This window comes from Aquimarina latercula DSM 2041, assembly GCF_000430645.1.
Lineage (GTDB): Bacteria > Bacteroidota > Bacteroidia > Flavobacteriales > Flavobacteriaceae > Aquimarina > Aquimarina latercula.
Genome location: NZ_AUMK01000004.1, coordinates 1 through 115343, shown reverse-complemented (window position 1 = coordinate 115343; position 115343 = coordinate 1). Strand labels below are relative to the sequence as shown.

Sequence of the window (115343 nt, the reverse complement as noted above, 5' to 3'; positions counted from 1 at the left end):
AAGAGCATAAAGAAATTACAGCTTTATTATTAAACTTCAGAAACCCTATTGGGGCCTTGCAACTTTCTAGATCTATCAATAAAAATAGCTCATTACAGGCAGCACTTCCAAAATTAGAGATTGACCGATTATTGAGATTTTTAGGTGTTGGTTTTCAGGCAATCAATGGAATTGCCATAGCAATACTACTTGTAGCAGGGTTAAGTATTTTTACTAACCTAATAAAGACTGTTAGAGAAAGAAAACATGAATTAGCTTTATTAAGAACATATGGAGCAACGAACTTTCAATTGCTGAAATTAGTTTTTTACGAGGCACTTTCTTTATCCATCATTGGATGCATTTTAGGATGGATTTTAGGTAGAGGAAGTGTTTTGCTATTTGCAACCTTAGCTTCAGAGGTATATCAGTATCAATTGGAGATAAGTATACCTGATACAGAAGAGTTTTTTATATTCACTCTAGTACTTTTTACCACAATACTTGCTACAATTTTTGCTTCTTATTCTTTATTTAAATTAAATATTTCTAAAACTTTAGCCGATGCGTAAAGTATTTTTATTTCTGGTCTTCAGTATCCCACTTCATCTTATGGCTCAGCAAAAATTGTTATGGGATGATTTTACAGATGTTAGTTTTCAAGATATTTATAACGTACATTATGATGATTATTTTTTGAAACCAACATTTGGACCTAAAATAAAGTCTTATGAAGGATCCAAAATTAGTATCAGGGGTTATTTTTTAGATTTTTCTTATAAAGAAGAGTTTTTTATGGTTTCTAGAAATCCAATGTCATCTTGTTTTTTCTGCGGGGGAGCTGGTCCTGAAACTATTGTAGAAGTGATTTTTAAAAATAAACCTGGTTATAAAACAGACCAAATAATAGAAGTAACGGGAATACTAGAATTAAATGCGGATGATGTTGATCACTGTAATTATATATTGAAAGAAGCAACCGCTAGATTGATACAGTAAAATAGAATTAAAATTATACATTAGCTGCTAGAGAAAGGATTAATCAAGTTTTATAATACATGGATAAAATAATAGATCATAATTACCTACGAAAAAATATGATTGATAAGAGTTTCTTATTGCTTACATTCATATTGGTTTTCTCATCTTGTAAGAAAAAAGAACATCTTATAAAAGTAGAAGGAGTGAGAATTGAAATAAATGATACTACTCTGGATAATTCAGATGTGGAGGCTTTTATAAAACCTTATAAAGAACATGTAAATAAGACTTTGGATAGTACCTTGGCGTATGCTCCAGAAACTTACTCTAAAAGAGATGGAAACCTTAATACAGCTATTGGTAATTTAATGGCCGATATCGTATTAGAACAAGCCAATCCTTTTTTTATTTCAAAAACTAAAAGTGCCATTGATATGGTATTATTAAATCAAGGAGGAATACGAGCACCAATTCCAAAAGGTAATGTTACCGCACGTACTGCCTATCAGGTGATGCCATTTGAGAATAGTATCATAGTTGTGGAAATGAATGGCGCCCATATTAAAGAATTGATTTCCTATTTACAAAAATCTAGAAAAGCACATCCTATTTCTGGATTAAAATTGACCGTTGATGAAGATTTTAATATCGTGAAAGCTTTGATTAATGATATGGAAATTAACGAAGACAAGGTTTATTTCGTAGCAACTAATGATTATCTGTATCATGGTGGTAGTGAGATGTATTTTTTTAAAAAAGCGGGCAAGGCTCATAAGTTGAATTATAAAATTAGGAATGCAATGATTGACTACTTTAAAAAAGTAGATACAATTGCACCGAAAATTGACGATAGATTTTTACAAACCAACTAATTAAATAAAGCGATGAAACGAAGAGAATTTGTAAAACATTCTGCATTAACGGCTGGCTTGTTAACAGTTGGAGGTGTAGGTTTATCTTCTTTTTCTGCGAGTAACACGAAAAAGATAACCATCTTACACACAAACGATGTACATAGTCATATAGATCCTTTTGGGCCAAATGATGGTAGAAATTCTAATAAAGGGGGAGTGGCCCGAAGAGCTACAATTATCGAAAATATAAGAAAAGAGAACCCTAATACTTTGTTATTAGACGCAGGTGATATTTTTCAGGGAACTCCTTATTTTAATTTTTACGGAGGTGAGCTAGAATTTAAGTTGATGAGTATGCTTAAATACGATGTAGTAACTATAGGGAATCATGATTTTGATAATGGGATTGAGGGATTGCATGCACAATTGCCTTATGCAAAATTTAATTTTGTGTCCGCTAACTATGATTTTACTAATACAGTTATGGATACGTTCGTAAAGCCTTATAAAATAATAATAAAGGATTCTATTAAGATTGGAATATTTGGTTTAGGAATAGAGTTAGAAGGACTTGTAATGAAAGATTTATATAAGGAGACTAACTATCTTAATCCAATAGAGATTGCTCAGGACATGAGTGCTGTATTAAAAAACGAAGAAAAGTGTGATTTGGTTATATGCTTATCTCATTTAGGATATGATTATAAAAACGAGCCAAATAAAGTGAGTGATTTAAGCCTAGCTGCAGCTACAGAAAACATTGATCTAATTATAGGTGGACATACGCATACTTTTCTAAAAGAACCAACAGTAGTAAAAAATAGAAAAGATAAAAATGTGCTCGTAAATCAGGTTGGGTGTTACGGTTTGTATTTAGGTAGAATAGATTTTTATTTTGATAGCCAAAAAAATAAAACTTCAGACGGAACTGCTATGGTTGTATAAAATTCTAATTATATTATTAGTAAATCCGGTTAGCTAAAGGCTAACCGGATTTATTGTTATTTCACTTCTTTCGGTTTTATCTCTATTAGACAGATGACCCTTCGTAATTAGGAATTGGCCAATGATCGTTTGCTACAAACACTCCCTTTTTCCATTCGTTAAGTTCTGATTCTGTGATCAAACAATCATCCAATTGTTTAGTTACAAGATCAACATCAATGTTTTGACCAATAAATACGAGTTCGATTTTACGATCCCCAAATGTAGGATCCCACTCAGCTTCAATCATCTTTTGATTATCTAAAAATGAGCCATAACTGATTCGTTCACTAAAAGGCATCGAAGCCCACCAAACTCCAGCTGGATCTGTTTTGAGTGAACCTCCTGCAGAACCCCATATAAGAGCTTGATTGGGACGAGAGGCAAGCCAAAATAATCCTTTACTACGAATAATATTTGAAGGAAAGTGATCCTTGGCAAATTCTAAAAAACGTTCAGGATGAAAGGGTTTACATTTTCGATAAACAAAAGAACCAATCCCATATTCTTCGGTTTCCGGGATGTGCTCATTTTCGAGTTCCTGTATCCATCCTGCTGATGCTTCTGCTTCTTCAAAATCAAACAAACCTGTATCAATTACTTCACGTATTGATACTTGAGAATTTTGAGTAGGGATAACGCGAGCGTTTGGGTTTAATTTATGAATAATATCATATAAATTCCTCAATTCTGATTCTGTTATTAAGTCTACTTTATTTAGCAAAATAACATTAGCAAACTCTACTTGATCAGTTAATAGGTTAACAATAGTACGGTCATCTCCCTCAATATTAGTAAGGTTTCTATCTGTTAGATATTGTGGGCTAGAAAAATCTCTCAGAAAATTATAACCATCTACAACAGTGACCATAGTATCTACATAGCTAAACTTACTTAAGTCTAGTTGTCCATCTTCGCTGGTAAAACTAAAGGTTTGTGCTACAGGGATAGGTTCCGAAATCCCAGTACTTTCTATGATTAAATAATCAAAGCGTTGTTCTTTGGCTAATTTTTCTACCTCTACCATTAGATCTTCTCTTAGAGTACAACAAATACAACCATTAGACATCTCAACGAGTTTTTCTTCGGTTCTAGATAGGGTGTTTTCATTTTCTACAAGCTGTGCATCAATGTTGATTTCACTCATGTCATTTACAATAACAGCAACTTTTAATCCTTCTTTGTTATGTAAAATATGATTTAAGAGCGTTGTCTTTCCTGCTCCAAGAAAGCCACTCAATACAGTTACAGGTAATTTTTTCATTGACTTTATTTTTTTAGTCTTTTAAAGTGATCTTACGAGTCACTTTGTTAAATGGCCCTGGAATTACATTTCCAGCTTCATCAACTAATTCTAGCTGAATAGTAATTTCTCCCATAGGAAGCCCTTTGATAACGTGAGGAACCCATTCTGTGATTGTAAATTCTGTGCCATTAATTTTTGCACGAACTTTATTTCCTTCTTTAGAAAGTTTTGTGTTTAGTACAAAGAAATCCAATAATACTTCCTTTGTACCGTCACCAGTATATTCACCTTTAGGTCGGCTATAAATTAGTGTTGGTGCCTCCATATTAAGGTTTAATTTATCCTCAGGTTTTTCTCCTACTACTAGTTTACGAACAACTACAGAATTTTCATTCTTTACTGATTCGTGGAATGAACGGCTTAAAAAGGCAACTAAATGGTGAATGCCATCAGGTATTTCTTTTTTAAAATTTGGTTCATAGTGTGCAGAGTAGGGCTGATTATTTAGGATGAAATGAATATGTTGTCCTTTCCCAGAATTTGCTAGTTTTTGTGCGTTTGGACCTTTAGTTTGAGCACCTAATTCATAATTTTCAACGTTAAAATAGAAATCCATTTCTCCAGATTTTTTAGCGACTATTTCATCAGAAGTATCTACAATAAGTGCTGCGTCTTTATATGCAGGCGAACCTTCTAATTTCTCTAAGGTAATTTTAGATTGTACTACTTCGGCTTCTTCAGTAATTTCTGTTTCTAACTCATCAGTAGTTTCTGGAGCCTTTTTTTCTTGTTTACAGGATGTAATAGCAAAAAATAAAAGAAGAGTTACAATAATTTGATAGTGAGTTTTTTTGTTCATTTTGTTTTAATTTTAAATAATATTACAGTGTTTTCTAAAAATTGTTTTTATGAAGTTTATCAAAATTCCATGTAGATTCATTCCCTTGATTGGTTATGGTAACATTACCTAATTGAATCGTGCTGTTATCTTTTTCGTTTAATCGACAAATTATTTTGGTAATTTGACTGTATTCGATCTGATTAGAGGGTTGAATATTAATAGTAATGTCACCGCTAGCTATGGTTAGAGTATTTCCGTTTTTTTCTAATAGCTTACAACCTAAATGCCTTAGTTCTTGGGTTACGCGGCGATAATCATTTGGGATACAGCTTAAATGAATTTCTTTAATCCCGTTAAAAAGTTTTTCATCAGTATACGTAGATTCAAGAAATGCTTCTCGTGAATATGTGGTATGTCTTTTGCCTAGAAGGTTATCTAAAAAAGCTGGGTTATAAAAACCATACCAAGTGTGTAAAGATGTGCCAGGACTTGGTGTGTAAAAAGCCTTGAACCAGGTATGGTTATGATCATCCAAAGGCATCTCAACATTTTCCATAGCATAAAGAAGCGAGTCTTTAGTAGTTTTTAATTTTGGTTTAACACCCAAATGAAAATGTTCGTCATTGTTTTTTAAAGAGAAACCAATTCCACTTTTTCCTACAGGTTCGTTATAGCTATTTTTTGGACTTAAGATTTCAATATAATGTTGATGTCCTCGTAAATAACAGGTAGATACTTTATGATCTGCGGGAGCAAAATCTGGTAATCCTATATCTATAGAGGCATATTTACTTTTCCAGCTATTGTTTTTTATTAATTTTTCATAAGTAATGCTATCTACAACCACGTATAAATGATCTAATAATAACTTAGATACATCTTTGTTAAAAGTTGCATCAATTTTTTTTCGATCAATAATAACTTCAGATTCTTCTTTTTTTTCTTGTGCCCCACAAGATCCAAACAAAAATGAAAGAATTAAGTAAATAGCTATTTGTTTAAACATATTAAAACTCCTTTGTTAACATAGTCTATTATTGTATATCATTAAAAGCGTTTAATAAAATCGTGGCAGCAATTCCAAAACCAGCTCCCGAAATGAACAGGTTCCATTTTAAATGTTCTCCCCTAATAAATTGAGTATATATCCATAGGGATAACATAAAAAGGAGTACAATAAATAACTGTCCAACCTCGATACCAATATTAAATGCCAATAGTGGCATAATTATGCTATCACTAAATAGCATAAATTTAAAATTGCTGGCAAATGCTAATCCATGAATTAACCCAAAAATTAAGGCAATGCTATATTTTACTTTAGTATCAGAAAATTTACCGTGTTTATTGTAATTGATAATATTGGCTAATGCAGTTAACATTATGGTAAAAGGAATGAGCATATCTATAAGTTTGGAATTTGCCGGAATTATATCTAAGGCGCTTAGAATAAGAGTTCCGCTATGCCCAATAGTAAAAGCGGTAATGATTACTAATATTTGCTTCCATTGTTCTAGTTTAAAAGCAGCACATAATGTCATTACAAATAATAAATGGTCGTATGCATTAATATCTACGATATGATGCCATCCATTAATAAAAAAAGAGCTTAAATTATCCATTAGGATTAGGGTATTATAAATTAAGAGTTATAGGTTTGTCTAGTGATGTAACTTCGAAGTAATCTTCTGAAATAAATGGAGGTATACGAACAGTCATCCTATTAGATTGTAAAAAGTCAAATTCTTGAAAAAAAAGTGTGTTTTCGATACAAATTTGATCTCCCTCTTTTATCACCGGAATTTTTTTGGAAAACTTAATTGATAAAACATTATGCTTTTCAAAAACTTCTGAAGAAATATATTTAAGGGTGTATATTTTATCATTAATGATTATTTTATAATACTTTTTAAAATAATTCTCAATTCCTTCAATATCTTCTTCGGATAAGTCTGATGCATTAAAATTTTTAGTAAATGTATCGTTCATACTAAAAGTAAAATCATCAATAAAAACTCTGCATTCTACTCCTAAAATATTACTTTCCGGAAAAGATTGAATTAATGATGAGGTTAGCTTTATTGGATGTGTTAGGCTAAATGATGTAGAAAATAGCAATAGACATCCGAGAAGTAATATTTGATAGAATTTCATAATTACAGTATTTTAATTATTATGATAATTTTCATTTTGTACAATTGGCTACCTAATTTTTAGTTAGGAGATAATTTACCATATAACAAAACCTTATTTTCGATTGTTTTTGGAGGATAAAAAATTTGATTATTTGAATAGTAGACAAAACTTTGGGTAATAACATTGTGATGTTTTAAAGCTTTTCCCAGTATTGGAGTGTCTAACATGTATTTTCGTTGTTTTTGTAAATGTCTGGAGGCCAAAAGCATTACTCTCAATATTGGATGACTTTGACTTAAGAAATGTTTAGGTAACGTTTTATCAAGCTGTAATAAGGTTTTATTAGCGTTGAAAAAGGGCTCGATTTCTGGTTCAAGTACTTCTCTGTAAAAAATATTTGTGTTTTTTGTTATAAAAATAACTTGAGTAATGTTTTGATTTTTAATTACAGAAATAAGGTTTTCTTGAGTATCAATATCCCATCTAAAATTAGCCCCAAGGGCCGTATAGAAAAATGCTTCATTACTACAAGTTTGTCTTAAAACACCTTCTATATGGTCCGTTGGGCAAATCAAAAACAGAGAATTACCTGATTTTAGTTTATTAAAAGTCATACACTTTCTACTATGCTAAATGGTAAAGATGAATGATGTACATCTATTTTTAGTTTTCCGTTGGAATCTTTTCGATATCCAAAAGTGTATTCAACTTTAGTGTCTTGTCCATTTGTATCAGTAAAAAAATAATTCCCCATGGCTAACGCCCTATTTTCTTCTAATATTAAGGCTGCATTTTCAAACCTAACCTGTGTCCAAGGTTGAAGAGCAAAACCTTTATCTTCAGAAAATTTTGAATTACCACCAATAAAATAGGAAATCGCACCTTCTTTAGTAATTCTAAACTGATCAATTGCAGCTTTAGTTGGTTTAAATAATACTTCTTTGTTGTCAAAATCATACAAATCATTTACGAAGTTTTCCGTATAAGTTTCATTTGCTGATCTATCTGTATGAAGTGCACCTATTTGAACAACTCCTTCTCCCCAAATTTTTTGGGCATTTTCAATTTCTTTTTTAGTAATCATGGTAAGTTTTAAATTATTAATAATGTTATTTGATGTAAATCTTAATATTGAGAGGTTTTATACCTGATAGAGAACCTTCTTGATAATGAGTGAAATTGTGATAGATTAGAAAAATTTGAAATAAGGTTTTCTAGCAGGAAAAGTTGAGTTATTTTATATATCACTGTATAATCGTAAAAGAATAAGTAAAAAATAAAGTGTTTTAACTCTAATTTAAAGTGTTGGAGGAGGTTTGTTGTAAACACTTTTGGGCAGTGTTATACTATATTTAGATGTTTCGTAACTAAAATCTACTTTATGTTCTTGATAATCTGCTGTAGATTTTTGTTCTATTTCTTCGGTAGTATCACCTATAAAAGGTGTAAGCTGATTTGATGTTGTAATGATCTCACATAATTCGCAATTTGTATCTGGATGCGTATCATCGGAAAAATGTGAAAATGCGTGTGCACTAACAACTCTTAAAAGCAGAAAAGTTGTAACTAAAAAAAGAGAAATTATATTTTTATAAAAGTTCAACCTCATTGGTTAGATATGATAACTAATAAGCTTTTTTAGATAATAAAGTATTTAATAAAGCTATTTTGTTTTACTATGTTTTCGAAAAAGTGGCACTTTGTTTAATATAATTTTTAGTTAATTAAACAGTTTTTAACCTTTAGAAGTACTTGTCTTTGGAAAATTTAGTTAAATAGTGTTAATTAAATGTTAATTAATTTTGATTAATTATTTTAGTTTTGTGTGTTTTTGTACTGGTTTTTGTTTTTGTTAATTCTTCTTGAAACCATTATTATCACTAAAGCAACAAAGTTGCAACAAATTATTTTTAAATGCAATTTTTTATCTTAATTATTAATTGTTAACGAAATAGCATACGGTTTTACCATATTAAATTTTTCGTTTGAATTTATAAATTTGCGCCTAACACAAATTTAACTCAATATGAAAAATTTAAGTAAAATCGCTGTGGGGACACTACTCTCAGCTATGGTATTCACATCATGTCAAAATGAAAATTTTAATGATGGAACTGCAGAAACTATTGTAGAACCTACTAGTACTGAAGGGAAAATAATTCCCGGACAGTATATTGTAGTGTTTAAAGATTCTAAAATAGAACCTGCATCGAAAGTTTTAGAAAAAAGATCTTTTACGAGTAGAGAAGATAAGGCAAATTCGGTTAGAGAGATCTCCGAAGTATCTATCAAAAAAATGAATGACATCTTATCAGAAAATGATTTGGATCAGTCTAAAGTATTAAGTTACTATACTACCAAAATTTCGGGGATGGCTATTGAATTAGGAGATAGTGAATTTCAAAAATTATCTAAAGACGCTAATATTGCAGCGATCGAGTACGATAGAGTGGTAGAATTGCCTAAATTCGATATCGAAGAAGTAGTTTCTGGAGATCAATCACAAAGAATGGCTCAGCAAACACCTTGTGGTATTACTAGAGCTGGTGGAGCCGCTGATGGTTCTAGTAGTAATGCTTGGATATGGGTAATCGATACTGGTATTGATTTAGATCATCCAGACCTTAATGTAGTTACAAATACTACTTATGCTAGATCATTTGTAGGTGGATCCGCTAATGATTGTAATGGTCACGGAACACACGTAGCAGGAACTGCGGCTGCTATAAACAATAGTATTGGTGTAGTAGGAGTTTCTGCTGGAGCACCAGTTGTGCCAGTAAGAGTTTTTGGATGTAGTGGTGGTACAAGTACTTCTACAATATTAAATGGAATCAACCACGTTGGTCAATATGATTTAGCTGGTGATGTAGCTAACTTAAGTTTAGGAGGTTTCTTTGGATCAGGATGTGCAAACAATTCTTCTTACAGAAGTGCATTATTAGCTCTTGGAAATGCAGGAACTAGAGTTGCTATTGCAGCAGGAAATAGTAGTGCTAATTCAGCAAACTATCAACCAGCTTGTGTGAATGGAACTAATATATTCACAGTAGCTTCTATGACTTGTAGTCAAGGATTCTCATCTTTCTCAAATTACAATATGAATCCTGTTGATGTTATTGCTACAGGTAGTAGCGTTAGAAGTACATATTTAAACGGTGGTTATGCAACATTGAGTGGTACATCAATGGCATCACCTCACGTAGCTGGAATTATGCATGCTAGAAATAACGGACCTAGAACATCTGGTACTGTAAGTAACAGAGGAGAAAACTATCCTATAGCAGTAAGATAAAAGACACAATCTTTATTTTTACGTTGGGATGTGTAGTTACGAAACCATTGGCTGGAGAGCTGATGGTTTCTCTTTATTTACATTTATTACAAATACCAATAATTAAAAATTGAGTCTCTTGGATTGTAAACCCTTCTAAGCTTGGGATATGTAGTGTATTGGGTTGACAAGTTACTTCTTTACATGTCTGACATTCGAAATGTATGTGATTATGAATTTTATGAGATGTTCCACAATTAGTATCACAAAGTGCATAATACGCTTTTCCATTTTTGCCAGTTACGAAATGAACCTCTCCTTTATCGGCAAATCGATCTAAAATTCTATATATGGTGGTCTTGTTAACTTTTATTGGCATAGTAGCCATAATTTCTTCAGCAGACATTGCATGTTCCGTGTCAGAAAGGATTTTTTTAACAAGATTTTGTTTTTCAGTATTTCTTGATTTTTTAATCTCCATGCTATCGTATTCGGATTCCTTTACTTTATCGAAAATAATGATTTTTTGACCATAAGTACTTTTTTTTCATAAAATTCGAAAAAAGTATACTTCACCATTTTGTCTTCTGATTAATCCAAACCTTACTTATAAAGGAAATTTTTCCAAATTAGATTGTTAGGGAATAGGGAATTTTTAAATTTTTTAAAAAAGCAAAACTAAAATAATTCAGTAAAAAAATAGTTTATACATTTGAATCGTAAACCAATTAATTAAAATCATGAAAACACTTAGTAGATTAGCAGTGATTGCAACAGTTCTTTTATTTGTGTCTTGCAAGCAAAACCCCGCAGAAGCACCTGAGCATAAAGCTATGGTAGAAAAGCATCAAGAAATGGAAGCTTCTCACGAAACTATGGCTAAAGAACATAACACTATGAAAGATGATCATCAGCAGATGGTAGCTGCTCATAAAACAATCGAAAATGATTCAATTCATTTGATAACAGAAAAGAGTCACATAGATTTATTAGCCAAACACGGTAAACTTATTGAAGATCATCAGACATTGATAGAAAAGCACGCTGAATTAGAAACAAAACATGTTTCTGGAGAGATTACATTGGAGCAAATGAAATCTGAACATGAATCCATGAAAGCGGAACATGAGCATATGGAGAAAGAGCATAAAGGTATAGCTGCAGAACACGAGCGTATTACTGATGAGGATAAAAAAATGATTGAGGAAGATAAAAAGAAGGCCGAAGAAGAAGTTTCGGAACAAGAGTAAATAAAAATAGATATAGTTATTAAAAAAACCAGTAAATGAATTGTTTATTTACTGGTTTTTTATTTTTAAATTGCTATTGGAGCACTCATACAATGCTCTGGAATTCCGTATCCATCAACTAATGTTTTTATATGCGGTCTTAATTCTGTAGAAAGCCGCTCTACACGGTTTCGAATTGCTTTTGATTTTGCACTACCAATATATCCTTGTTCTAAATACCAGGATGCATCTTTTCTTAATTCGTGTAATGCATACAAAGTACCTATTTTCTGAAACAACTGTTGATATTTTTTATCTTCTATGGTATCTACAAAACTTGTAAAGGTGCTATATGCCAATTCAGTGCTATATGCTTTTCCTAGGGATAATAAATGTGTTTGAACTTTTAGAAAAGCTTGATACGAGGGAATTCCTTTTTTTACATAATCACGAATTCGCATTGCTAAGGTATACGTAAGTCTTCTGGTTCGATAATCAAATGCATGTTTGTGGAATTTAGGATTATACAGATGATCCTTGTCTACATTGTTAGTATAAGCAGGATTTATAGTACTTAATTTATCATTAAGTCTAGCTCCCAGTAATTTTAGCACAGCCGTAAAACCGGCACTGTTAAATTCAGATTTAAACTCTGATAATATACCCTTTGCCGCTAATAATAGTAATACATGGTTATCTCCTTCAAAAGTGGTGAAGATATCTACATCGCCTTTTAGGTCAGCAATTTGATTCTCTATTAAATATCCCTTTCCACCACAGGCTTCTCTACATTCTTGTATCGTATCATTTGCAAACCAGGTAATTATGGATTTAAGTCCAGCTGCCTGAGTTTCAATTTTTCGTTTATCTATTACTGATTTGTCACTGTAGATTTTCATCATATGCGTTAATGTAATATCATATACATAACAAGTTGCTACAGCCGGTGTGAGGCGTAATTGATGTGTGGGGTAATCCATAAGGAGATCCTCTTGGATTTTTATACTATCATTAAATTGCCTTCTTTTTAAAGCATGCCTAACAGCGATTGCTAGGGCTTTTTTAGCTCCGCCTAGTCCAGCGCGAGCTACACATATTCTACCTCCAACTAATGTGCCTAACATCGTAAAGAAACGTTTGTTTGGATTTTTGATATCAGAATGATATGAGCCATTTGCATCAATATCTCCATATTTGTTTAATAAGTTCTCTCTGGGAACGTGCACTTGATGAAACCATATCTTTCCGTTGTCTACTCCGTTAAGTCCTAATTTATAACCATTATCCTCAATAGTGACTCCAGGCATTAATTCGTGTTGTTTATTTCTTATCGGAACCAGAATAGCATGTACTCCTTCGTTCTTACCATTAACAATTAATTGGGCAAAAACTGATGCCATCTTAGAATCTAAGGCATTACCTATATATTCTTTATTATCGTTTTGTCCTGGCGTATGTATAATTATACTATCTGTTTCTTTATGATATGTTGCAGTAGTTTTAATACCTCTTACATTAGAACCATGTCCAGTTTCGGTCATCGCAAAACATCCTAATAGTTTTGTTTTTCCGGTATCTGCTAGGTATTGATCATGATGTTTTTTTGTGCCTAATTTTTGAATACTTCCTCCAAAAAGACCAAACTGAACCCCAAACTTTATCGCTAAACTTCCATCTACATACATTAGATTTTCAAAAATAGCTGCATATCCAAGCATATCTTCGGTGCCGCCATAGGTTTCTGGATACGCCATAGCTCCATATCCTTCTTTGGCTAAGAATTTTACTTGTTGTAATACGTGTTCTCTAAATTCTTCTTTGGTTCTCCTGATATCCCAATCAAAAATTGGATCTTTAAGAACTTCTCGAAAAGCATCAACCACATCGGAGTGCTCACCTTTAAGAATCTGGTCAATAGCAGAAGCTTCATAATGTTCAGCCGATGTTTCTTGGACTACTTCTAAATCAAATAAATGCCTGTAGTGGTTAGGCTGAATACCAAGGTTTATTTCTATATCTTTTAAATGGGTATTAAAAGGACATGCTGTCTGATAATAACAAACTAAATTTTGGCTGAATGTTGCCAGTGGATGCACTTCACTTTCTACTAGTTTAATGGAAGAATTTGTTATTGTTTTTTTCCAGTTTTTTAACTCTTGATCCTTAGGAGGGTCATTAGGGTTTAACCAACTTGTAAGAACACCTCTGTCTTCCTTGCCTAATGTTTCATCTCCTTGGATTGCTGTCTTTACAACAGAAATTTCCGAGTAGGATAATAAATCGTCTGACCAGATTACATAAAAGAAAGGAATATATTGTAAAATACCTTGAGTATAGCTTGTTGCATTCATAGAATGAAAATACAATAATTATTTCAGAATAATTATGGATAATACAATGAGGTGATCTACTTTTTGTATTTAAGTTTATTGCATTATAAGTTTAAATAAATAATCATATAACAAAGCAGAGTTGAGAAGTATTATCTAAACTACTTCTCAATACAATATGTGTTGAACCATTATAAATAAAGGGGTAGCAGAGTAGGAGGTGAAATGGAAGTGCTAGATTTTGTTTTCTTTTGTTGGTGTTTTGTTTGATTTCAAAGTTAAAATATGAAAGTATGTTTTTCCAATGCAATTGAAAGTTCTATTTTATCCAAGAAAGAAATATTTTTACTACTGGATAATTAGCTAAAACTGTTAGTTTCTTCTTTTTAAATTAATTTTTGATAAAAAAAGGTTGAGCAGGGGTAACATATTTATGTTTAATGACACTTATAAATATAGTGTTTGATTCTTTGTGTTAAAAAAAAGATTAAAAATTTATTATGATAATGTTAATAAAAGAAAACCTAAATATGAACAAGTGTATATTGCTAATTATCATTTGTTTTGTGTCTTATGGATATGGTCAAACAGGGGAAAGATTTAAAAAATGGATTGATGCACAAGAAGAGTTCCCTATTGGTGCTTGGTCTTTTGCATGGAGAACAAGTAAAACACAAAGTTGGTTTGATACCTATGCAGAGGCCAACCTTAATATGATACAAGTAGATACAAATCAATTAAAATTTACCAAAGCTGCAGGACTCAATGCTGTTTTGGGAACTTGGGACGAATATTTTTTACCTAGTAACAGGTCTTCATTGGAAAACGCAATTAAATTAGCGAATGATTCTGCCAATAGAATCTCTATTTTTATTCTAAAAGATGATGCTCCCAATTTTAAAAAACATCAATTTCATCATTATTATCATCAGTACGATTTTATTAATTGGGTTGTGAATAAAGAGATTTATCCAAAACTACCAAGTAGGGTTATAACTCAAATTAACTTTTTACCAAATTGGGCGGTTCCAGAAAGCCGATTTAAAGTACCTTACAATACTCTTGTGGATCAAGGCTTGGAGAGATGTAACCCTTCTGTTGTAGGCTACTCTCATTACCCTACTTTGAAGAGTTCAGATAATGCTACAAGTCCTTCATACTTTAATAATCTCGAACTATTTAGAAATAGATCATATGACTTAGTTGGAAATCGAGGTCCAGGAATCTTCGGATTCATTAGCCTTGTGGAATGGACAGGAGGTGGAGCTGATTCTCAGGATACACGTAAGTCCAGCGAGACAGATTGTAGATGGCAGGTTAACATGCACTTAGCATATGGAGCGAAAGGGCTTTGGTGGTATAATTATCAGATAAAGGAAAAGGATAAAGATAACTTTGGGAATGGTATGTTAGAACATACTACCAACAAAAAAACAGATTTATACAAAATAGTTAAAGATATTAATCAGACTGTTCTTAATTGGGGAGATAAGTTAATGGATTTAGAATCAACAAGCGTTTCTTTTATGAAGAATAAAAATGGTGGTATTCCTAGAGGTGTAAGGGAATATAAGTTAGGGGACGTAAGCTCAGATTTTGATGTTTCCGGTGATGGAGGCATTTGTATCGCACGTTTTGATTATCCCTGGAATAGCGAGTGGTATAATATAATGGTGGTAAATATGCAACATGGCGGAAATAACTATGATCAAACGATTTTTAATCAAAAAGTTATTTGTAAGTTTAGCGATAAGCTCGCCCATAGGAGACAAATTAACCCAGATAATGGTAAAGATGAGGAAATCCAGTTTGATACTTATCGTAATGGATGGTTTGAAAAAGAGTTCGAACTTAAGGGAGGTGAAGCATTATTTTTTACAGTAAAAAAAACATTTAATATAGTTTTAGAAGAATTTCAGAGATTTGACGGTGAAAACGGATATTATAATATAGATAAAGAATTTTCCAATATCAAAAAAATAGAAACTATATACCCGAATCCTGTAGAAGATTTATTAAATGTTAATTTAAGTGACATATATTACACAAACTATATATTATATAATTTAGAAGGAAAAGTACTAAGAAATAATAAAATAGAAGATGGTACTAATAAATTAGAGGTAAATATGAGTGATTTTTCGAAAGGTATTTATTTACTGAAAATAGAAGGAGTTGAAACATCGAAAATATTTAGGATACTAAAAGAATAATTATGGTTTTTATAAATTCATTCTTTTTATTAAACATCTCTAATATCACGGTTCTTTTTTGATTTTGATGTTTTTTCATGTCATATAGGAGTGTGATAATGTTTGATTTTTGAATTCTAAGTAAGGCCAATTCTATTTTGAGAATATATTAAAGTAAGTTCTTTGTGGATAGCTATAAATCACACTATTTTTATATAAAAGGTCAAACAAAGGAAAACAAAACCTTATTAAAGGCTAGAAAATCTATTTACCAATACAGAAATTAGCAAAAATATTACCAAGCAAATCATCAGAAGTAATCTCACCGGTAATCTCACCAAAATGATATAATGCCTGACGAATATCAATCGCCATTAAATCTCCAGATAAACCATTGTCAATACCGTATTGTACTTTTTGAATTTCTTCTAAAGCTTTTAATAAAGCATCATAATGACGAGAATTGGTCACAATAGTTTCGTCATTTCTTAAAGCTCCTGTATTTACAAAATCTAAGAGTTTACTTTGTAATTCTTCAACCCCAATATTTTGTTTGGCGGACAACAGGTGTATATTCTCGATCTCTGAAGTTAATGATGAAATCTCGGATTCACTAAGTTTATCTACTTTGTTAGCTATAACAATTAATGGTTTCTGCGGATATTTGTTTTTGATCTTACCGATTTCAGTTTTTAATAACTTTAAACTATCAACGGTTAATGCAGAACTGTCAATCAAATAAATAACCACCTGTGCTTGCTCAATCTTTTCGAAAGTCTTCTTTATTCCTATACTTTCTACGATATCCTTAGTGTCTCTAATACCAGCAGTATCGATAAATCTAAATCCAATACCTCCTATATTGATTTCATCTTCAATAGTATCGCGTGTGGTTCCAGCAATGTCAGAAACAATAGCGCGCTCTTCGTTTAATAAAACGTTGAGTAATGTAGATTTACCAACGTTAGGTTCTCCCACAATTGCAACCGGAATACCATTTTTAATTACATTTCCAACAGCAAAAGAATCAATTAGTCGCTTTAGAACTTTGGTGATCCGAGAGATTAGATCCTGAAACTGCGATCTATTAGCGAACTCTACATCTTCCTCGGCAAAATCAAGTTCTAGTTCTATTAATGATGCAAAATTGAGAAGCTCATCCCGCAGTTTTTGAATTTCATTACTAAAACCACCACGCATTTGTTGCATAGCAATCTGATGAGAAGCTTCAGAATCAGAAGCGATAAGATCTGCCACTGCTTCTGCTTGTGATAAATCTAATTTACCATTAATAAATGCTCTTAATGTAAATTCTCCGGCGTTAGCGATTCTACATCCTTTACGAAGTAATAACTGAATAATTTCTTGTTGGATGTAGCTTGACCCATGACATGATATTTCTACAGTAGGTTCTCCCGTATAAGAAGTCGTTCCTTTAAACAAAGAGAGTAATACTTCATCTAATATACGCTCATTATCAATAATATGACCTAGATGTATTGTATGACTTTTTTGTTTATTTAGATCTTTTCCTTTAATAGAACGAAATAGGGGAGCGCAAATACTAATTGCATCTTTTCCCGAAACTCTAATCACTGCTATAGCACCAGCTCCTGCTGGAGTAGCTAAAGCAACTATGGTATCTTGTGAAATCATATTTTACTAATAGAAAGTACAAAAATAGACATAATATAATCTTACATTTCATTTTAGACTTCAAACTTTTTTGTAGACAAAATTTTCTTCCTTACTTTTATTGCTGGGGTTGAAATTTTAATAGATTTCTAAGACAAAAAATAAAGGGAAATAAAGTAGATGTAATTTAATAGTTTTTAAATGCATTTATATGGAGTATATGTTTAAGGAGTAACTAACCTTAAGCAAAATTGATTTAGTAACTAAATTTAATTTCTATATACTAAAACTTTTATTTTTATGAATTTTCACAGCACAAACTCATTTAATAATAGGAAACTACTATTAAAACACAAAATTATTGCTGCCGTCTGCGTAGTATTTATGCTAATTCCATTTGTCAATTATGCTCAGACGCAGAGTTTAGCAAGACATGAAACTCCTTATAATTTAACCTTAAAATCAGATGGAGTTGTGGGTAAGAATAACTCACAAGTGATTACCGAAGAAGTTTCAGAAACAGGAGCTACTTGGCTACGTCTGTTTTTTAAGGACGTAAATTTGGGTAATAATAGTACAATTACTATTACTTCAAAACTAGATGGAGCAACTCAGACCTTAACATCCAAAACTATAAAGGACTGGAATAACTCTAGTGCTTATTTTAACGGAGATGCAGTTACAGTTACATTATCGGTAGCTGCAAACGATTCATCAGTAGGAATTAATATTTCGGAATTAAGTGTTGGGGAACTTGATCCTACTGTAAAATCACAATGTGGATCTAGCGATGATAGGGTGGATTCTGCGGATGATGCTATTGGAAGAATTGTTCCAATAGGATGTACAGGTTGGATTATCACAAATGGTAAATTAGTAACTGCTGGTCACTGTGTGGGTAGTAGAGCTGAGATAATCGAATTTAATGTACCAAAATCAAATCCTGATAGAACGATAGTACATCCTGGACCAGAAGATCAATATCCAATAGGAAATTTTGTATCACCATATCCAAATAGTCCGAGTCAGGCAAATGACTGGGCAGTTTTTGATGGTTTTGCGAATTCTCAAACAGGTCAAACGCCAATTCAAGGGCAAGGAGCATCATACAATGTGACACAGGATACGCCTGGAGCGAATATCACAATAACTGGTTTCGGAACAGATACAGGAATTGATAATCAAACACAACAAATTCACACTGGACCATTAAGCTCTTCGACAAATACTTTTGTAAGATATAGAACAGATACTACAGGAGGTAACTCTGGTAGCCCAATTATAGATACAGCAACGGGTAATGCTGTTGGAGTGCATGCATATGGAGGATGTTCTGGATCTGGAGGATCTAATTCCGGAGAAAGAGCTACGATTCCTGCTTTTTGGGATGCAATGGGGTTAGGTACACCGCCGCCACCTCCAACAGATGAGTGTTCAGGGAATGTTTCATCTTTCCCTTACAGCGAAAGTTTTGAAGGATCTATCGGTGCTTGGTCACAATCATCTAATGATGATATTAATTGGACTGTAAATTCAGGAGGTACTCCTTCTAATGGAACAGGACCTAGTGGAGCAGTAGATGGTAATTCTTACATTTATGTAGAAGCTTCAGGTAATGGAACTGGATATCCAAATAAACAAGCAATCTTAAATGCTCCTTGTTTAAATTTTAATGGCGTGTCTTCTCCAACAATAAGCTTTCAATATCATATGACCGGAAATGCGGTAGGAACATTAAATGTTGAAGCTAGAACTAATAATACTGGGAACTGGAGTAATGTATTTACTAGATCTGGGGATCAAGGTGCTGATTGGAATGCTGCAAGCGTAGATCTTTCTGCATATGCGGGTAATTCTAGTGTACAATTACGATTAAATGTAGTTACAGGTACTAGCTGGCAAGGAGATATTACAATTGATGACCTAAGCATAACTAATGGTAATACACCACCACCGCCGACTTGTGATTCATTAAATTTTAATGATTATGCAATTACAGGTTTTTCTAACCAAGATTCTGCAGGGAACTTTTCTATAGGTAATGGAGGAGCATCGATATCAATGACTAATAATACTTGGAAATTTATTCCTTTTAATTATAATGTAACAGCTAATACGGTTATTGAGTTTACTTTTAGTAGTAGTAGTCAAGGAGAAATCCACGGAGTTGGTTTTGAAGATGATAATACGCTGACCTCTAGCAGATATTTTAAAGTTCATGGAACCCAGAATTATGGTGTGACTAATTTTGATAATTACAGCAGTGGATCTACAACTTATGTGATTCCTGTAGGTAATTTTTATACCGGAAATATGGACAGGTTAGTATTTATAAATGATAATGACGCGGGTAGTGGTAACAACTCTACTTTTTCTGATGTTAAAATTTATGAAGGTTCTTGTGGACAATCAGCTAATGCAGAAAGTCTAATCGCTGATTTGGAATCTACTGAAGCGATTTTAGGAGATGAACCAGAAGGTATATTTAATGACGTAAGAATTGCACCGAATCCAGCGACGAATAATTTTTCGATATATCTTAATCAGTTTGTTAAAAAAGCAAATGCGACAGTATTTTCTATTCTAGGTCAAAAACAAGCTGAGATAGAACTTCAACCAGGAGCAAACACGATTTCTGCTAAGAATTTATCATTAGGATTAGGTATTTATTTAATTCGAATAGAGAGCGACGGAGAATCTATAACACAAAAACTAATAATCAATTAATAAATGATATAGAATTAAATTTAGTTACTAAAATAGAGAAGCGCCCTAGGTTTTTAGGGTGCTTTTTTTGTAATTTTTTCTCTTATACATAGATGTAACTGTAACGTTTTGCTCAATATTTCGTCATATATGCATAGGTTGCTAATTAAATTAGCAATTCTATAAAGCAATCATCAACCAAAAATAAAAGAAATCATGAGACAAGACAGATCATTACTAGTCATTACCCATTTATCACAATTATTAGACCTTGTAACCGGGTTCGGAGGGTTTGTAGTACCATTAATATTATGGCTTACACAAAGAGAACAAGTATTAGCAATGGATAATCACGGAAAATCAATTATGAATTTTCAGATAAGTATGTTTATTTATGCAATTGTTTGTATACCGTTAATACTATTATTTGGAGTAGGAATTCTAGGATTAATTGTTATAGGTATTTTATGCTTAGTATTTCCTATAATAAATGCAATTAAAGCTAGTAACGGAGAAGAGCCATCATATCCGTTATCCATGGACATTATAAAATAATGAATAAGAAAAAGGGTCGATTGTAAATCGACCCTTTTTATAAATATATAAGTTGAATTAAATTCTAGTGTTGATTTAATCTAAAATCTGGATAAGCATCCATCCCATGTTCATGACCGTCAAGACCATCAATTTCTTCTTTTTCAGAAACTCTAATACCGATAGTTTTCTTTAATGCAAATATGATAATAAATGAGGTAGCTACACAAAATCCACCAGCAGCTAATACACCTACTCCTTGTACTAAGAATTGGTCAAAACCTGCTTTTGCTCCAAAAATTCCAACAGCTAATGTTCCCCAAATACCACAGATTAAGTGAACAGCAATAGCTCCTACAGGATCATCTAGTTTTAATTTATCAATTAATGCTACCCCAAATACTATAATAGCACCAGCAATCGCTCCAATTAATACAGCATCGGTTGGTGTCATTTGATCAGCACCAGCTGTAATTCCTACTAGTCCACCTAGAATACCATTTAAGAACATTGTTAAGTCGTAGTTCTTGTATAATAATGTAGAAACTAAAAATGCAACAACTCCACCGGCAGCAGCAGCAAGAGATGTAGTTACTAGGGTAAGAGATGTTCCAGCAGCATCTGCAGAAAGTACAGAACCGCCATTAAATCCAAACCATCCTAACCATAGAATTAAAACACCGGCAGCAGCTAACGGGATGTTATGTCCTGGTATAGCTTTAGGTTTACCATCAGAACCGAATTTACCAATTCTAGACCCTAATAACCATACAGCTACCAAAGCAGCCCATCCTCCTACAGAATGAACTAAGGTAGAACCGGCAAAATCATAAAAACCTTCAGCTTCACCAATCTGGAATGATGATAAGAACCCACCTCCCCATTGCCAAGAACCTACAATTGGATATACAACACCTACGTATATTATGGTAAAAATCATAAAAGCTCCTAGCTTTATACGTTCTGCAACAGCTCCAGAAACTATAGTAGCTGCAGTAGCAGCAAACATTCCTTGGAATAAGAAATCAGTCCAGTATGTATACCCTTCATTATATGTTAAGTCTAAAGCTCCTTCTACAACAGGAGAACTCAATCCAAATCCAGCAAATCCAATAAATCCTGCTGCATCTTCTCCAAATCCTGGATACATTAAATTGAATCCTACTAGGCAGTATAATAATAAACCTACACAGATGATGAATACATTTTTGAAAAGAATATTAATTGTGTTTTTTTGACGAGTTAATCCAATTTCTAAAAAAGAGAAACCCAAATGCATGAAAAAGACTAGTGCTGTACACACCATCATCCATACGTTGTTTATAGTTAACATTTCCATTATATAATTGACTATTAAAAGTTATTTTTTGTTTTCAGTTGGTAATTTGTGTGTGGTGGTTAGGATAGTGTAGAACCTCCTTTTTCAGAAGTACGAATTCTGTATGCTTCTTTGATATCGGATACAAATACCTTTCCATCTCCGACTTCTCCTGTTTTACCAGCTTCAAGAATTGCCGATACGGCTGCTTCTTCAAATTCATCGTTTACCACGATAGATAAAAAACGTCTCTGGATATCTGTGGTGCTATACGAGATTCCACGATATACGTGTCCTTGTTTCTCATTACCCACACCAGTAACATCCCAATAAGAAAAGAATGTGATACCTTTTTCGTGTAAAGCTTCTTTTACAACACGGTATTTTGATCTTCTGATGATTGCTTCTATTTTCTTCATAAAGACTAAAAAGTTAAAATTAATGTTAAATCTATGTCAAAAATATGTGAATTACTCTTTAGCCTCAAAATTTTGAAGGGTAATCAAGGTATTTTTATCATTTTAAAATATTTACCCCCTAAAAAATTGGGGGTGTGTATTTTTTGAAGAAATAAATGAGGATTTCGCAGTTAGGTGTTTTTGTTTTTTACGAAAACGTTTTCTTTAGTACCTATTGGCCTTATAATGCTGTAAACCCCTATGTTATTTGGTGTTTTTTACCAAAAATCGCGTTATTAAATTCGTAATTTGAAGTCCTTATTTTAGGATTCTATTAGTTAAATAGTACTTTTTTTATTGAGCTCCAAAAAGTGGTGTTCGATAAGTGGTTTTTCTTTCTCCTTCCTTAAGGTTTTGTTAATTTCAACAACTTGAAACACTTTAGATCGGAAATAATATGAAGAAACAAGGAATGTATCTGCCAGAATTCGAACACGACGCATGTGGTGCCGGATTTATTTGTAGCTTGGAAGGGAAAAAGTCTAATGATATTATTCATAAGGCACTAGAAATTCTTGAAAAATTAGAACATCGGGGAGCTGTAAGCTCTGATGGAAAAACAGGAGATGGAGCGGGAATACTGATAGATATACCACATGATTTCTTTATAGAAAATTGTTCATTTAATTTACCTGAGTCTGGAGAATATGCTGTAAGTAACGTGTTTTTACCTAAAAAAGAAAATCAAAGACAATACTGTATTGATACTTTTGAAAAAAATATCACCGATCAAGGTCTTGTTCTTTTGGGATGGAGAGAGGTACCTGTTGATACAGTACATTTAGGAGAAATAGCAGCAACTACAGAACCTTCGATTAAACAAATTTTTATTGGCAAAAGTGATAAGGAGCAGAGCTATTTTGACTTTAATTTAAAGTTATTTACTGCTCGTAAGGTTACAGAACATGAAATATACAGTTCTAAACTGTCAGAGAATAAGTTCTTTTATTTACCAAGCTTATCTACAAAGACTTTAATATTTAAAGGTTTATTAATGCCAGAAGATATTAAATTGTACTATACAGATCTTATGGATCCAAAAGTGGTAACTAGGTTAGCCTTGGTACACCAACGTTTTTCTACAAATACATTTCCTACCTGGGATTTAGCACAACCATTCCGATATATGTGTCATAATGGAGAGATCAATACTTTAAGAGGAAATGTAACCAGAATGCGCTCTAGAGAGGAATTATTAGCCAGTGATTGGTTTGGAGATGATATAAAAAAGATACTACCAGTAGTTCTTAAAGGAAAATCAGACTCTGCATCTATGGATATGGTTGTAGAGTTGTTATTGATGACTGGACGATCGCTTCCAGAAGTTATGATGATGATGGTGCCAGAAGCTTGGGAGAAGAACTCAGAAATGTCTGAAGCTAAAAAGGCATTTTATGAATATAATTCATGTGCAATGGAGCCTTGGGATGGCCCAGCATCTATCCCGTTTACTGATGGTAATTATATTGGAGCAGTATTGGATAGAAATGGATTAAGACCTTCTCGTTATACCGTTACTAAAGATGGATATGTAATTATGTCTTCTGAAACTGGTGTAGTAGATATAGAACCAAGCAATTTAGAGTTTCATGGGAGATTAGAGCCTGGTAAGATGTTTTTGGTAAATATGGATGAAGGTAGAATTATTAATGATGAAGAAATAAAGGAAGAAATAGCCTCGAAACATCCATATAGAGAATGGTTGGATAATAATCTAGTGCACTTAAAAGACATTGCATATAATGATTGCCCTTTGTTTTTGGGTGAAGAAACTATTGGTAAACGTAAAGAAGTATTCGGATATACTCAGGAAGATATTGATACGATTATCGTTCCGATGAGTCAATTAGCAAAGGAACCAATTGGTTCTATGGGATCAGATACACCAATAGCTGTACTTTCGCAGAGGTCGCAATTAATTTACAATTACTTTAAACAGTTATTTGCACAGGTAACCAACCCTCCTTTAGACGGGATTCGAGAAGAACTGATTACAGATATTAGTTTAACACTAGGAGCAGATCATAATATTTTTAATATTGATGAAAAGCATTGCAATAAACTAAAGATTCAGAATCCCGTAATTTCTAAAGAAGATTTAGATAAGATCAAAACATATTCAGATAAAGGCTTTAAAGCAACTTCTGTTTCTATGTTGTATAATATTAATAGAGGGCTTAATGGGTTAGAAGATGCTTTAGAAGCTACTTTACAAAAGGTATCTGAGGCAATTGATGATGGTAGTAATATTATAATACTTTCTGATAGAAATATAAGTAAGCATCGAGCACCGATTCCGGCATTATTAGCTTGTTCTTTTGTAAATAGTGGTCTACAGAAATTAGGGAAACGTTCTCAAGTAAGTATCATAATAGAATCTGCAGAACCAAGAGAGGTACATCACTTTGCTTTATTATTTGGATATGGGGCCAGTGCTATAAATCCTTATATGGTAAATGAAATTATCAAGGAACAAATTGAAGACAATAATATTACAGAGTTAGCTGCAGAAGAAGCGGTTAATAATTACAATAAAGCTGTAGGTAAAGGCGTATTGAAAGTGATGAATAAAATCGGTATCTCTACCTTAAATTCTTACCGAAGTTCTCAACTTTTCGAATGTATTGGAATTAATACTAAAGTAGTAGATAAGTATTTTCCGAATACTGCTACTAGAATTCAAGGAATTGGATTGTACGAAATCGAAAAGGAAATTGCTAAACGTCATAAAAGAGCATACATAGAAAGAGAAGTAGATGCTGATTTAGATTTAGAAATTGGGGGACAATATAGATGGAGACGAAATGGTGAAAAACACCAGTTTAATCCGCTTTCTGTAGCTAAACTTCAGAAATCAGTAAGAGATAATGATCCTAAAACTTATAAAGAATATGCAAGTTTAATTAATGAGCAGTCTAAAAGTTTAATGACCATTCGAGGATTATTAGAATTCTCTAACTATGATCCAATTCCACTAGATGAGGTAGAGCCTTGGACAGAAATTGTAAAACGCTTTAAAACAGGAGCGATGTCTTATGGGTCAATAAGTCAAGAAGCACATGAAAACTTGGCTGTTGCTATGAATCGTATCGGTGGGAAAAGTAATTCGGGAGAAGGAGGAGAGAATCCACTACGTTTTTATAAAGATGTAAATGGAGATTGGAAAAATAGCGCTATCAAGCAAGTTGCTTCAGGTAGATTTGGGGTTTCTTCGAATTATTTAACAAATGCTGCAGAGATACAGATAAAAATGGCTCAAGGAGCTAAACCAGGAGAAGGGGGGCAATTACCAGGTCCAAAAGTAAACCCTGAGATTGCTAAAACTCGTAACTCTACTCCGTATGTTGGATTAATTTCACCGCCACCACATCACGATATATATTCTATTGAAGATTTATCTCAGTTAATTTATGACTTAAAATCAGCTAATAGAGATGCTAGAATTAATGTGAAATTAGTTTCAGAAGTAGGAGTAGGAACTGTTGCAGCAGGAGTAGCAAAGGCAAAGGCAGACGTAGTATTAATATCTGGATTTGATGGAGGAACGGGAGCATCACCATTAACATCATTAAAGCATGCTGGATTGCCTTGGGAACTAGGAATAGCCGAAGCACAACAGACTTTAGTAGGGAATAATCTACGTAGTCGTATTGTATTAGAGTGTGATGGACAATTAAAAACAGGAAGAGATGTAGCAGTAGCTTGTCTGTTAGGGGCAGAAGAATTTGGATTTGCCACAGCTCCTTTAGTAGCTTCTGGATGTATTATGATGCGTGTTTGTCACTTAAACACTTGTCCTGTAGGTATAGCAACTCAAAACCCTGAATTGCGTAAAAAGTTTAAAGGAAAACCAGAACACGTAGTAAATTACATGTATTTCGTAGCTCAAGAACTAAGAGAAATTATGGCTCAGCTTGGTTTCCGAACGATTAATGAAATGGTCGGACAAGTACATAAATTAGATCGTAAGCAAGCTATCGAACATTATAAAACTGCAGGAGTTGATCTTTCACCAATATTACATCAGGTAGAAGCTTCAGAAGGAGTAGGTATATACAATTCCGAAATACAAGATCATGGATTAGGAAATTCTATAGATTTTGAAATTATAGAACAGGCGCATCAAGCGTTGTTTAGAAAAGAAAAGACCACTTTAGACTTTGATATTACAAATACCGATAGAGCAGTAGGCGCTATTCTTAGTAATGAAATTTCTAAAATTTATGGAGCACAAGGATTACCAGAAAGTACACTGAAATTAAATTTCACAGGTGCAGCTGGACAAAGTTTTGGAGCTTTTGCAACCAAGGGATTAACAATGATCGTAAATGGAAACACAAATGACTACTTAGGGAAAGGACTTTCTGGAGCTAAGTTAATTATTAAAGTTCCAGATGAAGCAACACTCGTTCCAGAAAACAATGTAATTACAGGAAATGTCACATTATATGGAGCAACAGATGGAGAAGTATTTATTAATGGTAAGGCTGGAGAACGTTTTTGTGTTCGTAACTCAGGTGCCAGAGCTGTTGTAGAAGGTATTGGAGATCATGGATGTGAATATATGACTGGTGGAGTTGCCGTTATCCTTGGGGAAGTAGGAAGAAACTTTGGCGCAGGGATGTCTGGAGGTATTGCATATATATATGATGATAAAAAGACATTCGAAGCGCATTGTAATAAAGAAGCGCTAAACTTGGATCCTGTAGAAATACCAGAAGATGTGATAGAACTTAAAAACTTAATTGAATCACACTATAATGCAACACTAAGTCCTTTAGCACAGAGAATTCTCGAGAATTGGGAGAGCGAATTACCAAAATTCATTAAGATCTTCCCAGAGGAATACAAGCAGGCTTTAAAAAGATTAGAAGAAGAAAAATTAGCACAAGCATAAACGATAATAGACATGGGAAAGATAACTGGATTTTTAGAATTTGAAAGAGAGATTGAACAGTACCAGCCTGTTAAAGATCGTATAAAAGGATATAAGGAGTTTACTGTGCCAATGGAGGAAAGTAAGCTTAAAAATCAAGGAGCAAGATGCATGGATTGCGGAATCCCTTTTTGTCATAGTGGATGTCCATTAGGAAACCTGATACCTGATTTTAATGATGCTGTATATCGTGGTAAATGGGAAAAGGCAGCTCGGATATTACATTCGACTAATAACTTTCCAGAATTTACAGGTAGATTATGTCCAGCACCTTGCGAAGAAGCTTGCGTTTTAGGGATTAATGAAGATCCTGTAACAATAGAAAATATTGAAAAAAATATAGTAGAAGAAGCTTTTAAAAATGGATGGGTAAAAGCGAATGCTCCCAAAGAGAGAACAGGAAAGACAGTTGCAGTTATTGGTTCTGGACCTGCGGGACTTGCTGCTGCTCAACAGTTAAATAGAGCCGGACATTTAGTGACTGTTTTCGAAAGAGATGAAAAGGTAGGAGGATTGTTGCGATATGGAATCCCTGATTTTAAGATGGAAAAAAATGTAATCGATCGAAGAGTTGCTGTTTTAGAAGAAGAAGGTATTGTTTTTAAAACAAATACACATATAGGTAAAGATGTTAAAGCGGATCAACTAAAAGCTGATTTTGATGCTGTAGTATTATGTACAGGTGCTACAGTGAGACGTAAGTTACCGGTACAAGGAGCTGATCTAAAAGGAGTGGTTCAGGCTATGGATTTTCTTCCACAAAACAATCGTAGAGTCGATGGGATGAAAGATTTAGGCGAAGAAATTCTTGCAACGGATAAAGATGTAATCGTAATCGGAGGTGGAGATACTGGATCAGATTGTATCGGAACTTCTGTACGACATGGTGCGACATCTGTGACTAATTTTGAAATCATGGGGAAAGGTACCGTAGAACGTCCTGATAACCAACCATGGCCTTTTTGGCCTATGAGATTACGAACGAGTTCTTCACATCAAGAAGGAGTGGAACGTAATTGGAGTATTTCTACAAAAGAATTTTTGGGAGATGAAAATGGTAATCTTAGAGGTTTAATAACATCTGAAGTTGAATGGGTAAAAGAGAATGGTCGTTTTACTTTAAAAGAGATTCCAGATACAGAAAAAGAATGGAAATGTGAGTTAGCTTTATTAGCATTAGGGTTTACCGGTTCAGAACCTACAATTGCAGAACAATTAGGTATTGATATGGACGCAAGAACAAATATAAAAGCTACAGAAGAAAATTATGCTACCAATGTAAAAGGTGTTTTTGCAGCGGGTGATACGCGAAGAGGGCAATCATTAATTGTTTGGGCTATCGCAGAAGGTAGACAGGCGGCATATCATATAGATACATATCTTATGGGAAGTTCTAATTTACCTCTTAAAGGAGATGGAGACTTACCAAGAATTTAGTTTTTTAGAATCTAATATTCAATATTAGTGTTAATAAAAGGCTGCTTACTATTCTGTTAGCAGCCTTTTTACAAAGTTAGAATATGATTATTTTTTTAAAATTTTATCATTTACTATCTTTTTCATAATAGCTTCCTTATAATTTCTACCTAATGGAATATGATAAGATCCTATTGATATCCCTTCTGTTTGGATAGCCTCAATTTTATGAATATGTATAATAAATGACTTGTGAACTTGCATAAACATTTCAGAGTTAAGTTGTTTTGCGACTTCTTTTAGGGGTATTAATGAAAGGTGTTTTTTTCCATCAGATGTATGGAATGCTACGTAGTTTTGCATTGCTTTGATGAACAGAATATCGTCGAAATATATTTTTTTATAACTGCTATCACATTTTATGAAAACATAATTAGCAGTGCTGTTTTCTTTGTTAGTGTTTATACTAGTGTTATTTTGTAAGAGGATGTACTGATCCTTTACTTTATAAACCGCTTTAAAAAAACGAGTAAAGGTGATTGGCTTTAGTAAATAGTCAATTACGTCTAAATCAAAACCTTCTAACGCATAGTTAGGAAAAGCAGTAGTGATTACTACCAAAGGTTTAGATTTCATAGATTTTAAAAATTCTATACCATTCATTCTAGGCATCTGAATATCTAAAAAAAGTAGATCTGCTTCATGCGCATTTTCGACTTTAGTAATTTCCAAAGGGTTACTACAAGTTCCTTGCAATTCTAAAAAATCTACTTCATTAATGTAGTTAGTTATGCATTCTCTTGCCAGTGGTTCATCATCAATTACAATACATTTTAAAACCATAATTATCTTTTTAAGATTGTAATGTCGCAATAGGTGTAATTATACCTTCAGAAGTAACAGAGTGTGGATTCAACTTTAATTTAAGTGCTACTCGATATAATTTGTCAGTTTTTTTGATATAGAGATCATATTGATCTTTATAGATTAAATCTAATCTTCTTTGTACATTTTTTAATCCAATTCCATTGTTTTTCATGAGATCTTCAGTAGTATAATTATCATAGGAATTAATAGAGTTTGTTATTTCAAATATGATTTCATTTTCGGTATTATGAAGTTTTATATCAATCCAGTTTTTTTGATCTACACCTTGAGAAACATGTTTAAAAGCATTTTCTACGAAAGGCATTAGAATAAAAGGTGCTATAGACCAATCACCGCACATCTGATCTTTGATAGCAGTAATCACTTGTACTGTTTGGTCAAGACGAAGTTTTCCAAGGTTAATAAAATTATGAAGATAATTAATCTCTTTTTCTAAAGGGATTTTTGCTTCATTACATTCATATAATTGATACCGCATAAGGTCTGAAAAGCTTGCTAATGATTCTGAAGCCATATCTGGGTTTTTATGGATCAAAACAAAAATGGAATTAATAGTATTGAATAAGAAATGTGGATTAAATTGAGATTTCAAAAATTTAAGCTCTGTTTCTATTTTTTCTTTTTCTAATAACTGTTGCTGTTGTTGAGATTTAATCCAATTTTTAGTCAGCTTAATACTCATTGCTAGTGTCATACTAGCTAATGTAGAAGATAAAGGACCTGATTTTAAAAGAGAAATAAAGGTTTGCTCGCCAAATAATTCAGTAAGAGTAGTATCAGAAACATAAGCCGCAACAAAATAACCAGAAGTAATGATTAATACAGTAATTAGTATAGTCAAACTAAAAAAGGAGAGGTATATGAAGTATTTTCTTTTCTCTAAAAATTTTGGTATCAAATAATACAAGTTAAAGTATACAGCTGCCGCTTGAAAAATAAAATAGAATAAAAATTTCACATTATATGGCGAAAAAAAAATGTTGTAAGCAGCTTCTTTAGCACTTCCAATACCGATTGCCCACCACATATAGTGATAAACAAACCAAAACACAAGGTGATGTACTTTATAATGATATAAACCAATAAGTACTTTAGAGTTTTTTATAGTATCTAATTTTATAGACATAAATGATATCATTTACAATCTATTAAAATAAGAAAATAGTTCTTAAAGATGAGTTGAGGTTCTAATTTATTGACGAAAGTGTTCAAATTATTGATGAAAGTGTATTGATCTCGTTTTGTGTCCTTTCATGCTAGCAGATACATCATTTTTGTTATAGATCAATACTTATACTGATTTTGTCAATTTCGAACGTTATCATGTTTGTTTTCAGAATATTTTAGTTGAAACCACTAAAACTAAATATTTTATGAGACAAATTAGAGATGGACTATTTTGGGTGTTTTTTTTACTACATACCTTAACGATAATAGCTCAGACTAAAATGGTGAGTGAGAATGATATTAATATTTCTCTAAATAGATTTATTAAGGATAGTAATAAAGCAATGATAACCGCTACGCCAGAAATAATAGAAGGATACTATTCTGATGATATTTATCTAATGCCTGCTTTTCAAAAAACACTTATAGGAAAAGAAAATGCAATGCGATATCACAAAGCATTCTTTGATCGATTTGATATTATCGAGTATAAAAGAAAGAATATTGAAGCGCTGGATTTAGGATCTCAAATCTCCGTATTAGGTGAGTTTACTATGAAAATTCGATTAAAAAATGGAGCCGCAGTCGAAGAACTTAATGGAAAATATATGAACATATGGAGAAAACAAGAAAATAACATTTCCTTACTTTCAGAAATATGGAATTATAATCATCATACAGATATTACTGAACAATTAAAGTTTGATGATATTCCAGGTACTGTTTTGGCCTATCAGGAGCATCTTCCGATAAATAGTAACATTAGATTTGAAATAGCAAGTATTAATCATTTTACAGAAGAATTTATAGCGCATAGAGATCATACATTATGGACGCAGTTATATGCCGATGATGTGATCGCTTTTTTTAGCTATAAACCAGTATTTAAAGATAAGCCCACATTAGATAAGTTTATTAAAGATCACGTTGTAGAACTTCCGATTTTCGAGAAACTAGATATAAGAAACAACTACATAAATGACTTAGGGGGTTATGTAGTTAATTATGCGAGTCATATAGCTAATTGGAGAAATAATGAACATTCTGGTATTAGCACTGGTAAAGGAATAAAGATATGGCAAAGAGCACCTAATGGGACCTTAAAAATTGTAAGACAGATATCAACGTATGATTATAACTATTAATCGAATAAACGAATCCATAAAGAACTCTAATATGTATATTACTTTTTTGAAGAAAATATCAATATCATTTTTTCTAATATTCTTGTGTATTCATACTACTTCTGCACAATATAAAATAAAGGGTAGTATTATAGATGATACTATAGAATCTAGAATTCTAACTAAAAATAAAATAGGATTAAATACCAATAGAAACATTAAAATTTACCTTCCGCCAGGTTATTCATCATCAAAAAATAAATATCCAGTAGTCTATTATTTCCATAGTTTATTTGAAAATCCAAATCAAGTGGTTTCTGATCATAAAACTCCAGAAATCATTGATAAAAATATTATAAAAAATAAATCTAACAAGTTTATTTTGGTAATACCTGATTTCTCTTCGCCAACTGTTGGGAGTTTGTTTGAAAACTCTAGCACAAGCGGTTTTTGGTTAGATTTTATTACGGAAGAATTAGTTCCTTTTATAGATAGGAAGTATCGAACGATTTCTAATAAAAATAGTAGAGCGGTAATCGGTCATTTTATGGGTGGAAGAGGAGCATTAAAAGTTGCTATGGCATATCCAGAAATTTTCAATATTGTTTATGCGTTGCATCCAGTAGCTACTGGTTCTGGGTATTTGCCAAGAGTTTCTTTAGGTGTTGATTGGGATAAAGTATTAGTAGCACGATCATATGAAGAAGTAGGTGATGATATTAGGACTAAGATTTTTACCAGTGTATGTCAGGCATTTCTTCCTAATCCAAATAGATCACCTTTATATTGTGATTTTCTATTTGAAAAAGATGAAAATAATGTTTTGCAACTTCATCCAAAAAATATAAGAAAAGAGCAAAGAGAATTTCATCTTGATGAAAGACTGGATGATTATGCAGATAATTTAAGAAATCTTACCGCAATTGCATTTGATTGGGCAAGATTTGATCAAACACAAGCACATGTAATTTCTAATCGTAGGTTTAGTAAAAAAATGATGGATTTGGGAGTAGATCATATGGGTGAAGAATTTGTGGGAGATCCTTGGAATAAGTATTGGGGAGATGAAGGGCGCTTAGCCACAAGAGTTTTACCATTTTTAAACAAACATTTATCCTTTTAATGAACCTCTAAATTGATACTTATGCGGATAAAAAACTTAACTATAGTGCTGATAATTATGGTTTTAGGGATTGGGTGTGATGATCAAAAAGAAAAACAAAATTTTTCTGTAGAAAAAGATCAAAAATCCGTGAAGACTATTTTAGAAATATTAGATGATCATACTATTTCTACAGAAAATAAAATGGGAATTTGGGTAGATGATCTCGTTCTTATGGCTCCAAATCAGCCTTTAATTACGGATAAAATGGCATTGATAGCACATATTGATAAAGAAAAAGAATTTGGTTTTGCTGATATGAAACACGAAATAACAGAGATACACTCTTATCAAGAAATAGTAGTGATGCAGGGCAAAGTAACCGGAACTTTCTATCCAGCAAATACCGAAACATCGAATACTTTTAGTACTAAAAACTTATTTGTTTTTAGAAGGATGAAAAACGATTCTTTAAAAATTTGGAAAGTGATTTTTAATATGACTTCTTAAACTAGATTGAGAATTTAAAAAAACAAAACATGAAAAATTTCATAGTCCTAACTATTGTATTAGCAACGTTATTGGCTTGTAAAAACTCAAAGAGTAATAAGATTGATGAATTACAAGAATCAGAAAGGGTGGAAGATCTTTTGCAAGAGTATAATGAAAGAATTAGTACAGCAATAAAGACAAGTTCTTTTGAAGCGATACATGATTTGTATGATCAAGAATCTTTGTTATTTACGGATTACAATCCATTAATAGTTCATAGTGATAATATTAAAATATACTATGACACTATATTTGCGAGACAGAATATTAAAGAATATCATAGGGAAACGATTGATGTTATAGAATTTTCTAATAGAATTATAGAAATAGGTTTGTTTACCACGGTTTTTGAAAACTCGAAAAAATTAAAAGGAAAGTATTTTAATGTTTGGAAAAAGATGGTAAATGGAAAACTAATGATACGCGCAGAAGCATTAGGCTATTTAGAGCATATTGATGATCCTAAAGTATTTTTGGTTCCCGAAGCAAGTACATCTGTACTAAAAACTATTGAGATACCAAGAGAATTGATGGCCTATACAACTTTGGGAAAAAGTAATGTAATTGCTAGAATTCCTGAAAAAACAGCAGATTCATATACCGACGATACAATGTATTTGCCATTCGCCGATACCATTAAAACTGGAAAAGCTGTTTTGTTAGATCATTATAAAGCATATTATCAGAATCCTGCAAAAATTGATTCCCTTGAAATTATGACGTATGCATATGATAAAGTAGAAAATGGATATATCAAATATGGAGGGTTTTATGTAGATTGGACGGTGCCAGGATTTTCAGGTAATACCACAGGATCTGGGATCTCATATTGGAGAAGAGAAAAAGACAATTCACTCAGAATACATAGGCAAATAGGATTACATATACACAAATAATCTAAGTTCTATATAGATTTTGATTATATCTGATGATTTAGAATGTCTGCCTAATCGTTTAAGATTAATTAAAAATGCTGTTACAGACTATTAGTAACAGCATTTTCTATGATTGATGAATGTATAAATGATAGATTAGTTCTTGACAATATTCATTTAAAAATGAATTTTTATTCTGATTGCTTGATCAAGAGAGACATCATTGTCCTGTTCCTTTAATGATTTTACAAACTCTGGAGTTACTCCATGAATTCTTAAACTTTGCGCTTGATCAGCTGTGATATTCTTATAACCTATATCTTCAAATGTTTTTATAAACTCTGGAGTTACATTATGTATTTTGAAAGACATAATATCATCTAAAGGAAGATTACCAAACTTAGTTTTTTTAAATTCTTTAATATATTCAGGAGAAATATTGTGAATCTTTAAAGACATCAAATCGTCAATATCTAAATTACTATATCCAATATTTTTATACTCTTTAGCAACATCTGGCGATACATTATGTATTTTTAATGACATTGCTTCATCTATAGAAATATTCTGATATCCAGCTTTTTTAAAGGTATTAATGAATTCTGGAGTCACATTATGAATTTTTAAACCTACAACTTTATCTAAAGGAATGTTTTTATACCCCGCGGCGTGATATTTTTTTATAAACTCTGGAGTCACATTATGAATTTTAAGTGAAATGATATCATCTACGGAAGCGTTTTCATAACCAAGTGCCTTAAATTGTTTTATAAAGTCATTAGGGTTTTGTTTAATTTCTTGATATCCTTTTCCCGAACTACTTGTAGAAGAACTTGATTTTCCGTTTTGTTGAGCAGCTTTTGCTTGTTCAGGAGAAATTCCATGAATTTTTAATTTAATGGCTTCTTTTAAGGAAAGATTGGTTTGCCCTGCTTTTTTATAAGATTTTATAAGGTCTGGTGTTACATTATGTATTTTAAGATTTCTAGCTTCTTTTAATGTGATATTTGGATATCCCGATGTTTTAAAACTGCTTATAAATGCTGGTGTTACATTATGTATTTTTAGGTTTTTAGCCTCTTTTAGAGTAATGTTTTTGTATCCAACGTTTTTATAAGCTTGCACATATTGTGGAGTCACATTGTGGATCTTCAGATTCTGTGCCTCCTTTGCTGAAATATTTGTGTATCCTTCTTTTTTAAAATCGGCAATAAAATCAGGAGATACATTATGAATCTTTAGTCTCATATAGTCATTTAATGACATCTTTTTATATCCATTGTCATTATAAGATTTAATAAAATCTGGAGATAGATTATGAATTTTAGCTTTCGTAATTTCTTTTAATGTAGCTTGTTGACCATTAACGTTGTTAATGAATTTTATATAGGCAACATCTACATCAAATAAGTTTAATTTACTTACCTCATTCATAGTATAATCTGTATATCCTAATTTGGATAATTCTTTTCTATACATTTTCAATTTTTCCAAAGAAAGTCCTTTGTGTATGATATCTTCAAAATCATCTTGATCTAGAGAAAGATTTTCTTGTTTTAGATAAGCCAAATAAGCATTGTCAAAATCAGTAAGAAAACAATGTACAAGCTCTTCATTATCTACCTTAAATCCTTGTTTAGATAATGCGCTGCTAAAACTTGTATTGGGTGTAAAAGTATATCTTCCATCTCCAATCCCATTTTCGTATTGACCACTAAATACCATAGTTCCTGCATCTCGTGTAATTTCGAATTTTTGTTTGCTACCCGAAGGGAAATCGGCAAAAAATGAAGGATCGTAACAACGCGTTATAGACCAATAACTTCTTTTTAGAGGTTCTGCATTTCTATACATAATACAGAGTTTACCGCCTCCTTCTTCTGCATCCCAGGCTCCTTTGGTAAAGTCATTTTTAAACTTGGACTCTTTAAAATGTTCATCACTTGGGGTTTCTAATTCATTAGAAATAGATTCATCAATTGATGTGTTAATACTGACCGGATTAAATGATAATACGGTTACTGCCAGTAATGGAATAATGATTAGGTATTTCCATCCTGATTTTGCTGTTGATTTTTTGGAATTCATCATAATGATTCGTTTTTTGAGAAATGATTGATTGTAACTTGTTGCCAAACCTGTAGGCATATCTGGGGTTGATACTTTTAATAAATTCATTTGATATACTTCTTTATTCTCCCCTTTAATAAGCATACCGTGATCCGTAAGATATTCTAGATTATTGTCAATGGCCTTACGATATAACCAGGCAAATGGATTAAACCATTGTATAGTAACTAATAATTCTACTAATAACATATCTAAACTATGTTTTCCGGAAATATGTAATTGTTCATGTTTTAGTATTTGCAAATATGTATCTGGATTGTATTGATTTGGATTGATGAATATCCTATTCCAAAAAGAGTAGGGTGCATGATTAGTATCCGTTTCTACAATTTTGTATGCATCAACTTCGATAGTAGGAAACTTTATCATTCTGTATACTAATACAATCAATTGAATTAAAAAATTAACTCCAAACGCCATTACACCTAAAATATAGATATAGAGAATTATTGATTTCCAATCCAAAGAAATAATAGCAGGGTTTATTGATTCAGTAGCAGTAATGGTAGTTGTATTCTCAGAAAAGCTTACTGAGTCTTCATTGTTATAAACATTAGTTTCAACCAAGTTAGGTACCGGATTTTCGATAATTTCTTTCTGAAATAAGGCCGTTCTAAAAGATATATTTTCTGGTACCGAGATAAAAGGTATGGAAAATGAGATCACCATCAAGCTAATTAATACTCCTCTGTTTAGGTGATAAAAAGTCTCTTTAGATAGGAATAATCTATATATCAAATATGACAAACCTATAAGTGCTGAACTGTAGATGATATACGCCATTATTTCTTGCTTTTAATGAGTTTAATAATTTCTTCTAACTCTTCAGTATTTATTTTTTCTTCTTTAGCAAAGAATTTAACCAATGCTAAAGGTGAGTTATCGAAGTAATTATTGACAACTTCTCCCAAAACATCTTTTTGATAATCATTTTTTGAAATTAAAGGATAGTATTGAAAACTATTACCAAATGCCTTATGACTAATAAAACCTTTCTCTTCTAAAATTTTCACGATAGTAGCAGTGGTATTATAATGAGGCTTCGGATCTGGTAGCTCTTCAATAATCTCTTTAATAAAAGCTTTCTTGAGTTTCCATAAACTCTGCATAATCTGTTCTTCTCGTTTAGCTAACTTTTGCATGATTTTCAATTTGATAGAACAAACATACTCCTAATAAATTAGTTTTACAACTAATCTATTAGGAGTTAAACTAACTTATTAGGAGTTTTGTTGTTGAGACCTTTATAGATAAGGGTTTTTTAGGCTTTGTTAAATAAGTATTAAAATGGTTTTAGAAAGGAAGATTATTAAGGTCTACATTTCCACCGGATAGAATAATTCCTATTTTTTGATGCCTAAAACGTTCTTTTTCTTTAAGCAAAGCTGCTAGAGGAACAGCACAAGAAGGTTCTATTATAATTTTCATACGTTCCCAAATAAGACGCATAGCACTTATGATTTCTTCTTCATCTACTCGTATAATTTCTGAAACGTATTGTTGTAGAATTGGAAAAGTAAGATCACCTAGAGGCATCTTAAGTCCATCAGCAGAAGTATTAGTTGTTTCATTAATTTCTAAAGTACCACTTTGTAATGCACGGTATGCATCATCAACTTCAAAAGGTTCTCCTCCAACTACGGTACAATTTTTTCCAAAATAATGAGCAGCTAATGACGTTCCTGCAATTAATCCACCACCACCAACAGGAGCAAATATATATGTTAAATCTGGGTGATCTTCTAATAATTCTAATGCAGCAGTCCCTTGTCCTAATATAACATTATGATCATTATATGGATGTAAAAATGTAGCTCCTTTTTCTTTTTGAATTTTATTTGTGGTTTCTTCTCGATCTTTATGGGTAGGAGGACATTCTATGATTTCTCCTCCATAATCCTTAACCGCGTCCTTTTTTACTTGTGGAGCATTAGATGGCATCACGATATAGGCTTTAACACCTAAAATTTGAGCGGATAGAGATAGTGCTTGTGCAAAATTACCGGAAGAATGAGTAACAACACCTTTTGATTTTTGTTCCTCTGATAATTTAAGAATAGCATGAGTAGCACCTCTCATTTTAAAAGCTCCCATTCTCTGAAAGTTTTCGCACTTAAAATAAAGATCCGCACCAGATATTTGGTTGATAAGTCTAGATGTCAATACGGGAGTTCTATGGATATAGGATGCTATCGTTTGGGCAGTAGTGCTAAGGCTTTTTGCATTCATGAAGGACGAAATAAATATCTCAAACGAAGATACTATTTTTTCCTTCCGATTAAAAGAGTATTTGTTCCGTGAACATTATCATGTAACTGAAATTCAATCTCTTTAGAGTATGTTCGTATTATTGATTGTATATCAGTATCATTTTCTAACTGGATTCCGGCGTTAAAAAGGATATTTCCTTTTGATTTCAACTGTTTTATGAGAGAACGCCAGAATTCAATTGTATAGAATTTGTCCGGTACTTCTAAATCAATAAAAATATCTATAACGATAAGGTCAAAAGAGCTTTTACAATTTTTAATAAAATTAGCTGCATCGTCAGATATAATAGATAAATTATTACTTTGAATAATATCGAATTCATCTCCTGCTAGTTTGATTATAACTGGATCAATTTCTACAGCGGTAATATGTCCTCTATGATTATACCTCTTTTTTAATGTCTCTATGACACTTCCTCCCCCCATTCCTAACAACAGGATGTTTGCTTTACTATCAAAGTATATCTTAGATAAACCATAATCTAAAATACGCTGCAATGAACCGTAGGAATAATTAGCCATTTCACTATCCAAAACTTTTTTACCATTCATCCAGGTAATCTCCAATGTTCCGTTGATCTTAGATGAGATTTTTCGGGTAAGCGGCCAGATATAGCTAACTATTTTTTTCATATTTATACTATTAGTAATGCCTAAGAATGAAATTAGAAGGTGTAGATTATATAAGTTTTGTTTTTAGATAATCTACACCTTTTTACAAAAAAATTATAGAGCTGAAGCTCCAGCTTCTGCTACCGCGTGATCATTTTCTACAGTACTACCGCTTACTCCGATTGCACCAATAATTTCATCTTTTTCGTTTTTTATAGGTATTCCACCGGGAAAGGTTATTAAACCTCCATTAGAATGTTCTATATTATATAAAGCGCCTCCTGGTTGTGATAACTCTCCAATAACACCTGTATTCATATCAAAAAATCGCGCTGTTTTAGCTTTTTTTAATGATATATCTAGAGATCCTAACCATGCGCCATCCATGCGTGCAAAAGCAACTAGATTTGCTCCAGCATCAACAACAGAAATATTCATTTTAGTGTTTAGCGCAATTGATTTTGCTTTTGCAGCATTAATTATTTTTTCTGCTTGATCTAATGTAATGTTCATTTAAATTTTATTTTATGAGTGTTCTAATTTGACGGCAATATCTTCATAAAACTGTCCTGAACATGTGAATTACCTCATAAATAAAATATAAAGTTTTATTGATCATTGTATACTATATAGTAATGCAATGATAGATAGTTGTTTATACTAAATTACATTAAATGCTTAATTATTATTCAGCTTTTTTATAAGCTTCTTTTAGCCATTCGGTAAGTTCTGAGTCTATTTGATCTAGAGTTGTTAATTGAACTCTATGAGTACACATTGTTCCAAAAGGACCAGAATTTAGTAATCGATCTGTTGTTGGTACGTCTTTTAATTTTAAACCAAGATCTATTCTTGTTTTAGTTGCTGGCTTAATAAGTGCGAATTGTTTTTTTCTGATAATGCTGACACTTGTTTTTTTAGGAGTATTTATGACATCAGTGCCAAAAGAATTAACTACAGCTAATAGTTTTTGATAGATTGGTAATAAAGTTTCTTTTCCTTTATACTGATTCGTAACTAAGTCATCCGGAGTTTCGTTTGATTCTTTAGATAGCGCAATAATGGTATTAGCAAAACCGTGTGTAACTCCATGTTCACCCTTCAAAAACTTCATAGCTTCTCCGTGTTTAGCGAAAGATTTTTCTTGTAGAATTTTTTTCCATTCATCTAATGATTTACCTGTTTTTTCAGGCATGTTACTTATCATGGTTTGTAGTGCTTTGTCCATATTTTAATAGTTAATTGATCGTTTGCCAGTTTCTAAGTATGTAATTAAATTCAAATATGATTTTTCATTACCACTAATAAAAAACTTCATTAAGGATAGATATTTTGGATTATTCTTATAGCCAACTCCATAAGAAGTTACCTTGGTTTTTTTAGTTGTGATATTTTCAAAAGATATAATATTATAAAGATCTTTTTCATCTTTTTTCATAAAATTCGGAAAATTACTAGTAAGTTCTGCTTGTAGTGTTATGATTTTTTTGGGCACATAGTTCACAATATTAAGATGTATTGTTGTGCTATCTCCAATCCTTCCATTTTTATTATAATTGGTTCTTATTTTTCCATTGATTTTAAAATCAACTTCTGCTAATGCCACTGCCCAGTTTTCCCAACCTTTTTTGGTTGTATATGCATTCCAAACAGAATCTAATGGAACATTAATGATAAACTCTTGTATGAGTACAAGCTCCTTTTTATTTGTAGAATCAATGGTAGAAGTAACTCTTTTTTCTGTTTGTAACTTTTGATCTTGCGAATAAAGAAATAACCAAGGGGAAATAATTAGAATTATTAGAAAAGATGTTTTCATATCATTATCAATTTAATGCGAAGTAATAAAAACAAAAAGTACTATGATAGTAAAAAATTAACCTTCTCTATCCAAAGGAAAGAAGTTAGGTTCATCTTTATTAAATTCCTGTTTAATAAATTCTTGAGGGTTAAAGCCAGAAAAATGATTAAACTCCTTTATAAAGTGTGATTGATCGGAATAACCACATTGATATGCTATTTGGGACCAAGTGATACTTTCTTTTTGTCGAATTTGTTTTAAGATTTCATTAAATCGTAAAATTCGTTGATAATATTTGGGGGTAACACCTATATATTTTTTGAATTGATCTATAAGATGCTTTTGAGTATAAGGATAGCCATTGATAGCTTCATTAAAATTCGTTACAGGTGCTGTTTCCAACTTTTTTATTACATAGAGCAATTCTTTAGAAGGTATTTTAGAATCATTAAATCTATTTATTAACCATTGTTCTGCTACATTGAATTTATCCTTAGATGATTCTTGCTTCTTAAGGTTTTCTCTCAGTTGTGTTAGCTCTTCTTTAAAAATTTCTTCATAAGATAAAACCTTATCACTCAGATTTTCCGCAGGAAAATGAAAAAAGGGATAGGTTCCAAAAGGTTTAAACTGAATTACAAACATTTCTGATTTTGGGTGTGCTGAGATTGAAATGTAGTTTTTATGTATGCCAGATACCCAGGCTTTTGTATATGTTTTATTTGGTTTTAGCGTAGTATTATCAAATGTTTTTCTTGGGATGTTATCTAGTTCGAATATAATAAAAACATGTCCTGTTGGTATAACTCTCTCTATAGAATGATCTGGCATAAAATCTTTAAAATGAAATATAGATTCAATGTATTCACTAATGGGACCATTCAATTGATGAGTTTCAAAAATCATATACAGTATTTAGTATTTGGGTTATAAAAACTTAGATATTTTTTAGATTATAAAATCACATTAGAAATAAGCTGTTCTACCGTAGGATGATCGTTTCCACCAGCTGGTTCAATAGTGATGTTTAATGATTCAGCATTTTCTATGTATTTCATTTTTATCATTTCAGCATCAGAAGAAATAACCCCCATATCTATCATTTCTCCATCTACATCCGCCCACATTTGATAAGTATTATTGTTCTTTAGCTTAGAAAGTCCTTGAGGGTTTAATATAACTTCTTTGTTTTGATGATTAACATAAGCAACAGCAGCAGAATTAGGTGATTTTTCATTTCCTTTTAAAACCAATTGAACTACATCGGGTTTATTAATCGCTCGATACCAATCATTCGTTTCCTTTAAATCTCCTTCTATATTTACCAATTTGGTTCGTAAATTATCTGTTTCTTGTTGTAAATTCACTATAGTCTGTTCTGTCTCTTTCCATTGATTATATAACCAACTAGAACTCAATAAAAATAGTGTAGCTAAACTTGCCGCAACTGCAAAATTATAAGATGTTCTTTTTGTTTTTTGTAATGGAATTACTTTTTCATCAGAATGTATAGTAGCTTTTTCTATCGTATTAAATAGTGCTGTTTTTAAATGAGTGGGAGGGGAGATGGCATTTTCTAAAGCTATTTGCTCCATATCATCTTCCATTTTGCTAAAGTATTCACGCAACTCATCATCCTCTTTTAGAATATTTTCTACTTCTATAGATTCCTTCTCCGAAAGCTCACCTAATAGATATTGTTCTAGTATTCCTGTATTTTTTATTGTATTCCTATCCATCATCTCATCAGTTCAATAATAATCCATACGATAATAAGTTCTTCTTTGTAAGATTCACGCAATTTCTTAAGAGCTTGTTTTATATACGATTTGAATGTTCCTAATGGTACATTCATCTCTTCATGAGCTTCTCTATGAGTGAGTCCATTAAAGTATACAAGTTCTAAAGCTTTTTGATGATGAGGTTCTAATTTCTTTAAAGAACCTACTATCCCTTTTGTATCTATTTCTTCTTCAGAAGTACTTCTATCTTTATATACACTTAAATCCTCATTTTGGATGAGGGTTTCTGTTTTTCTTAAAGAATTTAACGTAAGGTTCCTAGCTATTCGGTAGGACCATGTAAAAAACTTTCCTTTTTCTGAATCATAAGTAGTTGCTTTTTGCCAAATTTTCATAAATGTTTCTTGTAATAATTCTTGTGCTAAAGGTTCATTTTTACACATTCTTAAAATTACGCCATAAATCGCTCCAGAGTATAGATCATAGACCTTAGACAACGCTTTTGTGTCTTGATTCTGTAATCTTTTTATGAGCTCTAAATCGTCTTTCATTTATTATTGACTTCTTCAAATTTAAAAAAAATCTCATCCAAACTCATCCAAACGAAACAAACTTGTGTATATGATAATGAAAAGCGCGTTTAACATTGTTTAATTATTAAAAAATAAAATCATGAAAAAACTAATTTTTATTACCTCGACTCTTTTCTTATTCGTAGTATCTCAATCGATGTTTGCACAATCAAAAAAAGATATTGTAGATGTGGCAGCTTCGGTAGATGATTTCTCTACATTGGTTACAGCGGTAAAAGCAGCAGATTTAGTAGGAGCATTAAAAGGCGATGGCCCATTTACAGTGTTTGCTCCCACGAATGATGCTTTTGCAAAGATTGATTCTAAAACTTTAAATTCTTTATTAGAACCAGCTAATAAAGCAAAGTTAACTTCAATTCTTACATATCACGTAGTATCAGGTAAAATTGATGCTGGAGCTGTAGTAAAAGCATTGAAAAGTGGCGGTGGAAAAGCGGAACTAACTACTCTGAATGGTGCGAAATTAAAAGTTCTGAAAAAGGATGGGAAAATATGGCTAAAAGACCAAAATGGTAATTATAGCCAAATTGTAAAAACTGATGTAATGGCTTCTAACGGAGTGATTCATGTAATTGGTGATGTTGTAATGCCAAAATAAAAGTCATTATATCATTTGTAAGCGCTGTAGAAATACAGCGTTTATTTTTTAGTTGTAGAATCTTCTATAAGACTCATCCAAGATTCTTTATATTTTCTAAAATAAATTGAACCTATTATACTAACTACTGCTGCAGCAATTCCTACTAATGAATAAAAAATAGGGATTATGTTGCTATTAACCTTTAGCATAAATGGTATTCTCGTAAGTACTTCGGCAAAAAATGCACAGTACAATCCTATCACACTCCAATACATAAAACTAAGATGTAGTTGTAAATAATTTGTTGGCTTTTTTATGAACATTGGTATAATTCCTAATAATAAAGTGATGCTGCTAATTACTGCGAACCAATGTAGTACACCAAATGTTCCATGTAATCGATATATCATAAAAGAAGTTGCCAGTAAAACGCTCATAGCAATGGTATAGATATAACCAATTCTCTTATGATTTTTGGTGCCTTTAGGTTTTATTAAAGCTAGAGTTCCAAATAATAATGAAATTATTGATGAGGCGAAATGAACAATACCTATAGCGCTTAAAAACATAATGTATTAATTTATGCAAAAGCTACTGCGATACGTAGTATGAAAGTAATTATAATTACCGAATTGTTATATGTTTTGACTGAATTGTTACAAATCAGATACATTTTGTAAACAGGATATTAGCTTGGATTTTTTTATTTAAATGCTTGATTTAAAATCCGTTGGTGAAATACCTAAATAATGTTTAAAAAACCGAGTAAAATGGTTAGGTTCTTCAAAACCTAAGGTTCTAGATATCTCAGAAATAGATTCCCCTTCAATGAGCATAAATTTTGCAGTATTGATAAGTTCTAATCTGATTAATTGGCCTAAAGTGATATTCATTTTAGATTTAACTTTACTAGAAAGCGCTTTAATAGATAGATTCATTTTATCAGCATAAAATTCTAGAGCTCTTTCTTGAGTATGATATTTTTGTAAAAGTTCTAGAATATTTTGGGTAAATGTATCTCGTTTTTCAAAATCGAAGTTTTCTCGAAACTGTTTAGGCGTTTGTCCAGTTGAATTTTTAAAAACACGATTAAAATAAGCATCATCCTTAAACCCTAAATCATAAGAGATTTCCTGAATATTCTTATCGGTAAAAGCAATTTGTTTTTGACTTTCCTGTAATCTTTTAGAGCTAACTAAATTTTTAATTGACAATCCTACTTTATTTTTAATAAGTGCTTGGGCATTATATCCATTATCATTAATAAGATTTACTAGATCGTTACTGGTTAAATTATTAGAATATTCTTCATCAATAATATCTTTAATATCAAAAATAATCTGATATTCTTCTTTGTTTGCTTTAAAAGGGTTTTGCCAGTACCATTGTTTTGAAGAAATATCTATAATATTAGAGGAATTATCTGTTAATGTTGATTCTGATAAAAAGTTATTACATTCGTCACATTCTAATAAATCAATATACCCTAAAGATATTAGATGTTTAAATAATACTCGAACTTCGGTATTATAAAATTTCTCTTTGTTCGAGAATTCAATTCTTCTGATGGTGAAATTGTCTGAAAGAAACTTGATGTATTGTCCTTTTTCTAAAAAAATGGCTTTTTCTTGCCAGTCTAAATAATTTTTAAAATCAACCTGAATACTCCCGTTACCCGATAAAATGTGGATTAACGTATGTTTTTCTATAAAGTATACTTTATTAAGTTCTGGTGAAAATTTTTCGACGTGATGCATTCAATTTACAATATACACTTTTTGGATCCTTTATAGTGGATCCCGCAAGATTAACAAGAAATTTATTATTCAAAAGCAAGATAATAAAAGTGTAAGAAGTTTTAGAATGAATCATTCAAGATATTAATGATAGCTTTTTTAATTATAATATATAAAAGCAATAACCGCTTAAATTAAGATTCAAACGGTTATTACTCATTAATGTTATTACTGTAATCTATTTGATCAAATATTTATATATCAGACAGATATTTCTGGTTTATGTAGGCTTACTACTATAAGAACCATTGCACCATTTATCCAATAGTAGTAGGCATCTATTCCTTGGAATGATAAAATAAAAGGAACGATAATAAATACGATTGCTACTAAAAAATCTACAATTAAATGAACTTTATATGGTACAATACGATATACTCCTAAACTATGATCTGTTAATAAGGTCAATATAAAAGCTGCAACCCCAGTTGCTACAGAAACATATAGCGCCATTGGATTGGAACTTCCTAAACCAAGTATGTATGGTAGTAATATTAATATAATCGCAACAGGATAATCTAAAAATGCGTGTATTCTTTTGGTTACAAATTTCATGATTTTTAAATTTAAAGTGATGGGAAAATTAATTGTGAGTTTTACTTAGTTTACTCCAGTTTTTATCAGCAGTACTTTTTAGTTTATTATGATTGTTTTCTGCTAACCATAGTTGTTTAGCATCTAGTTCTACGTTATTTAAGAATAGATAATACTTACTGTCTTTAACAATAAACTTTGTTGGATCAACTCTAAATTTTGCACCTGCATACGAACCGAATGCACAGAATCCTCCATATTGCGGTAGATATTTAGCAGGGTTGTTATCAAAAGCTTGTTTTTGATCTGATGAGGTGAAATAATAAATGATTTTTTGATGTTCTGATTTATATTGTTTATTTCCTCTCTGCGCTAAACCTAGATCTAGGTAAGATACTGGGCTATATCCTTGTAATGCTATATTGCTATTGTCTACGTTATTGGCTTTTTTATCTTGTGCAGATAAATTAGCGGTAAAAATTAGTGCGATTATTATTAATGATGATTTTATAAGTTTCATAATGTTTTTATTTAAATGTTATTATTGATGTTAATTATTCTGCGTTAAAATATGTTTCTTGAGTAACCTTTCCTTGGTCATTCCAAATTCGACGTATAATTTCGTGCCAGTATATTTTACTGCCATCTTTCATATCAAAATCAAAAGTGAATTCAGAAGCAGAAATATTTTTATTAACAATGGTATGATGATGTGTAATTCCATTAACCTTAGCTATAGCATTAGCAAAACCTTCCATTTTTTTTACCATTTCAGGTTTTCCATTTGTTCCACTATTACCGTAATCAGCAGTTACTGCATTATCTGCAAAAAAATCTTTTACAGCGTCAACAATAGCACCTTGTGCTACGATTGCATCCATTTTTTGTACTTGGTCTTTAATATTCATTTTTTTGTTTATTTAATGATTAATACAATGCAAAGATGAAGTAGAATGAAGGTTTTGATGCTACAAAAAAAAGACTACTAATTGTACTTTTTTGAAGCTGTCATTATAATAATGACCAAACAATTTAAGAGGTTGTTATACTTCATAATTTGTAAGTTTGTTTCGATATTATATTTTTATTTTTAGAAGAGAATCCCTTTAATAGTTTGCAGGAGCAGTTTTTAAAGACGAATAGAAAAACAAATATGAATAAAAAGAAAACTCCTTGGCCAACAAAAGATGCAATGACTCAGGTTTATGAAAAGAAACTTTGGGGAGGTACAGAATTTGATTTTTATTCTGGCGATGGATCTCATAACCCTAAGATTGTACTTCCTTATATAGATGCTATAATATCATTTCTAACGTCGTTTAAGACACCATTGATCGTATGTGATATTGGTTGTGGTGATTTTAATATAGGGAAGCAATTGGTTGAATACAGTAAGAAATATATTGCAATAGATATAGTAGCAGAACTAATAGCGTACAATAAAGAAAAATTTAAGCAACAAAATTTAGAGTTTCATTGTCTAGATGCTGCGGTCGATGATTTACCTTCTGCAGATTGTTTGATAGTACGGCAAGTATTACAACATTTGTCAAATAAGGAAGTAAAACAAGTAGTGAATAAGCTATATGATTTTAAGTATGTTATTCTTACAGAGCATATACCAAAAGGTATTTTTAATCCAAATACAGATGTGATTTCTGGGCAAGGAATCAGATTAAAAAAGCAAAGCGGAATAAATTTATTAGCACCACCTTTTAATTTTAAAATAAAAAAAGAAAAAGAGTTACTATCAATTAATACAGCAGGTGGTAAAGGACTTATAAAAACAACAATTTATGAAGTTTTTTAGATCGTGTATTATATTATAAAGTTGCATCTAGTTTTAATCGATTAGAAACACTAATTATTCGATTTTTAAATTCATTTTTGTCATCAATATGTATTGCTAAATTTTTGTAAGTACGTTTAATTCCATAAAGCCCAATCAAGGTGTTTTCTTCTTTTACCCTTATAATCATATTATGATTTTCTAATACTCCTAAAAATGATAGTTTTCTAGTGATTTTGTCTAATTCAATATCTTTTGATGAGATTTCTATGCTATCAATATTAGATAACTCAATAGTAGTCTCATTCATAATTCCATATCGAAGGAATAATTTATTATTTTCGATAGAAATAGGTCTTTTATACATCGATTTGATAAAACCAATAATCTGAATACCAGAATATATACTAAGAAAAGTTAAAATCCAAGCTGCAGTGAGATTCCATTTTGCAAGAAGAATATGAAATACAACTGTTTCTATCCCAATAATAACTATAAGAGCAATTAATAAAGATATTGTTCCACTGTTTTTATGATAAGAGAACTCATTTTTACTGAGGTTTCTTTTTTTCCAATAAATAAAACCATAATAAAAAACAGCAATTTCTGTGATTACAGGTATTACAGCGGCTTTAGGAAGTATCTCCCTACAAGTATCCTTTAGAACGGTAAAAGTCTACAGATCCATTTTTATTTACTTTATAACGCTTTATAAACCTAGTCAACTTGTATATCACATATGATACTATAGAAAGTTCTAAAACAGGAAATATCCAAGTCTTAAAAAGATCCAAATAATATTGATTGTTGGAAGGAATTATGATTGTGCAAACTACCATACCGATAATCACAAATGAAAGAATAGTACTTTTCGGAATGTTGGTTTTTCTAATTTGCAGAAAATATATAAAGGGAACGGTTAATAATAAATCAAATGTAATTGCAATAGATAAACTGTTGGAGTTTTTTGTAAATATGGACGATTTTGTTAGAAGTATCATAACAACAATAATCAATACAGGAATCCCTAAAATGGCTAGGCTTTTCTGAAGGTTTAAAGTTCTATTCATGTGTTGTAATTTAATTACTAACAGTATGTAGAATTAGTAATTAAATATACACGTTTTTTGTTTGAATACTTAGCTAACAATAAGGTTAATAACTCAAAATATAGGGCCAATTAATAAAAGCTATATTAATTGATAGTTGTTTTTTTAGGAGTACTTTTTTATTTCTTCATTCTTATATTCTAGATAGAATGTTTGATCATTATTATTTATTGTAACACTAAATGGTTCTGGTTTAATTTTAATGGAAGTAGGAAACCAAAAATCTTTTAAGTTATAGTTTGGTAGTAAAAATAATCCTTCTTGCGAACCATTTGTTCCAAATCTTAGAGGATCACCTTTCCAAAATTTTGTTCCAAACTTTTCTTGAAGTTGATTATTCATTTTTTTTACATCACTTGTAGGCATTCCAATTTCATTTACACATAATACATCCGAAATTTTAAAATCAGAATCAATAGCGTTTTTCAGTTCATGTCTTACGATAAATTCAGCAATATTTCCACTAGCATCATAGAAGTAAAATGAATCAGCATTCCAGCTTTCAAATCTCTGGGTCTTTCTTCCTTCTTCTAAGTCTAAAATGGGAACCCTTTTTTCCATCCATTTTATTGCTTGATTTAGTTTGTTGGATGGGATTAAAAAACAATAATGGTACTTATAATCCTTTTCAGACTTTTCGAAAGTTAATTCACTCCATCCAATTTTTAATGTAAAGTGGCTTACTGTACTTTCAAGTATTTCAAATCCTAAAGTATTTGAATAGAATTGTTTTTCTAAATCTAGTTTATTTGTATATAACTTTAATTTTTGAATTTTCATTTTTGGTCCATTTACTAATTACTTGTACTATTTTGGGTAAAAGACAAAAGTATATTAATCTTTATTAGTCACGGTTTTTTATTTGAATTTGGAATAGAATTCATTCTCATTGACAACAATGGTCGTCAATTCGACCTTATGTCCATCTGGGTCTTTTGTATAAATTGAATGAAAATAGTGATGATCCTGAATGTTGAAGTCTAAATTTAATTCTGTATATCGTTCTTTAGCTTTTTCAAAATTTTCTTTTGTAACATTAAAGGCAAAATGGTCAATTTTTACATTTTTAGAATTTAAATTAAGTTTAGAATCATCTAAATCAGCCGGAAACAATGCAATTCCAGATTTTCCGGAAAGCAGAAAAATGGGAAATTCACCCCATTCAGGTGGTTTGTATTCTTTTAATCCTAATACTTTTTGATACCATTCACTTGAGATTTTCAAATCTTTTACTCTAATGGCTACGTGATCTAAAAAATCGAGGGTTATTTCATTATTTTTTCTTACCATTTTTCAAGTCTATTACTTTCCAATTTTTTGCTAGTCTAAAAGGTCAACTATTATTAGATAGAATAGTTCATTCATTAGCTATTTTAGAATAAATATCTAAACTAATAAATGCTCCATTTTTAACTTCGCAGTCTTGCATTGTACCTTCTAAATTGAATTTAAGTTTTGCCAAAGCTTTTTTGCAATTTATGTTTTCGGTTTCTACAAAGCCCTCAATTCTATGTAATCCAATAGTATCAAATGCGTAATTAACAATAAGTGGCATTGTTTCGGTCATGAAACCTTTTCCCCAACTTTGTGGCAATAACCAAAAACCAATTTCTGCTTTTCTATTTTCTTTACTCATATTATTTAATCCACCTGCACCTAGAAAACTTCCATCATCCTTTGAACAGACAGCCCACCAAATTCCGGTTTCATTTTCTTCCAGATCAGCAAACCAAGACATTTGTTCTCTTGTAGCCTCTAAACTATTATAACTAATGCCATAATATTTAATTATATCTGGGTGCGAAAGCCCTTTAAAAACATTTTCTAAGTCCGAATCATTAAACTGTCTTAAGATTACTCTTTTAGATTCTAAAACCGGAAATTTTTTGTTCATTTTATAATTGAATTCTAAGGAATTAAATGTTAACTAAACGATAGATATAATATGAATAGATTTACTCACTAATATAAGCTTCTAGTTTGGAAAAAGCTTTTTCACGGTAAGGTAATAATTCTTTATATTCATCACTATCAAATACATCATGTAATGATTTCATATCTGGAAATTCCATTATAGAAACTAAACTGGGAGTGTAATCACCTATAAGAGGTTTAGAGACCTTAAATTTATTTACAGGCTTTGCATCTACTTTTTTATATAGAATTCCTACTTTTTCTAAGTAATGAGATAATGCCTCGTTGCCTTGTTGATTTATTGTAGCTACGATTGTTACATTAACTTTTTTCATATTTTTCTTTTTAATTTAGATTAACTGTTTTTTTCGATCCATAATTGTATTATATAATTTGAGATAGAGTCCTTTTTAGAAATCACAAGTTTATTTTCTTGCACCATTTTGTTGATTTGATTAGCAGAAAACCATTGTGCTTTTTTTATTTCTTTATTATCGATAGTAAAATTTTTGCTTTCTGTTTTTGCCGAAAAGCCTAACATTAATGACGATGGAAAGGACCAAGGTTGAGAACCGATATATTCTATATTGGTGACCGCTAGATTTACTTCTTCTTTCATTTCTCTTTTAACAGTGTCTTCAAGGCTTTCTCCAATTTCTGAAAACCCCGAAAATAGAGAACACATATAACCATATTCTTTTTCGTGCATATTTAATAGACATAGTGGAGGTCCATTTTTTGGTTTGTATTCTATTATTACAATTACAGCGGGATTAATTCTTGGAAAGTGTAATGAATTACAAAGATTGTTTATGCATTTTCTTCTATGCCCTTTTTCTTCTCTGATTGTCGTAGAACCACAATTATTGCAGAATTGATGCGTGTTGTTCCAGTTTGTAATTCCTTTAGCATATGCTAGTAACGAAGCTTCTCTTTCATTAATGAGATGGAAACAATCTCGTACACATAGTAATTTAGAATATGATATAAAATTTGCTATAGTCGAAAGCTCAATTTCTGATAAATCAATACACCAAATTTCTTTATTATTAGATACGCCAAGAAAATATTTTTGATTAGTTAAAGAAGCTAATTCCAAAGGGATATTCATTAACACTTCATCTTTTAAGGCTGATGTAACTATAAAAAAGTCATTCTTAAAAATTGGGATATAAGAAACCTCACGAAATTTTGTGTCAACTTCACGTAGTTCAGCAGCTCTATCAAAGTCATAATTGCTATAGGATTGTATTCTATTCATTGGTGTCAAAGTTTTTTGCCCAATCTTTTGCCCAGGATTCTAAAGGTTTTAGTAGTAAGAAAATTTCTTTCCCTTTATCGGTAAGCGCATATCCATCAACTGTTCTTTCAATTAAAAATGATTGGGTTAATTCTTTCAGTCTCCTATTTAATGTTGTTGGCGAAATAGATTCACACCTGTCCTGAAGTACCCTGAATGTACAAGATCCTTCTTGTAGTCTCCAAATAATTCCCATCGACCAACTTCTTCCTAGTAAGTCAAATAGTGCCATTAAATGATTTCCTGATTTTGAACCTCTAACTGGTTTTCCTGGTGTGGGTAGTGACATAGTTTAATTTGCTACATTATTGGTAGCAAAGCTACATAATATGTAGCGCTCTGAAAAATATTTTACTATTTTTTAACAGTAAAATCGGGTAGAAGGATATATCATTGCTTGTGTATTCTTTTATGATTTAATTCTTTATACCTATTAAAAAAAGTTTAGTGATAGGAATATAACTATGCTTTATTAATTGAATACTTTATTCATTACTAGATTTTCATAGGTGTTAGATTCCATAGGGAAATCTACATTTCCAATTGATGTATAACCTTGTCTTTCATAGAAAGCTATTGCTCTATCATTTTTGATATAAACCTCAAGATTAAACTCAGTAAATCCATGTTCTTTAACTGCTTTTTCTGCCTCGTTAATTAACCCATATCCAATTCCTTTTCCATAAAATCTTTTTAGAACATACAATTTGCTTAACTCGGGAACTTTTATTTTTCTAATAGGACAAGTGCTATTATAGATTATTTCGGCAACACCAACTGGATTTTCATTTTGATAAGCAATAATAAGTCTATTTGGATTTTCTTTTATGATGTTTTCTATAAGCTCTAAAGAGAACCTTTTAGTTATAAAATTTGCAAACTCAAATGTTATTCCATCAACAGCATAGGTTTCAATGTAAATTGTTTTCAATAAAACTGATATTCTCAAAGAGTCCGTTAGTTTTGCTTTTCCATATGATATTTTCATTGGTTACCTTATTTTTTTGTCTCGTAATATTCTTTGAGGACGAAAAAAGCTTTTTTCTTTTCACCTTTTTCCGAAATTAACCCTTTTCTATTATAGTTATCTTGAATTTCTGGTAGAACTCTTCTGGGAGATTTAAAATCAACTAAAACCCAAGGTGATATTCCTTTTAATTGTTCTATTCCGTCAACCATTTTTAATGTTTCTTGATATAGAAATTCTTGATATTCTTCTGTCCATCTATCATCTTTTTCGCCATGCAGTCCATATTTAGCTCCAGCACCAAATTCTGAAATTATTACAGGCTTGTCTTGAGTAATTTTCCATTTGATTCGCTGACATTTTTCTATTTCACCATCATACCAACCTATATATTGATTGAAACTTAAAACATCGACAATTTCGGCAAATGGATCGTCAATTGTTCTTGTATTAGGATTACCGTTATAATCGTGCTGTTCTAAAGCCGCACTAATCAAACGAGTAGGATCTTGTTCTTTGGTAAATTTAGCAAGTTTGGTAAGGAACTCATTTCTAGTATCGCTATTAGGGGTTTCATTAGCCATTGACCAAATGATTACGCTTGCTCGGTTTTTGTCTCGTCTAATAACTTCCGAAATCTGATTTTGAGCATTAAGATACGTTTCTTCATTATCCCAAGAAATTGTCCAATAAACAGGGTTTTCTTCCCAAACCAAAATTCCCATTTTATCTGCTAACCGAACCATATACTCGTTATGAGGGTAATGGGCTAATCGAACATAGTTACACCCTAAACTTTGAGCATATTCTAATAACCTTTTTGCGTCTTCTTCAGAATTACATCTACCGCCGTTGATAGGACTTTCTTCGTGGATAGAAATACCTTTGAGAAATAAGCTTTTTTCATTAATTAGAATTTCTGCCCCTTTTGTTTTTATGGTTCTAAAACCAATTTGATCTGCTATTTTATCTTCTTGCGTACTAATTGTTACATCATATAATTTTGGAGATTCTGGTGACCAATATCTAATGTTTTTGGACTTTAATTTAATAGTACATTTACCATTATTATCTGTTTTTAATTTTTCATTAATACCTAATTCTGGAATATTGATGGTAATTTCTTGTTCTGCTTGTTTAATGCCATTTAACTCTATTTGACCTGTTATTATTTTAGTGTCCTCATCGTCTAAATAAAGTTGATAGTCAGAAATAAACGTACTACTAGTTTCTATAAGCTTTACTTCTCGTGTAATTCCGCCATAATTCCACCAATCTGTATTTAAAGTAGGAACAGCATCTCTTTTTCTTTTGTTATCAACTTTAACTACTATATAATTCCCTTTAGGTTTTAATAATTTGGAAATTTCAAACTGAAATGGAGTAAATCCACCAATATGTTTACCTAATTTCTTTCCGTTGAGATAAACGTCGGTTTCATAATTTGAGGCCCCGAAATAGACAAATACTCTACTATCTTCTTGTTTTTTAGTATAATCGAACGATTTTTTATACCATAAAGTACCTTCATAATAGAATAACTTTTCCTTTTGTGAGTTCCAATCGCCAGGAACTTTAAGGCTATCCATTTTATCAAAATCATACTCCACTAAATCTGATTTTGATTTACGTTTGGCATTGGTAAAGAAAGCACCGTTTCCTGGATTTTCTTGATTTTCAAATGGTTCATATCTATAATTGTAAAACCCATTTTCATATGGATCTACAATATATTTCCAATAACCATTAAGTGAGGTGGATTCGCGATTGATGGCATTCACCATAATTTTTTCCTGTGCTTTAATCCCGTATACAAAATAGAAACAAGCTAGAATTAATATATGTTTTTTCATTTGATGTTTTAGAAGTGGGCTCTAAGAGTTAGGTTATAGTTAATACAGAACTAAAATTACTGATTTTTAGATTAAGCACTAAGCAAAACTTTTTATTAATTAATTGATGTAAATTCTGTTTCTTGTTTTACAAAATACCTAACGTAGATTAGTATCAATATAGGGACTATCACCAGACCACTGACGAAATTTAATAAAGATATCCAATCAGTTAATTCAGTCCCGCCTTTTGAAATTAGTACTAATTCACCAAGCGGACCTCTTGAAAATATGGTGTTATGAATAAAATTCCAACCTAAATGAAGTTCAAAAGGTAATAAGATAGATTTAGTTTTAGAAAAGGCCCAAGCCCAAGCGTATCCCATCAATCCAGTTCCAATGAACACTAAAATCATGGCAACAATATTTCCTAAAATACCAAAAGAAAACCAATGATAAATTCCGAATGAAATGGCAGAAATTAAAATACCTTTTCTAGAGCCAATTTTTTGGATTATAATATATAATAGTGCTCCGCGAAAAATCAATTCCTCAGTCAATACAGATTTAAAATCCCACCAAAACGATTTTAAAATAATACTAATATTAATACCGGTATTTAATATCCAAGTGGATGATTTTAAATAGGATTCTAAATTTTGTGCAAGAGTACAAAGTACCGCAGTAATAAAAAAACCAATTAGGAATTGCTTTAATCTTTTAGCTAAAGGAAGAAAGCCTAAAGCTAAAATATTTTTTTTAAGAAAAAAATGTAAAAGCAACCATGAGATCGTTATTATTACTAAAATTCCTATCATTCTGTTTCTTTATTTTATATCTAAATATATAATTATTTTTAATAAACGTTAGAGTCTCTATCTAATTGACTTTAAGATAATTAACATAGCTTCTGTTAAACCAAACATTCAAGTGTTTATACATAATTATAGAGATAGTAGATTTGATAGTATTTCTTTTTTTGAAAATTGTCCATGCTTTAGTAATAAATATCCATTCCATAGATCTTTATTTCAACCCAAATTTGTACCGAATAAAAAACGAGAAAAAATGAAAACTAACGTTCCATTAAAATTAACATTCCTAGTATTTTTTCTAGGATTTTCAGTTCAAACATTTTCAAAATCTATAAATACAAGTACTATGAAAGAAAAAGAAACTATCGGATTATTAGTAATTATGAAAGCTAAATCAGGAAAAGAACAAGAAGTTAAAGACTTCTTACTTGAAGGATTACACCTGGTAGAAAGAGAACCTAATACAGTATCCTGGTTTGCTTTTCAGATAGATAAAAACACTTTTGGTATCTATGATACTTTTAAAGTAGAAGAAGGTAGACAAGCACATTTAAAAGGCGAAGTTGCTAAGGCATTACTAACTAATGCAGCAGATTTATTAGAAAATTTTGACCCCATTAAAGATATCAGAACGATAGATATATTGGCTTCTAATCATAAACTGGATTCACAAAATATAGGCTTGCTCGTTATTATGAAAGCGAAAAAAGTAAAAACGGCAGAAGTAGAAAACTTTCTTAATATAGGAAAACAACTAGTAGGAGAGGAGCCTAAAACGTTGTCGTGGTATGCTTTTAAAATAGATGCTACTACGTATGGTATCTTTGATACTTTTTTAGAAGATTCTGGTAGAGATGCACATCTATCAGGTAAGGTTGCAGCAGCACTTATGGAAAATGCTTCTTCTATTCTAGAAAATTTTGAACCATCCGCAATTCGAAAAATAGACATTTTGGCTTCAAAATAATTGTTATCTTCGAAAGGAGTGTTTCTTACACTCCTTTCTTTTTAATCCGTGATTCTAAAAGAAAAATAGATTAGGTATGGCCCAAACTATTATTGATAAACAAAATGGTGAACTTGCTTTTAGACTAGAAAGGTTTGAAAACCTTAGTCAGTTTGACCATTTACAAAGAAAAAATTATTATTCTATTATTTTATTGAAAGGCAGTGATTATAGGCTTAATGCAGATTTGTTTGCTTATGAATTAAAAGGTAATCAGATGATTTGCATGTCGCCTTATCAGCCTTTTATGATTACTTCCAAGGAACCTTCCTCCGGATGGTTATTAAATTTTCATCCTGATTTTTTTTGTACCTATCGTCATCAAAATGAAATAGAAACAGAAGGAATTCTTTTTAATAATTTTTATGATCTTCCACATTTTCAAGTTTTAGAAGAAACACTGTTTTTTAATCTGATTGATCAAATATCAAAGGAGATGGATAAAGACTCTATAGCGCAGCATGAAGTTCTTGTAGCTTTTTTAAAGGTGTTTTTGATAGAAGGAGTCAGACAGAAAAGACATTTTAATAAGGATATAGTACCGAAGTTTTCTGATGGAAAATCCGAGATTTTGCAAAATTTAATAGATTCTATCGAGAATAATTATTTTAAGTTGCATTCTCCTAAAGAGTATGCGGATATTTTATGTGTTAGCACAAAAACGTTGGCAGGAATTGTGAAAAAATATTTGAAACAGACACCAAGTTCATTAATTTCTAATAGAATAGTTATCGAGGCTAAACGCGAACTTTATTTGACTTCAAAACCTTTAAAACAAATTGCAGCTAGTCTTGGGTATGATGACGAATTTTATTTTAGTAGATTTTTCAAAAAGAAAGTAGGAGTTTCTCCTGATATTTATAGAAAAACAGTGGGCTTTGCCAAATTAGAAAATTTATAATATCGTAGATATTTTATGGATATCGATAGTATTTCTTTTCTTCTCACATAAATTTTCTCACTTTGCGAATTTTTGTTAATTCATTAACCAGTTTATCTAGATATCTACATTGTCTGTATAATTCAAATTGGTCTTCTATTTCTCCAATATATTTAGATAAAGTGGATAGATAGATATAGATACTACAGTAGCACTTTTTCATTTTTTTCTACTGTAGATCTCATCTTTATTCTGTTTAGATTCTGTGAGTTTCTACTAAACGGTATGTTGTATAACTGATTAGTTTATTAAAAACTTGAATGTTTTAGTATACTTATTGTCTTTACTATTTATCTCAGCTAGATATAGACCATTAGTTAAATTAGAGGTTTCGATTTGGATATTTTTAGTGCTTATAGCTTCTTCGGATTTAATTAGTTTTCCTTCAATAGTATAAATATCTATCATAACATCATTTTCTATACCAGATAGTATAATATTGTTTCCATTTGTAGGATTTGGATATAGTATCATTAACTCATCATTTATTGATGTTTCGGAATTAGATAAAACATTATCTTCAGAATATCCACCAATAATTACTTTTACTTCCGTTGGGAATGTAGATTGAATTGTAGATGAATGATCACCAACGTCGTCATAAGCAAATGCATATGTTTGAGATTCAAAACTAATGACGTCATCATGAAAAAAGCTTACGTATTCGTTATAAGGTTCTATTTGAAAAAAACGAGTTACATCATGAGAATATTGAACAGTTTCATCTGTGATATTTGTATAAATAGCATGTCGACTTATGGCTGCAGCCATTTGCGCCTGAATCATTAAATCTTCATTATATGCTTCAGTATTTACACTAGCATCATGAGGAGTATAAGCTAAATAGCCAGAACCTTCTATTGCATTTACCGTTGTAGGTTTGTCATAAATAGTGGCAATAGTTCCATCAGCCGGATCGGTAAAAATAAATTGGTTATCATTATTAACCCTACCTACCCATGTTCCTCGGTCTCCAATATTAATATGTAAGTCATAAATACTATAAGTCTCCCAAATATCATCAATATATGCGTCTAAAACATCTTTTGGGAATTCATCTACTTTAGATGGTTGTTCTATAATAGGTTCTCCGTCATAAGAATGGGTTTTTATTGTTTTAGCAACCAAATAATCGGTACTCACATTTTCATCCCAAGCGGCTAAAATTTCATCATGGGATAATAATTCTCCAATTTTTTTAAATTGAGGAGTTCCATTTCCGTTGACAGCTTCGTTATAGGATTCTTCATAAGTTTCTCCTGTAACACCGCCAGAAAACCCATGTACTTCTAATCCCATTGGGTATTGATACGCATCAACACGACTAGTATTGGTCCATAAACCAGCATCTCCCCAAGTTAATTCAACCAATTCCCAACGAATCCCATCATTAGGGTCTGATTCTGAATTTAAATTAGCACCGGCGTAACCACCAGTTTCATGAAAACGCAAATACATAGGTGATTCAAAAGAAATAAAAATTCTACAAGCATATAATCCGTGAGGAATTTGGATTTTTCTGTCTTTAATGTCACTTAACTTAGTGAAAATGTCAGGATATTTCCATCCGGCAGGTTCACTCCATTCTGGTCCATCTACAGTATTATCATCAGCAGACATAGCGATTAAAGAGCTATTGTTTATATTCATCCAAACATCGCCAGTAGGTTCCATCTTACCAACTAATCCAATATAAATATCTTCATCTGCATATCTTGATTTATTTTCAAAAGTGTAGGGAAGTGTAAGTTGAGCATTTAATTTTATTACAGATAATGTAATAATTGCCAAGAGAAGTGTGATCTTTTTCATTGAGGTTATTTTAGTTGGTTTAAGGTTAAAACAGCAAATGCAGCTTTTTAATTTAACGTATAAACGAATTAAAATTGAAAAAAATATATTGTTAAAATAAAATAAAATTAAATCTAGACAAAACGTAATTCCGTAATTGATTTTGAAGAAAATAATATATAACTAAAAGATTTAAAAGAAATTATTCTATGCGAATAATACATCACTTTTCTGCTACGATTACATATGTTGGAAATGCGTAAGATTCTTTCGATATGATTTCTTTTATTTTAAAATCATTAAGCTCTAGAAATATTCTAATTTCCTCTCTAGTAAAAGTTCTAATCACTGATTTATCTATTCCGATTTCTTTTAAGCCATCTTTCGATTTCTTGAAATAGTGAGATTCCCAGTTAAAGGTCATTCCTTTATCTAAGTCTATATTCCATATACTTTTTCTTAGATATTCCTCGTTCTCATAAGTTGCATTATGAAAGACTTCTTTCCTATGCCAAATTGAAGGTATAAATTTTTCAGCATCAATAAAGTCAAAACTAAATATTCCTTTTTCTTTAAGATTATTGTATACATTATGAAAAGTGGATAAAACATCTTTATTAGTCAATAGATAGCTGATAGTTCTGCCTACCATTAGCATACTTCCTACTTGCTTATCCAACTTAAAAGAACGTATATCTTCCTTTGAGAATTTGCACTTGGGATATTTTCTTTTGGCAATTTTGACCATTCCTTCACTTAAATCAATACCTGAATATTCAAATTCATTTTTTTGAAAGTAATTACCCAAATGCCCGATTCCACTTCCTAATTCTAGTACTTGCTTTTTATCGTTTTTTTTAAGAATACTTGCATAAAATTCGAATTCACTCTTGTAATCAATAAAAGAGGAGTACATTGCTTCATAAACTTCGGCTAAATTGGTATAAAGTTCGTTCATTACCTTTTTTATTAACTTCAGATACTAAACATTACAGCTAACGATTTGGTTACGGTACCTTATCTAATGCACATATGTAAAGCCTTTGTTTTATATTTTCTACTCTTTTGTTTGGGTATAGCCAGGTAATCCGTGTAAACATTTTATAATTTGGTTTCCTCCTGGTTCGCCCGCATGATAATGATATCCTCGTTCATCATCAAAATGGCCACCGCATTCGTCTAAATTTTCGGATTTATTACCTTTTTTATCTATCAAACCATAAATTCCAAAACCGTCAATTGCATACCCAATCATAGAGGAGTGCGAATTAGTTTGGGTAATTTCTTTAGTAGAGCCAGTGACTGCGTGATAATGATAACCTCCATGTGGATTTACGTGACCTCCGTGGTCGTCCAAAGGAGCAATGGTATGTGCCGCTAATATTGCATGTGTTGGAGCAGGTGGGTCATATTTAACACCATTGAAAGCAATGCCTATTCCACCTCTTCCAAAATTTTGAGTAGTTTTTATATATTTTGGTGTTACCGGAATCACAAAGGTTGTTACTTGATCTTTAAAATATTCTGGCAAACATTCTACACAATAGTTATGATATTTTTCCTCTACTTGTGGTTTTGCCGCCGCCAAGCAACCTTCTTCGGTGTCGGTAACTTTAATAGTTCCATCTTCTCTATATAATTTCCATTTGTCATCACTATAAAATTCGTTCAATTTGGAAATAAAGTGTCCCGAAACATCATAAACTTTATCATCCTTAAACCAAATTCCTGCTTTCTCCATCCCATCTTCAATATGTCGAGGGCACCAAGGACCCATTTCATGTTCAGTTGCTTGAGAATTTGTTTTAATGACGTAGCATAGTGTCTTAATGCCATTTAATTCAACCATTTCCTTTTTAATACTGTCAATTATATTTTCTGAAATGAAGTAATCTGTATTTACAGGAATTACCTTCATAGAGGAATCAATTTCATTAGACAAATCCTTATTTGTATTTGCTATTTTTGATGGCTTATTCTCTTGTTTATTTAACTCTTCTAAAGTTAAAAAGCCATCATTATTACTGTCAATATTATTGAAATTATCTGCAATTGGTCCTTTAACTTCTGTTTTGGATAATTTTCCATCTTTGTTACTGTCTAATTCATCCATTAATTGCGCAGAAGATGGTCGTTGTCCATTTGGTTCTTGTTGTTCTTTTTTTTCCTGATTTAATTTGCAAGAAATCAAGATTGTAAGAGTTAATATTACAAATAAAGCATGTTTCATTTTTTAATTCATTTTGTGTTTTTTTCTATACTCTTTAGGACTGATACCTTCTTTCTTTTTAAATAATCTTGAAAAATAAGGAGGGTATTCAAAACCTAATTCATAGGCAACTTCAGAAATTGTTTTGTTGGGATTTAGTAACACATTCTTGGCTTCATCAATTAAATACAACTGCAAATGTTCAGTAGAAGTTTTTCCTGATTCTTTTTTGAGCGTATCACTCAGGTAACGTTGCGAAACGGATAGTTGATCTGCAATTTGTTCTATGCTTGGAATACCTTTTTCTTGCAATTGCCCCGAATCAAAATACTTTGATAATTGTTGATTAAATTGCTCTAGTAGATTATTTGATAGCTCTTTGCGATTTAAAAATTGTCTTTCATAAAAGCGTTTGGCGTATTTTAAAAGTGTACTTAATTGAGAAATGATAATTTCTTTACTAAATTCATCCTGATTATTCTGGTATTCAATATTAATATTTTCTACAATGGATTCTACTTGTTTTTCTTCTTTTGGCGAAAGGTGTAACGCTTCATTTACAGAATACGAAAAGAAGCTATATTTCTTAATTTGCTTCGCCAATTCTGTTCCTTTCAGGAAGTCTTCATGAAAATTTAGAGAAAAACCTTTTTGTTCATAGAATACACTATTATCCCATTGTAAAACTTGTCTTGGAGCAATAAAAAACAAAACACCATTTGTAAAATCATAATTTGTTCTTCCATAATTTAAATCACCTTTTACGATTTTCTTCAAACTAATGGAATAGCAATCATTTGTAATAGGAGGCGAACTTTCTTTCGGACAAGGTAAAAAACCTTCACCTTTAGTAGAGAAAACACTGAGCATAGGATGCTCTGGAGGAGGGAGTTCAATATAATTTAAGAAGGATGATAGTGTTTTGAAATGTTTCATCTAGCTAATTTAAAAATTCCATTTAAAATTTATTTAGTTATCAGAAACATTCCAAGCTTTTTGTAATTTTAATTCTTTAATATTAAGTGTTTTACTAGGTTTAAAATAATCATTAGTAAAATCAGCAAATGCATTAGAGTGTGCATTATTTTTTTCTATAGGTTTTCTTTCTGCAAACGTCATATTGCGTTTGACGTAGATATAATTTTATGTTTATGGGTTATACTTTTCTTTTATAGTACTTTCGCGAAAGGGAAATAGTTATAATTAGCAGTATGATTACTACACTACCTATTATTACATTACTGACCATCTTATTTTGTTGCATCGCAAATAGTAAAGTATCTACTTTTCCAGTGTTTAGAAATACCCAATCACTTGCAATTCGGGTAGCAAAATCGGAGTTTCCAGTTGTCAAAATGATAATACCATCTCCATTTGTTGGATTATATCGAAAGGCTGTATTAACAGGTGGATTGCTTTGACCATCATGTCCTATTATAAATTGTCCATTATCAATTTCTGCGAAAAGGAAGGTGCCAAGACCATATATAGGAGCACCAAGTTTATTTGCTTCAGCTTGCCACATCATTCTTTGATATTTTGGCTGTAATGGTTTTAGAGTGCTTTTTTCTATATTAAAAAGAGCGAAAAGCTTTTCTAAATCGGTTAATGTTGTATATAATGATGTTGCAGCCAGAGAGGTGTAATAAAAATGAGGCGCTTTGGAACCATCTGCATTGTAAAAATCACAGAGTTTGTTACGAAACTTTTCATCCCATTGATAGAAAGACGATTGCATTCCTAAGGGTTCAAAAATTTCTATTCTCATATACTGATCAAAAGATTGTCTACTCACTTCTTCTACAATGAGTTGAAGCAATGTAAATCCTCCTCCAGAGTATCGCCATTCGCTTCCTGGTAAGATGCCTACTTGCGTGCTACCATTTCTACCTTGGTCAGCGTCCTTTGCTTTGGTAAGTGAAGATTCTAAAGACTGCACATCTTTTAAATTTTCGAAACCAGAGTATCCAAGTCCATCGGTCAATCCTGCAGTATGACTAAGTAGTCTTCTAACCGTAACTTTATTGTTGTCAAACGAACTAGGTGGTAATTCCCAACGTTTAAGGTAGTTAGATACGGGAACATCCAAATCTAATTTCCCTTCTTGAACTAATCGCATAACCCCAATAGCCGAGACAAATTTTGAAAGAGAAGCTACTTGAAACACTGTATTTCGGTTAACTGAAGTATTCTTTGAATGGAAAGATTCCGTTACTGGCGCTCCATCTTTAAATATAGCCATAGCCATATTGCCTACAAATTCTTTTTTAAGTTCTTTGTGCGCTGATGCTATAAACTTTGTAGACTCTTTTTGTTCAGTGAATGGTGTATGCCACCAACCTTGGTCGGTACCTAAAAAAGTCATTACTGTCCATAAAACAATTAGGGCAGCCGATAGCGAGGTGTATTTAATAAATCTTTTCATTGTGATTTTTAATAACGGTTCCAAAAATTAAACCTACACCAGCTCCAAGCGTTAATCCAATAGCAATATTACCGGTTAAGATTCCTGCAGAAAGTCCAATCCCTGCTCCAAAAACAAGACCTAATTTTTTATCTTTCTTTTTCATGTTATGTGTTTTATTATTTCTACTCTATATTCAATTGATAATTACTGTTCATCTACAATTAACAACAGGACCAATAATTTAATTGTTAATTGACTTAAAGGCCCTATTGTATGATTGTTTTTTATTACAATGTTTGCGTAACGCTTTGATTCCAAATACCAGTTACAGCAGTTTCTTTAGCAAAGGTTTCAAAATCTATAGCTGGTCTACCCAATACTTTGGCGACATCGTCAGATACTTCTTGGTTCTCTGGATTTCCTAATACTTCTTGGAATAAATAACCGAATAGCCATACATACGAATCAGGTAATCCTGCTTGTTTCATACCTTCCTTAAACTCATCAATAGAAATTGGTACAAACTGAATATGCTTGTTACTAGCTTCAGCCATAATTTCAACCACCTCCTTAAAAGTTCTTTTTTGAGGACCTGTTACAGTTATGGTTTGTCCATTATAACTATCATCTACGATGACTTTAGAAACTACATCCGCTATATCATTGACATCGACAAATGGGATTTCTGCATCTGGCATTGGTAATGCAACAGTACCATTGAGTACAAATTCTAAGAAAGCACCTTCACTAAAATTTTGATTGAACCACGATGCTCTAACCAAAGTGTAGTTTAAACCAGAGTTTGCTACGATATTCTCACAAGCTTCGGCTTCTGTCTCACCTTTTCCAGAAAGTAACACCACTTTTTCTAAGCCAGCTTGTAGAGCTTTTTTAGTAAGTGTACTGATAGCGTCTCTTGAACCTGGTACTGCCAAATCCGGATAATACACAATATAGGCTCTATCCATATTTTTTAAGGCCGCGTCATAGGTATCTGTGTTTTCCCAATCAAACATTGGGGTTGTTTTTCGTCCAACAACGCGTACATTATGGCCTAATTCTGTTAAATTTTCTGCAACTCGGCGACCGGTTTTACCGTTTCCTCCGATAACTAAAATGTTTTCTGATTTCATTTCTATTCGTTTTTAAATTGATATTAATTGTGTTTTAATTATTTAATTTTTTTGATTTTACTTTTATAAGCAATTTGCAGTATTTGTTTTACTAAAAACTTTAGTATACCAATACGTGGTACTCATTGCTATAAACTCTACTCCAATGAGCCAAAAACCAGCAGCAGCAAAGAAGCTATAATAGGATCCTCCATTAGGAACTATTAAAAAAGGTACAGTAATTAGAATATCTAAAACCGTTGCGGTTAAGAAGAAAATCACCCCTAACCAATATCCTTTTATAGTACTTTTTTTTCTGTAATATAGTTTTGCTCCTAACCACACTACAGGTAGAATTCCTAAGGACAATAAAATATTTGCCTGAAATTCTGGGTCCTCTAAAATCGGGATGTAGAAGGAAATTGTGTAAATACTTACTCCAATAATCCAGATAATAACCCCAATGCTTATGGCTCTTAATTGTTTCATGATTGTTCGTTTTTTGATTGATTATTTTTTTAAGCTGATACCTTGTCTTATTTTGTGTAAAGCATGCCTATGATTAAAAGTGTAAAAGCACTAAATGATGATACTGTTCTTATGGTATGCCAACGATTCCAAGGTTGTTCGAATTTGTTTCGAAGCTCGTGCAATTCAATTTTTGAAAGAGTTTCTAAGTTAGAGGTATCCAAAACCTCATTTAATGGAACGTTTCCAAAAATGGTTACCAAGCCGATGCCAACAAAAAACAGTATTGCAGCCGTAAGGAATAACCAGAAACTTATATTGTTGTTTTTAAATAAATAGGTATTTACAAAGAGTAATATGACAGGACCAAAAAATACTACCATAAAACGGGCATTTATAATTGCTCTATTCATTGATTGAAAAGACCTTAAGAAGGTTAAGTTGTCTAGTCGACCAATACCAGGTGTAACAGCATTAGACCAAGTAAAACATAAACCAGCTGTAAGACCAGTAAATAGTAAACCGAGCATTAACACGATAAATTTTAGTTTAAATTCCATTAATTGATGTTTTTGTAGAAGTTATCCACGATAATAATTCTTGATATTCCTTAGAGTTGAGTTTTATTTTTTTGCCCTTAGGCATTCTTTTTTTTATGAAGACTTGCTTGTAGATATCATTAGCCCAAGAATTCATGTTTTCTAATGTGAACACACGTCTTTTATTCTTTTTGTAATGACAAACATTACATTTACTTTCTAAGATTTTAAATGCTTCAGCTTTAGAATCTTTTACTACATAATTTAAAGTGTATACCGAAATAGATTCCGTATTCTCTTTAATCAATTCGTAAGTGTTTTTTGAATTGATAGTTAGTACTGTAAAAAATCCTATTATTAATTTTACTGTTGTTATCATCATTATATGGTGTTATTAATTTGATGATACAAAGGTGCCAAGTGTTCAAAAGAGTTTTTTGACACTTAAAGACAATCTCTTGACATTTTACGCCAAAAAGGATTTTTTAATTATTTTTCCTAAATTCTGAAGGAGTTTGATTAGTCCATTTTTTAAAAGCACGATTAAAAGCACTTTGTTCAGAGAAACCTGTTAAGAATGCGATATCACCAATACTTTGATTTTTATCGTGTAGCATGTCTTTAGCGATTTTTTCTTGAGTTCTTTTCACTAAATCCCTATAGGTAACACCTGCCTCAGAAAGCCTTCTGGTGAGTGTTCTGTTACTCATGGCTAGGAGTTCACTGATATTTTGAATCGCAGGGATACCTGTCGGAAGCCCATCTTTAATTAGAGATTCTACATCGCGTACAAACTTATTACCGGGTATTTTGATGCCTTTAGTGTTTTCATCTACCTGTTTTAGTAAGTAATTATTTATACTGACATCTGCCTTTGCAGTTCTTAAGTTTAAGTCAGCCGTTTTATAACTTATGGAATAGCGAGGTTGATTAAAAAGTATTGGACATTTAAAAGCAGTATTATAACTAGTTAAGTCTTGGGGCGGGCTGTGTTTAAAACTAACCTGAATCGGAGAGATATCTTTTTCAGACATGGCTTGCAGTACCACTACTGTGGCAGATAAGCTAGCTTCTGTAGACAATTCCATACCTCTTCGATGTGCTTCTCTATTGAGTATAACATGAGAAATGTTTCCTTCTTTTTTAATTTTCCATACAAATGTATTTGAGAGGAGTTTAAAATAACGATCACTACGTTCAAAGATTTCTCCTACTTTAGAACAAGTGCGCCATGATAGTCCTAATACACCATAATCCTCAATAATCATTTGCTGGCCTACCCGAACCCCAAATCCTGGTCCAAGTTTATCATCTAGTAGCTCGTGTAAATCTAGAAATTCTTCAGCGGCAACAACCTGTAAATGCTTTGCTGCATCTATTGAAGTAGGTAAATCGATAAAATCATCCCTAGACATGCCCTCTGCTATGGCGCAATTAATTATCTTGAGGTATAGACTTATAGAAAAGTATTTCATTTTTCTTACTGAACTGACAATTGCAACTTTTTAATTTTTTAAAATGTCTTGTCCAAACATAGGATTAAAGGTAATAAAATCCTAAGAATTCACTTTGCCAACTAATAACTAGTTGTATACTGTGAATCTGTTGCGAGACTATGTTTTTAATCTAAGCAAGTAATTTTCATAATTTCAAAGAACTTATTGATACTGAAAAACCAACAACTTAAAAATTGTGTAAAAAGCAATAATCACTTTATTTTTTTAAAAGATAGACTTGTGTGATGGTTAGCGATGGCGACAATAGTTTTTTAGTTATTGAAACTAGTTATTTAATTTCTGTTCAAAAAGATGGGTTTTTCGACTCAATTCTTCTTTTAATTCATTATCAGAAATTCCGTTTTCTGAAAAATTATCATAGAAATTGGCTAATGAAAAATCTGCAATTATTTTACCTCCTAAATAGGGGAAGTATGTCTTAGCAGCTTGCAAAACTGTAGTACCACCTCTATCGCCAGGTGAAGTTGCCATTAAAAGCATAGGTTTTTCTCGCCATATATTCATGTCTACTCGAGATAACCAATCGATGGTGTTTTTAAATACTGCCGCATAAGTCCCATTATGTTCGGCAAGAGATATAATAAAACCATCAGCAATATTCAGTAGCTCATCTAATCTTTTAACTGCAGTAGGTACTCCATTTTCGGCTTCAAAATCAACTCCATATATTGGTAAAACATAATCGTTTAAGTCGATTGAAATGATTTTTACATTTTCTAATAAATTAGAGGTATAGGATAGTAAACTTTTATTGATTGATTTTTGACTATTAGTACCTGCTATTGTGATTATTTTTTTCATAATTATTGTTTTTTAGAGATTAGATGATCTATGGAATATTTTCCACTACCATGTATTATTATTGTTAAGGCTAGACCGATAATTAGAAGAGAATATTCGTAACCTTCACCCGCTTGATTACCAAACCAATTCATAAAAAAGCCGTGTTCTAACTGCGCGGTAAAAATGATGCCTAGGAACATTCCCGCAAGTGATATTGCCCAAAACCTACTAAAGATTCCTATGATTAACGAAATAGCCCCAAAAAACTCAATCATGATTACTGAGACAGCTACAATACTAGGTAAACCCATTTGTGTAGTCAATGCCTCCATAGTTGCTGAATACCCGTAACCCCCGAAGAATCCTAATAATTTTTGTGCGCCATGAGGAAATATGACTAAACCAAGTGTTAATCGTGCGATGCTAAACCCAATATTTGGGTGCGTTTTTAAAAGTTTTTTTATCAAGTTTTTCATAAGGTTTACTATTTAAAATTGTTTATAAAGTTGTTCGGTAATACAGTCCGAAAGATGATTTTTTTATAGGTTTATGCCCATATTGATCAAGGTCCACACCAATACCAAACTGATGCCTATTGAATGATACACCAGAACGTAATTGTTGGAAACTTCTAGAATGAGTTTTAAACTCATCCCATACGGTTAAAAACTGACCGTTTAACCAAAGAGATGCTTTTTTATTTATTGGAGTATTAAACTCAAACTGTGCAAATATCTCGGTATAGCTAGCTTCTTTTTGCTCAGAATGTGCTACTGTAGGGATAATTACAAATAATACTCGTGAATTTTTTATAGCGAACTTTGCTGACAAACGTTCTGAATACCCAGAAAAACTATTGTAATATAGAGATGGACCAATGGAGATATTCTCATTAATATTCCAAAATACCGTTGGTTGTACACCTGTTTCATCAAAAACTTGGTTTTCTTCATCTCTAAATTTTTGAAAGAAAGCCAGTGTATTAATACTAAAGGTCTTACTCTTGTTAATTGTATGACTAGCGTATACTATAAAATCTGTTTTATCAAAACCAGAAAACAGTTCTACTTGCATAAATTGTGCTTGCAGGTAGTTTGCAAATCCAAAGGTCAAAATGAAGGTAATGAGGATTATTTTTTTCATGCTTCAAAATTCCGATAGGAATACATGAAAAAAAATGAACTAGTTTAAGATTTTTACATTCTATTGACTTTTGTAATAATTTTGCTCATAAATTCTGGTGTAATGCCGATATAACCGGCTAAGTCTTTTTGAGTAATTCTGTTGACAATTTTTGGATATTTCTTTTTGAACTCGATGTATCTTTTTTCTGCAGTTAAGGATATACCATGATTAGAACGCCTTATGTAACTTATAAGCGATCTTTGATAAAGAATACGATAAAACCTTTCAAATTTTGGTATTTCTTTAAATAGTAAATCATAATTAGCTCTAGAGATGGCTAATAATTCAGAATCTTCAGTTGTCTTTATAAAATAGGAGGTAGGTTCATTAGTCATAAAACTAGCCATATCTCCAGTCCAATAGTCCTCTACAGCAAACATGGATATATGTGGAGCACCATCTTCATCTAAGGTGTAAACTTTTAAGCACCCTTTGGTGATAAAGTACTCATGTTTAGTAATATCACCTGCTTGCATTAAAAATGCCTTCTTTTTAACTTTTATTTCTGTAAGTAACGAAAGATATTTTTGCTTTTCTAACTCGGTTAAATCAATAAACCTCGCTACATTATTAAGTATTAGTGTATGTGATTGGTTATAGTTCAATTCAAGCTCGTTTTTGATTTTTTTCCTAAGTTCTTATTCCTAGATTTTGTTTGAATTAGGAGTTCTTTTTTTAGACATTTTCTAAATTATTCGAACCATGTCACATATAGTTAGTGACCCTGTAAACAACTAATTTAGTAAACATTTGTAAGCTATAAAATAGTTCTGCGAAATTTCTTAAATAAATACTATTCAAAGTAATTAATTATATAAGTTGCCGTTCCAGTTTATTTTGTTCTAGTGTGGTTTTAATGTCTCTTATGAATTTTATTGATTCTTTTTTAATTCAAGTTCTTCTAAAAACGACCACATTTTTTTATTTAACATTAAGCGCTGCTCTTTTGAAAATTTACCGTGGACTCCTTCTTCAATTGATATGAATTCTGTTTTAACATTATGTGCCTTTAATTTTTCATAAAGAAGAGATGACTGTTCATAAGGAATAATTGGGTCTTTAGTGCCATGTACTATCAATACAGGAGGGCTGTTTTTATCTACATAATACAATGGCGAAACAGATTCAATAAACTTTCTATTTTTAGAACCATCACCCAACCATTTTTTCACAGAACCTTTATTTTTCAGTAGAGTTAGGTCGGTCGGTCCATATTTATCAATAATGGCGGCTATTTTAATATTACCATCGTATATACAGTTTCTATCAAACTTTCTATTATTATTCAACAAACCCGCCATGAGAGCTAAATGTCCTCCGGCAGAACCACCCATGATAACAATTTTGCGAGTATCAATATTTAATTCTTTAGCGTGTTTATGCAAATAGAGTAGAGCACATCGTATGTCTTCAATTGCTCCAGGAGCCTTTGAAATATTAACCAAACGATATTCTACATTTGCAACAGCAAACCCTTCTTTAAAAAAACTAGAAAAGCCAGTTTTAGATTCTTTAACACCATGATTCCAACCTCCTCCATGGATGTTAATCACAATTGGAGTAGGTTTTTGAGAAACGGGATTAAAATAAATATCCATGCGCCCTTCCCAATCATCTATTTTAGTATAAATTAAGTCAATTTTAGCTTTATAAGTTACAGGATATTTAACAGGTTTATATTTGGTTTCCTGTCCTGATAAATCAAGAAAGAAAACTAAAGTTAGGACTACGACAAAGTATCTTTTCATCATATCATTGTTTTGTTGCAATTAATGGTTAGAGTATGGAATGTAGCTTTCAAAAGGGCACTAAATTTTCGGATTAACACAGAGCCGAATTTTTTTGTTTTTTATTCTGAAAACCAAATATAAATAATTTAGAAATTTCTGTAAATGATTATATTTTTTTGATTGAATACTTGTTAAGCAGTGTGTTAACTATCGTATTTTTCTATCAGTATTGGTAATTTTCCATTTAAGAATTTAATCTGTTGTTCAATTCCGTTTGGTGTATCATGGTTGTGAGTTGTAACAATAATTATTTTTTTACTAGGAATCATAATTATAAATTGTCCACCATAACCCATTCCATAATCAATTTTATTACCTTTAAATTCAGATTGATACCAGCAAAATCCATGTTTAGAATTTCTCAAACCCCATTTAGTTGAAGATTTTTCATTTTTATCGAATAGTTTTTGAATCCATTCCTTAGAAACTAATTGTTTTCCTTTCCAGTTTCCATTTTTTTCTAACAATTGAGCTATTTTCATCAAATCAATTGGTTTCATTTTGAGACCAAGTCCACTTCCGTCATAGTATCCTTTATTTCTTTTTTGCCAATTTGTATCATAGATGTTTAAGTGGCTAAATAAAAATTGATCGGCAAAATCTAATGTCGAATTTCCATATGCTCTACTTATGATAACAGATAATAAATGAGTAGCTCCAGAGTTATAGTTATATTTTTTCTCCAGGATTGTTTTCTAAATTCTTTTTCAAGACAAAAGAAATAGGATTTTCATTAGTTAACCATTCTTGGTGTTCTAAATATCCTTTCCATGAAAGCCCCGAGGTCTGATTTAAAAGGTGTTCAATTGTAATAGTATTCTTTTTATTATCCGTCAAATTTTTAAATTCTTCTGGAAAATACTTTTCTATAGGTTCATTGATATTTTTTATGTACTCCTTGTCAATTGCTATTCCAATGAGAATGCTCATAATTCCTTTTGTTAAAGACTGCACATCGCAAAGGCTATCTTTAGTTTTTCCATTATAATATTCTTCAAAAACAATTTTCCCATTTTTAGAAACCAAAGTAGAGAAGATATAATCTTGTTGTTGCATTGTCTTTTCGAATAATACAGTTTCTTTGGTTTTTTCTTTTTCGATTTTTTTACAGGATAGAATTGTAAACGAGATAGTGATTATTATAAATGGAATTTTCGTTATCATCAGAATGTCTTTTTTATGGTGGTTTGTGTCTAATATATATGCCGTAGCAGAGCAAATTGTTACCTTGCTTTTTCGTTTTTCTGTGTATTGGTAGCTAACTTTTCTTAGTAGGTAGCATTGCATCTTACCAAAAATACAATAACCATTGGATTCATCACTTAATTGCTATGATCACATATATCGTGTTACCCAATGTTTTTTTATTCATATCCGTGTTTCTTTTTCCGGCCAGATATTTCGATTTTATCTTCAGGTGATAGTCTTAATCTTTTCTTTTCAGATGCTTTAAACCCGTAAAAAACAAATGCAATCCAAAATAGTGTTCCAGTTAAAAGCAAAATTAGTCGTTGTTTATATTTTAGTTTAAAGTTTTCATTCCGTAATTCAATAAGATCTTTTCCAACAGTCCATTTACCTACAAGAATAAAAGGAGCAACTGCGAAAATGTATAACATTCTTAGTTTAGAATAACTTTCGGATGTATTTTTTTATGTGTCTTTTTTAATTCAATTATACAGTTATCGGTTTCTCTTTCCCATTGTTTAATTATTTTTTCTTGTTTTTGTTGCGAACCCCTGCGTTTTAGAAGCTCTTGTTTAGCTTGAGTAATAGCTTCTTTTTTCCAACTATCTTCACTTAAATAAATAATCTTTATTAAATCATTAGTAGTGCGTTCAGAAATAGGAGGTGTAAATTTTGTCATTGGCAATATTGGGTAATGTTTAATATATGTGTCGTTGCAGAGTAAAATGTTACCTTGCTTTTTGATTTTTCCTCACATTGGTTGCTAACTTTTACTTTTTGTAAGCACTGCGTCTAACCAAAAATACAATAACCATCCAATTGATTACTTTGCTGCTATGATCACATGTATGTTGTTTTGGAACGTATTTTATTTATTCTTTCTAACTTCTGACATTATCATTTCCGTTTTTACATATTGAACAATTTCATCATTCTTGAAGTATTCGTAATCATAGTCATTATCTGAGTTATAGTGAATTAAATCTCCAGAATTTTTAGTAAGCATTATATTAAAAAATTCAACGTTCTTACAGTCAGCGGTTGAATATAAAACCTCTATAAATCCAAAATTATTTTTAGCAGAAGTTTTGTTAGAAATATCAGTTTTAAGTTTTTTTAAAAGAGACTCAACTTTATTAATTTTTTCTTTATCCGTAATCGTCAAAGAGTTTTTTCCTCCATAAGAGTGTTTCGTTTTGTTGATCATTTCAATTTCAACAATCGGTAAAGAACATTTTCTTCGTTTACAAGAAAACAGACATAATAATAGTAAAATTAAAGTCAGAGTTTTTAGCATTGTAAATTTTTTCGCAAGAGTAATTTATATGTTGTACAACGTTTAATATATGTGTCGTAGCAGTGCAAAATGTTACCATGCTTTTCAATTTTTCTACGCATTGGTTGCTAACTTTTACTTTCTGCAAGCATTGCGCCTTACCAAAAATACAACAACCATTCGATTGATCACTTAGCTGCTATGGCATCATATATAGTATTAGGCTTTTGTTTTATATTTTTTTATTATTTGATCATCCCAAACTTGAGCTTCTATATATTTATCATATTTAAACCTCTCCTCAGTTTGAGATTTTTCTTCATTAGGAAGTCCATACTCTCCAATAAGATCATTTATTTCATCCAACAAGAAAATTTGATCGTTACAATTCTTTCGATAAGTTTTAAGTTTAGGTTCATCATGAAACTGATAAGAAATCATACTGTCAGGATACGTAAAACTTATATGCTCAGGTTTAAAATCAATTAGTGGAATTTTAATGACTCCTGGATTTACATACCAAGATTTTGCAAACTCACATTTTCCTAAAGTAAAGTAAAAAGGATCCTTCCTGTTGGGTCTTCCTCCCTTTAAAATAAAACCATCTTTAATTTTTTTTTCTAAAGAGAATCTCAAATCAAGATAGTTTTCAGGTCTTTTACTATTCCATCCTTCCGTAATTTTATCTTGAATATTTTCAGCTTTTTCATGACCATACTCGGTAATGTTACGGAATGGTCCGTTTTCAAGTTCGTAATAATGAAATAAATATTTTGGTATGTTCATTTAGTTTAGTTAATAAAGCCTAACGTTTAACATATGGCAAGTTGGGCAGGTGATAAGCACTTACTTTCGGTCTTGCACTAAGCCAAATCTTTTGCATTTTGTTTTATCTTGTTTTTCTAAAAGCCAAATTAAAAGATTTGGCGACCTTTCAGATATACATAGGTCTTTGGATTAAGCACTTATTGTCCTATTTGCTATAGCCGTTGTTGGCAATAGTTATTTATTTCAGTTATTTTATTTTCCGAAATAGATTTGATTCATTATTCTCTTTCAATTTATCAAATAAGTAATTGGATAGAGGAACAGCCAATACGTCATTCAATAAAGTTCCATTTTTATAAAAATATATAAAAGTCCAATATCTATCTCTGTCCAACCGATCCATATGGCTCTCTAAGTCCTTGCCCAAATATGTTCCACATCCTTTTTCACATATTTGATGGAAATTTAAACAGGGATAATTTTCGTACGAACCTCTTTCTCCAACTTCCAAACTGTCCCATTCAAAACAATTAATCCTTTCTGAAAAATAAATTTCCTTTTGGAAAGAAGTCAAATCCCTTTCTATCAAGCTATCAAAACAAGAAGTGTCCGTAGCGTATTTTTCAAGACACTTATCATTATTACAGCTAAGTATAAAAATTGAAATCGCTAAGCAGTACAGTTTGTTCATAATTATTGCCAACGTTTAATGTATGAGTCAGAATATCCCTTGAGGTTATTATGACTTCATACATTTGTGTTATAAACTTTGTATTATAAAAAAGTAGTTTCTAATAATTTTGGATTCATCATATATAATCCATCATTAGCGCCAACATAATTAGTAACATTAGAATAAAAAAATACATTATCCTGAACTGATATAAATTTACTTGGATGATTATAAAATCTTCCTCCATTTATTGACAAATATTCATTTCTATTAAAGTAATTGTAAAGTTGAATGAAACCAGTATTTGAAACACCTAAAAACAGTTGGTTTTTATATTCAAAAAGCTCTTCTGTATGACAACTAGTACAACCATCATATTCCCGAACAAATTTTAAACTTGAAACATCAAATCTCACAATAGATTCTGGCCAGTCATTAGTAGGGAAATCTGGATTATGAAAATCCGGAGTAAAAAAATAATATTGTCCATTAACTTCTTCATAATCATTATAGCAATATACAATGGAATTATCTGTATTTACTTCAATCCAAGAATTCAATACCTCATCATATTCAAATAAATCTTTATGTAGTTCAGAAGGATTATAAGTTCCCCCAGTTATTCCTTTGCCAAGATATACTTTTCCTGAAAAAGGGATTAATATAGCATACTCTCTAGATTTACCAGGAAAGTTCTGTAAATACCTTATCGCTTCTGAAAAGAGATTAATACTTAAAAAATTATTATTTTCTTCAAAAGGGAAATAAATATACATCTCTCCATTGTTTGAAATGTTGGCAGCATAAATTGTATCGGGTATATTTAGATCTGAGTATTTTGACCACATTTGATTTTCTATATCAAATTTCCATAAATGTAGATTTTGAGAAGAATTTTGATCTGAGCCTAATGAAAAAATATTACCATCATGTTGAAACGTTTCTCGAATATATAAAGGATTGTTTTTTGCATAAAGAATATAGTCAGAAATTATCTCTATTGGTTTTGAATAGGTAGTCTCCATTCCTGCGGTTGAATATTTTACAGAATTGATCTGAAATTCTTTGTAAGGTCCAAGAGGTATTTTAATATCTAGTGAATCATTATTGTATATATTTTCTATAGAGGCTTCGAGTTCATTATTAAGAATTACTTTTGAATATTCTGGTGTAAGATTAAAATTTTTCCCTTTGATAGTGATTCTATCACCTATATGAACTTTATCTAATATTTGAATGATTTCTGGTTCTTTTAGGTTCAAAGAGTTATCAAGAATATCCTCTTGTAATTGCGCATTTACCTTCAGAGTAAGATTATTTGTAAGTATTTCGTTTGAAATTATAAATTGAATAGAATCTTTGGAGCTAGATAAAATTTCAGCTTTTTCATCATTTACATAAATCTCTGTAAATTCGGTAGTATCAAAATCCTCACCATAAGCTGTAATGGCTTCACCAAATGTTGTAGCACTTTTATTAACTCCATTAATTTTTGGTGGTCGTAAGCTAAAACTTTTACTTGTTATTAATGAATCTCTTTCCCCTGTTTTAACATAAATGAGGAAATTTGAATTTATTTTTTCTAGATTTCGAGGTATTTTTAGAAAAATAGAATCTTCTTGAGGTTGATAAAATTCGAAAACAGGAATATCATCAAAATAAAATTTTAAAGAATCTAAAACAATATTTTCGCCCTTGATCTTAACTAATTCATTAAAAATACCATTTTCTGGAATTTCAATATTGGATGGTATAAAATCAAAATTTTCCTGAGGAATATTTATATCATCTTTTTCACAACTCAATACTAATAATATCGTAATGATAAAGTATCCTAATCGTTTTTTCATTTTTCTCTTTTTCCTATTAGTGTCTTATTTTTTCAAATTGTTACCCGTATTTTTTGAGAAATTGCTTATAACGTTTAATATAACAAACGTTGTTGTCCCGAAGGGCAACTATGTTTTGTTATATAATGTTATAAGCTTTTTTATTTTTCAGATTCAAGTTTTTCAAGCCTTGATTGCAATTCAAGAAGCTTTTTATTAAAAGATTCAATTTCTTTAATTTTTTTCTCTTGAGCTATGGTATATAGAGTGAGTTCTTCTATTTTTTGAAGTAATTGTATTTGAAAATCTCCAATATTCACTCCGTTTTTTTCCATTTCTTTTGCTGAAGCAATCTCAGGCAAATGTTTTTTCTTTTTAATATAATTTTCAATGAACTCAAGAGTAGGTAGACTGTAATTATCTTCAAATACAAAATCAGCAGTTGGTGTAAGACTAACTTTTATTTCTTTTGATTCTAATTTACCATAAATAGCAACATTTCCATTATCTGCAAAAACAACATTAGGGTTACCAGACTCACCGTGTCTGAAATATAGATCCTTGTTCGTGTTTATATAGGAATGATATATTGACCATCCTGAATAGTTGTCTGGATTAGTATCCTTTAATGCTGATCCTCCAGCGATTTCAAGTTTTGCTACACCAGCGTGTTGGTTTGTATGCACTCTAAGCTGAGAAGTTCCGTCATATTGATAAATTTCCAAATTTGTTTTTGGATTATGAGTTCCAATTCCAACATTACCAGAATTTAAATCCATTACCATACTATGATCAAAACCATTACTAGTTCTATCTTTATCATAGCCAAAAAAACCGAAATAGTCACCTAGTCCACCTATATTTATAAAGTGCCCACTAGCTGTTTTTTGCCTTATCAATGAGTGATATGCATTACTGGTGAGCTGAGTACTAGATGTTATACCTCCTGTCCCTGTTTTACCTGTTATCCAAGAACTTCCAGGAGTAGTAACGTGTATATTTCCATTCACATCTAATTTTGCATTTGGATTTTTTCCAATACCAATATTACCAGTATTTAAGTTCATTATCATACTATGATCATAACCATTTACGGTTCTGTCTTTATCATAACCAAAAAAACCAAAATAATCGCCTAAACCTCCTAAGTTAATAAAGTGCCCACTAGCTGTTTTTTGTCTTACTAAAGGATGGTAAGCATTACTAGTAAGTTGTGTGTTGGATATTATACCTCCTGTTCCTGTTTTACCTGTTATCCAAGAACCTCCAGGAGCTGTAACTTGAATGTTTCCGGTTACTTTTAAATTACCGTTTACGGTTTCATCTTGAGCTTTTACTCCCGAAATAATTGCTAAGATTGTGATTGATAATAGTATATTTTTCATTATTTTCTTTAATTGTTATATATAAGTGTCTTAAGGGGAAAGAATGTTACCATAATATTTTGAGAAATTGCTTATAACGGTCTCGTATAACCGTCAGTTACGGGTTAAAGTACTCAAATTTTTCGGTTTAAAACTGGCGTTAGCAATTCCGAGTGGATTCGGACGCAGTCGAATCCGCCGTAATTGCGGTTATACATTGTTAGCATTGGATTTTTTTATATCACTTTTAAGCTTTTCAATCAGTTCATTCTCATTCAAAAAGCCCTGAAACACACTGCTTTTTGGAAGAAAATATACTTCCCTAACCTTTCCAGAGTCCATAAATTTTATCTTAAATGGAAAATCATTAAATAGAAAGGTCCTTTTTATTTTTTTAATGTCCGCAAATAGAATTGTCGTCTGAGAATTCCGATTTCCGACTTTTAATGATTGTTCATTCCAATAAATGGTTTTCAATTTAGTTATTCCAATTTGACGAAGTATAACGAAACCAATAATCCATAAAGTAATAACTATCAAATTAGTTTTTAAGTCAAATATGAAAAGTGTAATGAAAAATATAACTGATAAAGTTAGAAATTTTCCAATAAATGCGATTTGAAAAATTTTGGTTAGGTCAGATGATATTTTTCTGTTCAATTTGTCCAATTTAATGCTAACGTTTAGCTATGCGTAGTGCGGGAGCAAAAAACTATTGGTTTTCGAGCAAGCACTTAGCCAAAGTTTATGTTTTGTTTTTATATTTTCTAAAATACTAAATTTAAACCTTTGGCGACAAACCAAATAGGCAATGACCTTTGGATTAAACACTAATCCGCATTATCGCATAGGTGTTGTTACCACATGTTTTTTATTCCTTTTATTTTATCTTAAGTCTAAAATGACAGAGTCCTTAACTTTTATATAAATTAGATTATCATTATGATATAATTCTGTTGTATCTCCTTTGACTTCAGTCCGAACAAAATCAGATTCAATAAATGTCTTTTTGTTTGAGTCTAAATAAATTGGAATTGCTACGTATAAAAAACAGCAGGTTATAATTAAGCTATTAGAAATTATTATACCTTTTAACTTATCAGTTCTTTCCTTAAAAAAGAAAATCCCAGTGCTTGTCAATGTCCAAATAAGTCCAACAACTAACGTCAAAAATAAAATTAGATGATGAAATCCAGGAGCGTGAATATATGGGTTTTCAATAATCGCATAAGCAATTCCTGCAATTCCAAATCCTATTCCATAAAGCAACGATGTTTTTAAAATTCCTTTTTTCATTTTATCCGCTAAAAATTTCTGTTGGTAAATACAGACAAATAATTGCCGAAATTATATGAATTCCAATTAGGTAATATTTCCATTTAGGTCTTTTAGTCATAATTAAAGCATAAATGGGAATTTGAACAATTGCTAATATTGTTGGAAAAATTCCAATTCCATTTTTGGACAAAATTGCGATTATCATTGTGAATGGATAAAATATTTTAGCAAATAAATTTGTTCCGTGTCCAGCTCCTATTGATAAAATGACAAATGCTAAAATCAGTATCGTAAATAATATTGTTAGTATCGTTTTACTTTTAGTTTTCATATCCGTGAACATTCCAAGATTTCAAAAAATCATAACCTTTATGTCTCAAGTAGGTTATTCCGTCAATTTTAAATTTGGTTTTTGTCAAATGTTGGATTTCGGTTGTACTTGAACCTCCTAAACTTACAAATTCCATTTGAGTTTTTCCGTTCAATTTTATCAATTCAACTATAGTAGGACAAGGTTTATAAGGAAGTGATTCAGTTCTTTTTATTTGTTCATTGTATGGTATAATTTCCCAAGTTGCAGAATTTTTCTCTCTATGAAAATCTAGCCAGAGTATTTCTTCCGCATCAATTTGATTTTCAGGAACCCAAAATCCGTTTAGATTTTCGCGAACGGAGTCTAATTCAGCCAAATTAATTTCATAATCATTTTCGATAATTATTAAATCTCGATTCGAATTTGAACAACTCGATAGGAGGGATGTTAGAATTAATATTTTAAAAATTATTTTCAAACTTTATACTTCTCTGATGTGTGGTAACGTTTAATATATGTGTCGTAGCAGAGCAAAATGTTACCTTGCTTTTTGATTTTTCTGCGCATTGATTGCTAACTTTTACTTTCTGCAAGCATTGCGCCTTACCAAAAATACAACAACCATTCGATTGATTACCTAGCCGCTATGATCACATATATAGTGTTATAAACTTTTTTAATTATCTTATAGAAATCAAATTATTTGTCAAACCAATTAAGGTCATTACAAGTATCTAAAGTTTCATTGATTAGTTTAGAGTAGTTTTTTAAAGGTTTATTAAATAATCCAACGAACAAAACATCCGTACTGGGGAAATAGAAATAAAATGAATTAAATCCGCCTACTTCACCCGTATGATAAATCATATCCATTTTATATCTAGACTTAGTCTTAGGTGTTATGAACCAACTATATCCTATTCTTGGATTAATCGAGTCTTTCCAATTTTTTGGTCTATAAATAGTTCTTGATTTATTTAAAAGCTCCTTACTTAAAAATTTATTTTCTTGTATAGAATGCTCATAATTGGCTAAATCTATTACTGAGCTCCAAATCCCACTATTTCCGGATGCTGCAAATGTTGGAACTTCTCCATAATCATCCTCAGTATAATGTCCGTCTTTAAATTTGTAAGCGTGGGCAACATCTTTTTGAGGATAATCACCATCTGTAATTTTACTATTAGTCATATTAGACGGTTCTAAAATATTTTTGACAATAAATTTTTGCCATTTATCTTTTGTGATTTTTTCTATTATTAAAGCTAAGCCATTAAATGCAGGATTAGAATATTTATATTTTTCGCCTGATTGAAATTCAAGATTGTTCGCTAACTTTAACGACGCAAAATTCCCACTATCCTTTGCCGTCAAATAAAACTCAACATTTTCTTTAACTTTCCTATTATCTGGTAATCCTGACGTATGTGACAATAAATGCTTTATTTGGACTTTATTTGCTATTTCTTTATTGCTAAAATCATTAAAATACATTGAAAGACTATCTTCTAAAGAGAGTAATCCTCTTTCTTTTAATATTAGAATCCCATTAGAGATAAAGGTTTTCGAAATAGAACCTGTATTAAAAGAAGTATGTTCCGTTATTTTTTCTTTTGTTTCCAGATTAGCCAGTCCGTAGTTTTTTAGATATATTATATCATTTCCTTTTTTTAAAAGTATTGAACCTCCTGGTCCTGATGGTTCAATTTCGGATTCTAACAGTTTATCGATTTTTAATTTTATACTATCCTTTTTAGTTTGAGCCAAACATGAATAAAAGAATAAGCAGGAGAGAAAGTATAGAGCTATGTGTTTTTTTTTCAAGTATTTAATTTTTATTGTTTATAACGGTTTCGGCTATGAGTAGTTGCGTGGTTTTGCACGAAACTTTGCAAGTACACACCAAATTGAAAATCCGCGAGGATTTTCAGAAGTAGGCGAGTTGTAGCAATTACTTATAGCCATTGTTGTGCGTTCGTTTTTTACATTACTTCAATCAGTTTGTCGGTCAATTCATTAATCCGATTTTCGTCTTCAGCAATTTTATTAATTAAATTCGAATACGTTTCTTCAAGTTCTACTGTTGAAAATATCAATTCATCATTTTTATATTCCCATTTTCCTTGATTATCTTGAAGAAATTTGATTATATCTGACAAATCACTGCTGTAATCAATATGAGACTTGATAAAAGGTTCAAATATTGGTTTTTGGATTGAATCTTTTTTGTTTATTCCAGTCATAACACCTTTGAGTGTTAGATTTCCTTTCGGAATATTTTTATTTAACTCAATAAGGATAGATTTTCTATTCTCAAAATGATTTTTATATGATTCTGATTGGTTCTTGTAATGTTCTAATACTCCAACTTGATAGTCAAACTCTTCTTGATTGTTTAAAAGTGAATAATCCAAAATTCTTTCTTGAGCAACTGAATCAACAGACTTTTGCCAATCTATCATAACAGAACTGTTTAAGGATGTGAATTTTTGAAGATTTTTATATACTTCTTGTTCATTTCCAGTACTATTTCTAATCATTTTGGAAATTCCGTCATCTACGTTTGCCATATGTTCTTGATATGCATCAATTCCATCTTCTTCGTCGTTTATTTTACCCTTGTATTCCGAAACGGATTTAGTAATAGCCTCTAGACTATCAGTTTTTTCTTTGCTTATAGCTCCAAGTTCTTTTATAATTCCAAAACACATAAGAAGCAGAATAATATTAAATGTGTAAGTTCCAGCATATTGTTTCCTTCCTTTTATAAGCCAAACAATAAATGCGAAGAATAAAGGTATTATCGCTGATGTTACAATTGAACCAAAAAGATATCCAAGACTAAACCCATTTATTCCATCTCTTCTTAAAAAAATTAGTGCTGAAATTCCGATTACTATTAGAGCTAATATCCAATTAACTTTTGATAATCTAAATCCAATTTTCTTTTCTTCCATATGGTTTGTTTAAATGACGCACAACGGACTTGTGTATGAAACGTAGCGCGTAAAAAGACACTAACTTTTCGGATAAACACAGAGCCAAATTTTTATATTTTGTTTTTAACTTATCAATTTTTTAAAAGCCAAATTAAAAATTTGGCGGACTTTATAAATATACAATACCTTTCGGTTAAACGCTTATTAGCTATGTTTTATACACCGTGTTGTGTGTAGTGTTTTTCGTAATTATTTTGTTTTAGCATAAACATCTACACTTATTGATTTTCCATTTTTTATTTCGCAATCTTTCATTGTTTTCTCGTAGTTAAAATCAAGTTTAGACATCGCTATTTTACAATTCAAATTATCAGTTTCAACAAACCCCTCAATTCGATTTAATTTGAGTTGGCTAAATCCGTAATCTGAAATTAATGGCAAAGCTTCTTTCATAATTCCTTTTCCCCAAAAATCAGGAAGTAGCCAAAGTCCGATTTCCGCTTTATTTTCTTTATCATCAATATCATTTAATCCTCCTGCTCCGTAAAAAGTTTTGTTGTCAAGAGAACAAATCGCCCACCACATTTGTTTTTTATCTGCAAACCAAATCATTTGTTGCTTTGCAGCATCCAAACTGTCAAAACTAATGCCGTAGTACTTAATAACATCTGGATTTGAAAGTCCGTTAAAAATATTTTGAAGGTCTAAATCAGTTATTTCACGTAATAAAAGGCGGTCAGTTTTTATTGTCAGAAATTCATTATTCATTACTTAATTTTTTCCATTTAGTGAGTGGAATTTTTGCATTACACACAACGGTTTATGTATGAGGTGTAATATCCCGATAGGGTATTATGACTTCATACATTTGTGTTATGCCATGTTTTATTTTTTAGTATTATCGAGGTTATTTTTGATGTTCATTAATTCGTCCTTAAGCTCTTTAATGTCTTTGTTTTGTTTTTCTATAGTTTCGTTTTGTTGAATTAAATACAAAGTTAGTTCTTCTATTTTTTTGAGCATAGCTGTATTTAGTTCGGCTAGTTTTATTCCGTTTTCTTTTACATCTTCTTCTGATGGGATTTCTGGAAGGTGTCCATTTTTATCAATGTAAGTTTTAACTGTTTTTAATGAAGGTAGATTATAATCATTGTTAAAAACATAATCAGGCCATTTCCAATTTTCATCAAGTGTAACACCAATTTCTCTTGCTCCGATTATCCCTTCTACAGCAAGTTTAAAATCTCCTGGTTGTGAAGTTCCAATACCCACCTTTCCTTCTTTTGTTATTCTTAGATGTTCTTGGTTTACATCATTTAATGTTGTAAAAAATGCAAGTGAAGAGTTAGCTGTAGATGCATCGCCCGTTAAATAATTTCCTTCTCTGATAGAAGATATTTTGCCGCCGTTAAAGTTATTTACGTTATGACTAAAAATCAAAGATGAAGTTGCATTTGGGTCCCATGTTGCTCTATTTTGTATGGTTACTGCGACATCTCCACCAATTACATTTTCAAAAATATGAAACTTTGATTGAGGGCTATTAGTTCCAACTCCTATCTTTCCTTCTTTTGTTATTCTTAGATGTTCTTGGTTTAAACCATTTAATGCTGTAAAAAACGCAAGTGAAGAGTTTGCTGTGCTTGCATCTCCTGTTAAATAATTCCCCTCTCTAACTGACGAAATTTTACCCCCACTGAAATTATTTACATTGTGATTAAAAAGTAAGGATGAAGTTGCATTTGGATCCCATGTAGCTCTATTTTGAATTGTAATTGCAACATCGCCACCAATTTCATTTTCATAAATATGGAGTTTTGAATTTGGTGTTTCAGTTCCAATTCCTACCTGGTTGTTAACGGAAAAAATTACAGATTCATTGTCATAATTATGTTGCCCTCGTAAAGTAGCAACGAATAATAACATCAAGGATAGATATAAGTTTTTAGTGCTCATTTTTTATTTGTTTATTAATATTTTTTTAGTTCTATTAATTTTATTAGAAGAAATATTTATGAAGTAAATACCACTTAAGAAAGTTGTGAGATCAACACCTATTTGATTTATAGTATATTTTTTGTCAAAAATTAATTTACCACGAATGTCAAAAACTTTTATTTTGGTCTCATTAGAAGTTTCACTACCAGGAATCTCAATTATAAATTTTCCATTATTAGGGTTGGGATAAAGGACAATTCCTACTTTTGATTCTAGTGTTAAATCTTCTTTTGTCTTTTCGGATTTATAATTTGATCTATTAGCAAGAATAGTTATAGTATCACCTATATTTAATTCAGGATTAATTGAAGCATGAAACTTTGCACCCCGCTGTACACTAAAACCTGGTGAAAATTTAATTCTTTTTCCAGAGATATATGAGGCATTACTATTATTTGCAACTATGGATTTATTAGTGTGTTGTTCTAAAGATATACTGTCTCCAATATTGAGCAATTTTCTTGCTCTAAAATCAGTAAAACCAATATAAGTTTGATCTGGTATTGTAAAATCAAAAGGAACAATTTTATCAGAGTATATCGTTTGGTTTTCTTTATAATGTCCGCTTCTACATTGCTGCCAAATCATATTAAACCAATTTTTGTGGAGATTGTTGTAATTATTATTTTCTTCAATGGAAGGTATCCAAAGTAAGTTTCTGGGAGATTCTTTCAATTTACTTATCTCAAATTTAGAATTGATAACATTAAGATCTTTATGTGCTAAATAAATAGAAGAAACCCCTTTAACCCAACTTATATCCGAGTTGCCATAAAAACTAATGTATATCTTTCCATAATCATCAATTCTAATTTTTGGTTCGTGCAGGTAAATGTTTTCAATCTCTATTTCTTCATTTTTCCAAGATGTTCCATTGTAATAGTTGTAATATATGTATTCGCTCCTAGAATTATTTCCAGTAGTGATTAAAAAATGTGGGTTATCATTATTATCAAAAGCGATATTTCCCTTTCCAGCTCCTGATTTTAAATTATGACTCCATGCTAAACCGAGATATTCAAAAGAATCACCACCATTATTTGACTTAAAATAATGATAATCTAAATACCAATTATCAGTGGATGCCTTGTGATTTACATCCGGAGCAAGTACGTGAATATTATTAGCGCTATCAATATTCATCATTACATCATATCTTACAAAATATTTTGGATTAAAATCTCCAAGTGGATCACCTGGACTTAAAGGGTATTCCCAATTTCCATTCTTTTTCTTTCGTATATAACCAATGTCTTTTGCATCTCTGTCATCTAATTGATCCCCATTATTATTACTGTATTGTGCATCAAGACTTCCGGAGATATGAATAGTTCCATAGCTATCAACTTTTATTATAGGGTACGTCCATTTATCCTTAGTTCTAAAATCTTGAGACTTTAAGGATGGTATTGTTTCTTCTGGAAGAAAGGTGAGTGATGAATTATATAAAGAATTCTTTGATTTTCGATAACGAATATCTCCAAAATGTGGCCCAAATACGACATGTAAATATCCTTCATTATCCAAAGTAATACTTGGACCACCATGTGGATTACTTGGTGTTATTGAGTCATCTATTTGGCCTACTTGAATATATTTTTTATTACCTGTTGATTTTTCATATTCTAATATTTTAACATTGAATAAAACTTCGCTATCTATAATATTTTCAATAAAACCAAAATAAGTGTACAGTTTATCATTTCTCACGATAGTTAAAACTTTATTTTGCATAGCATATGCGGTACCTCTTGTCGATCCAATATCAGTTATTTCAATGTCTTGAGCACTAATGGATTGATTAATATTCAATGATAATAATAGAGTAAGGATTCTTATTAAAAGTTTACTATTCATATTTGGATTATAATTCTATTATAATAAATTTAATTTTATTAGAACTTTTTTATATGCGGTTGATGTGGCATAACGTTTAATATATGTGTCGGAGCAGGGCAAAATGTTACCCTTTTTTTCGATTTTTCTGCGCATTGGTTGCTAACTTTTACTTTCTGCAAGCATTGCGCCTTACCAAATATACACGAACCTATCGATTTATTACCGACCTGCTATGATCACATATATAGTGTTATCTACTTTTTTATCCGATCATAATAGGTAGTCCCTGTTTGAATCTAATATCAGTTAAGTGATCTAATTCATGCTCAATTATTTTTTTCAGATCAAGAGAAACGTATATAAATGTGTTCAGTAAGGTGAAAATTTTAATTCCATTTGATTCGGTTTTGTCATAGCTTTGAACATCAATAGTTCGCTTAGTGATCAATTCCGAGTAGTTTGTCCACTTTTGATTATTGGCTCTTCTGAAAATCTCAACAGGTCTTAATTCAATTTGATCAGGAGCATGTTTTTCGAGAACCTTTGCAATTTCATTATCTATAAGAGGGAAACCATCTCCATCTAATATTTTTTTAAAAGAGCCAAATTCCGCTACTTGATATCTCCCATCTTTTAATTTTATTAAATTGACATTTCCGATTATCTCAAATACCTCTCCATCCTCAAATTTATTATTATCATTAATTCGGTTGTCTTCTTTATTACAAATCCAATAAGTTAGATCTTTCTTCATGATTGTAGATAACGTTTAATATATGTGTCGTAGCAGGTGAAAATGTTACCTTGCTTTTCGATTTATTTGCGCATTGATTGCTAACTTTTCCATTCTGCAAGCATTGCGCCTTACCAAAAATACAATAACCATTCGATTGGTCACTTGTTTGCTATGAACACATATATGTTGTTAGCGGTTGTTTTTATGAAACCCAAAGTGTATTCCTATCCACAATTTTCCATTTTCCATTCTCTTTGAGACAGAATATTATTTCGCCTGATCCGCATAAACTTCCACAAGTAAAATTAAAGTAGAAAACCGCCCTATCGTTTTTTGGGTTTATTTTAAAATCAGAGAATCTTATTGCCCCAATGAACCTATAATCTGTATTATTCCAATACTTTTTATTTTGTTTTTCCAGTTTTCTTAAATCCTTGATGATATATTTTCCTGTTTGGGATATTTTATTCAGTTCCAATTTACCTTTCTTAAATGTTGTACTGTCCACCAATTGAGTGAAGAGTTGGTCAAAATCCAATGAGTGTAGAGTATCTGAATAGTACATTCTTGGGAATGATGATTTTTTAATATTCCAACTTCTAAATTCCTTTTTTGAATTAAGATGAAAAGGGTCGAGACCTAATACCAATTCTTTTGTTTCCAATTTTGGGTTATTAAAAGCTTCGTCAAATTTATCCTTTTGAATTTTGTGACTTATCGAGTCTTGCCAGTTTTTAGCATATTGTAGAGGGATTGGAGGAATTGGAAGTTTCTCATAATAATACTCCGTTCCTATTAGCTCAACGAATATATCATTAAGTAATTCAATTTCGGTAACAGCATCTTTTTGTTTAGGAAAACAGCTTACCAAAACTAAGAATAAACTAATATATTGAATTACCTTTTTCATATTGCCGCTAACGGTTTATGTATGAGGCGTAATGCCCTTTTAAGGCATTATGACTTCATACATTTGTGTTATAGCAAGTTTTTATTTCTTAACAATTTTTTTGTAATAACTACTATTACCACTTTTTATCTTGAGAATGTAAATTCCATTTTCTTTATCACTTAAATCTATTTTTATAAAATTAGGTTTTGATTTGTCTATTTTATATTTATAATTATTTAGAAGTTCTCCCAATAAAGATCTAACCTCTAATGTTGCTTGAATTATTTTTTGACTATTATTGATTTCTAAATAAAAAACACCATTATTACTTGGGTTTGGTGAAACTATAAAATCATTTTTTTTGGGTAATATATCCGAAGAATTGTTTTGGGTTATTTTTTTCTTTTTTGAACTATAATAATTTTCCCACCTAAGCTTTGCAGGTATATTTTGATTGATAGTGATTTGATCAATAGTCATAGGTCCTATTGCAGGCCATGAAACATTGTTGTAGTTGTTAAAGAAACTTGGTTTTTCGTTCAGGTATAATGACCATTCTCCTAAAAAATTATATGTTTTTAATATATCACCATCTTTGATGTAAAGATCATAATTGAAATCATACAGCTCAAATACGCTTGGCTTCGATATTGTGTCATTTTGTCCATAGATGATTACATTATACTCATTGCCAACGACATTTGTTTTTTCGGTATGATCCAAGTAAATGTTACCTAATTTTTGAGGTTCCTTGTAAACGTAATTTCTGAAAAGTGTATTGTTTTTCCCATTTTTGTTTTCCCCACCTTGATAATCTGAAACAATATATTCAACATAGTTCCCCTCAAATAAATTGCTATTTGGATTGCTCCCATGTAAAATTAGATCGCCTCCATCCAATCTACTTTTACCATATTGCTCCCTGGAATAGTTATATCCAAAAACATTATATTTTGCATTGTGATTTAATAACATCGAATGTCGGAATTTTTTAAAAATGTTATTTTCAATTTTATTGTATTTTCCTCCTAAATTATCAGTACATTCTTTTCCAGAAACGGCAATTCCATAGCCCTGTCCACCGCCTCCAGAACATAAAGCATCATGAAAAAAACTATCCCTAATTTCAATGTTATTTGAACAAGCAAGGCTTATTCCTACGTTGTAAACGCCTGATAATTCAATGTTTTTTATCCAACAATTATCGGATTCTCTAAATTCGACTAATCTATATCCTTTTAAAGCTGCATTGCACTGGACAGTATTTGATGGATTATATCTGATAGATAAATTTTCCACACCTATTTCTGAGCCATTAGTTATTTGGATATAATTGTTATTATTAGGTATACCGGATGAGTCTACATTAATATCAAAAACTATTTCGGTATAAGTAGGATTATTGTCTACTAAAGTACCCTTACCTTTTATGATAATCTTCGAAAGATTATATTGATTTTCCCTAACTTTTATGTCATCTCCTAATTTTAATGTATCTGAAAAATGATATATTCCTTTTTGTAATTGCACGATTATATGGTAGTTGGGATATTGAATTTTAAGGTTAGCGGCTTCAATCAATGCATTCTTAAGATTTTCATCATTCTGATTTGAATCTGAAACGGGATTTGCCAAGTTAACAATACAGTTTGAACAAGTGTTTCCTGGAATCGAAATGTTATTGGATTGATAACCAGAATTTTTCCATTCTGATATTGAAAACTCCTGATTTTCTCTATTTGGAGGGATAGACTTAAAGTTCAAATAAGAATGCTCTTTATAAGTAAAAACATTTCCATAATTATTATAAGCCCAAATATTTGTACCCTCATTAACTATTAAATCATCTGTTCCACTTTTATTTAAGTCTCCAAACAAAAGAAGCTTATCATTATGACTTTCAAGTGTATTTGTTATTTCATAGTTAAATCTAGCTCCGTCAGATTCGTAGAGCCAAAGTCTTTTACCTTCGGGTGTGTTACTAGCTAAAATTAAATCGGAAAAATTATCTTTAATTGTATTAGAGTTCATAAAAAAGACTTCTTTTCCTTTTTGATCGGCTAAATTAGTATATGCCAGGTAATCTAATGTAACTCCATTTGATTTATAAACCCATACACGTTGATCATTATTATAATCTTGAACTAAGATTAGGTCTTCTTTATTATCTCCTGTTATATCAGCGAAATACTCCTTTTTTAGATATGCATCAATAAACTTTGTATATGAACTGTCTTGATAAATAAAATCTCCGTTGATATAATTATATGTCCACAGTTCCTTATCTGAACCAGAGTTCTTTATTAGGATTAATTCGTCTTTATTGTCATTATTGATATCTGCAAATATTTGATTGGCTTCATCACTTCCAGAAATAGGAATAAACGTATGTCCTTTATACGGAAAATGTTCTGGTAATATTTCAAAATACCATAAATCCTTTCCGGTCGGTGTGTTTTTTATTAAGATTAAATTTGCTCTATTATCACCAGTTACATCAGCTACGGTGAAGTAATCAAAGTTATTAGAAGGGTTAAACTTTATTTCGCTCAAAAAAGTAAAAACAAAATCATCATTTCCTATATAATTTTGCCGTATTAATAACTCATCTCCTTCTTCGGATATAGTAATAAAATCATCTTTATGATCTCCGTTTATATCTGCCAAAAACTTTTTTTCTTGGCCAAATAGATTTAGTACAATTGAGAATAATAAAATTGTAAGTAGGTAATGGTTTTTCATTGTTTTTTTAGGGTATTAATTCGCTATAACGTTTAGTATAAGAAACGTAGGGCAGGTGATAAGCGATACGTTTCATATTGGTACTAAGCCAAATATAAATATTTTGCTTTTATCATTTTTGGTAAACGCCAAATTTTATATTTGGCGACTTTGCAAATAGACACAGACCTTTCGATTAATGCCAAAAGCCCTATGTTTTTTATACCTTGTTAGCGGTTTTTTTATACTTGAGTATCCCAACTAAAATAGATAAATTCTGTTTCTGTTTCCAAAAAGTATTGTCTGTAGTTCCAATTATCAATAATACTTTCTACCCATAGGATGTTACTTTTTTCAATCAAGTTAAACTCTGTTTGAATAGAACCATTTTTAGTAATCCGAAAGTTTTCGTATTCGGGCATTTTATCTATTATTTCTCTATAACTTTTTAAAAAATCAGGTACTGAAAAAGCTTTACTTTTATAAGAGCATAAATATCCTTCGCAATGTAAAAAGGTGTGAAGTTGTAGCCAATTTAAATCAAATTTAAACCCTCCTTCTATTTCATCACAAAACCTTTGTAAAATATACAAAAGTGCTTCTAGATGGTTGTTTACAAGACTCTTGTCAATTGTTGTGAAAAAAGCACAACCAAAAAATTCCGATTTACAACATAAATCATAGAAATTAGTTTGCTTCCATTTTTCATTGGTTTTAGGGTCAATATCAAGAGATTTGAATGCTTCTAAACTTAAATCCATTTTAGTCTTGTTCTATAGTCCATTTTATATTTCCTGAATTTAAATGATCAACCAAAATTGATACTGTATCATTTCTGTTATATAAGTAAAAAGCTTTTTCAGGAATTCTAATTTCTTTAATTTTAGATTTATTATTCACACTGTACTTAACAGTTAAATAATAATTATAATTCAATGGTTTTCCTCCCAAAATTTTATCCTTTTTTAGAATGACTGCTTTGGTTTTTACTCCATTCTTGTCAAGGTTTTTATTGTTTATAATGATATAAGTTGGAAATCCAATAATCATTATTAGACCTAAGACTAGAGCAAATAATTTTAAATTATCCTGTTTATCCAAAACTTTGTTGTTATTACCGCTAACGTTTAATATATGTGTCGTGGCGAGGCAAATTGTTACCGAGCCATCGACATTTTCTGCGCAGATTTTATACTTTAATTCAACTTTAAAATCACTGCGCCATCATAAATATACAAGAACCATTCGATTAATCCCAAATTAGCCATGATCACATCATATCGTGTTGTACACAGTATTTTTTCAGTCATATTTGTTGAAAATTACGTTTCCAACTTTTTCCGTTTTCCAATATTTAATTTGCTCTAATTCCACTTTGTTAAGAGCAGTAATATGTTTCGACTTAAGAGATTCATTTAAAAAGTCAGTTCGTAATTCTGTGAACTGAGTTGGGATTATTTTTGTGATATATTCAGGTAAATCACAAAATTCAACAGTTTCCCAGTCCTCAAGACTTTTAATTCCACAATAAATAGGGTAAGTAGTATTAATTCCAATCTTGTAATTTCCATTTTTGTCGGAAATAAGAATTAAATAGAAATTATTATCAGCTTGTTGTTCTACAAGTTAAACTTTCCAAAAATCTGAATCACTTTTAAAGATGTTAACCAATTTTTTAACCAGAGATTTGTCTGTTTCTGGGATTCCACTTTGCCCTATTTTCCAAAATCCTGTTATACCTATTGGTAGTGTATTCATATAGTATTGTATATAGTGTTTTTTAAATTCTAATTAGTATTAATCATTATCAATAGAAGCAAAAAATGCATCAAGGTCGTCATCTTCATATTCATTCAGGGTTATTTCGTGTTCTAATAATTTATTAATCATTTTTTTTAAATACCCACTATAATTTACTTCCGATTCTTTGCTTATTTCTTCCCCATTAAAATTTGACTTAATATCCATTTTATTCTTACCTAGAAAAGTAATTCGAATATGGGGTTCTTTGTCCAAGCCATGCCATCTGTTTCTTGATAAAAGGAAAAACCATAGAGATTGACCAGCTCTTAATTCTTTGTCAAGATTACAGCTCCTCATTTCTTTTATTAATTTAAGAGCATCATTTGTGAACGGACCACTATCATCAGGGTATTCTTTATAGAATTTCTCAATTAAATCCCAACTCTCAATAAAATCCTCTTCAATTTGATTTTTCTTATTCGATTTATTTTTCAAAACGATTTTCGATATTGTGTACAACGTTCAGTATAAGAAACGTAGGGCAGGTGATAAGCGATACGTTTCGGATTGGTACTAAGCCAAATATAATATTTTGCTTTTATCTTTTTTGTTGAAAATGCCAAATTTTATATTTGGCGACTTTATAAATAAACACAGACCTTTCGATTAAGCACAAATGCCCTATGTTTTTTATACCGTGTTGTAAGCAGTTATTTATTCTTTAAATGACATTCAGCTAATGTTTTTCCACTTCCACAAGGACAAGGGTCATTTTTAGACATAAAACTCTCCTTTACTACAAAATCAGGTTCTCCTTCAAAGTTTCCAGTCTTACCTGACTCTGCTATTTTTAATATTTCTTCGAACTCCTTTTTTGCTCTGGCTTTATCTTTATCTTTATCTGTAGGTTTTAATTTAGCTGTCAACTCTAAATCAAAAAGATTATTCCAAATTTTATAGGTTTCGGTTTCTTTATCAGGTGGAGTGTCAGACCATTCTTCACTCGTATTCAGCGCCTTAAATTTGTTTAAGTCGTCTTTTAAAGATTTCAATGATATGAATTGAACATTTTTTGGTTGGATGATATTGTATAAAGAAATTAAAAACTTATCATTTGTAGTAAATACTCTTGAAAATGGAGCATAAAACAAATATTCTAAGTCTAACAAATTGGTTAATCTATCACCAAAAAGGTTATTATTCATTCCGATGTAGAACATAGAAACAATAGAATAACAATAATATGCATAACCTGAAAATTCCTCTAATTGATATATACTTCCATCATTATATCTTGTTAAGATTTCCGTCTTTTTATTTTCTTCTATTTCAAAATAATCAAGCATCCTGATAAGAGTATCCTCTTCTTCCATTTCAATATTTATACGCTCAAAATATTTACTTTTTAATTCTTCGAGTTTTTCAGGATTTGTAGCTTTTGTATTTGTGATTTTTATGTTTTTTAAGTGCTCAAATTTATTTTTAAACTCATTTATTACATTTTCATCTTTAGATTCATTTCGCCATAAAGTTGAAGTTATTTCATCAACAGAGTCAAATTGTCCTATTTTCCATCGTTTAATAGATTTCTCTTCTTCTGTTTCTGTAAAGGTCAATCCTTTTTTGCCTTCTGTTTTTATGGATTCGTCAGCAATTAAGAATGGTCTATTTTCACTATCTACAAACTTTCCAAGAAATGAATTTTCTATAATTAGTTTGCAAGGCATATTTACATAGGAATTATAAGGGAATAACTTTTTAGAAAGATTGACAACTTCCTCTTTAGGTGTTTTTCTTCCTGCTTTTTCATCTTTAGATAAATCTCCTAATATTTCAGAAACCAAAAGCGGTGTTATATTAACTCTATAGTATCTATGCAATTCAATAATGTCACCATAATTTAGACCTTGGAAAGTTGATTTATCTAATACAATTGGTACTGACATTAATGCTTGGTTTTAATTCTGACTAACGTCAAGTTAATTTATTAATTATAAGTGTTTTAAATCTTATCAAAATTCTCACTTTTCTTGCCTTTTGACGTTCGCATAGTACTAAAGGGTTTTGAGAGCTATGAGGGATTGCTTACAACGTTTAATATATGTGTCGTAGCAGAGCAAAATGTTACCCTGATTTTCGATATTTCTGCGCATTGGTTGCTAACTTTTACCTTCTGCAAGCATTGCGCCTTACCAAAAATACAATAACCATTCGATTAATGACTTAGCTGCTATGATCACATATATAGTGTTGTGTGTAGTTTTATCTTATCTTATCTTATCAAAACCATGGTTTATTAAATTCTTTGCAATTTTTTCAAATTTAGATATGTGTTCCACCATAACAAAGTTGTTAGAGTCCAATAAACTATAAAAATTAAGTCATTTGAAAATTTGGTATTCCAAGATATGTATAGAAAATCCCCCAATGTTAATATAAGTCCAATGGTAAAATATTTATTCGATATTATATGTCGGATTTTATTTTCATCTTTAATTATTCCTAAAACAAAGAATGTTATTGGAATAATCCAAGAGAAGCCATAAAACAATGTTGCTATATAAGTTCCTAACCAACCCAATTTGACAGGTTGAGGATAAAAAATGAATACTGAATAAGTCCAACTCACTATAAATGAAATGAATAATAGAAAGGATTTTCTTTTCATTTTATAGAATATCGCTTAATTGGTTTTGTTTTTAATTTCATATTTAGATTCTTGCAATCTATTTCAATCATTTCGTCATTGTATCGAGTTTTATGCAGTATGATAAGAAAACACCCGCTACCTCCTGAAACCACAAGAGAATCTTTATTCCAATAAGCCTCCGTTAGATTTCCGATAAACCCTTGGTTTTTATTACGTAAAGAAATCGATGAAAACATTTCCATATGCTCAATAGTGAATTCATCATTTACTTTCACGCTTTCTTTACAGGAAATAAAAACTGCTGAAATCATCAGATAAATTATAGATAGCTTTACTTTATGTTTCAAATTAGGATTAATTTTAATTACACACAACGTTAAATATATGGCAAGTAGGGCAGAAAACAAGTAATTATTTTCGGTTTAGCTACAAGCCAAAACTTTTTATTTTGTTTTAATTTTTCCCTTTTAATACCAAATTAAAAGATTTGGCGACTTTGCAAATAGATAATGACCTTTAGATTAAACACTAATAGCCCTATTTGCTATATATAGTGTTAGGGCAAGTTTTTTATTTTTTATGGAACAAATAATCTAGTTCAATTTCAATTCGTGGTTTTTCAAATTCTATGTCGGTTAATGGCGAATACAGAATCTTAAAAGGTAATCTCATATCTTTAAAAGTTTTGAAATATGCAATATAATTTTCTCTATCGATATAATCTCCTCTATCAATTGACGAGCCGTGAAGCAAAAGAGTCGCCGTGATATTCTCAATTTCTCCATTCGAATTTTTTGAAACCACAATATTTTCCAAATACTTTTCAACGGGTTCGTTATTTGTCAATTCAACTTTATATTTCGAGGTTGAATTATCCTTTTCAATTAAAACTGTTTTGTCCGTTGATTTGAAAAAAGGCAAAGAAACTACATCTCCAATTCTGTTCATTTTTCCAATATAGGATTTGATATCCTTATCCGTATTTAGTCTTGGGTATTCATTCTGAATATTTCCATTTTGGTCATAAGTTCTTACGAATATTTTTTTAATTCTTTCGATTTTGAAATATTGGTCAATTTTTTCTTGATAATCGAAAAATGAATTTTTAAATTCATCTGTGTTATTTGCAATCCATTCGGTTTCTATTTCTCCAAATAAGTCAGAACCAATTAAATTCATTACGTTATTCTTGATAGTAGAATAAGGAATATTTAGTCTAAATCTACCAAATAGGTTTTTGCCTAATTTTCCTTCATTATCTTTCAATAATTCCATATTTCCGAATAATGTTCCATAAAAACTTAACTTATCGATTGTTTTATCAATCAGTTTTGAATATTCTGATAACCTATAAAAATTAGTGTTGTTTTTATGATTTACTATATCTAACAGATAGACATTATTTCTCGTTAAATTTTTGGGGTAAATGTTTTTCGATGGATTTCCTTTTAAAAGATAATGTTTAATAATCTTCTTTTTTTGAATTAGCTGAAAATCATAAATAACATTATTAAGAATGTATTTATTCCAAACCTGTTCTTGCTTTAGAGAATCAAGATTTTTGAACTCAGGATTTTCTGAAACTAAATTTTCGTAAGGGTTAAGAAATATAACTTTAAGTTCATAATTCTCAAACTCAAGTTTTTCAATTGTTTTAGATTTCTGCGCAAATGAAGTATTTAATCCGAATATTAAGAAGGTAATTAAAAGAATAAACTTTTCATTCATAGTTCAATTTTGTTTTTTTTGGCAAATTTGCCCTAACGTTTAATATATGTGTCGTAGCAGGGCAAAATGTTAGCTTGCTTTTCGATTTTTCTGCGCAGTGATTGCTAACTTTTACTTTTTGCAAGCATTGTGCCTTACCAAAAATACGATAACCTTTCGATTGATCACTTTGCTGCTATGATCACATATATGTTGTTGGCAAATCGTTTTTTTATAAATCGTAAACTTTTTTAAATTCCATTTTATTTTCCCAACAATCTTGAAATTCCGATTCGCAATTTAATTCAAATCCAGATTCAGTAAATTGCCCAGAATATTTTAAAGGACTTTTAGAAACTCCGATTGCGATTTCTTTTTTCGGATTTTCGTTCGCTTTGTAAACTTTATTTCGCGTTTTTTCGAATAATTCTCTTTGTCCAATTTCAAAAGAAATTTCGTTTTCAGTCAGATTAAAATTCAAAAGTGGATTTCCGTAATGAAAAACTCCGTGTCCACTTCCGTCTTCAGTTCCGAAATAGAATCCAACTAATTTGTTGTCCACTATGTCAATAAAAATAGAATGATTTTCTTCTTTATTTTCGGTTTGATATTCGTAAACTCCAATTATTTCATTATTGACTGATTGAGTAGCTAAATATTCTTTTTCATACTCTTTCCAAACTTGTTGAGAATTCCAAGCGGCTAAAGGTCCTGCTATATAATTTGAAAAAATATACACCAAAGCAAAAACTACGATTAAAAGTATTCCGATTATTTTAAATATGCGTTTCATTTTAATGTTTGCCAACGGTTTGTGTATGAAACGTAGCGTGCAAAAAGTCACTAGCTTTTCGGATTAACACAGAGCCGAATTTTTATATTTTGGTTTTAATTTTTCTCTTTTTAAAAGCCAAATTAAAAATTTGGCGGACTCTCTAAATATACATAAACCTTTCGGTTAAGCACTTATTAGCTATGTTTTATACACCGTGTTGGCAACTGGTTTTTATTTTTCAAATTCAAACCATTTTTTAAGCATATAAACTTGGTCAATGATCTTTCCGTTTTTTATTATTTCTATTTTCAAAAACTCATTTTCGGTTGTGATATATTTCAATTCAATATCTTTCATTCCACTTGTGTCATAAAATGCTCCATATTTACAACTAAAAGGATTATTCTCAACCTCATTTGTAAATACTGATAGTAAAATCATTTTTTCTGAATAGATGTCTTTGTTTTTGTATCCAAAAATTCTGTGGTCTTTTTTCATATTCCCTGTCATCCAAATAGAATTATCTTTTTCGATAAAAGCTTTTCCCATATATTGAGAATCAATTTCCTCAATAATTTTTACAGAACCATTACAAACATCTCCTTCTTCAGTTCCGCTTACCCATTCGTTTAAAGTCTCAATTCTGTTATCTGTCAGTTCTTTTAAATAGAGTGCTCTACAAGTCGGATGAATTGAACCATATATTTTATCTGCGTAATTTGGGAATTTCATTTCCATTTCAGCATCTCGAAATTGAATCCAAAGTCTTTGTGATTTTTTAAGGTTTTCCACAAAGATTGTGTCCAATTTATATTTAGATAATATGGTCTTATATATTTCATTCAATGTTTTATCGGATTCGTTAAATTCTACATATGCTTCTTTATTCATTTCCGCTTGAGTTTGCGAGAAACAACTAAAACTAAATGTCAGAATTATGAATGTAAGTAGGTTTTTCATTGTCTTTTTCAACTTGTTGCCAACGGTCTCGGCTATGAGTAGTTGCGTGGTTTAGCACTTAACTTAGCAAGTACACACCAAACTGAAAATCCGCAAGGATTTTCAGAAGTAGGCGAGAACCAGCAATTACTTATAGTCTTTGTTGTGTGCAGTTTTTATTTGTTTTTTAAATTCTTTTCTTCTGTTGCCCACATAATAACATCTCGAAAATCGATTTTCGCTCTTTTAGTCAATTCCACAACTTCTGAATATTCTCCTTTTGCTAAATACAAAATAGACATTCTTGTATTCTTTAAATTATATTCAGATTCTGCCATAACGTGATTCAGGTTTATTGAAGATAATTCTTTAATCACTGAATTCCTCTGTTCGATTTTAAAATCATTATTTATAATATCAAGTATTTCGTTGTCCATAAATACTATTCTTCAACTTCTGGATTTAGTGGCGAAAGATAAGTGTCATTTAATTCTGTCACTTTGCCTTTTTTCATACGCCAAACTTTGAATTCGTTTTCGTTTCCTCTATCAACATCCTCATCGTCTTGAACATATAAAATTCCGTAAGAACCTTTTGATATTTCCGCAATCCACTTAAAGAAATCAATTACATGTTCTACTCGATGGTTATGATTTACCATAATTGACAAATGGTAAGTCCCATTTAAACATTTCAGTGAATAGATTTCATTTCCATAGTCTAGTTCAGTCGATATTTTTTGTTCTATTTGCGTTACAATTAAATTCAATAGTTCGTCATCATCATCTTCTTCTCGAAATGACTCTCTGATTATTGCCCATCCATTAAATTCAATCATTAATTGTTAGTTTTTTTGTCAAATTGCATACAACGTTTAATATATGTGTTGTAGCAGAGCAAAATGTTACCTTGCTTTTCGATTTTTCTGCGCATTGGTTGCTAACTTTTCCTCTCAGCAAGCATTGCGCCTTATCAAAAATACAACAACCTTTCGATTCATCACTTAGCTGCTATGATCACATATATAGTGTTACAGCACGTACTGTTTTTCTGAGTTATACTCCTTAAATATCACGTTTAATTTCCGTTAATTCTCCGTAAAAACACTTCATTTAGCCGTCCGAGTACTGTTCGCCGCACGTTTTGATTGCGTTTCATTCCTCAATCTTAGGTTTTCTTTCAGATTCCAGTTAAACTTCCGCAAATCCGTCATTTTTTCGTCTGAGTGATGTCAGACGTTGCTTTTAGCTTCTTTATGTAATTTATGTATAGAATTACTTGTAATATGAAATTTGGGATTAATACTATAGATGGTATCACAACTCCTAAACCATGAAAAGTTACACTGGTATATAATAATATTAATATAGAAATCATTGTTGGTATAAAAAATAATACTCTTTCAGTTTCAATTTTTGTTTTGAATTTTTCTCTAGCTATAAATAATAAAGGTAAGTATGAAAAAATACTTAATAAGATATATGCTAAGCCAAATAATTTTACCATACAGCTATCTCCTGAACATTCCTTGTTAATAAACAATATTAAAGATGGAATAATATTAACTATAATAGCAAAAAAGTATATTTTCAAATTATAAAATTTCACTTCTTTTTTGATTATGGATGTAGGTATATTATTGAATGTGCTGTAACGTTTCTTGTATGTTGTGTCTGCCTGCCGAAGGCGGCAGATGCAATATACAAACTGTTGTAGTGCGTTTTTTATCCAATTAGTTTCTCTAAATGTTTTTCAACTTTCATTTCTAAACTCACTAATTCTCCTTTGTAGAAAACACTATTAATGATCCAAGGAATCGGCATTTTCTGTCCGTCTTCTTTACTCGAAATATGATTTATTGTCAATGGAATTTTCTTTCTTTCTGCATATTCTCGAAGGATTTGATTTGTGTAAAAGTCTGTAAAAGGACAAGTATTTGAATAATATGCTGTAATTCCTTTTTTGTCAGGACAAGTTCCCGATTTCGCAGATTCCATTATTTTCGGAAATTCAGCTTTCGGATTTGTCTTAATTCCCCATAATTTAAAAAAAGGCGGTGCTTCATCAATAATCTCAAATCCTTGATATTTAAGAAATTTCGGGTCAGTCATAAAAGGTCTTTTTTTGTCGCTCGAAATTGCAACAATCCCGTCCATTCCTTTTTCTTTTGTGTCTTTAATACATTGTTGAAGTAGTTTTTTCCCGTTTCCGTGACCTTTAAATTGTCCCGAAACCCAAAAACAGTTAATTACCATAAAGTTTTTTCCAAAAAGAGGAAGCCAAGAAGTTTCAATCGGCACATATTCAATAAACACTTTTCCACGAACATCTATTTTTTGAAAATTGTATCCATTTTTAAACTCTGTTTTTAGCCAATCCTTTTTCTTTTGGTATCCGTCCGCACATTTTTTGTCGCTTATTGCACAACAAATATGTTCATCTTGGATATTTTTTTCCGTTAATTTTAGAATTTCCATTGTTTTATGTTTTCCTCAAAATTATAATTGGACTACACTTTCTCCTATGATAATTATCAGCTTTTCCAGTGATTCTTCTTGATAGTTCAGGTGTTTCTTAAATGCACTACAACGTCTCGGCTATGGTTAGTACGGGAATTAAAAGTAGTGAACTTTCGATTAAGCACTTAGCCAAATTTTTTTATTTTGTTTTATCTTTTTCATTTTAAAGCCAAATCAAAAGATTTGGCGGACTTGATTTAAAGCTCTAAACTTTGGGTTATGTACAAACTGTATTAACTATAGCCATTGTTGTGCTTAGTGTTTTTATTCATCGTAATTGTCCAATTTCCAATTTTTATTCGGTCTGATTTTTTTCCAGTCCCAATATTTAGAAAACAATTCATCGTGGAGCATTTCAGCATTTTCAGCTAACTCATCCGTTTTATCCACAAAACTAATTTCAGTCCATTTTCCAAGATTTTCATCTGGGTCGGAAGTTCCGTCAATAATATTTAGTAGTTCAAATAAAACTCCAGCAGAGTTATCCGCTAAAATTTTTCTCAATGCACCTTTTAAAATCGGGTCATTTTTTAATTTTTCCAGAGAAGATTTTTCCATTTCAGTTAAACCTCCATTTGGTGGATAAGTCAAAAAATCAGTAGAGTTTCCTTTTTCCAATTCGTCAGCTACGTATTCTGCATTTTCCTCAATTTTTTGTTGAAGAAAAAGCATTAAAGTGTTGATATTATATTCCGATAGTTTCATTTTTCCCATTAAGCACAACGCCAAAGATATGAATCGGAGCAAGGCAAAAAAGCCTGAACTAATCGATCTATCTGCGCATTTTTATTTCTTATTAAATTTATAAAAATCTAGCGCCATTGCAAAAAGGAATAACCCTTCGATCGAACACTAAATTGCTCTGATTTCATATATAATGTTATAAGCTTTTTTCTAATTTTTATTGCTCAGATAAAATTTCGAAATCATCTAGATTAACATCTACTTTTTTGAGTACTCTTACTATTTTACTACTATATTCTTTAAGTTTAAGAGTGTCTTTATTTAAGGATATTATTTCGTAAAAAGGTTTGTCAAACTTATATATAGAATTATTGATGATTTTAGATCTAAATTTCGAACCATATTCAAAGCGATATTCATAAAGATATTTTTTTTCAATCACATAATGCCATTTAGTAATCCTCGGATCTTCAAGTTTTCGTTTCTCTATAACTTTTTGAATACTATCCGTCTTCCTCCGTTCCTCTTCCGTTTCATTAATCTCCAATTGGCCAATATTTATTTTTGGCTTATCTGATATCTCTTCTATTAGTTCCCATGTACCAATTAGTTCACTTTTCTCAGGTTTTTGGGCATATGAGTATGAAATCAAAAGAAGTAGTATGTATAAAACTTGTTTTGCCATCAATAATTAATCTTGTTGCTTATAACGGTTAATATATGTGTCGTAGCAGGGCAAAATGTTACCTTGCTTTTCGATATTTCTGCGCATTGGTTGCTAACTTTTACTTTCTGCAATCATTGCGCCTTACCAAATATACACGAACCTTTCGATTGATCACCTAGCTGCTATGATCACATATATAGTGTTAGCCTTTCGCCTTTTTATTCATTCAAATATCCGAAACCCATTACGTGCCATTTTTTTCCAAATGACGATGTAATCTTTTCAAAGTCAGACTTATTGTTAGATGCGTAATACACAGAATTTCCATTGATTCCTATGATATCATTTATGCAAGTTTCGTAGAAACTCATCTTTAGGTTATATATGTTTGCGATATCCAAATCAATAGGTTCAATTTCAATCTTGCGAAAAAAACCATCACTTATTTTTCTGATGAATTCTTGTTGAGTATATTCTCCTTTCGCAGAAAACTCCAAAGAAAAACATGAAGTTATATGAATTTCATTTATTAAGAAATCTTCTACTGAATAGTTTACTTTCACCCATTTTTCTTTATATGGTTTGAAAAGTAAGCTGTTGTTTTCATTAACATTAATAGCCCATTTATCACCAGTTTGAGCATCAGTATTAATTTCTAAATATCCATAATTGTTGATATTTAAGCAACTTAGAACCCATCTGAATATACTCGAATTCACACCTATTGTTCTATAAAAATCGTATAAAATTTCGGGGAATTCAATCCCTAATTTAGTTTCTATTTTTTTTATATCTTCATCAAAACTAACAAAATCACTTTCTTTTATATTATGTAATTTTTTTATTTTTTTCAATTCCATCAACTTCTTTTTAGGGGTGAAGGCTAACGTTTAGCTATGCGTAGTGCGGAAGCAGAAAATCACTGTTTTCCAAGCTAGCACTTAGCCAAAGTTTATGTTTTGTTTTTATATTTTCTAAAATACTAAATTTAAATCTTTGGCGACAAACCAAATAGACAACGGTCTTTCGATTAAACCAAAATCTCGCATTACCGCATAGGTGTTGTTAGCATACGTTTTTTTGCTTTTACTTCGACTAGAGCAACCTCAATTATTGTTGATAAAAATACAGCAAGAATCAAATCAAAGCAGTATGGATATCTATAATAAAATCCGGCAAAAAGCCTAAAATCAATTTCTGTCGTTTGGTTTTTCCAGAGTATTGTATAATATATTGACGATATTAATAGAGGTGTCAATAGTATTAAAATTCTAAATAATCTCTTTACATATATTTTGTCAATTATTAGTAATAGGATAGGGGTAAACCATAGCCATCCAATTGTTATAAATGAGTTGAATTCTGCATATTGAATAGATACTCTCGTTTTATAGTGACTTGAGGAGTAAATTATTTGTGATTCTATTAATGTCATAATTAGACAAATTAACCAAAATCCAAAAAATATTCTAATTCTTTTAAAGTCCAATTTTTAAATCGTTTATTTTCAGTTCTTGTTCTTTTTCGTCTCCAAAATCTAACAACTCTATTATTTCACTGCCTTCAATTTCAATCCATAGTTTTCCAGTTAACGATTCAGTTTCTTTCAAATAGTCCACTTCAACATTCCGAATCAGCTTATCGGCTAAATTATAATCTAACATCAAATCAATAATTCTGTATGTATCAGATTCCTCAAAATCTTCCTTTATTAACTCCTCCATTTCTTTTTGAGTGTATTCTGTCCAATGTAGCATCCAAGCATCCATAAAAAACCGATTACATTTCTTGTCAGAGGTTATCAACCAAAAAATCATAGGTATAAATTCGGAACCTTTTTTTTCTCCACTCACTTTGAAAAAGGTAATCTTTTTCCGTATAGGTTCGTCTACTTTTCCTTTAAATTTATCTATTTGGAATTCCATTTTGAGAATGTATGCTAACGTTAAGTATAAGAAACGTAGGGCAAGTGATAAGCGATACGTTTCGGGTTGGTACTAAGTCAAATATAATATTTTGCTTTTTTTTTGTTGAAAATGCCAAATTTTATATTTGGCGACTTTGTTAATAAACACAGGCTTTTAAGTTAAGCCTAAACCGCCCTATGTTTTTTATACATTGTTGTAGCACGTTTTTTATTCAAAATCTTTTTCTGTTAATATCAGTTTGTATTCTACTTCGTCCATTGATAAAAGTCCATTTTTCAATACTCTATATTTCCAGTTTTTTCGGTCATTTATGTTTTTTCTCAAAGTTCGATTGTCCATTTTTACAATTATGGTATCTATTCCATTTAGAAAATCAATTCCTTTATCGTGAGCATTTCCTATTTCTCCATATTCCGCAATTATTAATTCTGTCGTAGGATTTATTTCAACGTTCTTTACAGAATCTTTTTCGGTTATACTTCTATTTTCGAATTTCAGTTTCGAATCAATTTTCAATTCAGATTCAGTTCTGTTTTCAACAACATATTTGTTCACAACTCCAGGGTCACAAGAAGTGAATATTATTAAAATCAGAATAGGAATTATGCTTTTTATTCGTTTTTTCAAATGTGCTACAACGTTCAGTATAAGAAACGTAGGGCAGTTTATAAGCGATACGTTTCGGTTTGGTACTGAGCCAAATATAATATTTTGCTTTTATCTTTTTTGTTGAAAATGCCAAATTTTATATTTGGCGACTTTGCAAAGAATCACAGGCCTTTTGGTTAAGCACAAAAGCCCTATGTTTTTTTATACCTTGTTGTAGCACGTTTTATTTGATTGTTTATTATTTCACTTATTTCATCAGCTTTATCCACAATCATAAAGTGCCCTCCATTTTCAATTAATTCCATTTTAGTATTTCCTTTAGGTGGAATCAATTTGTCTTTCGTTCCATTTATTTTTAGGACATTTTTTAATTGAGTTATATTTTTCCAGTTTGTCAATTCATTAACAGCCCATTTAGCAAACAACAGGTCAGTATCATCCAAAATATCATTAAGTAATTTGGTGTTTTTTGCTCCAAATAAATATTTAGCAATTAACCTTGGAGGGTCGAATAGAGAAGTAGGCATCAGTTTTATCAATTTCGTTTTTCCAAACCACCTGAATATTGTTCTTAATTCATTTTTTGTATGAGCTGAAGAAATCAGAATTGTTGTTTTAGGATTGAGAATCTTACTTATTTCACTTGCTATTAATCCTCCGAAACTAACTCCAATTAAACAGAAATCATTTTTAGTATCTATTACAACACTTAACCTCTTAGAGTAATTTTCAATAGATTCATTTTTATGTGGATCAATCCAATCAATGGGAATAAATTCAAACTCCAATGATAAAGAATCAAAAACTCTTTTGTCAGCACCAAGTCCACTTATTCCATATATTTTCAATCTCTATATTTTTTTTGAGTAATGTGCTACAACGTCTCGGCTATGGTTAGTACGGGATTAAAAGGAACTGTCCTTTCGATTAAGCACTTAGCCAAAACTTTTTATTTTGTTTTATCTTTTCATTTTGAAGCCAAATCAAAAGATTTGGCGGTCTTTGTTAAAAGCTCTAAACTTTGAGTTAAGAACCAAAACCCATATTAATTATAGCTATTGTTGTAGGTAGTGTCTTTTTACTCTTCCTCATTAGATAATCTATCCTTCATTAATTTATTAACCATTTGGTCAGATCTCCTTGTTGTTTCAGGTAAGCGAAACTCTGGGCATAACTCTAAAACTAATGATGTAGCTGTCTCTAAGCTTATTTTATGTCCTATACTAATATATAGAGGTTTTATGTTATGTTGTGTTCTTAATACGTTTCCTATAATCTCATTATTCCATTTCAAAGGAGTTAAACTACCTCTTTCTATATTTAATTTATTCTCTTCCCAAATACCGATTAATTTTTTTTTAGCACATCCTATTGTTGGTATATTTAGTTTAATCCCTAAATGTGTTGCCATTCCAATTCCTTTAGGGTGAGCAATACCTTGACCATCACATATTATAATGTCTGGTTTTATTTTTAATCTATTATATGCTTCAATGATTGAAGGGACTTCTCTAAATGAAAATAAACCAGGTACGTAAGGAAATGAAATTTCCATTTCAAAATACGATTTATCTATTATTTCAAAGTTTTGTCTATCAAGAACTACAATTGCACCAATCATTTTTTGTTGCTCTTCATTATATGCAACATCTACACCTCCAATTAATTTTAAAGGATTAGAAAACACATCTTTTTTAACAACCTTCTCTTTCATTTCATTTTGCTCAATGAAATATGGTATTAAATCATTATTAAAATTGTAAAGACCTTGTTTTATTCTTAATTTTCTTTCATAAGCCCAAGTCAATCTCCTTCCTAATTCTTCACTAACTCCAGAGCCTATATATGCAACTTCACTTAAACTACTCCATAATTGACCATTGGCTATTTCATCAATATGTTTTATTACCTTAGGGTATCTTGCCATAAAATAATCGATATCAAGGTGTTCTTTTTTTAAATTTAAAGAATCTAAAGTGATAAGATTACCATTTAAATCCCAAGAAATCAATTCTATTTCGTCACCCATATCGTAGATTGAAAGAGAATAGCCATATTTTCCTTTAGAAAAAAAGTACCCATTTGAATTATCGTTTCCGTTCATTTTTTTTATTACCTACAACGTTCTGCCTATGCGTAGTGCGGTAGCAGAAAATAACTGGTTTTCGAGCTAGCACTTAGCCAAAGTTTATGTTTTGTTTTTATTTTTTCTAAAATACTAAATTTAATACTTTGGCGACAAACCAAATAAGTAATGACATTTCGATTATACCAAAAACCGCATTATCGCATAGGTGTTGTTATAGCACGTTATTCGTTCCACCATATTACTTTTTCAAACTTCGAATCAATTTCAGACTCATTCAACTTTAGTTTGATTTCAAAGCAGGGTTCAGGGTAATTCTCCAATGTATAATTTTCAGGGTCAAACATTTGTCTTATTTCTATATCGTAAAGTCCGTTTTCTAATTCCAATTTTAAATCCGCATTCATATCAGATGGTAATTTTTCATCAGAATATTGGGCACACATTGTTAAATCATCATAATTAACAAGATATAGGCATTCATTAGTTACTTTGACTTGAGTTTTAATATCTCTGAAAGCTGATTTGGACGTAAACTCATCAAGTAAATCAATAGTCATTAAATTTTGAGTTCCAGTATTCCAAATAACACAATTTTTGTTATTCGTTTCATCGTTAAATCGCTTAAGTACGTCTTCCAATTCCCAATCCTCATTAATGAATGTCTTATATAATTGAGTGTTTACAAATCCAATAAAACCTGAACCATCATAAATTTCCAAGCGATTTTTATTCGACTTTTTATTTTTTAAGAAGTTTAATAATTTCATCTAATTGATTTTCTGGAATGTGCTATAACGTTTAATATATGTGTCGTAGCAGGGCAAAATGTTACCTTGCTTTTCGATTTTTCTGCGCATTGATTGCTAACTTTTACTTTCGGCAAGCATTGTGCCTCACCAAATATAGACGAACCATTTGATTCATCACCTAGCTGCTATGATCACATATATGTTGTTATGGCGTGTATCTTTTTTGATTAAACAGTATTGAATGTATTCTTCTCAATCATTATTGGAATCAAAGTAATCTTTTAAGTCTTGATGATCATTTATTACATCGGCAACATATAAGAACTTGTAATCACCTGTTTCCTTATTCACGTATAAAGGAGGACCAGCAAATTTCTGATCTTCTTTTTCTTTACTGTAGATATAAATTGATTTTTCTAAATTTATTCGTTCAACGATTATTTTATCCTTGATTAGATCTTTTATCTTTTTTTCCAATTCACTTTCTTTCATTTTCCGAATGTTGTTTTTAATTCCGATGCTGATCAGTGTAAAAAGCGATTTTTTTTTAACAAGTTATTACTTCAAAACACTTGTCGATATTGGTTTTTCCATCGCTTTTTTTCGATTTGGGACTAACTATCAAAAACATACTCAAGTCACAGGTCTGGCTTTTGTCCGCCGTAGCGTATTGCTTTTCACATTCTGAGTATGTGCCATAACGTTTAATATATGTGTCGTAGCAGGGCAAAATGTTACCTTGCTTTTCGATATTTCTGCGCATTGGTTGCTAACTTTTTCATTCTGCAAGCATTGCGCCTTACCAAAAATACTACAACCATTCGATTCATCACTTAGCTGCTATGATCACATATATGTTGTTAGCTAACGTTTTTTTGTCAGTTTTATATCTCCTGAATATTTATCCATAAATTCAAACTTTTGTCCACTTCTTACCATTCTATTAATGACCATCGTTTTATCCGTCAATTCTTTTATTCTCCATTTTCTTTCTTGTCCGTCGATAGGATTGAGTAATTCCATCAAGATAAATTCATTTGAGTGATTAATTTTTATATCAGATTCTGAAATTTCAAATGAGTTAAGTTTGATTTTTTCTTCAGTGATTTCATAATATGGAGGCCATTCAAAATCTGTATTTGTTATAAGAGGAGGTGGAGGAGGAGCAGTTTCTTTCGTTTGATTTTTATATTCATCTTGGATCCATTTTCCATATAACATTTCTTTTGTCCAATTTGTTTTTCTACGAATCATTTTAACTATATGATCTTCTTCACCAATAAATAATCCTTCATAACTGTCAGTTCCATTTTTTTTAATTCCCATTACTCCATTGTCTAGAATCAAGAAATTAGAATTTTTAAAAGTGGAAACTCTATATGGACGTAATTTATCATTATGCTGAACCATTAAATATGTTGAATCTTTAAAATCAATAATTAGAGTGTCTTTTTCAGATTCCGCGATCATATTAAAAGTTTTTCCTCTTAATTCACTTGAGATATTAGCCGATTCGAACTCTTCATTACAACTAAGTAGGGTAAGAACCAGGAGCAGAAATATATTTAATTTATTCATTAGTATATGTTAGCTAACGTCTCGTGTAAGAAACGTAGGGCAGGTGATAAGCAATACGTTTCGGTTTGGTACTAAGCCAAATATAATATTTTGCTTTTATCTTTTTTTATTGAAAACGTCAAATTTTATATTTGGCGGGCTTTGCAAGTAGACACAGAACTTTGGAGTTAACACAAATGCCCTATGTTTTTTATACCTTGTTAGGTGTAGTTTTTATTTTGTCCAATCCTATCCATTCGTGTTCAATGTCTTTCATCAAAAGTGCATTGTCAAATTTTACAGAGCCTTTTGGGAAAATACTTTCATTCTCAAAAAAGCTTGATTTTACATCCTCAACATCTAAAAGCGATATTTTCCAATTATAAGCTTTTAACTCAAGTCCATCGTAGTCATTTTTGTCGGGGGAATATCCAATAGAGCCATCTTCAAAGAAATCAGATACACATTGGAGATTTTCAAACACGCTTTCGTTATTCCAAGTGTCAGTTTCTTTTGCTTTAATCGATAGAGAAGTTTTGTCATCGCTTACAAATCCAACTTCGTAATTGCCATTATTTTCACTTACTGAGAAATCTGCTAAATGATGAATTCCAGGGAATATGGTTCCTCCAGCCAAAGAATTCAGTTTAGAAGAAGTATCTCTCCTTGGAATATAAACTCCTTCTTTTTGAATGCCATTTTCAGTCCATTCAACTGCAATTCTGTGAGCTCCATTCTCAGAAGATATTCCGATTTGTTTTGGTAAACCTTTAGGTCGAATTTCTTTTAGTCTGATTAGACAAATTCCAGCAATTCCTTTTCCGTTTACTAATTTAGGTTTAAAAGGTTTTGGTAAGTAATTTGCCAGAACTTCTTTGTCAACTTGATAATTGATTAAAATCCTTCTGTCTATTATTCCTTTTATTTTCGGTATTTTCATCGGTTTTTTGGAATTGCACCTAACGGTTCGTGTATGAAACGTAGCGTGTAAAAAGATACTACATTTTGAGTTTAGCACAGAGCCAATTTTTTATATTTTGTTTTAATTTTTTAGTTTTAAAGCTAAATTAAAAATTTGGCGGTTTTCGTAAATAAAAGCCAACCTTTCGATTAAGCACTTATTAGCTATGTTTTATACACCGTGTTACCTGCTGGCTTTTCTTTCGGTTGTAATTTTCCCAACTAATTCTGTTCCTTCTTGATTGAAAAAGAAAGTTGTCGAATCCTTTGGGTTTTCTTTATTCGAAATATGCAAACTTAACAGTTCGTAATTCGAGTCATATTTTTTAGTATTGTTAGTCAATTCATCAAGTCCGTTTACAGTTATATAATCGGAACTTGATTCTATCAAAGAGTTATAAATCCGTAGATTCAATTCGATACTTTGAGAACCAATGCTTTTTTTTAATTTATTCTCTTCACTATATTTTTCTATCGTTAATTTAATTAGTGGAAGATTAACTCTCTCGTCAATATATAAATCTTCTCTATCCAAATACATTTGAAGCAATTTTTTAAAGAGGTCTGTGTCCGACTTTAAATCTGTTCCCTTGTATTCATCTGTATTTCTTGTAACTTTTAAGTTCTTGAGTTTTATTCCACGTCTTTTAATTTCTAAATCAGCTTTGTAAATACAATTGTTAGTCCAACTTCTTGCAAAGAATAACGAATCGTTATGAATGAAGATATTCCATTTTTCATCCATACTTCCGGCAAAAATTCCTCTGTCTAAAAGTTCGAACTCTTTTTGTGATAAGTCAATATCCAATTCAGTATCAGCATATTTATTCGAGAATGATTCGGCTATTTTTATTTTTCGTTCGGTTTTCATTTTCAGCTTGCAGGTAACGCCAAATATATGAATCGGAGCAAGGCAAAAAAGCCTAAACCAATCGATCTATCTGCGCATTTTTATTTCTTGTTTAATTTATAAAAATCTAGCGCCATTGCAAAAAGGAAATGACCTTCTGATCTAGCACTATATTTTGCTCTGATTTCATATATGATGTTGTGGAGCGTATTGTTATTTATTTTGTCTAATTATCTCTATAAACTATAGATTTTAAGTCTTTTTAAAGAAATTTTGAATTTTTCCGCTATGACTAGATCCTAGAATGAATATATTGCCACTATGATCCCAATACTTTTCAATAATCAAATCTCCATCTATCGTCAGATAAATTCTAATTCTATCTATATAGATATTACTATAAATAATCGGAATAAAGGGTAGTATCTGAATATTTTTCTTATTAAAGAAAAACTCGTAATATCCTTTGTTTTTAAATTTACCTTTAAATTTTTCAGTTTTTTTTAAAGAGCCATTTTTAAAAGAAATTTGGAGGATGTTATCCTCAGTAAAGCTTATGGAAACAGAGTCTATATTAGGTCGCGACAGTTTAAATAATGATAATAATTCTGACTTATCGTTTCGGACGTGATTACTACTTTTTGATTTTTCAGGGGAATTTTGATACACTCCAGAAAAATTGTTATCAATATTCAGGATCTCGGTTTTTTTTATTTTTAATGCTGTAGCACAAGAACAAAAAATAAAAGGTATTAAGATTAATAATAAGACTGATTTATTATGTTTTCCAAGTTTTTGATATTCCATAGAAAGACTTTATTCTTTATACAAGATAAATTTCAGAAGGCTTTTTTCTATATGCTCTACAACGGTTTGTGTGTGAAATCGTAGCGTGTAAAAAGATACTGCATTTTGGATTTAACACCGAGCCAAATTTTTATATTTTGTTTTTAATTTTTCTCTTTTTAAAAGCCAAATTAAAAATTTGGCGGACTTTGTAAATAAACATAAACTTTTCGGTTTAGCACTTATTAGCTATGTTTTATACACCGTGTTGTACACAGTACTTTTTAGAATTCTACTTTTAGTTAATCATTATCTAAAGAAGCAAAAAATGTGTCAAGGTCTTCTTCTTCATATTCATTCAATATTATTTCTTTATCTAGTAACTTTTGAATCATTTCATAAATATATCCAGAATAATTAACTTCAAGTTTAATACTTATATCTGGACTATTAAAAATATCTTCTCCATTAAAATTTGAAATGACACTCATTTTATTGTTTCCAGAAAAATGGATTTGTATGTGAGGTTCCTTGTTTAAACCATGGTTTCTATTCCTTGATAATACTAAAGTCGTCAATGCCTGTCCGGCTCTTATTTTTTCATCTAGCCCTAAATCTCGCATTTGTTTAATCAAACGTAAAGCATCTTTACCTCTTGAACTCCAATCTCCATCAAAAGAACTATAAAATTCTTCAATAGAATTCCAACTTTCAATAAAATCTATCCTATGAGAATCTTTTTTTTGTTTTTTCATTCTTGTTTTTGCGTAATGATATTGTGTACAACGCCAAATATATGAATCGGAGCAAGGCAAACAAGCCAGAACCAATCGATCTATCTGCGCATTTTTATTTCTTATTAAACTTATAAAAATCTAGCGCCTTTGCAAAAATGAAATAACCTTTTGATTTGGCACTAAATTGCTCTGATTTCATATATAATGTTAGCAACATTTTATTTTTCCCATCGCCAGTGCGAGTTGTCGATATATTGGACGTCCATATTAGTCAATTTATTAACAAATTCTTTTGGTTTGGTTATATACTCTTTAGGAATGAGAAGCTTATTAACCTGATCTTTTAAATTAATTATGTAATAATTTTCGATTTCCGTAAGATTAGCGATTTCAGTTTTATAGTGCTTAGATTCAGAAAAATCCTCTTTGCCTATAATGTGATCATCTTTAATAATTAATATAGCACTCTCACTGTCTCTCTTTCTAACATGATTTTTAGCAATCATTTCTATTTCCTTCTGCTTTTCTTTTTTATAAAGCTTAGGAGCAAAAAATAACCAAACTGGAGATATTAATAAACAAATTGTTAAATAAGAATAGTCATTCAAAACAAACGACAATACAAGTCCAACTAGAATAATTATAGAAGGAACTCTAAAATAGTATTGCAATTTTGCTTTGTGGAAGTCCTTATGGTTCTCCAGTTGATACCAAAGATGAATTAGAAAATCCTCCTCATTTAATTTATATTCAATCTTCATATTTCTATTGTTGCTAACGGTTTGTATAAAAATCGTTTTAATGCTTTTTATACTTTGTTGTGTAGCGTTTTTATCTTTCCCTCTTTTAATTTAGATATTTCTGTCGACCAAGGACTGTGATGATCGATAATCCATTCACCATTTCTATATATAAAAGAAAGATAAGCACTCATAATAACATTTTCATGAATTTTCAAATTATCGCCTTCACTAGGAGTATATTCAAAGTCAAAACAATCTTCACAGTTTAAATTCAAAGCAATCCATTCCGCATTTAATCCATTACCTAAATCATTTATTGGCATCATATATCGACCTATTTCCGTAATTTCTTTTTCTCCATCAAATTTGAAAAGAGTCCAAATGTATTCTAACGGAATTTTAGAGTCTTTTGGATTAATCTGCTCGACTAGCTTCCCTTTCTTTCTTATAAATTTTTTTGGTTTTCGAAACTTTATACTTTCTTTATCACAAGAACAAAATTTTATTCTATTTTCGAAATCACACATAATTTTTTAATGCTACACAACG

General features: G+C 30.9%; 127 protein-coding genes (1 of these 127 running past the window's edge). 19 read left to right on the top strand and 108 right to left on the bottom strand.

What is annotated here, in order from left to right; translation table 11 throughout:
- The 4 genes in view from H526_RS0104550 to H526_RS0104535 are tightly spaced (at most 59 nt apart) and all read left to right on the top strand, a layout consistent with a single transcriptional unit that may run on beyond the window.
- Window positions 1–551, top strand: the final stretch of a protein-coding gene (locus H526_RS0104550; protein ID WP_051335977.1) for an ABC transporter permease. Its footprint begins 613 nt before the window's first position; the window shows 551 of its 1164 coding nt (coding positions 614–1164); its start codon lies beyond the left edge, outside the window; its stop codon occupies window positions 549–551.
- A complete protein-coding gene (locus H526_RS0104545) occupies window positions 544–978 on the top strand; it encodes a hypothetical protein (protein WP_027391896.1) in 435 nt (144 codons plus the stop codon). Before H526_RS0104550 ends, H526_RS0104545 begins: the two co-directional genes overlap by 8 nt.
- Before the next feature lie 59 nt (window positions 979–1037).
- Window positions 1038–1832, top strand: a complete 795-nt coding sequence (locus H526_RS0104540; RefSeq protein WP_240337538.1) for a 5'-nucleotidase C-terminal domain-containing protein — start codon at window positions 1038–1040, stop codon at window positions 1830–1832.
- Between the two features lie 12 nt (window positions 1833–1844).
- Complete coding sequence (locus H526_RS0104535; protein WP_027391894.1) at window positions 1845–2759, top strand: bifunctional metallophosphatase/5'-nucleotidase; 915 nt, start codon at window positions 1845–1847, stop codon at window positions 2757–2759.
- Window positions 2760–2844: 85 nt separating this feature from the next.
- Here the strand turns inward: H526_RS0104535 and H526_RS28315 are convergent, their stop codons facing one another.
- From H526_RS28315 to H526_RS0104495, 8 genes are all read right to left on the bottom strand, one after another.
- A complete protein-coding gene (locus H526_RS28315; RefSeq protein WP_035084494.1) occupies window positions 2845–4062 on the bottom strand; it encodes a GTP-binding protein in 1218 nt (405 codons plus the stop codon).
- A 13-nt stretch (window positions 4063–4075) separates the two neighbouring features.
- Window positions 4076–4903 carry a hypothetical protein gene (locus tag H526_RS0104525; RefSeq protein WP_027391893.1) on the bottom strand — a complete coding sequence of 276 codons (828 nt, stop codon included), beginning with the start codon at window positions 4901–4903 and terminating at the stop codon, window positions 4076–4078.
- Between the two features lie 34 nt (window positions 4904–4937).
- The gene (locus tag H526_RS0104520) at window positions 4938–5891 is read right to left on the bottom strand and encodes a DUF5829 family protein (RefSeq protein ID WP_027391892.1); all 954 of its coding nucleotides are present in this window, start codon (window positions 5889–5891) and stop codon (window positions 4938–4940) included.
- 28 nt (window positions 5892–5919) lie between these two features.
- Window positions 5920–6507, bottom strand: coding sequence for a HupE/UreJ family protein (locus tag H526_RS0104515; protein WP_027391891.1), 588 nt, complete (start codon window positions 6505–6507; stop codon window positions 5920–5922).
- Between the two features lie 13 nt (window positions 6508–6520).
- The gene (locus H526_RS0104510; RefSeq protein ID WP_027391890.1) at window positions 6521–7039 is read right to left on the bottom strand and encodes a DUF6702 family protein; all 519 of its coding nucleotides are present in this window, start codon (window positions 7037–7039) and stop codon (window positions 6521–6523) included.
- 59 nt (window positions 7040–7098) lie between these two features.
- Entirely contained in the window at window positions 7099–7635 is a 537-nt protein-coding gene (locus tag H526_RS0104505; protein WP_027391889.1) for a hypothetical protein, read from the bottom strand.
- Window positions 7632–8105: a hypothetical protein gene (locus H526_RS28310; RefSeq protein ID WP_035084491.1), complete on the bottom strand. Its 474-nt coding sequence runs from the start codon at window positions 8103–8105 to the stop codon at window positions 7632–7634. The genes H526_RS0104505 and H526_RS28310 overlap by 4 nt, the downstream gene beginning before the upstream one ends.
- A gap of 213 nt (window positions 8106–8318) precedes the next feature.
- The gene (locus H526_RS0104495; RefSeq protein WP_027391888.1) at window positions 8319–8630 is read right to left on the bottom strand and encodes a hypothetical protein; all 312 of its coding nucleotides are present in this window, start codon (window positions 8628–8630) and stop codon (window positions 8319–8321) included.
- 417 nt (window positions 8631–9047) lie between these two features.
- On the opposite strand from H526_RS0104495, the gene H526_RS0104490 reads away from it, so the two are divergent.
- Window positions 9048–10316: a S8 family serine peptidase gene (locus H526_RS0104490; RefSeq protein ID WP_027391887.1), complete on the top strand. Its 1269-nt coding sequence runs from the start codon at window positions 9048–9050 to the stop codon at window positions 10314–10316.
- 73 nt (window positions 10317–10389) lie between these two features.
- On the opposite strand, the gene H526_RS0104485 is transcribed toward H526_RS0104490, so the two are convergent.
- Complete coding sequence (locus H526_RS0104485; RefSeq protein WP_027391886.1) at window positions 10390–10776, bottom strand: Fur family transcriptional regulator; 387 nt, start codon at window positions 10774–10776, stop codon at window positions 10390–10392.
- A 259-nt stretch (window positions 10777–11035) separates the two neighbouring features.
- On the opposite strand from H526_RS0104485, the gene H526_RS0104480 reads away from it, so the two are divergent.
- Window positions 11036–11545, top strand: a complete 510-nt coding sequence (locus H526_RS0104480; protein WP_027391885.1) for a hypothetical protein — start codon at window positions 11036–11038, stop codon at window positions 11543–11545.
- 65 nt (window positions 11546–11610) lie between these two features.
- On the opposite strand, the gene H526_RS0104475 is transcribed toward H526_RS0104480, so the two are convergent.
- Window positions 11611–13875 carry an acyl-CoA dehydrogenase family protein gene (locus tag H526_RS0104475; RefSeq protein WP_027391884.1) on the bottom strand — a complete coding sequence of 755 codons (2265 nt, stop codon included), beginning with the start codon at window positions 13873–13875 and terminating at the stop codon, window positions 11611–11613.
- A 509-nt stretch (window positions 13876–14384) separates the two neighbouring features.
- Here H526_RS0104475 and H526_RS0104470 point away from each other — a divergent pair.
- Complete coding sequence (locus H526_RS0104470; protein WP_162144475.1) at window positions 14385–16067, top strand: T9SS type A sorting domain-containing protein; 1683 nt, start codon at window positions 14385–14387, stop codon at window positions 16065–16067.
- Window positions 16068–16310: 243 nt separating this feature from the next.
- Here the strand turns inward: H526_RS0104470 and mnmE are convergent, their stop codons facing one another.
- Window positions 16311–17702, bottom strand: a complete 1392-nt coding sequence (mnmE, locus tag H526_RS0104465) for a tRNA uridine-5-carboxymethylaminomethyl(34) synthesis GTPase MnmE (RefSeq protein ID WP_027391882.1) — start codon at window positions 17700–17702, stop codon at window positions 16311–16313.
- A gap of 279 nt (window positions 17703–17981) precedes the next feature.
- Here mnmE and H526_RS0104460 point away from each other — a divergent pair, with 279 nt between their 5' ends.
- Complete coding sequence (locus tag H526_RS0104460; RefSeq protein ID WP_081415551.1) at window positions 17982–20408, top strand: T9SS type A sorting domain-containing protein; 2427 nt, start codon at window positions 17982–17984, stop codon at window positions 20406–20408.
- Between the two features lie 195 nt (window positions 20409–20603).
- Window positions 20604–20942, top strand: a complete 339-nt coding sequence (locus H526_RS0104455; RefSeq protein WP_027391880.1) for a DUF4870 domain-containing protein — start codon at window positions 20604–20606, stop codon at window positions 20940–20942.
- A gap of 64 nt (window positions 20943–21006) precedes the next feature.
- On the opposite strand, the gene H526_RS0104450 is transcribed toward H526_RS0104455, so the two are convergent.
- A complete protein-coding gene (locus tag H526_RS0104450) occupies window positions 21007–22260 on the bottom strand; it encodes an ammonium transporter (RefSeq protein WP_027391879.1) in 1254 nt (417 codons plus the stop codon).
- A gap of 59 nt (window positions 22261–22319) precedes the next feature.
- Complete coding sequence (locus tag H526_RS0104445) at window positions 22320–22658, bottom strand: P-II family nitrogen regulator (protein ID WP_027391878.1); 339 nt, start codon at window positions 22656–22658, stop codon at window positions 22320–22322.
- A 436-nt stretch (window positions 22659–23094) separates the two neighbouring features.
- Here H526_RS0104445 and gltB point away from each other — a divergent pair, with 436 nt between their 5' ends.
- Window positions 23095–27594, top strand: coding sequence for a glutamate synthase large subunit (gene gltB / locus H526_RS0104440; RefSeq protein ID WP_027391877.1), 4500 nt, complete (start codon window positions 23095–23097; stop codon window positions 27592–27594).
- Between the two features lie 12 nt (window positions 27595–27606).
- Window positions 27607–29070 carry a glutamate synthase subunit beta gene (locus H526_RS0104435; protein ID WP_027391876.1) on the top strand — a complete coding sequence of 488 codons (1464 nt, stop codon included), beginning with the start codon at window positions 27607–27609 and terminating at the stop codon, window positions 29068–29070.
- Between the two features lie 87 nt (window positions 29071–29157).
- Here the strand turns inward: H526_RS0104435 and H526_RS0104430 are convergent, their stop codons facing one another.
- Window positions 29158–29892: a LytR/AlgR family response regulator transcription factor gene (locus H526_RS0104430; RefSeq protein WP_027391875.1), complete on the bottom strand. Its 735-nt coding sequence runs from the start codon at window positions 29890–29892 to the stop codon at window positions 29158–29160.
- A 10-nt stretch (window positions 29893–29902) separates the two neighbouring features.
- Window positions 29903–31063 carry a sensor histidine kinase gene (locus tag H526_RS28305; protein ID WP_051335975.1) on the bottom strand — a complete coding sequence of 387 codons (1161 nt, stop codon included), beginning with the start codon at window positions 31061–31063 and terminating at the stop codon, window positions 29903–29905.
- 247 nt (window positions 31064–31310) lie between these two features.
- Here H526_RS28305 and H526_RS0104420 point away from each other — a divergent pair, with 247 nt between their 5' ends.
- From H526_RS0104420 to H526_RS0104405, 4 genes are read left to right on the top strand one after another with little or no spacing between them, the layout of a single operon-like run.
- Window positions 31311–32249 (top strand): YybH family protein, encoded by a 939-nt coding sequence (locus H526_RS0104420; protein WP_027391874.1) that lies wholly within the window; start codon window positions 31311–31313, stop codon window positions 32247–32249.
- 46 nt (window positions 32250–32295) lie between these two features.
- Entirely contained in the window at window positions 32296–33351 is a 1056-nt protein-coding gene (locus tag H526_RS28300) for an alpha/beta hydrolase-fold protein (protein WP_211237823.1), read from the top strand.
- A gap of 21 nt (window positions 33352–33372) precedes the next feature.
- Entirely contained in the window at window positions 33373–33840 is a 468-nt protein-coding gene (locus H526_RS0104410; RefSeq protein WP_155839623.1) for a hypothetical protein, read from the top strand.
- Window positions 33841–33869: 29 nt separating this feature from the next.
- The gene (locus H526_RS0104405; protein ID WP_027391872.1) at window positions 33870–34778 is read left to right on the top strand and encodes a Cif family virulence factor; all 909 of its coding nucleotides are present in this window, start codon (window positions 33870–33872) and stop codon (window positions 34776–34778) included.
- Window positions 34779–34934: 156 nt separating this feature from the next.
- Here the strand turns inward: H526_RS0104405 and H526_RS0104400 are convergent, their stop codons facing one another.
- The 10 genes from H526_RS0104400 to H526_RS0104355 all read right to left on the bottom strand — a co-directional run bounded on the left by H526_RS0104400 (window position 34935) and on the right by H526_RS0104355 (window position 43863).
- Entirely contained in the window at window positions 34935–37670 is a 2736-nt protein-coding gene (locus H526_RS0104400; RefSeq protein ID WP_035084487.1) for a M56 family metallopeptidase, read from the bottom strand.
- Window positions 37670–38029 carry a BlaI/MecI/CopY family transcriptional regulator gene (locus H526_RS0104395; RefSeq protein ID WP_027391870.1) on the bottom strand — a complete coding sequence of 120 codons (360 nt, stop codon included), beginning with the start codon at window positions 38027–38029 and terminating at the stop codon, window positions 37670–37672. Before H526_RS0104395 ends, H526_RS0104400 begins: the two co-directional genes overlap by 1 nt.
- Window positions 38030–38180: 151 nt before the next feature.
- Window positions 38181–39116 (bottom strand): threonine ammonia-lyase, encoded by a 936-nt coding sequence (locus tag H526_RS0104390; RefSeq protein ID WP_027391869.1) that lies wholly within the window; start codon window positions 39114–39116, stop codon window positions 38181–38183.
- Between the two features lie 32 nt (window positions 39117–39148).
- Window positions 39149–39790 (bottom strand): spermidine synthase, encoded by a 642-nt coding sequence (locus H526_RS0104385; RefSeq protein ID WP_027391868.1) that lies wholly within the window; start codon window positions 39788–39790, stop codon window positions 39149–39151.
- Window positions 39791–39883: 93 nt separating this feature from the next.
- The gene (locus H526_RS0104380; RefSeq protein ID WP_027391867.1) at window positions 39884–40282 is read right to left on the bottom strand and encodes a GlcG/HbpS family heme-binding protein; all 399 of its coding nucleotides are present in this window, start codon (window positions 40280–40282) and stop codon (window positions 39884–39886) included.
- A 172-nt stretch (window positions 40283–40454) separates the two neighbouring features.
- A complete protein-coding gene (locus H526_RS0104375) occupies window positions 40455–40997 on the bottom strand; it encodes a DUF4287 domain-containing protein (protein WP_027391866.1) in 543 nt (180 codons plus the stop codon).
- A gap of 3 nt (window positions 40998–41000) precedes the next feature.
- A complete protein-coding gene (locus H526_RS0104370; protein ID WP_027391865.1) occupies window positions 41001–41588 on the bottom strand; it encodes an SRPBCC domain-containing protein in 588 nt (195 codons plus the stop codon).
- A 57-nt stretch (window positions 41589–41645) separates the two neighbouring features.
- Window positions 41646–42476 (bottom strand): helix-turn-helix domain-containing protein, encoded by an 831-nt coding sequence (locus H526_RS0104365; protein WP_027391864.1) that lies wholly within the window; start codon window positions 42474–42476, stop codon window positions 41646–41648.
- Between the two features lie 47 nt (window positions 42477–42523).
- The gene (locus H526_RS0104360) at window positions 42524–43309 is read right to left on the bottom strand and encodes an anti-sigma factor (protein ID WP_027391863.1); all 786 of its coding nucleotides are present in this window, start codon (window positions 43307–43309) and stop codon (window positions 42524–42526) included.
- On the bottom strand, window positions 43309–43863 hold the full coding sequence (locus H526_RS0104355; protein WP_027391862.1) for an RNA polymerase sigma factor: 555 nt from the start codon (window positions 43861–43863) through the stop codon (window positions 43309–43311). Before H526_RS0104355 ends, H526_RS0104360 begins: the two co-directional genes overlap by 1 nt.
- A gap of 121 nt (window positions 43864–43984) precedes the next feature.
- On the opposite strand from H526_RS0104355, the gene H526_RS0104350 reads away from it, so the two are divergent.
- A complete protein-coding gene (locus H526_RS0104350; protein WP_027391861.1) occupies window positions 43985–44503 on the top strand; it encodes a fasciclin domain-containing protein in 519 nt (172 codons plus the stop codon).
- A 41-nt stretch (window positions 44504–44544) separates the two neighbouring features.
- Here the strand turns inward: H526_RS0104350 and H526_RS28295 are convergent, their stop codons facing one another.
- From H526_RS28295 to H526_RS0104325, 5 genes are all read right to left on the bottom strand, one after another.
- On the bottom strand, window positions 44545–45054 hold the full coding sequence (locus H526_RS28295) for a DUF2306 domain-containing protein (protein ID WP_051335973.1): 510 nt from the start codon (window positions 45052–45054) through the stop codon (window positions 44545–44547).
- Window positions 45055–45192: 138 nt separating this feature from the next.
- Window positions 45193–46242 carry a helix-turn-helix domain-containing protein gene (locus H526_RS0104340; protein WP_027391860.1) on the bottom strand — a complete coding sequence of 350 codons (1050 nt, stop codon included), beginning with the start codon at window positions 46240–46242 and terminating at the stop codon, window positions 45193–45195.
- Window positions 46243–46482: 240 nt separating this feature from the next.
- Entirely contained in the window at window positions 46483–46836 is a 354-nt protein-coding gene (locus H526_RS0104335; RefSeq protein ID WP_027391859.1) for an SPW repeat domain-containing protein, read from the bottom strand.
- A gap of 28 nt (window positions 46837–46864) precedes the next feature.
- The gene (locus H526_RS0104330) at window positions 46865–47335 is read right to left on the bottom strand and encodes a YHS domain-containing (seleno)protein (RefSeq protein ID WP_035084482.1); all 471 of its coding nucleotides are present in this window, start codon (window positions 47333–47335) and stop codon (window positions 46865–46867) included.
- Between the two features lie 34 nt (window positions 47336–47369).
- Window positions 47370–47723, bottom strand: a complete 354-nt coding sequence (locus tag H526_RS0104325) for a hypothetical protein (RefSeq protein ID WP_027391857.1) — start codon at window positions 47721–47723, stop codon at window positions 47370–47372.
- A gap of 245 nt (window positions 47724–47968) precedes the next feature.
- On the opposite strand from H526_RS0104325, the gene H526_RS0104320 reads away from it, so the two are divergent.
- Complete coding sequence (locus H526_RS0104320) at window positions 47969–48625, top strand: class I SAM-dependent methyltransferase (protein WP_027391856.1); 657 nt, start codon at window positions 47969–47971, stop codon at window positions 48623–48625.
- Between the two features lie 13 nt (window positions 48626–48638).
- On the opposite strand, the gene H526_RS32300 is transcribed toward H526_RS0104320, so the two are convergent.
- From H526_RS32300 to H526_RS0104270, 11 genes are all read right to left on the bottom strand, one after another.
- Window positions 48639–48971, bottom strand: coding sequence for a hypothetical protein (locus H526_RS32300; RefSeq protein ID WP_245591184.1), 333 nt, complete (start codon window positions 48969–48971; stop codon window positions 48639–48641).
- Window positions 48972–49251: 280 nt separating this feature from the next.
- Entirely contained in the window at window positions 49252–49674 is a 423-nt protein-coding gene (locus H526_RS32295) for a hypothetical protein (RefSeq protein ID WP_245591183.1), read from the bottom strand.
- A gap of 144 nt (window positions 49675–49818) precedes the next feature.
- Window positions 49819–50493, bottom strand: coding sequence for a VOC family protein (locus H526_RS0104310; RefSeq protein WP_027391855.1), 675 nt, complete (start codon window positions 50491–50493; stop codon window positions 49819–49821).
- 78 nt (window positions 50494–50571) lie between these two features.
- Window positions 50572–51003, bottom strand: a complete 432-nt coding sequence (locus tag H526_RS0104305; RefSeq protein ID WP_027391854.1) for a VOC family protein — start codon at window positions 51001–51003, stop codon at window positions 50572–50574.
- 67 nt (window positions 51004–51070) lie between these two features.
- Window positions 51071–51607, bottom strand: a complete 537-nt coding sequence (locus tag H526_RS0104300; RefSeq protein WP_027391853.1) for a GNAT family N-acetyltransferase — start codon at window positions 51605–51607, stop codon at window positions 51071–51073.
- 61 nt (window positions 51608–51668) lie between these two features.
- A complete protein-coding gene (locus H526_RS0104295; RefSeq protein ID WP_027391852.1) occupies window positions 51669–51962 on the bottom strand; it encodes a DUF1330 domain-containing protein in 294 nt (97 codons plus the stop codon).
- A gap of 20 nt (window positions 51963–51982) precedes the next feature.
- Complete coding sequence (gene nudC, locus H526_RS30605; RefSeq protein ID WP_051335972.1) at window positions 51983–52888, bottom strand: NAD(+) diphosphatase; 906 nt, start codon at window positions 52886–52888, stop codon at window positions 51983–51985.
- Window positions 52881–53216: a winged helix-turn-helix transcriptional regulator gene (locus tag H526_RS0104285; RefSeq protein WP_027391851.1), complete on the bottom strand. Its 336-nt coding sequence runs from the start codon at window positions 53214–53216 to the stop codon at window positions 52881–52883. The genes nudC and H526_RS0104285 overlap by 8 nt, the downstream gene beginning before the upstream one ends.
- A gap of 183 nt (window positions 53217–53399) precedes the next feature.
- Complete coding sequence (locus H526_RS0104280) at window positions 53400–53915, bottom strand: GNAT family N-acetyltransferase (protein WP_027391850.1); 516 nt, start codon at window positions 53913–53915, stop codon at window positions 53400–53402.
- Window positions 53916–53923: 8 nt separating this feature from the next.
- The gene (locus H526_RS0104275) at window positions 53924–55747 is read right to left on the bottom strand and encodes a glycoside hydrolase family 2 protein (RefSeq protein WP_027391849.1); all 1824 of its coding nucleotides are present in this window, start codon (window positions 55745–55747) and stop codon (window positions 53924–53926) included.
- A gap of 95 nt (window positions 55748–55842) precedes the next feature.
- Entirely contained in the window at window positions 55843–56544 is a 702-nt protein-coding gene (locus H526_RS0104270) for a CPBP family intramembrane glutamic endopeptidase (protein WP_027391848.1), read from the bottom strand.
- Between the two features lie 250 nt (window positions 56545–56794).
- On the opposite strand from H526_RS0104270, the gene H526_RS32290 reads away from it, so the two are divergent.
- Together H526_RS32290 and H526_RS0104260 are read left to right on the top strand one after the other, a co-directional pair.
- On the top strand, window positions 56795–57508 hold the full coding sequence (locus H526_RS32290) for a putative quinol monooxygenase (protein WP_155839622.1): 714 nt from the start codon (window positions 56795–56797) through the stop codon (window positions 57506–57508).
- A gap of 76 nt (window positions 57509–57584) precedes the next feature.
- Window positions 57585–58448, top strand: a complete 864-nt coding sequence (locus H526_RS0104260) for a helix-turn-helix domain-containing protein (RefSeq protein WP_027391847.1) — start codon at window positions 57585–57587, stop codon at window positions 58446–58448.
- A 43-nt stretch (window positions 58449–58491) separates the two neighbouring features.
- On the opposite strand, the gene H526_RS31675 is transcribed toward H526_RS0104260, so the two are convergent.
- The 67 genes from H526_RS31675 to H526_RS0103905 form a co-directional block, all read right to left on the bottom strand.
- Window positions 58492–58650 carry a DUF2200 family protein gene (locus H526_RS31675; protein ID WP_155839621.1) on the bottom strand — a complete coding sequence of 53 codons (159 nt, stop codon included), beginning with the start codon at window positions 58648–58650 and terminating at the stop codon, window positions 58492–58494.
- Between the two features lie 77 nt (window positions 58651–58727).
- Window positions 58728–60299 (bottom strand): beta-1,3-glucanase family protein, encoded by a 1572-nt coding sequence (locus H526_RS0104255; protein ID WP_027391846.1) that lies wholly within the window; start codon window positions 60297–60299, stop codon window positions 58728–58730.
- A 202-nt stretch (window positions 60300–60501) separates the two neighbouring features.
- Entirely contained in the window at window positions 60502–61236 is a 735-nt protein-coding gene (locus tag H526_RS0104250; protein WP_027391845.1) for a class I SAM-dependent DNA methyltransferase, read from the bottom strand.
- A gap of 99 nt (window positions 61237–61335) precedes the next feature.
- Complete coding sequence (locus H526_RS32285; RefSeq protein WP_027391844.1) at window positions 61336–62508, bottom strand: YHYH protein; 1173 nt, start codon at window positions 62506–62508, stop codon at window positions 61336–61338.
- Window positions 62509–62511: 3 nt separating this feature from the next.
- Window positions 62512–63423, bottom strand: a complete 912-nt coding sequence (locus tag H526_RS0104240) for a helix-turn-helix domain-containing protein (protein WP_027391843.1) — start codon at window positions 63421–63423, stop codon at window positions 62512–62514.
- Between the two features lie 33 nt (window positions 63424–63456).
- On the bottom strand, window positions 63457–63606 hold the full coding sequence (locus tag H526_RS31670) for a hypothetical protein (RefSeq protein ID WP_155839620.1): 150 nt from the start codon (window positions 63604–63606) through the stop codon (window positions 63457–63459).
- 37 nt (window positions 63607–63643) lie between these two features.
- The gene (locus H526_RS0104230; protein WP_027391842.1) at window positions 63644–64912 is read right to left on the bottom strand and encodes a serine hydrolase domain-containing protein; all 1269 of its coding nucleotides are present in this window, start codon (window positions 64910–64912) and stop codon (window positions 63644–63646) included.
- The gene (locus tag H526_RS32155; protein WP_169728182.1) at window positions 64896–65057 is read right to left on the bottom strand and encodes a glycine zipper domain-containing protein; all 162 of its coding nucleotides are present in this window, start codon (window positions 65055–65057) and stop codon (window positions 64896–64898) included. Before H526_RS32155 ends, H526_RS0104230 begins: the two co-directional genes overlap by 17 nt.
- Window positions 65058–65181: 124 nt before the next feature.
- Window positions 65182–66027 carry an NmrA family NAD(P)-binding protein gene (locus H526_RS0104220; protein ID WP_027391841.1) on the bottom strand — a complete coding sequence of 282 codons (846 nt, stop codon included), beginning with the start codon at window positions 66025–66027 and terminating at the stop codon, window positions 65182–65184.
- A 63-nt stretch (window positions 66028–66090) separates the two neighbouring features.
- Entirely contained in the window at window positions 66091–66495 is a 405-nt protein-coding gene (locus H526_RS0104215) for a DUF5367 family protein (RefSeq protein WP_027391840.1), read from the bottom strand.
- A gap of 47 nt (window positions 66496–66542) precedes the next feature.
- Window positions 66543–67034 carry an anthrone oxygenase family protein gene (locus H526_RS0104210; RefSeq protein ID WP_027391839.1) on the bottom strand — a complete coding sequence of 164 codons (492 nt, stop codon included), beginning with the start codon at window positions 67032–67034 and terminating at the stop codon, window positions 66543–66545.
- A complete protein-coding gene (locus H526_RS0104205) occupies window positions 67024–67392 on the bottom strand; it encodes a hypothetical protein (protein ID WP_027391838.1) in 369 nt (122 codons plus the stop codon). The genes H526_RS0104210 and H526_RS0104205 overlap by 11 nt, the downstream gene beginning before the upstream one ends.
- Before the next feature lie 106 nt (window positions 67393–67498).
- On the bottom strand, window positions 67499–68488 hold the full coding sequence (locus H526_RS30600; RefSeq protein WP_027391837.1) for an AraC family transcriptional regulator: 990 nt from the start codon (window positions 68486–68488) through the stop codon (window positions 67499–67501).
- Window positions 68489–68794: 306 nt separating this feature from the next.
- Entirely contained in the window at window positions 68795–69331 is a 537-nt protein-coding gene (locus tag H526_RS0104195) for an NADPH-dependent FMN reductase (RefSeq protein WP_027391836.1), read from the bottom strand.
- Window positions 69332–69333: 2 nt separating this feature from the next.
- Entirely contained in the window at window positions 69334–69789 is a 456-nt protein-coding gene (locus H526_RS0104190) for a DoxX family protein (RefSeq protein WP_027391835.1), read from the bottom strand.
- Between the two features lie 22 nt (window positions 69790–69811).
- Window positions 69812–70456 carry a hypothetical protein gene (locus H526_RS0104185; RefSeq protein WP_027391834.1) on the bottom strand — a complete coding sequence of 215 codons (645 nt, stop codon included), beginning with the start codon at window positions 70454–70456 and terminating at the stop codon, window positions 69812–69814.
- 53 nt (window positions 70457–70509) lie between these two features.
- The gene (locus H526_RS0104180) at window positions 70510–71103 is read right to left on the bottom strand and encodes a Crp/Fnr family transcriptional regulator (protein WP_027391833.1); all 594 of its coding nucleotides are present in this window, start codon (window positions 71101–71103) and stop codon (window positions 70510–70512) included.
- A gap of 267 nt (window positions 71104–71370) precedes the next feature.
- Window positions 71371–72246 carry an alpha/beta hydrolase gene (locus tag H526_RS0104175; RefSeq protein WP_027391832.1) on the bottom strand — a complete coding sequence of 292 codons (876 nt, stop codon included), beginning with the start codon at window positions 72244–72246 and terminating at the stop codon, window positions 71371–71373.
- Window positions 72247–72431: 185 nt separating this feature from the next.
- On the bottom strand, window positions 72432–72920 hold the full coding sequence (locus H526_RS32455; RefSeq protein WP_281171940.1) for a serine hydrolase: 489 nt from the start codon (window positions 72918–72920) through the stop codon (window positions 72432–72434).
- Window positions 72921–72957: 37 nt separating this feature from the next.
- Complete coding sequence (locus H526_RS32450; protein ID WP_035084476.1) at window positions 72958–73452, bottom strand: serine hydrolase; 495 nt, start codon at window positions 73450–73452, stop codon at window positions 72958–72960.
- 200 nt (window positions 73453–73652) lie between these two features.
- Window positions 73653–73907 carry a hypothetical protein gene (locus tag H526_RS0104160; protein ID WP_027391829.1) on the bottom strand — a complete coding sequence of 85 codons (255 nt, stop codon included), beginning with the start codon at window positions 73905–73907 and terminating at the stop codon, window positions 73653–73655.
- Between the two features lie 2 nt (window positions 73908–73909).
- Entirely contained in the window at window positions 73910–74155 is a 246-nt protein-coding gene (locus tag H526_RS0104155; protein WP_027391828.1) for a hypothetical protein, read from the bottom strand.
- A 189-nt stretch (window positions 74156–74344) separates the two neighbouring features.
- Window positions 74345–74773 (bottom strand): hypothetical protein, encoded by a 429-nt coding sequence (locus tag H526_RS0104150; RefSeq protein WP_027391827.1) that lies wholly within the window; start codon window positions 74771–74773, stop codon window positions 74345–74347.
- A gap of 198 nt (window positions 74774–74971) precedes the next feature.
- Window positions 74972–75538 (bottom strand): hypothetical protein, encoded by a 567-nt coding sequence (locus H526_RS0104145; protein ID WP_027391826.1) that lies wholly within the window; start codon window positions 75536–75538, stop codon window positions 74972–74974.
- Between the two features lie 229 nt (window positions 75539–75767).
- Window positions 75768–76211: a hypothetical protein gene (locus H526_RS28260; RefSeq protein ID WP_035084473.1), complete on the bottom strand. Its 444-nt coding sequence runs from the start codon at window positions 76209–76211 to the stop codon at window positions 75768–75770.
- Between the two features lie 83 nt (window positions 76212–76294).
- Window positions 76295–78043, bottom strand: a complete 1749-nt coding sequence (locus tag H526_RS0104135; protein WP_027391824.1) for an IPT/TIG domain-containing protein — start codon at window positions 78041–78043, stop codon at window positions 76295–76297.
- Window positions 78044–78183: 140 nt separating this feature from the next.
- Window positions 78184–79407 carry a hypothetical protein gene (locus H526_RS30595; protein WP_051335971.1) on the bottom strand — a complete coding sequence of 408 codons (1224 nt, stop codon included), beginning with the start codon at window positions 79405–79407 and terminating at the stop codon, window positions 78184–78186.
- Between the two features lie 189 nt (window positions 79408–79596).
- A complete protein-coding gene (locus H526_RS31660) occupies window positions 79597–79863 on the bottom strand; it encodes a hypothetical protein (RefSeq protein ID WP_155839617.1) in 267 nt (88 codons plus the stop codon).
- Window positions 79864–80271: 408 nt separating this feature from the next.
- Window positions 80272–80682: a hypothetical protein gene (locus H526_RS0104120; RefSeq protein WP_027391822.1), complete on the bottom strand. Its 411-nt coding sequence runs from the start codon at window positions 80680–80682 to the stop codon at window positions 80272–80274.
- A gap of 1 nt (window position 80683) precedes the next feature.
- Window positions 80684–80995, bottom strand: a complete 312-nt coding sequence (locus H526_RS0104115; RefSeq protein WP_027391821.1) for a hypothetical protein — start codon at window positions 80993–80995, stop codon at window positions 80684–80686.
- Window positions 80985–81353, bottom strand: coding sequence for a hypothetical protein (locus tag H526_RS0104110; protein ID WP_027391820.1), 369 nt, complete (start codon window positions 81351–81353; stop codon window positions 80985–80987). The genes H526_RS0104115 and H526_RS0104110 overlap by 11 nt, the downstream gene beginning before the upstream one ends.
- 323 nt (window positions 81354–81676) lie before the next feature.
- Entirely contained in the window at window positions 81677–82801 is a 1125-nt protein-coding gene (locus H526_RS28250) for a serine hydrolase domain-containing protein (RefSeq protein ID WP_051335970.1), read from the bottom strand.
- Between the two features lie 158 nt (window positions 82802–82959).
- On the bottom strand, window positions 82960–83934 hold the full coding sequence (locus H526_RS0104100; protein ID WP_027391819.1) for a Na(+)/H(+) antiporter subunit B: 975 nt from the start codon (window positions 83932–83934) through the stop codon (window positions 82960–82962).
- A 231-nt stretch (window positions 83935–84165) separates the two neighbouring features.
- A complete protein-coding gene (locus H526_RS0104095; protein WP_027391818.1) occupies window positions 84166–84684 on the bottom strand; it encodes a GNAT family N-acetyltransferase in 519 nt (172 codons plus the stop codon).
- A 117-nt stretch (window positions 84685–84801) separates the two neighbouring features.
- Window positions 84802–85872, bottom strand: coding sequence for a hypothetical protein (locus H526_RS30590; RefSeq protein WP_155839615.1), 1071 nt, complete (start codon window positions 85870–85872; stop codon window positions 84802–84804).
- A 3-nt stretch (window positions 85873–85875) separates the two neighbouring features.
- Window positions 85876–87771: a T9SS type A sorting domain-containing protein gene (locus tag H526_RS0104085; RefSeq protein WP_027391817.1), complete on the bottom strand. Its 1896-nt coding sequence runs from the start codon at window positions 87769–87771 to the stop codon at window positions 85876–85878.
- Between the two features lie 244 nt (window positions 87772–88015).
- Window positions 88016–88507: a hypothetical protein gene (locus tag H526_RS0104080; protein ID WP_027391816.1), complete on the bottom strand. Its 492-nt coding sequence runs from the start codon at window positions 88505–88507 to the stop codon at window positions 88016–88018.
- Between the two features lie 184 nt (window positions 88508–88691).
- On the bottom strand, window positions 88692–89399 hold the full coding sequence (locus tag H526_RS0104075; protein WP_027391815.1) for a hypothetical protein: 708 nt from the start codon (window positions 89397–89399) through the stop codon (window positions 88692–88694).
- A gap of 81 nt (window positions 89400–89480) precedes the next feature.
- The gene (locus tag H526_RS0104070) at window positions 89481–92123 is read right to left on the bottom strand and encodes a T9SS type A sorting domain-containing protein (protein ID WP_027391814.1); all 2643 of its coding nucleotides are present in this window, start codon (window positions 92121–92123) and stop codon (window positions 89481–89483) included.
- Between the two features lie 221 nt (window positions 92124–92344).
- Window positions 92345–92863, bottom strand: a complete 519-nt coding sequence (locus H526_RS0104065) for a hypothetical protein (protein WP_027391813.1) — start codon at window positions 92861–92863, stop codon at window positions 92345–92347.
- 1 nt (window position 92864) lies between these two features.
- A complete protein-coding gene (locus H526_RS0104060; protein WP_155839614.1) occupies window positions 92865–93203 on the bottom strand; it encodes a hypothetical protein in 339 nt (112 codons plus the stop codon).
- A 525-nt stretch (window positions 93204–93728) separates the two neighbouring features.
- Window positions 93729–93860 carry a hypothetical protein gene (locus H526_RS32445; protein WP_281171933.1) on the bottom strand — a complete coding sequence of 44 codons (132 nt, stop codon included), beginning with the start codon at window positions 93858–93860 and terminating at the stop codon, window positions 93729–93731.
- A gap of 39 nt (window positions 93861–93899) precedes the next feature.
- On the bottom strand, window positions 93900–94340 hold the full coding sequence (locus H526_RS0104050; protein ID WP_027391811.1) for a hypothetical protein: 441 nt from the start codon (window positions 94338–94340) through the stop codon (window positions 93900–93902).
- 215 nt (window positions 94341–94555) lie between these two features.
- Window positions 94556–95791, bottom strand: a complete 1236-nt coding sequence (locus H526_RS0104045; protein WP_027391810.1) for an SEC-C domain-containing protein — start codon at window positions 95789–95791, stop codon at window positions 94556–94558.
- 718 nt (window positions 95792–96509) lie between these two features.
- A complete protein-coding gene (locus tag H526_RS0104035) occupies window positions 96510–96806 on the bottom strand; it encodes a hypothetical protein (protein WP_155839613.1) in 297 nt (98 codons plus the stop codon).
- 259 nt (window positions 96807–97065) lie between these two features.
- Window positions 97066–98223: a hypothetical protein gene (locus tag H526_RS0104030; RefSeq protein WP_027391807.1), complete on the bottom strand. Its 1158-nt coding sequence runs from the start codon at window positions 98221–98223 to the stop codon at window positions 97066–97068.
- Between the two features lie 211 nt (window positions 98224–98434).
- On the bottom strand, window positions 98435–98995 hold the full coding sequence (locus H526_RS0104025) for a hypothetical protein (RefSeq protein ID WP_027391806.1): 561 nt from the start codon (window positions 98993–98995) through the stop codon (window positions 98435–98437).
- Window positions 98996–99208: 213 nt separating this feature from the next.
- Window positions 99209–99937 carry a lysozyme inhibitor LprI family protein gene (locus tag H526_RS31410; protein ID WP_081415548.1) on the bottom strand — a complete coding sequence of 243 codons (729 nt, stop codon included), beginning with the start codon at window positions 99935–99937 and terminating at the stop codon, window positions 99209–99211.
- Between the two features lie 155 nt (window positions 99938–100092).
- Complete coding sequence (locus tag H526_RS31655; protein WP_027391805.1) at window positions 100093–100353, bottom strand: hypothetical protein; 261 nt, start codon at window positions 100351–100353, stop codon at window positions 100093–100095.
- Window positions 100354–100358: 5 nt separating this feature from the next.
- Window positions 100359–100754 carry an Imm7 family immunity protein gene (locus H526_RS0104005; protein ID WP_027391804.1) on the bottom strand — a complete coding sequence of 132 codons (396 nt, stop codon included), beginning with the start codon at window positions 100752–100754 and terminating at the stop codon, window positions 100359–100361.
- 886 nt (window positions 100755–101640) lie between these two features.
- Complete coding sequence (locus tag H526_RS0103995; RefSeq protein WP_027391802.1) at window positions 101641–102393, bottom strand: GNAT family N-acetyltransferase; 753 nt, start codon at window positions 102391–102393, stop codon at window positions 101641–101643.
- A gap of 306 nt (window positions 102394–102699) precedes the next feature.
- A complete protein-coding gene (locus H526_RS0103990; protein WP_155839612.1) occupies window positions 102700–103140 on the bottom strand; it encodes a hypothetical protein in 441 nt (146 codons plus the stop codon).
- Between the two features lie 196 nt (window positions 103141–103336).
- Window positions 103337–103804, bottom strand: a complete 468-nt coding sequence (locus tag H526_RS0103985) for a hypothetical protein (RefSeq protein ID WP_027391800.1) — start codon at window positions 103802–103804, stop codon at window positions 103337–103339.
- Between the two features lie 200 nt (window positions 103805–104004).
- Entirely contained in the window at window positions 104005–104646 is a 642-nt protein-coding gene (locus H526_RS0103980) for a hypothetical protein (RefSeq protein ID WP_027391799.1), read from the bottom strand.
- Between the two features lie 618 nt (window positions 104647–105264).
- Entirely contained in the window at window positions 105265–105711 is a 447-nt protein-coding gene (locus H526_RS0103970) for a hypothetical protein (protein WP_027391797.1), read from the bottom strand.
- A gap of 210 nt (window positions 105712–105921) precedes the next feature.
- Window positions 105922–106341 carry a hypothetical protein gene (locus H526_RS0103965; protein WP_155839611.1) on the bottom strand — a complete coding sequence of 140 codons (420 nt, stop codon included), beginning with the start codon at window positions 106339–106341 and terminating at the stop codon, window positions 105922–105924.
- A 173-nt stretch (window positions 106342–106514) separates the two neighbouring features.
- Window positions 106515–107171, bottom strand: coding sequence for an alpha/beta fold hydrolase (locus H526_RS0103960; RefSeq protein ID WP_027391795.1), 657 nt, complete (start codon window positions 107169–107171; stop codon window positions 106515–106517).
- A gap of 230 nt (window positions 107172–107401) precedes the next feature.
- On the bottom strand, window positions 107402–108427 hold the full coding sequence (gene nfi, locus H526_RS32200; RefSeq protein WP_211237822.1) for a deoxyribonuclease V: 1026 nt from the start codon (window positions 108425–108427) through the stop codon (window positions 107402–107404).
- A 206-nt stretch (window positions 108428–108633) separates the two neighbouring features.
- Window positions 108634–109179 (bottom strand): hypothetical protein, encoded by a 546-nt coding sequence (locus H526_RS0103945; RefSeq protein WP_027391793.1) that lies wholly within the window; start codon window positions 109177–109179, stop codon window positions 108634–108636.
- A gap of 234 nt (window positions 109180–109413) precedes the next feature.
- Window positions 109414–109653 (bottom strand): hypothetical protein, encoded by a 240-nt coding sequence (locus H526_RS0103940; RefSeq protein WP_027391792.1) that lies wholly within the window; start codon window positions 109651–109653, stop codon window positions 109414–109416.
- A 372-nt stretch (window positions 109654–110025) separates the two neighbouring features.
- On the bottom strand, window positions 110026–110739 hold the full coding sequence (locus tag H526_RS0103935) for a hypothetical protein (protein ID WP_027391791.1): 714 nt from the start codon (window positions 110737–110739) through the stop codon (window positions 110026–110028).
- 190 nt (window positions 110740–110929) lie between these two features.
- Entirely contained in the window at window positions 110930–111658 is a 729-nt protein-coding gene (locus tag H526_RS0103930; RefSeq protein WP_027391790.1) for a DUF2071 domain-containing protein, read from the bottom strand.
- A gap of 204 nt (window positions 111659–111862) precedes the next feature.
- Window positions 111863–112549 (bottom strand): hypothetical protein, encoded by a 687-nt coding sequence (locus H526_RS28225; protein WP_035084452.1) that lies wholly within the window; start codon window positions 112547–112549, stop codon window positions 111863–111865.
- A 231-nt stretch (window positions 112550–112780) separates the two neighbouring features.
- The gene (locus H526_RS0103920; protein WP_027391789.1) at window positions 112781–113335 is read right to left on the bottom strand and encodes a hypothetical protein; all 555 of its coding nucleotides are present in this window, start codon (window positions 113333–113335) and stop codon (window positions 112781–112783) included.
- Window positions 113336–113616: 281 nt separating this feature from the next.
- Window positions 113617–114069, bottom strand: a complete 453-nt coding sequence (locus H526_RS0103915) for a hypothetical protein (RefSeq protein ID WP_027391788.1) — start codon at window positions 114067–114069, stop codon at window positions 113617–113619.
- Between the two features lie 200 nt (window positions 114070–114269).
- Complete coding sequence (locus tag H526_RS0103910; protein WP_027391787.1) at window positions 114270–114812, bottom strand: hypothetical protein; 543 nt, start codon at window positions 114810–114812, stop codon at window positions 114270–114272.
- 47 nt (window positions 114813–114859) lie between these two features.
- Window positions 114860–115321 carry a hypothetical protein gene (locus H526_RS0103905; protein ID WP_027391786.1) on the bottom strand — a complete coding sequence of 154 codons (462 nt, stop codon included), beginning with the start codon at window positions 115319–115321 and terminating at the stop codon, window positions 114860–114862.
- Between the last annotated feature and the right edge of the window lie 22 nt (window positions 115322–115343).

Bases quoted from the DNA above. Each gene is read 5' to 3' on its own strand.
- H526_RS0104195 (WP_027391836.1), bottom strand. From the start codon at position 69,331: ATGAAAAAAATAATCACAATAGCAGGTACTAATAGTCAAAAATCAATC.
- H526_RS0104260 (WP_027391847.1), top strand. From the start codon at position 57,585: ATGGCCCAAACTATTATTGATAAACAAAATGGTGAACTTGCTTTTAGA.
- H526_RS0104475 (WP_027391884.1), bottom strand. From the start codon at position 13,875: ATGAATGCAACAAGCTATACTCAAGGTATTTTACAATATATTCCTTTC.
- H526_RS0104070 (WP_027391814.1), bottom strand. From the start codon at position 92,123: ATGAAAAACCATTACCTACTTACAATTTTATTATTCTCAATTGTACTA.
- H526_RS0103980 (WP_027391799.1), bottom strand. From the start codon at position 104,646: ATGGAATTGAAAAAAATAAAAAAATTACATAATATAAAAGAAAGTGAT.
- H526_RS0104390 (WP_027391869.1), bottom strand. From the start codon at position 39,116: ATGAATGCAAAAAGCCTTAGCACTACTGCCCAAACGATAGCATCCTAT.
- H526_RS0103970 (WP_027391797.1), bottom strand. From the start codon at position 105,711: ATGGAATTCCAAATAGATAAATTTAAAGGAAAAGTAGACGAACCTATA.
- H526_RS0104335 (WP_027391859.1), bottom strand. From the start codon at position 46,836: ATGAAATTTGTAACCAAAAGAATACACGCATTTTTAGATTATCCTGTT.
- H526_RS0103985 (WP_027391800.1), bottom strand. From the start codon at position 103,804: ATGGCAAAACAAGTTTTATACATACTACTTCTTTTGATTTCATACTCA.
- mnmE (WP_027391882.1), bottom strand. From the start codon at position 17,702: ATGATTTCACAAGATACCATAGTTGCTTTAGCTACTCCAGCAGGAGCT.
- H526_RS0104450 (WP_027391879.1), bottom strand. From the start codon at position 22,260: ATGGAAATGTTAACTATAAACAACGTATGGATGATGGTGTGTACAGCA.
- H526_RS0104175 (WP_027391832.1), bottom strand. From the start codon at position 72,246: ATGAAAAGATACTTTGTCGTAGTCCTAACTTTAGTTTTCTTTCTTGAT.
- H526_RS30590 (WP_155839615.1), bottom strand. From the start codon at position 85,872: ATGAGCACTAAAAACTTATATCTATCCTTGATGTTATTATTCGTTGCT.
- H526_RS0104435 (WP_027391876.1), top strand. From the start codon at position 27,607: ATGGGAAAGATAACTGGATTTTTAGAATTTGAAAGAGAGATTGAACAG.
- H526_RS0104510 (WP_027391890.1), bottom strand. From the start codon at position 7,039: ATGAAATTCTATCAAATATTACTTCTCGGATGTCTATTGCTATTTTCT.
- H526_RS0104410 (WP_155839623.1), top strand. From the start codon at position 33,373: ATGCGGATAAAAAACTTAACTATAGTGCTGATAATTATGGTTTTAGGG.
- H526_RS0104540 (WP_240337538.1), top strand. From the start codon at position 1,038: ATGGATAAAATAATAGATCATAATTACCTACGAAAAAATATGATTGAT.
- H526_RS0104485 (WP_027391886.1), bottom strand. From the start codon at position 10,776: ATGGAGATTAAAAAATCAAGAAATACTGAAAAACAAAATCTTGTTAAA.
- H526_RS0103995 (WP_027391802.1), bottom strand. From the start codon at position 102,393: ATGGAAATTCTAAAATTAACGGAAAAAAATATCCAAGATGAACATATT.
- nfi (WP_211237822.1), bottom strand. From the start codon at position 108,427: ATGAACGGAAACGATAATTCAAATGGGTACTTTTTTTCTAAAGGAAAA.
- H526_RS0104210 (WP_027391839.1), bottom strand. From the start codon at position 67,034: ATGGAATTTAAACTAAAATTTATCGTGTTAATGCTCGGTTTACTATTT.
- H526_RS0104360 (WP_027391863.1), bottom strand. From the start codon at position 43,309: ATGGATAGGAATACAATAAAAAATACAGGAATACTAGAACAATATCTA.
- H526_RS0104395 (WP_027391870.1), bottom strand. From the start codon at position 38,029: ATGCAAAAGTTAGCTAAACGAGAAGAACAGATTATGCAGAGTTTATGG.
- H526_RS0104350 (WP_027391861.1), top strand. From the start codon at position 43,985: ATGAAAAAACTAATTTTTATTACCTCGACTCTTTTCTTATTCGTAGTA.
- H526_RS0104120 (WP_027391822.1), bottom strand. From the start codon at position 80,682: ATGAAAAAAGGAATTTTAAAAACATCGTTGCTTTATGGAATAGGATTT.
- H526_RS0104385 (WP_027391868.1), bottom strand. From the start codon at position 39,790: ATGAAAAAAATAGTTAGCTATATCTGGCCGCTTACCCGAAAAATCTCA.
- H526_RS0104250 (WP_027391845.1), bottom strand. From the start codon at position 61,236: ATGAACGAACTTTATACCAATTTAGCCGAAGTTTATGAAGCAATGTAC.
- H526_RS0103940 (WP_027391792.1), bottom strand. From the start codon at position 109,653: ATGAAAGAAAGTGAATTGGAAAAAAAGATAAAAGATCTAATCAAGGAT.
- H526_RS0104340 (WP_027391860.1), bottom strand. From the start codon at position 46,242: ATGCATCACGTCGAAAAATTTTCACCAGAACTTAATAAAGTATACTTT.
- H526_RS0104535 (WP_027391894.1), top strand. From the start codon at position 1,845: ATGAAACGAAGAGAATTTGTAAAACATTCTGCATTAACGGCTGGCTTG.
- H526_RS0104515 (WP_027391891.1), bottom strand. From the start codon at position 6,507: ATGGATAATTTAAGCTCTTTTTTTATTAATGGATGGCATCATATCGTA.
- H526_RS0103910 (WP_027391787.1), bottom strand. From the start codon at position 114,812: ATGAAGATTGAATATAAATTAAATGAGGAGGATTTTCTAATTCATCTT.
- H526_RS0104490 (WP_027391887.1), top strand. From the start codon at position 9,048: ATGAAAAATTTAAGTAAAATCGCTGTGGGGACACTACTCTCAGCTATG.
- H526_RS0104220 (WP_027391841.1), bottom strand. From the start codon at position 66,027: ATGAAATCAGAAAACATTTTAGTTATCGGAGGAAACGGTAAAACCGGT.
- H526_RS0104295 (WP_027391852.1), bottom strand. From the start codon at position 51,962: ATGAAAAAAGTTAATGTAACAATCGTAGCTACAATAAATCAACAAGGC.
- H526_RS30600 (WP_027391837.1), bottom strand. From the start codon at position 68,488: ATGAAATACTTTTCTATAAGTCTATACCTCAAGATAATTAATTGCGCC.
- H526_RS32445 (WP_281171933.1), bottom strand. From the start codon at position 93,860: ATGAATACACTACCAATAGGTATAACAGGATTTTGGAAAATAGGGCAA.
- H526_RS0104310 (WP_027391855.1), bottom strand. From the start codon at position 50,493: ATGAAAATTCAAAAATTAAAGTTATATACAAATAAACTAGATTTAGAA.
- H526_RS0104230 (WP_027391842.1), bottom strand. From the start codon at position 64,912: ATGAAAAGATTTATTAAATACACCTCGCTATCGGCTGCCCTAATTGTT.
- H526_RS0104505 (WP_027391889.1), bottom strand. From the start codon at position 7,635: ATGACTTTTAATAAACTAAAATCAGGTAATTCTCTGTTTTTGATTTGC.
- H526_RS0103990 (WP_155839612.1), bottom strand. From the start codon at position 103,140: ATGAAACTATCGGAATATAATATCAACACTTTAATGCTTTTTCTTCAA.
- H526_RS0104145 (WP_027391826.1), bottom strand. From the start codon at position 75,538: ATGAACATACCAAAATATTTATTTCATTATTACGAACTTGAAAACGGA.
- H526_RS0104455 (WP_027391880.1), top strand. From the start codon at position 20,604: ATGAGACAAGACAGATCATTACTAGTCATTACCCATTTATCACAATTA.
- H526_RS0104365 (WP_027391864.1), bottom strand. From the start codon at position 42,476: ATGATTTTTGAAACTCATCAATTGAATGGTCCCATTAGTGAATACATT.
- H526_RS32300 (WP_245591184.1), bottom strand. From the start codon at position 48,971: ATGTATAAAAGACCTATTTCTATCGAAAATAATAAATTATTCCTTCGA.
- H526_RS0104280 (WP_027391850.1), bottom strand. From the start codon at position 53,915: ATGAAAATATCATATGGAAAAGCAAAACTAACGGACTCTTTGAGAATA.
- H526_RS31670 (WP_155839620.1), bottom strand. From the start codon at position 63,606: ATGACGTTTGCAGAAAGAAAACCTATAGAAAAAAATAATGCACACTCT.
- H526_RS0104300 (WP_027391853.1), bottom strand. From the start codon at position 51,607: ATGAACAAAAAATTTCCGGTTTTAGAATCTAAAAGAGTAATCTTAAGA.
- H526_RS0104030 (WP_027391807.1), bottom strand. From the start codon at position 98,223: ATGAATGAAAAGTTTATTCTTTTAATTACCTTCTTAATATTCGGATTA.
- H526_RS0104100 (WP_027391819.1), bottom strand. From the start codon at position 83,934: ATGGAAGAAAAGAAAATTGGATTTAGATTATCAAAAGTTAATTGGATA.
- H526_RS0103905 (WP_027391786.1), bottom strand. From the start codon at position 115,321: ATGTGTGATTTCGAAAATAGAATAAAATTTTGTTCTTGTGATAAAGAA.
- H526_RS28315 (WP_035084494.1), bottom strand. From the start codon at position 4,062: ATGAAAAAATTACCTGTAACTGTATTGAGTGGCTTTCTTGGAGCAGGA.
- H526_RS0104545 (WP_027391896.1), top strand. From the start codon at position 544: ATGCGTAAAGTATTTTTATTTCTGGTCTTCAGTATCCCACTTCATCTT.
- H526_RS31410 (WP_081415548.1), bottom strand. From the start codon at position 99,937: ATGAAAAACCTACTTACATTCATAATTCTGACATTTAGTTTTAGTTGT.
- H526_RS30595 (WP_051335971.1), bottom strand. From the start codon at position 79,407: ATGAAAAATATACTATTATCAATCACAATCTTAGCAATTATTTCGGGA.
- H526_RS0104355 (WP_027391862.1), bottom strand. From the start codon at position 43,863: ATGAAAGACGATTTAGAGCTCATAAAAAGATTACAGAATCAAGACACA.
- H526_RS0104495 (WP_027391888.1), bottom strand. From the start codon at position 8,630: ATGAGGTTGAACTTTTATAAAAATATAATTTCTCTTTTTTTAGTTACA.
- H526_RS0104045 (WP_027391810.1), bottom strand. From the start codon at position 95,791: ATGTCAGTACCAATTGTATTAGATAAATCAACTTTCCAAGGTCTAAAT.
- H526_RS0104275 (WP_027391849.1), bottom strand. From the start codon at position 55,747: ATGAAAAAACATATATTAATTCTAGCTTGTTTCTATTTTGTATACGGG.
- H526_RS0104005 (WP_027391804.1), bottom strand. From the start codon at position 100,754: ATGATTGAATTTAATGGATGGGCAATAATCAGAGAGTCATTTCGAGAA.
- H526_RS0104215 (WP_027391840.1), bottom strand. From the start codon at position 66,495: ATGAAACAATTAAGAGCCATAAGCATTGGGGTTATTATCTGGATTATT.
- H526_RS28295 (WP_051335973.1), bottom strand. From the start codon at position 45,054: ATGTTTTTAAGCGCTATAGGTATTGTTCATTTCGCCTCATCAATAATT.
- H526_RS0104025 (WP_027391806.1), bottom strand. From the start codon at position 98,995: ATGAAACGCATATTTAAAATAATCGGAATACTTTTAATCGTAGTTTTT.
- H526_RS0104035 (WP_155839613.1), bottom strand. From the start codon at position 96,806: ATGATTTCAGCAGTTTTTATTTCCTGTAAAGAAAGCGTGAAAGTAAAT.
- H526_RS0104240 (WP_027391843.1), bottom strand. From the start codon at position 63,423: ATGAAACATTTCAAAACACTATCATCCTTCTTAAATTATATTGAACTC.
- H526_RS0103915 (WP_027391788.1), bottom strand. From the start codon at position 114,069: ATGAAAAAACAAAAAAAAGATTCTCATAGGATAGATTTTATTGAAAGT.
- H526_RS0104155 (WP_027391828.1), bottom strand. From the start codon at position 74,155: ATGACAAAATTTACACCTCCTATTTCTGAACGCACTACTAATGATTTA.
- H526_RS0104400 (WP_035084487.1), bottom strand. From the start codon at position 37,670: ATGGCGTATATCATCTACAGTTCAGCACTTATAGGTTTGTCATATTTG.
- H526_RS0104480 (WP_027391885.1), top strand. From the start codon at position 11,036: ATGAAAACACTTAGTAGATTAGCAGTGATTGCAACAGTTCTTTTATTT.
- H526_RS31675 (WP_155839621.1), bottom strand. From the start codon at position 58,650: ATGAAAAAGTGCTACTGTAGTATCTATATCTATCTATCCACTTTATCT.
- H526_RS0104405 (WP_027391872.1), top strand. From the start codon at position 33,870: ATGAAAAATTTCATAGTCCTAACTATTGTATTAGCAACGTTATTGGCT.
- H526_RS0104085 (WP_027391817.1), bottom strand. From the start codon at position 87,771: ATGAATAGTAAACTTTTAATAAGAATCCTTACTCTATTATTATCATTG.
- H526_RS0103945 (WP_027391793.1), bottom strand. From the start codon at position 109,179: ATGAAATTATTAAACTTCTTAAAAAATAAAAAGTCGAATAAAAATCGC.
- H526_RS28305 (WP_051335975.1), bottom strand. From the start codon at position 31,063: ATGTCTATAAAATTAGATACTATAAAAAACTCTAAAGTACTTATTGGT.
- H526_RS0104420 (WP_027391874.1), top strand. From the start codon at position 31,311: ATGAGACAAATTAGAGATGGACTATTTTGGGTGTTTTTTTTACTACAT.
- gltB (WP_027391877.1), top strand. From the start codon at position 23,095: ATGAAGAAACAAGGAATGTATCTGCCAGAATTCGAACACGACGCATGT.
- H526_RS0104075 (WP_027391815.1), bottom strand. From the start codon at position 89,399: ATGAAAAAGGTAATTCAATATATTAGTTTATTCTTAGTTTTGGTAAGC.
- H526_RS0104370 (WP_027391865.1), bottom strand. From the start codon at position 41,588: ATGAAAACATCTTTTCTAATAATTCTAATTATTTCCCCTTGGTTATTT.
- H526_RS0104205 (WP_027391838.1), bottom strand. From the start codon at position 67,392: ATGATAACAACAGTAAAATTAATAATAGGATTTTTTACAGTACTAACT.
- H526_RS28310 (WP_035084491.1), bottom strand. From the start codon at position 8,105: ATGATTACTAAAAAAGAAATTGAAAATGCCCAAAAAATTTGGGGAGAA.
- H526_RS0103930 (WP_027391790.1), bottom strand. From the start codon at position 111,658: ATGAAAATACCGAAAATAAAAGGAATAATAGACAGAAGGATTTTAATC.
- H526_RS0104190 (WP_027391835.1), bottom strand. From the start codon at position 69,789: ATGAAAAACTTGATAAAAAAACTTTTAAAAACGCACCCAAATATTGGG.
- H526_RS0104330 (WP_035084482.1), bottom strand. From the start codon at position 47,335: ATGAAACTTATAAAATCATCATTAATAATAATCGCACTAATTTTTACC.
- H526_RS0104460 (WP_081415551.1), top strand. From the start codon at position 17,982: ATGAATTTTCACAGCACAAACTCATTTAATAATAGGAAACTACTATTA.
- H526_RS0104285 (WP_027391851.1), bottom strand. From the start codon at position 53,216: ATGTCACTACCCACACCAGGAAAACCAGTTAGAGGTTCAAAATCAGGA.
- H526_RS0104270 (WP_027391848.1), bottom strand. From the start codon at position 56,544: ATGATAGGAATTTTAGTAATAATAACGATCTCATGGTTGCTTTTACAT.
- H526_RS28260 (WP_035084473.1), bottom strand. From the start codon at position 76,211: ATGAACAAACTGTACTGCTTAGCGATTTCAATTTTTATACTTAGCTGT.
- nudC (WP_051335972.1), bottom strand. From the start codon at position 52,888: ATGAATAGAATACAATCCTATAGCAATTATGACTTTGATAGAGCTGCT.
- H526_RS0104080 (WP_027391816.1), bottom strand. From the start codon at position 88,507: ATGAAGAAAGATCTAACTTATTGGATTTGTAATAAAGAAGACAACCGA.
- H526_RS0103920 (WP_027391789.1), bottom strand. From the start codon at position 113,335: ATGGAATATCAAAAACTTGGAAAACATAATAAATCAGTCTTATTATTA.
- H526_RS32285 (WP_027391844.1), bottom strand. From the start codon at position 62,508: ATGAAACATGCTTTATTTGTAATATTAACTCTTACAATCTTGATTTCT.
- H526_RS32155 (WP_169728182.1), bottom strand. From the start codon at position 65,057: ATGAAAAAGAAAGATAAAAAATTAGGTCTTGTTTTTGGAGCAGGGATT.
- H526_RS32450 (WP_035084476.1), bottom strand. From the start codon at position 73,452: ATGATAACGAAAATTCCATTTATAATAATCACTATCTCGTTTACAATT.
- H526_RS0104185 (WP_027391834.1), bottom strand. From the start codon at position 70,456: ATGAAAAAAATAATCCTCATTACCTTCATTTTGACCTTTGGATTTGCA.
- H526_RS0104160 (WP_027391829.1), bottom strand. From the start codon at position 73,907: ATGTTATACATTTTCGCAGTTGCTCCTTTTATTCTTGTAGGTAAATGG.
- H526_RS0104375 (WP_027391866.1), bottom strand. From the start codon at position 40,997: ATGGACAAAGCACTACAAACCATGATAAGTAACATGCCTGAAAAAACA.
- H526_RS32295 (WP_245591183.1), bottom strand. From the start codon at position 49,674: ATGAATAGAACTTTAAACCTTCAGAAAAGCCTAGCCATTTTAGGGATT.
- H526_RS0104325 (WP_027391857.1), bottom strand. From the start codon at position 47,723: ATGAATATTAAAGACCAAGTACAAAAAATGGATGCAATCGTAGCACAA.
- H526_RS32290 (WP_155839622.1), top strand. From the start codon at position 56,795: ATGAAAACTAACGTTCCATTAAAATTAACATTCCTAGTATTTTTTCTA.
- H526_RS0104430 (WP_027391875.1), bottom strand. From the start codon at position 29,892: ATGGTTTTAAAATGTATTGTAATTGATGATGAACCACTGGCAAGAGAA.
- H526_RS0104380 (WP_027391867.1), bottom strand. From the start codon at position 40,282: ATGAACATTACATTAGATCAAGCAGAAAAAATAATTAATGCTGCAAAA.
- H526_RS0104255 (WP_027391846.1), bottom strand. From the start codon at position 60,299: ATGAAAAAGATCACACTTCTCTTGGCAATTATTACATTATCTGTAATA.
- H526_RS0104470 (WP_162144475.1), top strand. From the start codon at position 14,385: ATGAACAAGTGTATATTGCTAATTATCATTTGTTTTGTGTCTTATGGA.
- H526_RS28225 (WP_035084452.1), bottom strand. From the start codon at position 112,549: ATGAAAACCGAACGAAAAATAAAAATAGCCGAATCATTCTCGAATAAA.
- H526_RS0104115 (WP_027391821.1), bottom strand. From the start codon at position 80,995: ATGAAAACTAAAAGTAAAACGATACTAACAATATTATTTACGATACTG.
- H526_RS0104150 (WP_027391827.1), bottom strand. From the start codon at position 74,773: ATGCTAAAAACTCTGACTTTAATTTTACTATTATTATGTCTGTTTTCT.
- H526_RS0104135 (WP_027391824.1), bottom strand. From the start codon at position 78,043: ATGAAAAAACGATTAGGATACTTTATCATTACGATATTATTAGTATTG.
- H526_RS0104525 (WP_027391893.1), bottom strand. From the start codon at position 4,903: ATGAACAAAAAAACTCACTATCAAATTATTGTAACTCTTCTTTTATTT.
- H526_RS31655 (WP_027391805.1), bottom strand. From the start codon at position 100,353: ATGGACAACGAAATACTTGATATTATAAATAATGATTTTAAAATCGAA.
- H526_RS0104320 (WP_027391856.1), top strand. From the start codon at position 47,969: ATGAATAAAAAGAAAACTCCTTGGCCAACAAAAGATGCAATGACTCAG.
- H526_RS0104305 (WP_027391854.1), bottom strand. From the start codon at position 51,003: ATGGTAAGAAAAAATAATGAAATAACCCTCGATTTTTTAGATCACGTA.
- H526_RS0104095 (WP_027391818.1), bottom strand. From the start codon at position 84,684: ATGAATAATGAATTTCTGACAATAAAAACTGACCGCCTTTTATTACGT.
- H526_RS0104520 (WP_027391892.1), bottom strand. From the start codon at position 5,891: ATGTTTAAACAAATAGCTATTTACTTAATTCTTTCATTTTTGTTTGGA.
- H526_RS0103935 (WP_027391791.1), bottom strand. From the start codon at position 110,739: ATGAATAAATTAAATATATTTCTGCTCCTGGTTCTTACCCTACTTAGT.
- H526_RS0104065 (WP_027391813.1), bottom strand. From the start codon at position 92,863: ATGGATTTAAGTTTAGAAGCATTCAAATCTCTTGATATTGACCCTAAA.
- H526_RS0104445 (WP_027391878.1), bottom strand. From the start codon at position 22,658: ATGAAGAAAATAGAAGCAATCATCAGAAGATCAAAATACCGTGTTGTA.